78 protein-coding genes are annotated in these 81,184 nt (G+C 49.4%); 40 read left to right on the forward strand and 38 right to left on the reverse strand.

All coding sequences use genetic code 11. The annotated features are described in order from the left end of the window. Nucleotides 1-112 (reverse strand): photosystem II q(b) protein (locus H6F51_06435; protein MBD1822130.1); only part of this gene is annotated, 112 nt, incomplete at its 3' end. Between the two features lie 321 nt (nucleotides 113-433). Beyond that, on the reverse strand, nucleotides 434-2,929 hold the full coding sequence (locus H6F51_06440) for a DUF3536 domain-containing protein (protein ID MBD1822131.1): 2,496 nt from the start codon (nucleotides 2,927-2,929) through the stop codon (nucleotides 434-436). 502 nt (nucleotides 2,930-3,431) lie between these two features. Here H6F51_06440 and cax point away from each other — a divergent pair. From cax to sat, 19 genes are all read left to right on the forward strand, one after another. Beyond that, nucleotides 3,432-4,526: a calcium/proton exchanger gene (cax, locus tag H6F51_06445; GenBank protein ID MBD1822132.1), complete on the forward strand. Its 1,095-nt coding sequence runs from the start codon at nucleotides 3,432-3,434 to the stop codon at nucleotides 4,524-4,526. Nucleotides 4,527-4,942: 416 nt separating this feature from the next. Further along, a complete protein-coding gene (locus tag H6F51_06450; protein ID MBD1822133.1) occupies nucleotides 4,943-6,226 on the forward strand; it encodes a hypothetical protein in 1,284 nt (427 codons plus the stop codon). A gap of 133 nt (nucleotides 6,227-6,359) precedes the next feature. Then, nucleotides 6,360-6,539 (forward strand): 30S ribosomal protein S21, encoded by a 180-nt coding sequence (locus H6F51_06455; protein MBD1822134.1) that lies wholly within the window; start codon nucleotides 6,360-6,362, stop codon nucleotides 6,537-6,539. A gap of 106 nt (nucleotides 6,540-6,645) precedes the next feature. After that, nucleotides 6,646-8,115 carry a DUF697 domain-containing protein gene (locus H6F51_06460; GenBank protein ID MBD1822135.1) on the forward strand — a complete coding sequence of 490 codons (1,470 nt, stop codon included), beginning with the start codon at nucleotides 6,646-6,648 and terminating at the stop codon, nucleotides 8,113-8,115. A gap of 284 nt (nucleotides 8,116-8,399) precedes the next feature. Next, nucleotides 8,400-8,606: a hypothetical protein gene (locus H6F51_06465; GenBank protein MBD1822136.1), complete on the forward strand. Its 207-nt coding sequence runs from the start codon at nucleotides 8,400-8,402 to the stop codon at nucleotides 8,604-8,606. A 2-nt stretch (nucleotides 8,607-8,608) separates the two neighbouring features. Then, nucleotides 8,609-8,875, forward strand: a complete 267-nt coding sequence (locus tag H6F51_06470; GenBank protein ID MBD1822137.1) for a type II toxin-antitoxin system mRNA interferase toxin, RelE/StbE family — start codon at nucleotides 8,609-8,611, stop codon at nucleotides 8,873-8,875. Between the two features lie 102 nt (nucleotides 8,876-8,977). Continuing rightward, nucleotides 8,978-9,211 carry a translation initiation factor IF-1 gene (gene infA / locus H6F51_06475; GenBank protein MBD1822138.1) on the forward strand — a complete coding sequence of 78 codons (234 nt, stop codon included), beginning with the start codon at nucleotides 8,978-8,980 and terminating at the stop codon, nucleotides 9,209-9,211. 79 nt (nucleotides 9,212-9,290) lie between these two features. Next, a complete protein-coding gene (rpmJ, locus tag H6F51_06480) occupies nucleotides 9,291-9,404 on the forward strand; it encodes a 50S ribosomal protein L36 (GenBank protein MBD1822139.1) in 114 nt (37 codons plus the stop codon). Nucleotides 9,405-9,497: 93 nt separating this feature from the next. Beyond that, nucleotides 9,498-9,881 carry a 30S ribosomal protein S13 gene (gene rpsM / locus H6F51_06485; GenBank protein MBD1822140.1) on the forward strand — a complete coding sequence of 128 codons (384 nt, stop codon included), beginning with the start codon at nucleotides 9,498-9,500 and terminating at the stop codon, nucleotides 9,879-9,881. Nucleotides 9,882-9,946: 65 nt separating this feature from the next. Further along, on the forward strand, nucleotides 9,947-10,342 hold the full coding sequence (gene rpsK / locus H6F51_06490; GenBank protein ID MBD1822141.1) for a 30S ribosomal protein S11: 396 nt from the start codon (nucleotides 9,947-9,949) through the stop codon (nucleotides 10,340-10,342). Between the two features lie 96 nt (nucleotides 10,343-10,438). Next, the gene (locus H6F51_06495) at nucleotides 10,439-11,377 is read left to right on the forward strand and encodes a DNA-directed RNA polymerase subunit alpha (protein ID MBD1822142.1); all 939 of its coding nucleotides are present in this window, start codon (nucleotides 10,439-10,441) and stop codon (nucleotides 11,375-11,377) included. A 9-nt stretch (nucleotides 11,378-11,386) separates the two neighbouring features. Beyond that, complete coding sequence (rplQ, locus tag H6F51_06500; GenBank protein ID MBD1822143.1) at nucleotides 11,387-11,737, forward strand: 50S ribosomal protein L17; 351 nt, start codon at nucleotides 11,387-11,389, stop codon at nucleotides 11,735-11,737. A gap of 1 nt (nucleotide 11,738) precedes the next feature. After that, nucleotides 11,739-12,587, forward strand: coding sequence for a tRNA pseudouridine(38-40) synthase TruA (gene truA / locus H6F51_06505; protein MBD1822144.1), 849 nt, complete (start codon nucleotides 11,739-11,741; stop codon nucleotides 12,585-12,587). Nucleotides 12,588-12,602: 15 nt separating this feature from the next. Beyond that, entirely contained in the window at nucleotides 12,603-13,058 is a 456-nt protein-coding gene (rplM, locus tag H6F51_06510) for a 50S ribosomal protein L13 (protein ID MBD1822145.1), read from the forward strand. Between the two features lie 3 nt (nucleotides 13,059-13,061). Further along, nucleotides 13,062-13,469 carry a 30S ribosomal protein S9 gene (gene rpsI / locus H6F51_06515; GenBank protein MBD1822146.1) on the forward strand — a complete coding sequence of 136 codons (408 nt, stop codon included), beginning with the start codon at nucleotides 13,062-13,064 and terminating at the stop codon, nucleotides 13,467-13,469. 36 nt (nucleotides 13,470-13,505) lie between these two features. Then, on the forward strand, nucleotides 13,506-13,724 hold the full coding sequence (gene rpmE, locus H6F51_06520; protein MBD1822147.1) for a 50S ribosomal protein L31: 219 nt from the start codon (nucleotides 13,506-13,508) through the stop codon (nucleotides 13,722-13,724). Between the two features lie 92 nt (nucleotides 13,725-13,816). Continuing rightward, entirely contained in the window at nucleotides 13,817-14,932 is a 1,116-nt protein-coding gene (gene prfA, locus H6F51_06525) for a peptide chain release factor 1 (protein ID MBD1822148.1), read from the forward strand. 404 nt (nucleotides 14,933-15,336) lie between these two features. Next, nucleotides 15,337-15,813, forward strand: a complete 477-nt coding sequence (locus H6F51_06530) for a hypothetical protein (protein MBD1822149.1) — start codon at nucleotides 15,337-15,339, stop codon at nucleotides 15,811-15,813. 85 nt (nucleotides 15,814-15,898) lie between these two features. Beyond that, nucleotides 15,899-17,062 (forward strand): sulfate adenylyltransferase, encoded by a 1,164-nt coding sequence (sat, locus tag H6F51_06535; GenBank protein MBD1822150.1) that lies wholly within the window; start codon nucleotides 15,899-15,901, stop codon nucleotides 17,060-17,062. Nucleotides 17,063-17,121: 59 nt separating this feature from the next. Here the strand turns inward: sat and panB are convergent, their stop codons facing one another. Then, nucleotides 17,122-17,901 (reverse strand): 3-methyl-2-oxobutanoate hydroxymethyltransferase, encoded by a 780-nt coding sequence (gene panB / locus H6F51_06540; GenBank protein ID MBD1822151.1) that lies wholly within the window; start codon nucleotides 17,899-17,901, stop codon nucleotides 17,122-17,124. A gap of 106 nt (nucleotides 17,902-18,007) precedes the next feature. Here panB and murJ point away from each other — a divergent pair, with 106 nt between their 5' ends. From murJ to H6F51_06565, 5 genes are all read left to right on the forward strand, one after another. Beyond that, nucleotides 18,008-19,630, forward strand: coding sequence for a murein biosynthesis integral membrane protein MurJ (murJ, locus tag H6F51_06545; protein ID MBD1822152.1), 1,623 nt, complete (start codon nucleotides 18,008-18,010; stop codon nucleotides 19,628-19,630). Next, entirely contained in the window at nucleotides 19,627-20,049 is a 423-nt protein-coding gene (locus H6F51_06550; GenBank protein MBD1822153.1) for a DUF393 domain-containing protein, read from the forward strand. The genes murJ and H6F51_06550 overlap by 4 nt, the downstream gene beginning before the upstream one ends. Further along, entirely contained in the window at nucleotides 20,046-20,480 is a 435-nt protein-coding gene (locus H6F51_06555; protein MBD1822154.1) for an MEKHLA domain-containing protein, read from the forward strand. Before H6F51_06550 ends, H6F51_06555 begins: the two co-directional genes overlap by 4 nt. A gap of 513 nt (nucleotides 20,481-20,993) precedes the next feature. Beyond that, nucleotides 20,994-21,386 (forward strand): Mo-dependent nitrogenase C-terminal domain-containing protein, encoded by a 393-nt coding sequence (locus tag H6F51_06560; protein ID MBD1822155.1) that lies wholly within the window; start codon nucleotides 20,994-20,996, stop codon nucleotides 21,384-21,386. A gap of 511 nt (nucleotides 21,387-21,897) precedes the next feature. Next, the gene (locus tag H6F51_06565) at nucleotides 21,898-22,662 is read left to right on the forward strand and encodes a hypothetical protein (protein ID MBD1822156.1); all 765 of its coding nucleotides are present in this window, start codon (nucleotides 21,898-21,900) and stop codon (nucleotides 22,660-22,662) included. Between the two features lie 84 nt (nucleotides 22,663-22,746). Here H6F51_06565 and H6F51_06570 read toward each other — a convergent pair whose 3' ends face one another. The 3 genes from H6F51_06570 to H6F51_06580 form a co-directional block, all read right to left on the reverse strand. Next, complete coding sequence (locus H6F51_06570; protein ID MBD1822157.1) at nucleotides 22,747-23,286, reverse strand: hypothetical protein; 540 nt, start codon at nucleotides 23,284-23,286, stop codon at nucleotides 22,747-22,749. 240 nt (nucleotides 23,287-23,526) lie between these two features. After that, nucleotides 23,527-25,155: a CHAT domain-containing protein gene (locus H6F51_06575; protein ID MBD1822158.1), complete on the reverse strand. Its 1,629-nt coding sequence runs from the start codon at nucleotides 25,153-25,155 to the stop codon at nucleotides 23,527-23,529. Between the two features lie 45 nt (nucleotides 25,156-25,200). Next, entirely contained in the window at nucleotides 25,201-27,345 is a 2,145-nt protein-coding gene (locus H6F51_06580) for a protein phosphatase 2C domain-containing protein (GenBank protein MBD1822159.1), read from the reverse strand. A 177-nt stretch (nucleotides 27,346-27,522) separates the two neighbouring features. Here H6F51_06580 and H6F51_06585 point away from each other — a divergent pair, with 177 nt between their 5' ends. After that, nucleotides 27,523-28,530: a transcriptional regulator gene (locus H6F51_06585; GenBank protein ID MBD1822160.1), complete on the forward strand. Its 1,008-nt coding sequence runs from the start codon at nucleotides 27,523-27,525 to the stop codon at nucleotides 28,528-28,530. Nucleotides 28,531-28,625: 95 nt separating this feature from the next. Here H6F51_06585 and H6F51_06590 read toward each other — a convergent pair whose 3' ends face one another. The 10 genes from H6F51_06590 to H6F51_06635 form a co-directional block, all read right to left on the reverse strand. Next, on the reverse strand, nucleotides 28,626-29,969 hold the full coding sequence (locus H6F51_06590) for an FAD-dependent oxidoreductase (protein ID MBD1822161.1): 1,344 nt from the start codon (nucleotides 29,967-29,969) through the stop codon (nucleotides 28,626-28,628). Between the two features lie 132 nt (nucleotides 29,970-30,101). Next, nucleotides 30,102-32,276, reverse strand: coding sequence for a polysaccharide biosynthesis tyrosine autokinase (locus H6F51_06595; GenBank protein ID MBD1822162.1), 2,175 nt, complete (start codon nucleotides 32,274-32,276; stop codon nucleotides 30,102-30,104). A 40-nt stretch (nucleotides 32,277-32,316) separates the two neighbouring features. Beyond that, the gene (locus H6F51_06600; GenBank protein ID MBD1822163.1) at nucleotides 32,317-33,504 is read right to left on the reverse strand and encodes a polysaccharide export protein; all 1,188 of its coding nucleotides are present in this window, start codon (nucleotides 33,502-33,504) and stop codon (nucleotides 32,317-32,319) included. 150 nt (nucleotides 33,505-33,654) lie between these two features. Beyond that, a complete protein-coding gene (locus H6F51_06605) occupies nucleotides 33,655-34,341 on the reverse strand; it encodes a cyanoexosortase B system-associated protein (GenBank protein ID MBD1822164.1) in 687 nt (228 codons plus the stop codon). Then, entirely contained in the window at nucleotides 34,341-35,222 is an 882-nt protein-coding gene (gene crtB, locus H6F51_06610) for a cyanoexosortase B (protein MBD1822165.1), read from the reverse strand. The genes H6F51_06605 and crtB overlap by 1 nt, the downstream gene beginning before the upstream one ends. A 3-nt stretch (nucleotides 35,223-35,225) precedes the next feature. Beyond that, nucleotides 35,226-36,398: a DegT/DnrJ/EryC1/StrS aminotransferase family protein gene (locus H6F51_06615; GenBank protein MBD1822166.1), complete on the reverse strand. Its 1,173-nt coding sequence runs from the start codon at nucleotides 36,396-36,398 to the stop codon at nucleotides 35,226-35,228. A gap of 178 nt (nucleotides 36,399-36,576) precedes the next feature. Further along, nucleotides 36,577-37,206, reverse strand: a complete 630-nt coding sequence (locus H6F51_06620; GenBank protein ID MBD1822167.1) for a DUF3611 family protein — start codon at nucleotides 37,204-37,206, stop codon at nucleotides 36,577-36,579. Nucleotides 37,207-37,289: 83 nt separating this feature from the next. After that, nucleotides 37,290-37,709, reverse strand: a complete 420-nt coding sequence (locus H6F51_06625; GenBank protein MBD1822168.1) for a heavy metal-responsive transcriptional regulator — start codon at nucleotides 37,707-37,709, stop codon at nucleotides 37,290-37,292. A gap of 3 nt (nucleotides 37,710-37,712) precedes the next feature. Next, the gene (locus H6F51_06630) at nucleotides 37,713-38,021 is read right to left on the reverse strand and encodes a hypothetical protein (protein MBD1822169.1); all 309 of its coding nucleotides are present in this window, start codon (nucleotides 38,019-38,021) and stop codon (nucleotides 37,713-37,715) included. Nucleotides 38,022-38,154: 133 nt separating this feature from the next. Further along, nucleotides 38,155-38,325, reverse strand: a complete 171-nt coding sequence (locus H6F51_06635; GenBank protein MBD1822170.1) for a hypothetical protein — start codon at nucleotides 38,323-38,325, stop codon at nucleotides 38,155-38,157. Nucleotides 38,326-38,480: 155 nt separating this feature from the next. On the opposite strand from H6F51_06635, the gene ald reads away from it, so the two are divergent. Further along, entirely contained in the window at nucleotides 38,481-39,572 is a 1,092-nt protein-coding gene (ald, locus tag H6F51_06640) for an alanine dehydrogenase (protein MBD1822171.1), read from the forward strand. Here the strand turns inward: ald and H6F51_06645 are convergent. Continuing rightward, nucleotides 39,569-41,212 (reverse strand): glycosyltransferase family 39 protein, encoded by a 1,644-nt coding sequence (locus tag H6F51_06645; protein ID MBD1822172.1) that lies wholly within the window; start codon nucleotides 41,210-41,212, stop codon nucleotides 39,569-39,571. The two genes, ald and H6F51_06645, sit on opposite strands and share 4 nt — an antisense overlap. A gap of 71 nt (nucleotides 41,213-41,283) precedes the next feature. Between H6F51_06645 and H6F51_06650 the strand changes: the two genes are divergently transcribed. From H6F51_06650 to H6F51_06665, 4 genes are all read left to right on the forward strand, one after another. Continuing rightward, a complete protein-coding gene (locus H6F51_06650) occupies nucleotides 41,284-41,877 on the forward strand; it encodes a dephospho-CoA kinase (GenBank protein MBD1822173.1) in 594 nt (197 codons plus the stop codon). Between the two features lie 55 nt (nucleotides 41,878-41,932). Next, nucleotides 41,933-42,508, forward strand: a complete 576-nt coding sequence (locus H6F51_06655) for a hypothetical protein (protein MBD1822174.1) — start codon at nucleotides 41,933-41,935, stop codon at nucleotides 42,506-42,508. A gap of 182 nt (nucleotides 42,509-42,690) precedes the next feature. Then, the gene (locus H6F51_06660) at nucleotides 42,691-43,728 is read left to right on the forward strand and encodes a fatty acid desaturase (GenBank protein MBD1822175.1); all 1,038 of its coding nucleotides are present in this window, start codon (nucleotides 42,691-42,693) and stop codon (nucleotides 43,726-43,728) included. Nucleotides 43,729-44,256: 528 nt separating this feature from the next. Beyond that, nucleotides 44,257-45,282, forward strand: a complete 1,026-nt coding sequence (locus tag H6F51_06665; protein MBD1822176.1) for a PEP-CTERM sorting domain-containing protein — start codon at nucleotides 44,257-44,259, stop codon at nucleotides 45,280-45,282. Nucleotides 45,283-45,318: 36 nt separating this feature from the next. Here H6F51_06665 and H6F51_06670 read toward each other — a convergent pair whose 3' ends face one another. The 4 genes from H6F51_06670 to H6F51_06685 all read right to left on the reverse strand — a co-directional run bounded on the left by H6F51_06670 (nucleotide 45,319) and on the right by H6F51_06685 (nucleotide 50,407). After that, entirely contained in the window at nucleotides 45,319-45,999 is a 681-nt protein-coding gene (locus tag H6F51_06670) for a cyanoexosortase A system-associated protein (GenBank protein ID MBD1822177.1), read from the reverse strand. Beyond that, a complete protein-coding gene (crtA, locus tag H6F51_06675) occupies nucleotides 45,996-46,832 on the reverse strand; it encodes a cyanoexosortase A (GenBank protein MBD1822178.1) in 837 nt (278 codons plus the stop codon). The genes H6F51_06670 and crtA overlap by 4 nt, the downstream gene beginning before the upstream one ends. A gap of 258 nt (nucleotides 46,833-47,090) precedes the next feature. Then, the gene (ppc, locus tag H6F51_06680; protein ID MBD1822179.1) at nucleotides 47,091-50,138 is read right to left on the reverse strand and encodes a phosphoenolpyruvate carboxylase; all 3,048 of its coding nucleotides are present in this window, start codon (nucleotides 50,136-50,138) and stop codon (nucleotides 47,091-47,093) included. Between the two features lie 62 nt (nucleotides 50,139-50,200). Further along, nucleotides 50,201-50,407, reverse strand: coding sequence for a hypothetical protein (locus tag H6F51_06685; GenBank protein ID MBD1822180.1), 207 nt, complete (start codon nucleotides 50,405-50,407; stop codon nucleotides 50,201-50,203). Nucleotides 50,408-50,774: 367 nt separating this feature from the next. On the opposite strand from H6F51_06685, the gene H6F51_06690 reads away from it, so the two are divergent. Next, complete coding sequence (locus H6F51_06690; protein ID MBD1822181.1) at nucleotides 50,775-53,819, forward strand: DUF1574 domain-containing protein; 3,045 nt, start codon at nucleotides 50,775-50,777, stop codon at nucleotides 53,817-53,819. A 26-nt stretch (nucleotides 53,820-53,845) separates the two neighbouring features. On the opposite strand, the gene H6F51_06695 is transcribed toward H6F51_06690, so the two are convergent. Next, the gene (locus H6F51_06695; protein ID MBD1822182.1) at nucleotides 53,846-55,612 is read right to left on the reverse strand and encodes a DUF3352 domain-containing protein; all 1,767 of its coding nucleotides are present in this window, start codon (nucleotides 55,610-55,612) and stop codon (nucleotides 53,846-53,848) included. Nucleotides 55,613-55,786: 174 nt separating this feature from the next. On the opposite strand from H6F51_06695, the gene H6F51_06700 reads away from it, so the two are divergent. Both H6F51_06700 and H6F51_06705 read left to right on the forward strand, forming a co-directional pair. Then, nucleotides 55,787-56,635 carry a DUF21 domain-containing protein gene (locus tag H6F51_06700; GenBank protein ID MBD1822183.1) on the forward strand — a complete coding sequence of 283 codons (849 nt, stop codon included), beginning with the start codon at nucleotides 55,787-55,789 and terminating at the stop codon, nucleotides 56,633-56,635. Next, nucleotides 56,628-57,545 carry a folate-binding protein YgfZ gene (locus H6F51_06705; protein MBD1822184.1) on the forward strand — a complete coding sequence of 306 codons (918 nt, stop codon included), beginning with the start codon at nucleotides 56,628-56,630 and terminating at the stop codon, nucleotides 57,543-57,545. Before H6F51_06700 ends, H6F51_06705 begins: the two co-directional genes overlap by 8 nt. Nucleotides 57,546-57,566: 21 nt before the next feature. On the opposite strand, the gene H6F51_06710 is transcribed toward H6F51_06705, so the two are convergent. Beyond that, on the reverse strand, nucleotides 57,567-58,088 hold the full coding sequence (locus H6F51_06710) for a DUF4330 domain-containing protein (GenBank protein MBD1822185.1): 522 nt from the start codon (nucleotides 58,086-58,088) through the stop codon (nucleotides 57,567-57,569). A 191-nt stretch (nucleotides 58,089-58,279) separates the two neighbouring features. On the opposite strand from H6F51_06710, the gene H6F51_06715 reads away from it, so the two are divergent. Continuing rightward, nucleotides 58,280-59,110 (forward strand): M48 family metalloprotease, encoded by an 831-nt coding sequence (locus H6F51_06715; protein ID MBD1822186.1) that lies wholly within the window; start codon nucleotides 58,280-58,282, stop codon nucleotides 59,108-59,110. Between the two features lie 51 nt (nucleotides 59,111-59,161). Here the strand turns inward: H6F51_06715 and H6F51_06720 are convergent, their stop codons facing one another. Both H6F51_06720 and H6F51_06725 read right to left on the reverse strand, forming a co-directional pair. Continuing rightward, nucleotides 59,162-59,917, reverse strand: a complete 756-nt coding sequence (locus tag H6F51_06720) for a serine/threonine protein phosphatase (protein ID MBD1822187.1) — start codon at nucleotides 59,915-59,917, stop codon at nucleotides 59,162-59,164. 256 nt (nucleotides 59,918-60,173) lie between these two features. Then, on the reverse strand, nucleotides 60,174-60,896 hold the full coding sequence (locus H6F51_06725; protein MBD1822188.1) for a DUF1995 family protein: 723 nt from the start codon (nucleotides 60,894-60,896) through the stop codon (nucleotides 60,174-60,176). A 76-nt stretch (nucleotides 60,897-60,972) separates the two neighbouring features. Between H6F51_06725 and H6F51_06730 the strand changes: the two genes are divergently transcribed. Then, nucleotides 60,973-61,872, forward strand: coding sequence for a class II fructose-bisphosphate aldolase (locus tag H6F51_06730; GenBank protein MBD1822189.1), 900 nt, complete (start codon nucleotides 60,973-60,975; stop codon nucleotides 61,870-61,872). 52 nt (nucleotides 61,873-61,924) lie between these two features. Here H6F51_06730 and H6F51_06735 read toward each other — a convergent pair whose 3' ends face one another. Further along, a complete protein-coding gene (locus tag H6F51_06735; GenBank protein MBD1822190.1) occupies nucleotides 61,925-62,530 on the reverse strand; it encodes a TetR/AcrR family transcriptional regulator in 606 nt (201 codons plus the stop codon). Between the two features lie 102 nt (nucleotides 62,531-62,632). On the opposite strand from H6F51_06735, the gene H6F51_06740 reads away from it, so the two are divergent. From H6F51_06740 to H6F51_06755, 4 genes are read left to right on the forward strand one after another with little or no spacing between them, the layout of a single operon-like run. Then, complete coding sequence (locus tag H6F51_06740; GenBank protein MBD1822191.1) at nucleotides 62,633-63,928, forward strand: HlyD family efflux transporter periplasmic adaptor subunit; 1,296 nt, start codon at nucleotides 62,633-62,635, stop codon at nucleotides 63,926-63,928. Nucleotides 63,929-63,930: 2 nt separating this feature from the next. Continuing rightward, complete coding sequence (locus H6F51_06745; GenBank protein MBD1822192.1) at nucleotides 63,931-65,862, forward strand: ABC transporter ATP-binding protein; 1,932 nt, start codon at nucleotides 63,931-63,933, stop codon at nucleotides 65,860-65,862. Then, on the forward strand, nucleotides 65,859-66,965 hold the full coding sequence (locus H6F51_06750) for an ABC transporter permease (protein MBD1822193.1): 1,107 nt from the start codon (nucleotides 65,859-65,861) through the stop codon (nucleotides 66,963-66,965). Before H6F51_06745 ends, H6F51_06750 begins: the two co-directional genes overlap by 4 nt. Nucleotides 66,966-66,970: 5 nt before the next feature. Continuing rightward, on the forward strand, nucleotides 66,971-68,092 hold the full coding sequence (locus tag H6F51_06755) for an ABC transporter permease (GenBank protein ID MBD1822194.1): 1,122 nt from the start codon (nucleotides 66,971-66,973) through the stop codon (nucleotides 68,090-68,092). Nucleotides 68,093-68,156: 64 nt separating this feature from the next. On the opposite strand, the gene H6F51_06760 is transcribed toward H6F51_06755, so the two are convergent. Next, entirely contained in the window at nucleotides 68,157-68,765 is a 609-nt protein-coding gene (locus H6F51_06760) for a chorismate lyase (protein MBD1822195.1), read from the reverse strand. Between the two features lie 27 nt (nucleotides 68,766-68,792). Between H6F51_06760 and H6F51_06765 the strand changes: the two genes are divergently transcribed. Next, entirely contained in the window at nucleotides 68,793-69,053 is a 261-nt protein-coding gene (locus H6F51_06765; GenBank protein MBD1822196.1) for a hypothetical protein, read from the forward strand. On the opposite strand, the gene H6F51_06770 is transcribed toward H6F51_06765, so the two are convergent. The 11 genes from H6F51_06770 to H6F51_06820 all read right to left on the reverse strand — a co-directional run bounded on the left by H6F51_06770 (nucleotide 69,050) and on the right by H6F51_06820 (nucleotide 81,048). Continuing rightward, a complete protein-coding gene (locus H6F51_06770; GenBank protein ID MBD1822197.1) occupies nucleotides 69,050-69,955 on the reverse strand; it encodes a class I SAM-dependent methyltransferase in 906 nt (301 codons plus the stop codon). The genes H6F51_06765 and H6F51_06770 overlap by 4 nt on opposite strands. Beyond that, entirely contained in the window at nucleotides 69,949-71,208 is a 1,260-nt protein-coding gene (locus tag H6F51_06775; GenBank protein MBD1822198.1) for a glycosyltransferase, read from the reverse strand. Before H6F51_06775 ends, H6F51_06770 begins: the two co-directional genes overlap by 7 nt. Before the next feature lie 48 nt (nucleotides 71,209-71,256). Continuing rightward, a complete protein-coding gene (locus H6F51_06780) occupies nucleotides 71,257-72,672 on the reverse strand; it encodes an oligosaccharide repeat unit polymerase (GenBank protein ID MBD1822199.1) in 1,416 nt (471 codons plus the stop codon). A gap of 5 nt (nucleotides 72,673-72,677) precedes the next feature. Further along, on the reverse strand, nucleotides 72,678-73,931 hold the full coding sequence (locus tag H6F51_06785; protein MBD1822200.1) for a glycosyltransferase: 1,254 nt from the start codon (nucleotides 73,929-73,931) through the stop codon (nucleotides 72,678-72,680). A gap of 471 nt (nucleotides 73,932-74,402) precedes the next feature. Then, nucleotides 74,403-75,515 carry a glycosyltransferase family 4 protein gene (locus H6F51_06790; protein MBD1822201.1) on the reverse strand — a complete coding sequence of 371 codons (1,113 nt, stop codon included), beginning with the start codon at nucleotides 75,513-75,515 and terminating at the stop codon, nucleotides 74,403-74,405. A 3-nt stretch (nucleotides 75,516-75,518) separates the two neighbouring features. After that, the gene (locus tag H6F51_06795; GenBank protein MBD1822202.1) at nucleotides 75,519-76,742 is read right to left on the reverse strand and encodes a glycosyltransferase family 4 protein; all 1,224 of its coding nucleotides are present in this window, start codon (nucleotides 76,740-76,742) and stop codon (nucleotides 75,519-75,521) included. Continuing rightward, nucleotides 76,699-77,607, reverse strand: a complete 909-nt coding sequence (locus H6F51_06800; protein ID MBD1822203.1) for a glycosyltransferase family 2 protein — start codon at nucleotides 77,605-77,607, stop codon at nucleotides 76,699-76,701. The genes H6F51_06795 and H6F51_06800 overlap by 44 nt, the downstream gene beginning before the upstream one ends. Next, complete coding sequence (locus H6F51_06805) at nucleotides 77,601-78,167, reverse strand: acyltransferase (protein ID MBD1822204.1); 567 nt, start codon at nucleotides 78,165-78,167, stop codon at nucleotides 77,601-77,603. Before H6F51_06805 ends, H6F51_06800 begins: the two co-directional genes overlap by 7 nt. After that, nucleotides 78,148-79,101, reverse strand: a complete 954-nt coding sequence (locus H6F51_06810) for a glycosyltransferase family 2 protein (protein MBD1822205.1) — start codon at nucleotides 79,099-79,101, stop codon at nucleotides 78,148-78,150. Before H6F51_06810 ends, H6F51_06805 begins: the two co-directional genes overlap by 20 nt. 40 nt (nucleotides 79,102-79,141) lie before the next feature. Then, nucleotides 79,142-80,077: a glycosyltransferase family 2 protein gene (locus H6F51_06815; GenBank protein MBD1822206.1), complete on the reverse strand. Its 936-nt coding sequence runs from the start codon at nucleotides 80,075-80,077 to the stop codon at nucleotides 79,142-79,144. 17 nt (nucleotides 80,078-80,094) lie between these two features. Further along, nucleotides 80,095-81,048, reverse strand: a complete 954-nt coding sequence (locus H6F51_06820) for a glycosyltransferase (GenBank protein ID MBD1822207.1) — start codon at nucleotides 81,046-81,048, stop codon at nucleotides 80,095-80,097. Nucleotides 81,049-81,184 lie beyond the last annotated feature (136 nt).

The raw sequence follows: 81,184 nt of genomic DNA on the forward strand, positions 1-81,184 counted from the left end.
TCATCAACACGCCGAACCAGCCTACGTAGAGGCGGTTGTCGGTCGAGGTCACCCAGTTGCAGAACTGCGCCCACAGGTTGGCGCTTTCGCGTCTCTGTAAGGTCGTTGTCATGGTTGGATAATTACAATTTGAAGAATGATGTAAGTGGTGTTAACCACACTTTACATAGTAGAGAAAAAATTTCGATTTGTAAAGCGTTTTAACGATCGTTTCTCAGATTCTCCATCTGAAGGAGTAGATCAAGAGTACAAAAAAGTATCTGACTTCAAATGCTCTGCCCCATCCCAGAGCGGCTTCTGAGCATCCGAAGGCACTCTTTAGTCAAGACTGAGAAGAGGCAGAAGCAATTGTAAACGAATAATACGAACTAAAACCGAGAGAACGACATCCGCTCTCTTGTTTCAATCCGTAACGAGGTTGCGAACCCATCCATTAAATTACGATCGCTAGCTTGCGTCCTAAATTGACGATTGCAGGGGTTATTGTGGGCGATCGATGCAACCACTGGTGAAATAGCTCTTGACTCTTGGTGAAAGAAACGTTTAGTCCAAACTGTCCACTGAGCGTGATCAACCGCTCTAAGACATGAACTTGAGAGTCTGAATTTTCTATTTCACGTTCGTTAAAGAGTGTCCACAACGCTCGTTCGATCAATCGCTGCAAAATTTCACGCGCCTCTGGCTGCTGAAGCTGACAGTGCAGATGAACTGCTTCAGTTGCGATCGCTTCCAACTGCGCCAAAATTATCAAAGTTGAGTCCAGATCCTCTGCATCTTGCTCGAACGATCGCAGCGTTAGCAGCAGTCGATGTCCGAGTGCTATTTCAGCCGCGACTTGTAGCTCCTGGGGTACAGGCAATTCATCGCGATGAAACGCCATTACAACCCCATAGTTGTCGCGATAGACTTGTGTGTAAAGTTGGTCTAAGCGCGTTAGGGTCTCTTGAGTGAGCAACCTCATCATTCGATGTCGCTCCTCTGCAAACAAATCCTGCAAACTGTAAGCCACATCCCCAAACAGTTGATTCATTTTCAGGATGACTTGAGCGGCGCTACCTTGTGCAAGCTTCTCAAAAAGCTGCTCTTTCACCTGCGTATAGTTCCGCCGTCCCGCAAAGGGTTGAATACAACACTGAAAATCCCAGCCGCATAAATGCAGCACTGCAAAGACGAAATGCTGACTCTCGCGAGTAATCTCAGACGTGAGTTGTAGCTGACCGACTGCAAGCGTTACCGATCCCAAGCGCTGAATCTGATAGTCCAACTGAGACGTGCTGTAGCAGTAAACGCGCTGTTCTCGTGCATAAGTTGTAAACAGAGAAGAGATTGCGTAGTGGGCTGCAACCTGCTCGAACGTGATTTGAGCGGGAATCACGAGTTGACGATACACTTCCGCACCATTTTTGAAGCAATCTACATTGCTTGGAGACAATGCCAGTCGTTTAATAAAACTTTTTTCAAGCTGAAGCCCTGCTACATCTCCAGCAAGTTCAAGCGCTCGTGAGGCATACCGCAGAATTTGCACCCCCTCTGGTCGAGAAAGCTCTTCAAAAAACCAGCCGCAACTTGTGTACATCAACAACGCATGACGCTGCATTTCTAGCAGGCGTAACGCATCTAAACGATCGTCACTGCTCAATTTATGCGACTGATGCCGAGCAAGAAACTTTGGTACCGAAGCCCGATCGCGAATGACTTCGATATACTCATCTCGCGCTTGCCAAGGATCATCAAACAGCTTTTTCCCTTCCTCTTCGTACACGCGAATCAACTGATCCCGCAGCCAATCCAGTGCTTCTCTCAGCGGTCGTCTCCATTTTTGGTGCCATAGACCGCCGCCTCCACAGCCACAGTCATCCTGCCAGCGATCAACTCCATGCGCACAACTCCAAGCGGTAACGGGCTTCAACACCACCTCCCACGCCGGTGGATTAAGGCTAAGGTAGTGCGCGAAATTAGTGACTGTCCAATCGCGTCTTGGAAACTCCTCAATAAAAGCATATGCCAAGCATTTCTCAGTGCCACCTTTGTGATGCCCGAAAGTTTCACCATCGGTTGCGACTGAGATTAGCTGAGTGGGACGATGATCCCCGCGTACCGCTTGGCTCAAACGACTCGCGAGATGATGAGAACTGCTCAAGGCTGAATCAAAGCCCATGTCACGAGAAATCGGACCGTCGTAGAAGAAAATATCTAGATAAGAAGAATCAGGATCACCTGACTGCAGATAACAGCGATAGGGGCGAGTGGGATCAATTTGACCTCCGCCCACTTCCATCCAGGTAGAATCATTCTCAGCTCGACAGCGTTCTGCCTGCGATGGAGCCAGAACAATAAACTTGATCCCCTCTTCGATCAAAATCTTCAGGGTTGGATAATCAACTGCGGTTTCAGCGAGCCACATTCCTTCGGGATCGCGTCCGAAGTGCGATCGAAAATCTGCTTTTCCCCAGCGAATCTGTGTCCGCTTATCGCGATCGTTCGCCAACGGCATGATGATGTGGTTATAGACTTGAGCGATCGCATTGCCATGCCCGTTTAAACGATCGCAGCTTTTACGATCGGCATCAACGATGCGTTGATATACCTCCACATCATGCCGCTCGATCCAACTCATCAATGTTGCGCCAATATTGAAGCTTAGATACTCAAAGTTATTGACGATCCCCAACAGTCGTCCTTGCTCATCTAGCACTCTAGCGAACGCATTTGGACGATAACATTCGTGATGAATTCGCTCATTCCAGTCGTGAAATGGAGCGGCGCTGGGTTGTCGCTCAATGGCATCCAAGTAAGGATTTTCACGAGGAGGCTGATAGAAATGTCCATGTACTGCGACATAAACACCGATCGCAGTTTCAACAGGATCGCTTACCGCAGCGGGGTTTGGAGTATTGAGATCGGCAGCAGACAAGCGGGATGAGGTCATGGGTTAAGTTCCACCTAAGAAGACACTCACACTCGCAACAGCAGCACATCGGAGTGTAAGCAGAACGTATCAAACTTAAAAAAATCGCAGTAGAAGCGGTTTTCTCAAAACTAAAATCAGTCGGAGGTTTCTCGATCGCACAGAGCGGAGATGATGCTGTGTCTGACCTTAGCAAGCGCGAAAAAAACCACAACCTAACTCAAGATTGATTCTATTGGAATGGGAATCAATAAGTTGAGTTAGATTGTGACAACGCTGATGTGAAAGCAGGATGACGAATAAAATGCGAGATTCATCGTTCTGCGATCATCTCTTCTGATTGAATCGCACTTTAGACCTGTTCCTAAAGTTCTTTAAGATCTTTATATAGAATTTTACGATCGTGCCACCAAAGTTCATTCTTTGTGATGTAAAGCGTTGAGCAAAACACAAAGAATTATGCTGCCGTCAGCGCCGATCGTGAGTATCCTATTGAGGACGATTTTCTCATCTAGAAACGCGAATGTCATTCAAGAATATAGTTTTTACAGCATTGCTCGTGATGATCCCGGTGTCGATCGCGGCTCACTATCTCCATTGGGGATCACTCGTTGTTTTCGCCACGGCAGCATTGGCAATTTTACCTCTAGCAGCCTGGATGGGAACTGCAACCGAGGAAATTGCGGTTGTTGTCGGTCCAACGTTGGGCGGTTTGATGAATGCAACGTTCGGCAATGCAACTGAGCTAATTATTGCCCTAGTTGCTCTAAATGCAGGTCTAATTGATGTTGTAAAAGCTAGTCTCACAGGTTCGATTATCGGCAATCTGCTCTTGGTTATGGGCTTAGCAATGCTGCTAGGCGGCTTGCGCTATAAAGAGCAGGAATTTCAGCCGATCGTGGCACGAGTGAATGCTTCATCAATGAATTTGGCGGTGATTGCACTTTTGTTGCCGACAGCAGTAAATATCACTTCATCAGGAATCGAGCCATCAACGCTGCAAGTTTTGTCGGTTGCAGTTGCGATCGTGTTAATTAGCGTCTATACCCTCACCCTTCTGTTCTCGATGAAAACTCATACTTATCTCTATGATGCGGGTGTAGCAGAAGAAGAACTTGCGGCGGCGAGCTTAGCCCATGAAACCAAAAAGCCGAATCTTGTGTTGTGGTCTGTTGTTTTACTCGTTTGTACAGTGCTGGTTGCAGTTGAATCGGAATTACTGGTCGATAGTTTAGAAATTGCTACAGAGAAGCTGGGATTGACGGCACTTTTTACAGGAGTAATTTTGCTGCCGATCATTGGAAATGCCGCTGAACACGCTACTGCTGTCACGGTAGCTATGAAGGACAAAATGGATCTATCGCTTTCGGTTGCTGTAGGCTCAAGCTTGCAGATTGCGCTGTTTGTCGCTCCGGTGTTGGTGATTGTGGGCTGGTTAATTGGACAACCGATGGATTTGAATTTTAATCCGTTTGAGTTGGTTGCAGTGGCGGTTGCGGTGTTAATCACGAATTCGATCAGCTCTGATGGTCGATCGAATTGGTTAGAAGGAACATTATTATTAGCAGCCTACACAGTGCTAGGACTCGCCTTTTATTTTCATCCAGTAATGGCATAGCTAAGTGTATTACTGAGGACGCGATCACACTTTCTGCCCGACAGCTACCCAAAGAACTTGAACGTTGCGATCGCGATACTCCGCCAAATTCAACCATTTTCGTGGTCGCTACGATCCTCGAATCAGAGAGCTTGTAAAATTTGCGTTTTTAAAGTCTACGTAAATTTCCAGTTTTTCCCGGATTGCAGGATAAAATCTGGAAAATAGTGACCATAAGCAGTAGTAAAAGATACGCAGGATTCTTGCGGATATTTGTGTAAAGATTTGGTGAGTGACGCAGATTACACCGAGCCTGCGTGGGTTCGATTATGATTGCCCGTATTTTGACCTTGCCCCGGTCAAGCTTGCTTGAAGTCGATTGAATCCGCTGATTAAATCTATGTTCCTGAAGTCTGGGGTTAAGAGGTGCTAGAGCCATGATTGCTGAGTCTATTTATCAAAGTCGGGGAATTCTGCCGGAGGAACAGCGGCTCTATGATTACCTTTTATACCTGGTTCAAAACGAATCGCCGCAAGCATTGACGGAACGGTTTCGCCTTCTATTCATTGAAGCAACTGGCCATCCGAATGCTACTCTGCAACAAGACCTCGATCGCCTTGTGCAGTCCAAGAACTCCAGCGAAGACTTCCGTTTTATTCTCAATCGTTGCTGCCATATTCTAATCAATCGCTGGCAATCGCGACCCCAGTGCTACAGCGCGATCGCAGAACTCATCGCCCTGTTTGAATTAGCTCCGACTCGTCCAGTTACATCAGACCTTTATCGATCGCGCATTATCAAGCAACAGCGTCATTTGATTCAAGCATTCCGAAGCACCGAGCAGTACCTCACGCTTAAGCGCTTGGCAACTGTTTTGCAGCCTGCGGAGTTCTCGATCGAAACCGAGCGCTTCGGAACACTAATCCGCCGTTACCCCTATCTATATGAACATTGCCTTGTGACTGAGGGAACACCCGCGAGTCAACAAGCTTCAATTCGCCAGCTTCAGGTGGAACGACAAAAGCAATTTGAAATCGACCTTTCCAAGTATGTAACTTACCAAGTTCGTTGCGCTGTGAGTGATACTGCTACACCGGGACGCGATCGCGTCATTTATCCGGTGCAAAATCCAACGCTATTAGATGAACGATCGCTCAGCGCCGCCCTACACGAATTCACCGGAAAAGTGAACGGGAATGATACCTGTCGCGAAGTAGCGCAGCGATTTTCTGCTCATTGTCAGGAAGTGCGATCGTATCGGGAATTCAAAAGAGATCTGTATGGCTATCTCACCGATGTTGTGAACCCAGCTTACGGCAAGCGGCACTTCAATCGGCAGTTTGCTAATTTGCTGAATGACATTCATTCAGAGAGCGAATCACAGCCGCTGACAGACTTTCTGATGCTGCGGACTTGTAGCCAACTGCTGAATTTTCTTGTCGTCGAAAGCGCTCAAAATCCGCAGCATTTTGTACTCGTTGATTTGCTATCTAACTTGGGTGCGACCTCAACCACGCGACTTCTGCTGCAAATCGTTTTGCTCTGTCAACGAATTAAGCCTTACTTAGAGAAGCGATTTTCGATTTTGTTTCATCACTACGAAAGCTACAGTCGCGATGGCGTTCAGTGGCTAATTGCGGCAATGGAAAATCTACAGCTTGCTTTAACTACGAACTTCAGCACTTTAAATTTGTGTTTTGTGCATCAGCTTGTGCGTTAGCGGTTGGGATTTATGTTAATCTACACGATGGTAGGATGCTCATTCTCTAGAATGCTGTGCATACTCATGTATGGACAGCCATTTTTAGTCCGATGAGAAACCCAAAACTTTTGATTCAATTGGAGGATACAGCATGACCCAAGTGGTTCTCGGAGAAAACGAAGGAATCGATTCAGCGCTGCGTCGATTTAAGCGTCAAGTTTCAAAGGCTGGAATCTTAGCAGACCTGCGATCGCACCGTCATTTTGAAACCCCGCTCGAAAAGCGCAAGCGTAAAGCGATCGTCGCTCGACGCAATCGCCGCTACCGCTAACGGTGACAGTCGATTCTTAGATTAAGAATCGATTTTTTATTAAAAACGGTTGACTGGGAGCATTGCTAGGATGTGAGAAGTACGCTGCTCTTCTTTCCGTGAATTTATGACTGACTCCATTTCCGACGTTGGCAAACCCTTGGATCAGGAACTAGACGAAGCGATTTCTGGGTTTGATGAGATCCAAGCTGAGCTAAATTATCGACAGGCGCAAACGACGCTACGAGAGCTAGTTGAGAATCTAGATTTAACGGCTCAGGAGCGATCGGGGTTGGAGTCAGAAATTCGCGGACTAGGGACGATGCTAGAGAAACTCGATCGTCTTGTAGTTCAGATTGCGGCATTTGGGATGGTGGGGCGCGGAAAATCTTCGCTCTTAAATGCGCTCTTAGGTCAACAAATTTTTGAGACAGGTGCAATTCATGGCGTGACGCGATCGCAGCAGTCGGCTCAATGGAGCGTTGCGAGTGAAGCGATCGCAGGCAGCGATCAAGCAGTGTTGCGCGTGAAGTTGCCGAGTACCAGTCACTCTCAAATCGAATTAATCGACACACCTGGAATCGATGAGGTCAACGGAGAGACGCGAGAAGCTTTAGCGCGTCAAGTGGCTCAACAGGCGGATCTGCTGCTGTTCATCGTTTCAGGTGACATTACGAAGGTTGAGTTTCAAGCGCTTTCGGAACTGCGAGAAGTTGGGAAACCGATCATTCTGGTGTTTAACAAAATTGATCAGTATCCCGATGCCGATCGCATGAGCATTTATCAAAAAATTCGGGATGAACGAGTTAAGGAACTGCTTTCACCAGATGAAATTGTGATGGCGGCAGCTTCTCCATTGATTGCAAGAGCGGTGAAACGCCCTGATGGACGAATGTCTGCCCAGATGATTAAAGCAGGACCGCAAGTTGAAGATCTCAAATTGAAAATTCTCGAAGTGCTGCATCGAGAAGGAAAATCTTTGGTTGCACTGAATTCGATGCTGTTTGCAGATGATGTTCACGATCGCTTACTTCAGCGCAAACTCGCCATTCGAGAACAAAACGCCAGTCGTGTGATTTGGAACGGCGTAATGACAAAAGCGATCGCTACTGCCGTCAATCCAATTATGGTTCTCGACTTGATTGGCAGTGCTGCGATCGATGTAGCAATGATTATGAGCTTGTCGAAGCTCTACGGCATTCATATGACGCAGCAAGGCGCGGTGAAATTGCTTCAGCGCATTGCAGTAGCGATGGGTGGAATTTCAGCAAGTGAACTGCTTGCGAATTTGGGATTAAATTCGCTGAAGGGATTGCTAGGACTATCAATTCCGGCGACTGGGGGACTGTCGATCGCGCCTTACATTTCGGTCGCGCTCACTCAAGGAGCGGTTGCAGGTGTTTCGACTTATGCGATCGCTCAAGTGACCAAAGCTTATCTTGCCAATGATGCGTCTTGGGGGACAGAAAGCCCGAAAGCAGTTGTCACGAGAATTCTTGCCTCACTCGATGAGGACTCGATTATGAATCGGATTAAGGACGAACTACGGGCAAAGCTTGATCTTCATGCGCGACAGGCGAAGGCAAGTAAAACTTAGGGAGCGATCGTTCCACAAACTTGCTCAAGCGTGAGCAACGGAAACGCCTGCACAATGCCTTCAGGAGATGTGCCTAGCTGAAAGGAATAGACGATCGTCCCCGAATAGCTTCGTCTTCTCATTCGGATTTCTGGCGCTGGGAATTCTAACCCTTTTGTTTGTTGTGGTACTTAGGATAATTAGGCATAAAACTCATCTTCGCTGTAATTACGATCGCAGTTCTTCAATCTACCCAACCAAAATCGAATTATATTTGACGTGATAGCAAAAGTATGATTCGAGCTATGAGCCTCAACGATGTAGTAGAAACGATTAAAACCCTATCTTTTGAGGAAAAACAGGAGATTCAAGCCCTGCTAGCTCAGTATTTGCGGGAAGAGCGGCGCGAGAAAATTTACGCGAATTATCAACAAAGCCGACTTGAGGAGCAGCGCAGTGAACTGAAATTCTCTTCAAATCTCAATGAACTAAAGCAATTGCTTGAAGAGTAAAGCTGGAAGTCAGTTTTAGTCCATCATTTCGACTTGCCTTCAAGAAACGAGTCAAAGGCAAGACGGATTTAGAGGCTCGATTTTTGGCAAAGCTAGAAATATTTATCGCTAATCCATTCGATCCGAGTTTGAGAACACACAAGCTATCTGGCAAGCTCAAAGATCTTTACAGCTTCAGTCTCGAATACGATGAGCGAGTCGTGTTTTACTTCACAGAAGACGGAAACGCAGTTTTTGTCGATGTCGGCACTCACGATGAAGTGTATTGATTGCTCCCTTCCTCCAAAAAATGTCGAAAGGGGGTTGAATGATCTACACTCGTATAGGGTAAAATTCAACCCCGACCTGTTCTATTTGGAGGAAATTGCCGCTTGTCTAAACAAGACCTAATTGAAATGGAAGGAACTGTCGTCGATTCACTCCCGAACGCCATGTTCCGGGTAGACCTCGACAACGGCTTCAACGTACTCGCACACATCTCTGGAAAAATTCGGCGCAACTATATCAAGATCCTGCCGGGCGATCGTGTCAAGGTCGAACTCACCCCCTATGACCTTACCAAAGGACGCATCACCTACCGACTGAAAAATAAAGGTGGTCGTTAGTCGGCATTAAAAGATCTCTTTGACAAGCGCTATATAAAATTGATAGGATATTGTGTTTGTAATGTTGCCGAGATAGGGCATGAAAGTACGAGCGTCAGTGAAACGAATTTGCGAAAAATGCCGCGTCATTCGTCGGAAGGGGCGCGTCATGGTGATCTGTGAAAACCCGAAGCACAAACAACGCCAGGGTTAACAAGACTGCGTGTGCAAGTCTGCCGAAGCGGGGAAAGCCCTCGATCGCGGCAGACATTTTCGACTGTTTATCTATGTTTTAGGGAGAATCAGCGTGGCGCGGATTGCGGGCGTAGACCTGCCTCGCGATAAGCGAGTGGAAATTGGTCTTCGATATATCTATGGAATCGGGCCTACCCGATCGAAAGAAATCATCGCGAAAACAGGAGTCAATCCTGATACGCGAGTGAAAGACCTGAGCGAAGCGGATGTCGCAGCCCTGCGGGAAGCAGTGGAAGGCGGCTATCAGATTGAAGGAGACTTGCGGCGGTTTGAATCGATGTCGATCAAGCGATTGATGGATATTGGTTGCTATCGCGGTCGGCGGCATCGGATGGGATTACCTGTGCGGGGTCAGCGGACTCGGACCAACGCGCGGACTCGGCGAGGCGGTCGTCGGACGGTTGCCGGGAAGAAAAAAGCCCCTGGTAAGAAATAATGTGCATTGCCTCCGGGCAATCACAGCTTGTAGGAACGTAGCAGCGTAAATTTAAGAGAGTTGACATGGCAAGACAACCGCAGCGGAAAACGGGCCCGCGCAAGGCGAAAAAGAATATCCCTAGTGGAGTCGCCCATATTCAATCGACCTTCAACAACACGATCGTCACGATCTCAGATACTCAAGGCGAGGTGATTTCCTGGGCATCTGCCGGATCGAGCGGCTTCAAAGGTGCAAAGAAGGGAACTCCCTTTGCGGCACAAACCGCTGCCGAAGCAGCCGCACGTCGGGCAATGGATCAAGGAATGCGCCAACTTGAAGTCATGGTGAGCGGTCCCGGTGCGGGACGTGAAACCGCGATTCGAGCCTTACAGGGGACTGGCATCGAAATCACCCTGATCCGAGACGTGACCCCGATTCCTCATAACGGTTGTCGCCCACCCAAGCGCCGTCGCGTCTAATGCGCGATTTTGCTGTCTATAATGGACTGCACGAAACGGGTTGGATGTCAAATCGAGGGATAACCCTCACAAGCAAGGAGAAAGGGAGGCTAATCCGTGGCACAGTTTCAGGTCGAATGTATTGATACCACGACGGATAAGGATCAAAGCCAATACAGCAAGTTCATCTTGGAGCCGCTAGATCGGGGACAAGGAACGACGGTAGGGAATGCCCTTCGTCGCGTGTTGCTGTCGAACTTAGAAGGCGCAGCCGTAACCGCCGTGAGACTCGCAGGCGTAACGCATGAGTTTGCGACGATTCCGGGAGTGCGAGAAGACGTGCTGGATATCATGCTGAACATGAAGAAGCTGGTATTCAGAACATATTCGTCCCAGCCTCAGATCGGTCGGCTTCTGGTTCAAGGTGCAGCGACGGTAACGGCTGAAAGCTTTGATTTGCCTTCGGAAGTTGAACTGGTTGATCCGGATCAGTACATTGCAACGCTTGCTCCGAACGCAACGTTAGAGATGGAGTTCAAAATCGAGAAGGGTAAAGGCTATCGGGGAGCTGGAAAGTTCACTGATGATACCGCGCTCGACTTTTTGCAAATCGACTCTGTATTCATGCCCGTGCGGAAGGTGCAATACAGCGTTGAGGATGCTCGCCAGGGTGGAACGGCTGAAAAAGACCGTTTGATCATGGAAATCTGGACAAATGGCAGTTTGACTCCGCAAGAAGCGCTGAGTCAAGCGGCAAATATCCTGGTCGATCTGTTTAATCCATTGAAAGACATCACGTTCGAGCCTTCGGATGGTGACGATCTCAACGATGAGCGGATCGAAAATCAAATCCCGATCGAAGAACTGCAACTCTCAGTCAGAGCCTATAACTGCCTGAAACGTGCTCAAATCAATTCGGTCGCGGACTTGCTCGACTACAGCCAAGAAGACCTGCTCGAAATCAAAAACTTCGGTGCTAAGTCTGCGGAAGAAGTGGTCGAAGCACTGCAACAACGGTTGGGGATTACCCTGCCGCAAGAAAAATCTAAATCCTAGTAACAAGCTATGCGTCACGGTTGCAAAGTCCCCATGCTGGGCAAACCTGCGGATCAGCGAAAAGCACTCCTGAGAGCGCTCACGACTGAACTAATCCGCAACGGTCGAATCCAAACGACCAAAGTTCGCGCTCAAGCAGTGCGATCGGAAGCTGAAAAAATGATCACCCTCGCAAAAGACGGCTCCCTTGCGGCTCGTCGTCAAGCGATGGGATATATCTACGACAAGCAGCTTGTTCATGCTTTATTCGAGCAAGCTCCGGAACGATACGCCGATCGCAAAGGCGGATATACCCGCATTTTGAGAACGATTCGTCGTCGTGGTGACAATGCTGAAATGGCAATTATCGAATTGACCTAAAATGGCAACTGTTCAGCCGTCCCCCCAACGAGTCGCTCTACTGATTCAGTATTTGGGCACTCGATTTTATGGGTGGCAACGGCAACCGAATCATCGCTCAGTTCAAGAAGAGATTGAAACCGCGATCGCTTCTGTAGTAGGGCATCGGGTGGTGATTCATGCGGCAGGACGTACCGATACGGGCGTTCATGCGGCGGCTCAGGTGGCACATTTCGATGTGGTTTCCCTGATCCCGCCACACCGATGGGCAGACGTGATCAATGCTCGACTTCCCGATGATGTGTTGATTCGAGCATCGGCAGCCGTTTCTCCGGATTGGCACGCTCGATTCTCGGCTTCCTGGAGACGATACCGCTATACGATCTATACCGAGGCGCGACCGAATTTATTCGCTCGATCGCTGTCCTGGCACTACTACCACGCCCCGCTTGATGAATCAAAAATTCAGAAAGCGCTTGATCCGATGATCGGTCGCCATCACATGGCAGCGTTTCAGAGGGCAAATTCGAGCCGTCCTCATGCTTGGGTCGATATTCAAGCGGCGGAATGCGTGAGACAAGACCCGTTTCTCTATATTGAAGTTCAGGCAAGTGGATTTCTGTATGGCATGATGCGGCTTCTAGTCGGACTGCTGGTAGAAGTGGGACGGGGGGATCGATCAGTGCAAGACTTTACGCGCTTGTGGACAGAAGAACGGCGCGATGAAGTTCGGTATGCGGCTCCGCCTCAAGGACTCTGCTTGCTAAGAGTGGGCTATCCGGATATGCCATTTCCCCCGGAACTCTGGTTTGATTCGCAGCCGAAACTGGTTTTGCCGCGATCGACTGCTTCCGAACTGACTCCTTTTTAACCAAACCTCAAGCTCATGGAAAACAAAACCTATCTACCTCCGATCGCCGAGATCCAGCGCGATTGGTACGTTGTAGACGCAACGAATCAACGCCTGGGTCGTTTAGCGACTGAAATCGCGATGATTCTTCGCGGTAAGAACAAGCCGACCTACACACCGCATCTAGACACAGGCGATTTTGTCGTCGTGATCAATGCCGATAAAGTCGCCGTGACGGGCAAAAAAGCCAGTCAGAAAGTGTATCGCCGTCACTCCGGTCGTCCGGGTGGAATGAAGACCGAATCTTTTGAAAAGCTGCAAGCGCGATTGCCAGAGCGCATTATCGAGCAAGCAGTCAAAGGAATGCTGCCAAAAAATTCGCTGGGTCGCCAACTGTTCACCAAGATGAAAGTGTATGCGGGTGCAGATCATCCTCATGCAGCACAGCAACCCAAAGTTTTAGAAATCAAGACGATTCCGGGAGAGAAGTAATCGATGCAAGCTACTGAAGGAAGAGTGATGTATCAAGGCACCGGTCGCCGTAAAAACGCGATCGCTCGTGTCCGATTGGTTCCAGGAGATGGCACCATCACGATCAACGGCAAGCCCGGTGATCTTTACCTGCAATTCAACGCTGAGTACCTTTCTGGCGCGAAAGCACCCTTAGAAACCCTAGGTTTGGAAAGTGAATACGATGTCTTGGTGACGGCTCACGGTGGCGGTTTGACCGGACAAGCGGACGCGATTAAACTCGGTGTGGCGCGTGCGTTATGCCAGCTTGATCCCGAAAACCGGAAGCCGCTCAAAGTCGAAGGGTATTTAACCCGTGATCCGAGAGCAAAAGAACGGAAGAAATACGGTCTTCGCAAAGCCCGGAAGGCTCCTCAGTTCTCGAAGCGCTAATTGTTACAATCGGTATAGGACACTGGAGATAAGGCAATGGCAAAAAAAGGCATCCATCCGAACTGGTATCCCGAAGCAAAGGTTTACTGTAACGGTGAACATGTTGCGACGGTAGGTTCGACCAGGCCGGAACTGCACGTTGATGTGTGGTCGGGCAATCATCCGTTTTTCACTGGAACTCAGAAGATCATTGATACTGAGGGACGAGTCGAGCGATTCTTGCGGAAGTACGGCATGAGCGAAGAACAAAAATAGGATAATTCGGTTGAAAACTCACTCGACGATCGCGTTTTGAGTTGCCGCGATTGTCTTTTCACCGAAATTTTCTATTTTTTGAGGCGAGTCCGATGGCTGAAGCATACTTGATTGACAAACTAAATTCGGTTGAGCAAACCTTTAACGAATTGACGCGCCGCATGGCTGACCCGGATATTGCTAAAGATCCGGGTGAGTTCCAGCGCGTGGCAAAATCGCGATCGTCGTTAGAAGAAACGGTCAATACGTATGAGCTTTGGCGCAAGACGGAAAAAGACCTTGCTGGAGCGCGTCAGCTCTTAAAAGAATCGGGCGGCGATCTGGAAATGCAAGAAATGGCAGCGATGGAAGTGGAAGAACTCCAATCCAAGCTGCAAGAATTAGAAAAGCGATTGAAAATTCTCCTGCTACCGAGCGATCCGAATGATGACAAGAACATCATGTTAGAAATTCGGGCGGGAACCGGGGGCGATGAAGCCAGCATTTGGGCGGGTGATTTGGTCAGAATGTATTCACGTTTTGCCGAACGTCAAGGATGGCGCGTCAAAATGGCGAGTGAATCACTAGCAGAGGGCTTGGGCGGATTTAAGGAAGCCGTGATGGAAATTCAGGGCGATCGCGTTTACAGCAAGCTGAAATTTGAAGCAGGCGTTCACCGAGTTCAGCGCGTTCCGGTGACAGAAGCATCCGGGCGGGTTCACACTTCGACCGCGACCGTTGCTGTGATGCCTGAAGTGGATGATGTGGAAGTTCACATTGATCCGAAAGATATTGAAATGAAGACCGCGCGATCAGGCGGTGCAGGTGGTCAGAACGTCAACAAAGTTGAGACGGCAGTGGATTTGATCCACAAGCCGACGGGAATTCGGGTGTTCTGTACCGAGGAGCGATCGCAGCTTCAAAACCGAGAACGAGCGATGCAGATTCTCCGGGCGAAGTTGTATGACATTAAGTTGCGAGAGCAGCAAGATGCGATCACTTCGATGCGTCGATCGCAAGTTGGGACGGGAGAGCGATCGGAGAAGATTCGCACCTACAACTACAAAGACAATCGCGTAACGGATCACCGATTGGGGCAGAACTTCGCATTGAATCCGGTGTTAGAAGGCGATCTAGAGGATGTGATAGAGACTTGTATTTCCCAGGATCAGCAGGAGCGGTTAGAGCAATTAGCGGCTGAAAGTGGGAATGAGGCAGCAATCAAATGATGATTTCTGGAGACAAAGAGGCTGACTGGGTAGCCTTTAATTGCTTTAGCTTAAACGTGGTAGCTCTTTCAGCCTGGAAAACGGAAGAGCTATCGCCGATCTCATAACTGGAGACGGCACTTAAGATACCAGCTCATCCTCCGAACGATGCGGTTCCTGATTCGGCTGCTCAAAATTACTGGGCACGCTTACATCCCTGGTGTATCGTTTGCCTCTTGCCCTAAATGCAGCGAATCGTTGTTCAGCAATTTCGCACCCGCACCCAAGCCGAAGAATATCTCAAAATCATGCGACGATTACTGCCTGAAACGGTGCATCAGATTGTGTTCGACCCGGAAACAGAATAGATTAAGAAAGGTAAAGCATTCTGCGGTGCCTTCAGCGCACCCTTAAGCGATCGCACTATGTCTATCCTCGGCAAACCGCGTCCTCTTTGGCAAGTCATTTTATTCTCAGGCTTAACCGGACTACTATATTACGGCTATTACAAATGGATCATTCAGGAAGAATTACGCACCTACAACGGCAAAGGCTGGTCAGGTACGGTTTGCTTATTACCATTTGTGCTTGGAGTTGCAGTGCCGCAAGCATTGACCTTGTTTGACCCGGATGCCCCCGGTTGGTTTGGATGGTTCTCGTTACTTGGAATTGCTTGGATTTATATTGTGCAGTTTCGGCTGTATCACACAGTGAATGAATTGTATGAGCGAGACGGGCTCAAGCCGCCCTTGGTCATCTGGTGGATCTTCGTTCCCGGATTAAACCTAATCGTGGGGCTGCGGCAAATTCATTTTCTCAGCCAGTATTGGGCAAAGCTTCAGGGCGAAACAGTACGCGACCCCATTGCTGATCCGATTCCCTTTCTATCAAGTAACGCCTAATCGTTCCACATCCTGCTAAGTTTATTAAAGACCGCTTTTCTGATCGGGAAAGTGGTAATTCCACCCTTTCATCTCTCTACACCACATGAGTCATCCTAACGGAATCGCACCGCACGGCGGACAGCTAATCGATCGCATTGTCACGGGCGCTCAGCGCGAAGAATTTCTCTCTAAAGCGGACTTTCTCCCGCGTGTTCAACTCGACGAACGAGCCGTTTCTGATCTGCAACTGATTGCGATCGGTGGCTTTAGTCCCCTGACCGGATTTATGGGCAAAGCAGACTACGATCGTGTCGTCGAAGAAATGCACTTGGCGAACGGGTTGCCCTGGTCGATTCCGGTGACGCTCTCGGTAACGGAAGAGGTCGCCGCACCGCTCAAGGAAGGTAGTTTGGTGCGGTTGGATGATCCGACTGGACGCTATATCGGCGTGTTGCAGTTGAGCGAGAAATACACCTACGACAAAGCGCGAGAAGCGGTGAAAGTGTACCGCACCGATGAGGAAAAGCATCCGGGCGTGGCAGTTGTTTACCGTCAGGGCAATGTGAATTTGGCAGGAGATGTATGGCTGTTGGAGCGCGACCCGCATCCGTTGTTTCCGACTTATCAGATTGATCCGGCAGTATCACGGGCTGCATTCCAAGAAAAAGGCTGGAAAACGGTCGTCGGCTTCCAAACCCGCAACCCGATTCACCGCGCTCATGAGTACATCATTAAATGTGCGCTCGAAACCGTAGATGGACTGTTTCTGCATCCCTTGGTTGGTGCGACAAAAGAAGATGATATCTCGGCAGACATTCGGATGCGGTGTTACGAGATTATGCTGGAGCATTATTTTCCCAACGATCGCGTGATTCTGGCGATTAATCCAGCAGCAATGCGCTATGCCGGGCCGCGTGAAGCCATTTTCCATGCGCTAGTGCGGAAAAACTATGGCTGTACTCACTTTATCGTGGGACGTGATCACGCTGGAGTGGGTGATTACTACGGCACCTACGATGCTCAATACATCTTTGATGAGTTTGACCCAGCAGCACTAGGCATTCAGCCTCTGAAGTTTGAACACGCTTTCTACTGCAAGCGCACCCAAGGAATGGCAACGACGAAAACCAGTCCGAGTTCAGCAGAAGAGCGCGTGCATTTGTCAGGGACGAAGGTGAGAGAAATGCTGCGTCGGGGAGAATTACCGCCGCCTGAGTTTTCACGTCCAGAGGTCGCGACGGAATTGGCGAAAGCAATGAAGGTGTAGATCAACGTGGAGAGAGGCGTTTCGCCGAAACGCCTCTCTAAGTATCTGGTAGCACTTGATTACTCCACCGGGAATTTGCCCGATCGCACCTCTTCACAATATTCCTGCACCGATCGCGTAATCAACGTATTCAAATCCAGATACGCTTTCGCAAACTTTGGCTTCCACGTTCCCAACCCCAACACATCGGAAGTCACCAGCACTTGACCATCACAACCCGCTCCCGCCCCGATGCCGATGGTCGGAATCGTCAGCTTTTGCGTAATCGTTCGCGCTAATTCTGCGGGGATGTGTTCGAGTACAATCGCAAAGGCTCCCGCTTGTTCGAGCGCGATCGCTTCAGACAAAATTCGCTCTCCCGCTTCAGTCGATCGTCCTTGTTGCCGAAATCCCGTTTGCCGAACCGATTGCGGCGTTAATCCCACATGACCCATCACCGGAATTCCCGCTTGCACTAACCGCGAAACCGTTTCCGCCATTACTGGATAGCCGCCTTCTAGCTTCACGGCACCCGCACCCGTTTCTTTGAGAATGCGACCTGCGGAGTGCAGAGCTTGCTGCACACTTTCTTGATATGTCAGAAACGGCAAATCTACGATCAGAAGTGCTTCTTTTACTCCACGTCGCACCGCTTTTGCGTGGTAAATCATTTCATCAAGCGTGAGCGGCAGCGTTGTATCGTGTCCGAGTGCCACCATTGCCAGTGAATCTCCGACCAAAATGGCATCAATTCCCGCACGATCGAGAATCGACGCGATCGCGTAATCCCAAGCGGTAAGAATGGCAATCGATCGCTGTTGTTGTTTCCACTGAATCAGGTGTTGTGGCGTAACGGGCATCGGACAATCAAAGAATAGGAGTGAATCTATCTTAATCTTTCAGTCTGAATGTTTGGGAAGAACACAAGATGATTAAATAGGTGAAGTCTTTTTGCCGTACCCTGTTGTGACTGAAACTCCGAAACCTAAACGCTCCCTTGCAGGCATCGCGGGAATTGTCGCGATCGCAACGCTGATCAGCAAAGTGGTAGGACTGATTCGACAGCTAGCGATCGCGTTTGCGTTTGGAGTCGGGACAGCAAAAGCCGCTTACGATATTTCTGTCATTATTCCAAGCTTCTTTTTGATTTTGCTCGGTGGGATTAACGGCCCGTTCCACAGTGCGATGGTCAGCGCTTTAGCAAAACGTCGAAAAGAAGAATCCGCCCCGCTCGTCGAAGCAATTTCGACACTGATCGGGCTTGTTTTTCTAGTGGTGTCACTGATTGTTTTTTTCTTTGCGCCGTTCTTTATTGATTTGCTGGCAAGTGGATTAAGGCAGACCGCGCAAGGGTTAGAGACTAGAACGATCGCAATTCAACAACTGCAAATCATGGCTCCGATCGCTTGGTTTGCCGGCATGATCGGAATTGGCTTTGGTACGTTAAACGCAGCCGATCAATATTGGCTACCGTCAATTAGTCCATTGCTTTCTAGCCTGACATTAATCATCGGCATTGGAATTTTTATCCTGACTGCGGGAACTCAAGCGACTAATCCGAACTATGCGCTGATTGGGGGAATGGTTCTCGCGATCGGCACACTGTTGGGAACGGTTTTACAGTGGCTCGCGCAATTCTGGGCGCAGCGACAATCGGGATTAGGACGATTTCGGATTCGCTTTGTGTGGAATGATCCGGGTGTACGGGAAGTGTTTCGCGTCATGGGGCCTGCGCTGTTCTCGTCGGGAATGCTGCAAATTAATGTGATCACGGATTTGACGTTTGCTGCCTATCTGCCAAACGCGGTTGCAGCGATCTCTAGCTTGGATTACGCCAATCTTTTGGTTCAAACTCCGCTAGGACTGCTTTCAAATATGATCCTGGTGCCATTTCTACCGATCTTTTCTCGGTTGGCTGATCCGAGTCAGGCAGATGAACTCAAGGCGCGCATTCGGCAGGGACTTTTGATTACCGCGATCGCGATGTTGCCTCTAAGTGCCTTAACGATCGCGCTTTCGACTCCGATCGTGCGAGTGGTTTACGAACGGGGAGCCTTTCAACCGGAAGCAACTCAATTAGTCGCGTCGGTATTGATGGCATATGCTGCGGGAATGTTCGTTTACCTGAGTCGAGATGTTTTAGTGAGAGTATTCTACGCGCTTGGAGATGGCGATACTCCATTCAGAATTAGTATTGTCAATATCTTTCTCAATGCGTTGTTTGACTTTCTACTTTACCGACCCTTTGGCATTGTTGGAATCGTTTTAGCAACGGTGAGCGTGAATATTCTCTCAGTCTTCGCACTGCTATATTTTCTCGATCGTAGACTCAATCGATTACCCCTGCTGGAATGGAGCTATCCGATCTTAGGGCTGACGATTGGCAGTTTTATTGCCGGAACCGCAAGCTGGTTTATCTCGAATGCGCTCGCGAATTTTTCCAGTCTTAACGGCTTCTGGCTTGCATTAGCGCAGATGACGATCGCGGGTTCGGTTGGGCTTGGACTCTTCGCTCTGATTGCAAGTCAGCTAAGATTACCAGAAGTAGACCTATTTACCGATCGTATTCGTCAACGCCTCCGCCGATGAAACCTTACACTGTGATTTATGACGGGCACTGTAATCTTTGCTCGAATTTGGTTCAAGTTCTAGAACAGATTGATAAGGGCGATCGCTTTCAATATCTGCCAATGCAGGATGAAGCGGGATTAGCTCAATTCGGCATTACCGCTCAAGATTGCGAAATGGGCATGATTCTAATTGATAATGTGACACCCGATCGCCGATGGCAAGGAAGCGATGCTGCCGAAGAAATTGGGCGACTGCTTCCGGTGGGAAATGTATTTGTCACCGTTTACCGAAATCTACCTGGCATGAAATGGGTGGGCGATCGCGTGTACGAGCAGGTGCGCGACAATCGATATGCTTTATTTGGTCGGCGATCGAGTCCCTATCAAACCGCTTATCCTGCTTGTGACACAGCTTGCGACCAGTATTTCTCGAAATGAATTCTCCCTGGCAACTTCAACAGGCTCAGCGTTTAATTGATAGCTTTCATCACTGGACAGGAAAAACGCTGATTCAAACGCCCGAAGCTTTATTTGAGGCTCCGTTTGTCGTCGTTTCTCATGGCACTGAACCTGATCCGATCTTTAACTATGGCAATCGGCAAGCTCTAACGCTATGGGAAATGGACTGGGAAACCTTCACGCAATTGCCTTCAAGAAAATCTGCTGAGCCTGTCAGCCAAGAAGAACGATCGCGGCTGCTCGCTCAAGCAAAAGCGCAGGGTTATATCAGTGACTATCGTGGAGTCCGCATTTCTAGCACGGGTAAACGGTTCTGGATCGAAGATGTGATCCTTTGGACAGTGTTAGATGAATTAAACCAACCTTGTGGACAGGCAGCGACATTTTCGACGTGGAAATTTATTCTGTAAAGCTTGTTCATGAAGAAAAATTGCTTAATTTAAACTGCTTTGCTTCGTGATGACTTTGGAATAGAAGCTGCGGTTCTTCACTAAGGAAATCGTCTTCAAAAAATAAATATTTTAGTGACCTTTGCTACAGAAACTACCCCGATCGTCCTACTTTTTCGGCTCAGTTTCCCGACATTCGGGAACTGCATCAATCGCATTCAAGAAATAAATAAAGAACCTGCAAATCTGTCAAAGATCTACGTCTATCTATAGGAAGAAGGACTAGAATATTGAATGTCAAGTTTGCTTCACAAAACCAGCCAGCAGAGCTTAACTAAATTACGAGAAAGTCTTAAAAGATGGACGTAATTTCGTGAGCTTTGTTAAGATAAGTAAAGCAGATTGGATACATAACAAACTCTGGAATCGTCTCTCCAGAATTTCACTTCATCGCCCGTATTTGCTTCATCGATCGTTGTAGACATTTCACGGACGACTCTCTACACATCTCACCAGTTCGAGGAACGTTTCAGCATGAGCTTTCAGAAACTCGGTGGCTCCGCGCAAGAGCGCGATCGTCACAGCAGCATTGCCATCTCCGGCTGGGTCTCTCACCCATTCGCCCCTGTCACCTCTGCACCCCCTGTCTCTCATTCGTCACCTAAGCCTTTTGCTCCCCTCGCTCCACTGCGTCGTAAGCTAGACAGCATTCAGGTTCATAATCCCAAATTTGCTCATTTTCTAGCAGATCATATTCCCGCTCAGTGCCCATTCGAGCGCGATGTTAAGCTATTCGGCCGCACACTCCTGCACATTCCTCCCATGTGCAAACTCAATCCGCTTTATGAAGAGGTTATTGCCCTCCGCTTCCGGGCATTGTGCTATTTAGCGGATGAATGCGGCGAAGATATCAGTCAATATTGCTAAACATAAATCAACCTAATTTTGCACAGTAGCGGTTTTGAAACGATTGCGGGTTCAGACCGCTTTTTTCGTGCGATAAACTCCGCAAGCCATAGGTTGCAATTTATATTTCTAAACCCTTCAATTTACATCTAGAAAACTAACTGCAATCAAGCGCTTGCATAGGCGTAAACTTTCATCTCTATCGCTTGTCTGTTGGGGACAAAATGGTATCTTTGAAATTGAAGCAACTAACAGCTTCCCTGGCAGATCAAACAGCCAAATCTAGTTAAATTCAAGAGGTCAAGACGCTGTTTAACTCTACATCTGTCTCGCTCAACGGCAACAGCACCAAGCTCGAAATCTGATATTTCCTCTTCTGGCACTTTGGGGAGTTTCTAAACAAACTGGCGCTTAAATATTAATTTAGTGTCCAATTTGTTCAACTCTATCTAAAATGGATTTACTTGAGGAAGTCACTCGGAGAGTAGTAGCTGGGTGCTGTTGTAGTTTTAAATAGAAGGCAGATTGCAGCATGGCGATCATTGCGCTGAAGGCGTGGTATTTGGAGCAGTATGAACCCATTCGGGAGCTAGAGAAACGTCCCCATGATTTAAGACTAAGCAAAAATAGTCTGCTGAAATCGGGCTTAAGGGCTGACTTTCTTGAGGATAGCGCTGAGGTGAAGAAATCGACCTGGTTTCAACGGTATCTCCAAGGCGAAACGGTTGAGTTTTACATCGAAGGAAGCGGCGGCTACGCAATTTCTAATATTGATCTCTCCAGCCACGAAATCTACTTCTCAAAACAAGAAGTGATGGCAAATCTAGAGCCTGAAATCTTCTTTTCCTATCAGACCGAGTTTACGGAATCCGGCGATCTACTCCGGGATGAACTCGAATCCGTCATTGATAGCTTGAATCGTCGATCGCGCCTCCCCATCACCCTACGAGAATCCCACCGCCTCAGCGAAGGAGCCATTCGATTGAATAGCTCCCTGATGCGATCGATTCGTCAATGTCTTTTATTTATCGGTGATGGCACTTCGATCGCTCAAATTTCCGATACGCCTCCGCTCCTGATTCCCAGCCCTAAAGTGTGTGTCGAAACGGGCTACGCGCTGCAAAGTAAGCGATCGGAGCAAGTTCTACTGGTGCAGATGGAACGCTCCGATATGCCAGGGCAGTTTCCATTTGATCTACCGAGCCAGAATCGATTGGTGTTCAAAGACAAAACACAATTGCGGAAGCTATTACCGAAAACGATCGAATCCCAACTCCAGCGCTTCAATCTGCTGTAGAACAAAGCTGCAGAAATCAGACCGGTAAATGCGAAAACTCTGGATTGTAACAGAATCCAGAGTTCTTAAGATCTTTTCGCAGAATTAATCTTGAGCTTCGTTCAGTGCATACCGAGCGATCGCCAGCGTCAATTTCGCCTGCTCCGTTTCCGACAGCCTCGCCCAATCGGTCGCCTTTACCGCTTGTTCTTCACCGCGCATCGAGTAAGCCAAGGGACGCGCTAACACTTGTAAGTCTTCTTCTGCCCACTGCGGCAGCGCTTCTTGTACACACTGAACCAACTGATCTGCCAGAGTTGCGGAGGAATTCGCTAGTTTCTGCGCTTGCTGAGCGATCGTGTTCAAAATCGATTGTGGCACGGTTGCAAATTTTTGCGCCAGAGAGGTTTCAAGCGTGGGAGCCGCGAACAGCGAATCTAAATGAGAGAAAAAGGCATCGGCACGATCGGCAACTTCAGCATCAGAGAGCGCATCGAGTGAGAATTTCTGCTCTAAGCTGTTGAAAAACGATTCTGCCTCCGGATCAGCCGGATTCCAAGGATAAGCGATCGCGCTATCGGGAACTTCCGCGACCTCAACTTCTACAGTGTCAGCATTGTCCGGCTGATTCCACCGCACCGTCACTGCTTCCGAATCAAGTAAGGCATCGACGAATGCTTGCTGAAGTTCATGAGAGTTAGAAGGACTTGCTTCGTGTGCCATGACAATAATCCGCATCTGTAATTGAACTAAGGGTTGGTGTGTTTGATGGCTATAGCTTCAAGCCCAGTGTTACCAGTTCCGTAACTGACCTATCAATTTACGCTAAATTACTTAAAATCTCCAAACCTTTACGATCGACCTCCGTAATTCTAAGGGCAGATTTTAGTTTCTTCCATCCGCAGGCGAGACCAAGAACTCTAAAACAGAGTTCTGAGAGCCACCAAACTTAATCTGCGCCCCTGAATATAAGGGCACCTCGTAATTATGGACTTTCTGCCACCCGTTCACCGTCGAAATCCAGGTGCCATAGCGTGAAAAATCCCGCAGAAAATAGGTCGGCTGCATCGAATCAGCGCTGCGGGAAAAAATTTCCGCGTGTTTGCGCGAAACACCGGGTTCGTTCGCTAAGACCAAATCATTCTCGGTGCTCATGCCCACGCGCATCAAGCCACCGCGAATCGTCCAAATCTTGGCGTTTTCCAGCGATCGCAGCGATGCGATCGGATGCTGCCCCCCTAGCTGGCTCGGTGTGTGGGGAATTTGCGTTAATCCTTCTTCGATCGGTTTAATCAATTCCCCGTTGAATTCCGGGTGCATATACAACACAGGCAATGTCCAGGCCTGGTGATTGAATCGAAACAAAGTCAGCAAATGTTGACGCGCAACGGCAACGGATTGATCGATCGGCATTCGATCGCTCAACGCTTGAGCAAAGGCTGCGATAAAACTCAGCGCTTCTTGATCGGTAATCGAATCTCGCATCGCTAACACTGCGGGCACTCCGTGATGCAGCAACACCTCCGCTAAGCTACTTCTCGGAATCGTCTGGTGATGTTGTTCCTCTGGTTGCGCTCCCCAACACGCATTAAACACGGCTAGTTTGACCTGACAGCGAGTGAGCACCTGTGCTAGTTCTGTCCCATTCATCGGCTGATTGGGGCGCAGAAATAGCAAGCCACCATCGGGCGCAGGAACGCCGTGACCCGCATAAAACAGGACATTATAATGACCGTTCTCCAGCCGATCGATCAGGTCTGCTGAAGTCGGTTGCAGCAGCGTATCGACGAAACAAGGAGCCGCAAGCCGACCCATTCCCGGTCGCTCTCGTAGAATTCTCGAGAGCGCGGTTGCTTCTTGCTCTAACTTCAGTCGCTTCAACTCGTCGCGCTGTCTGCCTTCAAATCCAACGTTAGGCAAGTCGGGCGCGGCATTTTGTCCTAGAACCAAGAGTACATTCAGGCTGGTTTCCGATCGCAGTTCCGGGAGTGCATCGACATCGGTGGTGGTGCGACTAAATAAAAGCTGCTGACTGAGCGAGATTGCCTGCTTTCCCGCATCGCTTTGCATGATCTCCCAAGGCAGCGAGATCAGATCGGGATCGCGTACATCTAATCGTACCCGGAGCGCTTTTCCTTTGCCCTGAGCGATTCCCTGGCTGCGATTTAGACTGCTCTGAATCACGCCATCAAACAGCCATTGCCACAGATTAATTCCCAGATCTTGCATTAAGCGGGCGCTGCGCGGAACCGGTTGACCGATCGGCAGCTCTGCGGCTCGGATTGGCGGTGTGCTGACCTGCGAGACGTGCGGCACGTCCGGAACTCCACGCGAGGAAAACATTTCCTGCCACGATCGCCAGTGGTGCATCAACTCGTCTGTCCATAGACAATCTCGCAGCAAATATCCTCCCCGATAAGGAGCTTCAATCACATGGATTGCGAAGTGCTGGGCTTGGGAAGCGCGTAATCGCTCGATCGCAAGACTTAAACAGGGAAGTTCAGACGGTGACATGAATTGGCAAAAGCTGGTTAACTCCAGAACTTCAATATTAATATTCTATGGGGTGGAAGGAACGTTCGGTTTTGGCAGTTCTGTTGAAGCAGTACAGACTCCGAGTTGGTTGGAATCAGCGATGGAGAAGGGCGCGATCGCGCTTTCTTTCTGCAAACCGATGTCTCCGGCTTTAACGGCATTTGGCAGTTTAGCATCTGGATTTGGGGTGCAAACTTTTAGGCGTATCCAAGTCGATCGATCTGTCGTGTTCTGCTGTCGTCCCAGGACTTGTAAAACGGTTCCCGGTGGGATTTGTCCGACGAGTTCGCGAGCAGGATCAACCGGCGACCCAGATGTTCTCAAGAGTGGAAGTCCTGCGTCGCTTGCAGGGCGATCGAGACGAATGAGTGCGCCTGTGTCCAGAGCGAGGGGAGGATCGGGTACAGGCGGAACGAGCGGCGATTCTACAACGGTGGGACGACGATTGCTCAGGGTGGGAATGAGTTCTGGGACAAATAGTGCCGCGATCGCGCCTGCTACGCTGAATAATCCCAGAAGCATCAGCAACGTTTTGAGCCAGGACGATCGGCGCGGTTGCAGTTCGGTTCGCAGTCCGGGCGGCGAGGTGGAAGGCGCAAACATTTGAGTTGGTTTTGTCCGTTCTGGTAGCTCACTGAGTTGCACGGTGGAGGATTGCCCCGTTTCACGGATTTGACAATGAATTAAACCGACGGTGACGTTATCGTGACCGTTCTGCGTGTTGGCGATTTCCACTAATCTGCGGGCAACGGTAGCAAGATCGGTTTTACCGTCAAGCATTGGAACAATTTCGCTTTGCCAGTATTCTTCGACGAGATCGTTATCGCTCAAGCCATCCGAACACAATAGGAAAACGCAGTCTTCATCGAGAATAAATCGTTGAGTAGAGGGATGCAAAGTGTTTGAACTTCCCATGCCCAGAGCTTGTACGAGTGAGCCCGCCGAGGAGCGTTGTACCGCTTCCCGGTATAAGGTGTAGCCCGATCGAGCTTGGCGGGAGGCAACATCATCATCAAGCGTGACCTGATAACAGCCGCGTCGAGTAATACGATAAGCGCGGCTATCGCCAACGTGCGTCAGATACAGTTCGTGCGATCGTACCAGTCCCATAACGACTGTAGTTCCCATACGTTGACGCTCTTGTCGCCGTTCTGCATCGTTCTTTGCGGCGATCGCGTCATTGGCTCTCAGCACTGCTTCTTCGAGTCCCCACTCCAGATTCTGGGTTAGCGTTTGCGTGTGCTGCACGATCGTTTGAATTGCCAGGTTTGAGGCAACTTCTCCCCCTTCATGCCCACCCACGCCATCGCAGACAATCAGGAGGGAATGATTCGCACCGCTAGTTCCGCTCACTGGATAACAGGCATCTTCGTTACTTGAACGACTTGGGCCCTGATCGCTGAGCGTGGCGAGTTGAATCTGTCGAGTTTGTTGGGTACTTTGAGACGCGATCGCAGCATCTAGCACCTCGATCAAGCCTTCTGCGTTGGTAATCTGTCCTTGAATTAAATTCTGACAGACTTGATTCAAGAATTCTGCGATCGCAGGCTGGACTTGCCAACTTGACCAAAATTTTCCCAGTTCTGCAAGTGGGACCGTGCCTCGATCTAGCTCTAGCTCTAAGACTCTAACGGTATCCCCATCTGCAAAGATAAGATCAGAATTCAGCAGCGTAGAGGCAGCTTTTTCTACACTCAAACTGCGCCAAAGTTGTGCCAGTTGCCGCAAAAAGTGAAGCTGACGAAATCCGCGACTTGCATTCCACACTTGCTCTAATCGCGGCATCAATTGCCCGGATAAATCTTCTCCCTGTTCAGAACGCGCCCCACTGGGATAGAGCGGCGCCAATTCTAGAAAGACGATCTCGCCAACCACGGCATAGGGCTGTGGAATTGCAGGGCGTTCGGTCATCAGATGCAAATAAGGTTCGAGCGGTGGGGGGACTTCGATCGCGCTCGTCGGCAGCCCTGGTTTTGTGTCTAATGCGATTTGACCGGACTTAATCAAAAAGCGATCGTCGATCAATTCCCCAGGTGAAGCAGTTGATCCGAGTGCCCACAGGTAACGCTTTGGAATTCGGGTGTGACAGTTGTGGCAAAACGGCTGGCTTTCAGAATTGAGCGCCTGACAAAAACAGTTGGGGCATTGCACGATCGAATCAGTTTGCATTGAAAGAATGTCTCTACGAGTTGCCCGGTTCTGATGGCGTGAAGTATTTCTCACTCTAACAATTTTTGTCGATCGTAGCGGATAAGACGACGGTGATTCGAGTGGAATTCCGGGTTTCCTCGCGTTGCGATCGTCCGATTTGGAGGCACAATAAACCAGATTTTACTGAGATGGGCTATGTCTTTCGTGCACCGCCGATTCGGATTTGCTTCGCTGTTGCTGGGTTTGACCATTGCCGCACCAAGTGCGACCGCTGTACCCCCATTTGCGCCGATCGCGCCGCCTCCGGTTGCGCCATCTTTACCGCAGGAGAATCAGCCCGATTTTCGAGTGGCAGGACTTCAGCGCGATTTTCAAGGCAATCTCTGGGTGGCAACTTCACGCAGCGTTGCAAAAATTGATCCTAATACCGGAAGAGTGCTTGCACGAGTGCCATTGCCGAATCTGACGATCGGGGCGCTGGCTCAAGATCGGGTGGGTCGAATTTGGGTCGGCACCAGTGAGGGACTTTGGCGCATCGATCCAAAAACGAATCAAGTGACTGCGCTCAATCTCTTTTTGCCATCGAATCGGGTGTTAGCTTTGCTTGTCGATCAGCGAGGCTTTCTTTGGGTCGGGACTGATTCGGGATTGGCGCTGGTCAGCCCGCATGAAGGGCTGCTGATGACGACGCTGAAGAACTTACCAGGTGTGAGTGCCAACGCGCTCAGCCTCGATCCGCAGGGGCAGCTTTGGGTGGGAACGCTCGATAGCTTGGTGCAGGTCGATACAGCAACCGCCAAGATTCTTCATACGACCAACTTGGAGGAAGGAGCGGTTCAGGCTTTAGCACTCGATCGACATGGCTCCCTCTGGGCGGGCACAACGAGCGGTTTGGTGAAAATTGATCCGGCAAATCGGCGACGGGAGCGATCAATCACATCGCTGCGGGGGCGTGAGATTCTGTCTGCGGGATTCGATGCCGTGGGCAGCATTTGGGTGGGAACCAATCGCGGATTGCTGCGCGTGAATCCCTACAATGGCGCGATCGTCGGTGAAGTACCGAATTTGCCTTCAAATCGTGTGTTGTCGCTTGCGCCTGATACTGGGAATAAGTTGTGGGTGGGAACCAGTGAGGGATTAGCCTGGGTGAGTATGACTAATTTTCAGACGAGACCGCATTTGCTATTTTCTAGAACGTATTAATCGCACGCTGTTAGCAAAAAAATTGCGCTTCTTTATTTTGCGTTGGCAAGGAGTAGGGGGTTAAACAGAACGACACCCCACTCCCCACTTCACAACTAATTCAGAATTGCGATGTTTGCATTGAACCAAGTGCGATCGACCTCACAATCTAGATGCTGCTGAATTCGTAATAAGTCCTGTTCTGCATTACCCAAGCAGGTTGTAGCGCCGGGTGAAGGTGTCACGTTAAACCGGAGGCCATTGCCTGGATCAATCTCTGCCTGCCCCAAAATGAGCTTGCCCTGAGTTTTGTCAATTAGCTGAGGACGAATTCCACCCACTCCATGAGCAAACTCTAAATCCTCTAGCTGCAAAGATGGCACAATCTTCTGTGCATCTTTTAGAAACAGGCGACGACTGACGATCGGCACTTCAAATGCAAAGTTCTTCAAAATGTAGTTGCGAATGTCCCGCACCTTAAACAAATCCCAAAGAACAGCGCTGACACGCTGATCGAAGCGCAACACTTCCAGATAATCCACAAACGTCTTCAGGTTGTAGCGCTCTAACAAGGGCAGTGGTAGCGCCGTTGGCCCAAACCGAGTCTTTCCAGGCACAGTCACATCCGGATCGCCATGAATTGCTGCGAACGGAAGTTTATCATTCTGCACAGTGTAAACCTTGCCGTTGAGGACTTGGGGTGTAAAGTAGAAATTCCCCGCAACCGGCAAGCAAGAATATTCCAGCCCAATTCCCATACGGTGAGCAAAGAGCAGGCTATGTCCTCCGGCCGAGACTACAACAAATCGCGCCGTAATGGAGGTGTCTGCGATCGTAATGCGGTAGTTCTGTCCGACCGGTTCGATCGACTTGACCGGACTGCCTAACATCAAATCCACTGTCTTATCTGCCACTTCTTGTGCTTGCTCCACCAGGGACTGAGCCAAAGCACCATAGTTCACGGCAGTATAGTCATCAAGCACTGCAAGCGCTACCAGTTCTTCGGGTCGATCGTGTTGGTTGAGCTTAACAACGTTCGGTTCAACCTCAGCAATTTGCGCCTTTTCTAAAAGCTGCATTCCCCCAAAGTGCGGCTTAAATTCCTCGTACCGTTGCCGCAAAATTTGACTTTCTTCGGCTCCCACGCCTAGAACCATCTTGGGATAGCGGTAGATGACTTGATCGCGAATGGCTGGAGGTAGTGCAGTCGAATAGCGCACGATCATATCTGCCGATCGCCGCACCTTCAGTGCTTTTTCCAGGCTGTAATTCGTCTCGATGTCGCCGCAGTGAATTGTCTGGCTGTTATTGCTAGATTTGGAATTCACAGTTGCAATTTGCGAATACTTCTCGACCAGAGCGATGCGCTTTAGATCGGTAAATTTTGCAAGCGAATAAAGTAAAGCGGTTCCTGTAACCCCACCGCCAATCACCACGACATCGTAGACCTGCTCTGCCATTTCTTTAGATTGATAGATATTCAGCTTATTCAGCCTAACGTATGCAGGTTTGTATATGCTCCGGTTTCTCAAAGAACCCTTACGATCGCGCTGATTATCTTCTCATTCCCATTTGAAATGCTGCACATGATTTCAATTGCGATCGCTCATTACCACTGTTTCCGGCGCAGATGAAGTAAACAGCCACTCTTTGGCATCATTCATCAAAGCGTCCTCCACGGCACGAGGTAATTGCACCTCAACGCCATTCACCACTGCACCAAGTAAGCGTAAATTCGCGGTTTCAGTCAGTTGGTCGATCGCTTCTTCGAGTAAGCTTTGTTGCGTCACACCGGGACGAGTCACCAACACCATGCCATCGGTCAATGGCTCTAGCAAAAGCGCATCATTACATTGGCTCAAGGGTGGCGAATCTAAAATTACCAGGTCAAATCGCCCCCTTGCATCTTCGAGTAAACGACGGAGTTCGCTGGATTCTAATAACGATGCGGCAGACGCTTGCGGCCCCGGACTGGTCACAACATACAGGTTTTCGACATCGGGAGCGAGGCGAATACAATCGCTGATGTCGCCAAAATACCGCAGCGGCTCTAGCTGGCTATCGGGATCAGGCGTGAGATTCACTTGGTGAGCCGCAGAAGGCGATCGCAAATCCGCTTCAACGAGCAATGTCCGCTTTCCTGCCCGTGCCGAAGCGATCGCTAAGTTATACGCCGTGACTGTCTTTCCTTCATTCTCGATCGTGCTGATGGTCATGATGACGCGCAGATCTTTGGTTTCAGTTAGTCGAAGATTGCTGCGGAACCGCTCGTAATATTCTGCATAAGGCGAATTGGGCTTCACTAAAATTGGAGACTGTCCCGGAATAAAAGATTTGACTTGCGGCAGAATGCCTAAAATTGCCACATCGCGCTGCCGAATTACCTCGCGCAAATCTTCATCCGTGTAGACTGTGCCCTCAAGCATATCGAGCAAGAAGATCACCCCTGCTCCCGCAACTAACCCAACGATCGCACCGACTGCCAGCGTAATCGGAATGCTTTTCGGTGCTTTTACACTTGCAGGAGCGACAGACGGCGCTTGCGCCACACCCAAGCTACTGACGATTTCGACCTCGGCTGCTTTCGCATCAACTAGCTTCTGCTGCATCTGGTCATAGAGACTCTTTTGGCGTTTGACTTGATCTTCCAGCCTGGTGCGCTCTAGCTGCTTGTTGGGAATGGTGGAAAACTGTTGTCGCAGCGCTTGCTCCGATCGCAGACTCGATGCAACCTGCTGCTGTAGCGATTCCTGCTGAGTTTTGAGATTGACCAGCGTATTTGCCAGTTGCTGTCTGGCTGGATCAAGATTGCTATCTTGGCGCACGTTGGCGACAAACGGAGTGACCTGACCATTACCGCCAACCACTTCTGCGGCTCGCTTGCGGATTTCTTCTTCGTAGGCTTGCTGTTGTTTTTGGAGCGTGACTACTTGAGGATGCTCAGGGCGCAAATCTTTGAGTAAGACCGTCATTTGCGACTCGATTTGCTGAAGCTGAGCGCGTAAACTTGCAATGATCGGATCAGCGCTCAGTGCGGAAGATACATAAGCTTGGTTTGGATCAAGTCCTAATTTTCGCTGAATGCTGTTAATTTGGGCGTTAATGCCGTCTAGCTGGAGTCTCAGTTGTTGCTGTTGTTGCTGGCTGCTGGCGATCGACTTAATGATGTTGCCATCTTGAGCGGCAAAGAGTTGCGGCCCTTCGGTGCGATCGTATCGCATCAAGATGCTCTCAGCTTTTGCTAGATCTTGCCGGACACTGGGCAATCGCTGTTCGATCGCGCTGATAATTGCTCTGAGTCGAGCTGAATTGTTCAATCGGCTCTGCTCAATCAATCGACTAGCGAGCAGCGCCATCACGTCGCCGACCCGCTTTTGGTCCCCATCTTTGTAGGTGAGCTGAATTTCTGCTTTTGCCGCATTTGGATCTTTTGGATCACCACCCCCTTTGATCTGAATCGTCGCTGCTTTTTCCAACCGATCGGGCTTGATGCCGACCTCTTTCGCGACTCCTTCGATCACTGCTGGCGTTAATAAAGTGTCTTTTGTAAAGGTTTCGACGGGTTGACGCACCTGGGAGCCGATCGTCGAAAAAGTAATAGGCGGTGCGTTTGCCACGAGTCGAGCCTCGCCCAAGAAATCGATCGGCGGATCGGGCTGAACGGCAACGATTCCGCCCGCACTTAGACCCGCAACCACACTGGCAGGAATCACCCATTTATAGCGATTTACGGCAAGTAAATACCGTTTGACGATCGGTGGAACCATAACAAAGTCCTGTTAACACTAGAAGTTATCGATTCAAAAGTTATCGATCCCCGTTGACCCCAGTTGGGCCAAACAGCGTATCGGCACCGTTTCTCAGCTCCCGGAAAAAGAGCAAGAAGCCTAAAACGTCGCGGAACGGCTGGGTAAAGGTATTGAGCGCATAAGTGATTCTGCCAACGAGGTTGCGCCCGAGAACAATCACGTCATTATCTTCGAGGGCAACGTTTTGAGCCATATTGCCGCTCAGAATGCTGCGAGCATCAATCTCGCGAGTCACTGCTTTTTTCTGAACCGGATCAAACCGAATCAGCGCTACTCGACGTAGATTTGCGGTGTCCGGCCCCGGTCTTGCGGCAGTGAGGGCATCTAGAAAAGTGCTGCCGTTGGGCAGCGTTAGCGTTCCGAGACCATTGTTCGCGTAGCTCAATAGCCGGATGTTGATTTGCGGTTTGGCTAACGTTGATCGTGCCATCAGGGTGCGATCGTAGGTCTGATCCTGTTCTGCAAGCTTGGGGATGACCACAACATCGCCGTCCTGTAGCTTCAAATCCGGTAGCGCCGCTCCGTCTTGTAAAGGAGTGACTAAATCTAGCTTCTCTTCGAGAACCGATCCATCGGATAAAAGCCGTTTGACCTGTACCGATCGTAAATCTGCCTGTCCAGTCGCGCCGCCTGCAAGTAATAAAGCGGCGGACGCACGCGGTAGGGTAAGCGTATAAAGACCCGGACGCGCAATCTCGCCTGTTACGGTGACGAGAACGGGGCGTTGATTGGTGAGTGCCACAAAGACAACCGGATTAATCACAAAACGATTCACCCCTTCCCGGATGCGTTCTTGAGCTTGAGCGATCGTCAACCCTTGCAGCGGCACTTTACCGAGCAATGGGGCGGTAATATTGCCCTCTTGGTCGATCGTCGCTTGAAAATTCAGGTCGGTAAATCGCTGCACCTGCACAGAAACGGTATCGCCCGCCCCCAAACGGTAAAGACTAAACGTTTTGACAGGCGGAACGACTGGCGCTTGTGCATTCGGAGCTTGTACGTTCGGAACAGAGGGCATTGCCGATTCTCGAAGTTTTTGCCGCGCCTGCTCAATGATTTCAAGCGGGGATGGGCGTGTCGGCAAAGGAGCAGAGGGTTGAACAGGCACAGCGAGATCAGACGCAACCGCGCTTCGGGCGCTCAGCCAAATTGACAGAGCAGGAGTAACAGAGTATACACCCGTCATCAGTAGCGAAGTGATCCAGCCGCGTGCATTCGGGAGGTGGAATTGAACTAGAGGCATGGGACAGCCATTCGTGTTGCGATCGTGCTCATTGTAGTGAGATGCACCCCTCTGACATCCGAGTTTTCCGCTTCAGTCTGCCTAAATTGCTGCCTAAATTGATCGGTTTGAGCGCAAAATCTGATTCGTCAAGGTGGATTGTACGGTTTGTACCAGCGATTCGAGCTTGCTGCGATGGGGTTCGATGTCTTCGAGCGGCTCGATCGGTAATATCACGCTGACTGCCACCCAAGCCGCTCTCTGGTTCTGCCATTGGGCGAGACGATCGCGGATAAACCACTGAATCGGAGCTGGGTGTCCACCGTCTTCCCAGGCATACCAACGCATGACGGCATAGGTTTGTCTCGGTGTCCACGCCCGCAGAAATTCAACGGTGATCGAATGGGTTTGGATTGGGCGATGGGAATCGGTTTTCCAGCGTTGGAAGCCGTCGAGATCTGTCCATTCGACTTGCGGCTGCGCGATCGATTTCGTCTGTGGCAGAAATAGAACGGTTGCGATCGTTTGGGTTGCGTCCTGAATTTCCTGGCGCATCCACTTGTGTTCACCGATTTCGGTCGCTTGTTTGGCGATCGTTTGCCAGCCTGGAAACTCGATGCCGACTTTTTTCAGCGCTTTCAAGTTGTCGAGTACGGCAACCGGGGGTGGGGCTGTCCAGCGCCATTGCCCATTTGAGAGATATCCAGGTAATGCGCCTACACCAACAAATCCGCTCAACATCAGCAGCAAAACAACTTTTGGCAGATTGAGCCGGAGCGATTTAGACAAAGAAGACAGCATCAGGATTCGGGGCTGGATGGTGCGAAAAACTTTTCCATCTGGTTTGACAGCACTATTAGTAAGCCCAGCATTGCCGCAGAGTAGACATCTCCACCCCAACCGTCATGCAGGAAATGAAACGCTGATTCTTGTCCTGTGCCGTGGAAGAACGTCAGCAATGTATTGCGGATAATGTTAGCGGTGACGCTGATGAGAACAGTTCCAATCATGAAAGTAATACAGAAAGAACGCGATCGAAGATTGTTTGTCCAATACAGCAGCATCAGCCCCACATATAAGCTAGTGAACAGCATCTTTAATCCGGCACAATAAGGTGCAACTTCGACGAGACGATTGTTTACGAACAGATAAATATTTTCTACTCGCACAGCCATACCGAACTGATTCAAGATAAATCCTGCTGTCCCTGCGATAAAGCTCTGAAGCGGCATTGTGTAGGGGGCAAGTAGGTAAGGAATCTCGTTCGGCGTTGCGAGAAAAACAAGCAGGAGGGCGAAAGCCTGCAATCTTAAGCCAGACACTCCTTTGAGCCAGAGGCAAACGCCAGTTAGCAGAATTGGAAACGACAAATTAACCGGCTCAGGCAGCCCACTGAGATAAAACAATCCTGCGACCAGCAATAATCCAAGACCGACAAGCCTAGCTGATCCCACTTCATCCGCAAGCCGTATCCAGCGCTTGCGGTTATACCAAGCAATATTGGCGGCAAACGGCAGGCCGATTACACCATGACTGAAGTATTCGTGTTCGGTGCTGATTGATTTTCTGATCCAGCCGTCATACCAATGAACCAGCAACGGAGCATATAACGCCGCAATTAATCCCAACAGGACAATATCGCTCCAGTAGCGATCGAGAAATGACAAGCGCCGAATTTGCATAGCTTAAGCTGAAATCTGAACAACATTGGGAGCCGCGAGGCTCTCTTCGATCGTGCCGACGACTTGGATCACTTGCGCTTCGGTTAGGCCGGGATACATCGGTAGCGAAAGGATTTCTTGACATAACCTTTCAGAAACCGGGAAATCTCCTTCTCGATAGCCCAAGTGTTTGAATGCAGGCTGCAAATGACAGGGCAAGGGATAGTGAATTCCAGCCTGAACGCCTCGAAGCTCAAGGCGCTCTTGTAGAGCCGTGCGATCGATCAATCCCGCTTCCGACTGCAACACGCGCAGGACATAGAGGTGATATACATGACCTTTACCGCTCTGGTTTTGGATCGGAACCAGTCCGCGTGAATGCAGGGGATAGAGCAGCGCGTTATATTGTTCCGCAATCTGAAATCGATCGCGGTTCCAATGCTGGAGATAAGGCAGCTTTACGTTCAAAACCGCAGCTTGAATCGAGTCTAAACGGCTGTTCGTGCCAAAGTCTGTATGAAAATACTTGCGGGGAGCGCCATAGTTTCTCAGCGATCGTACCTTTGTCGCGATCGCTTCGTCTTTTGTGACGACCATGCCGCCGTCGCCCAATGCGCCTAAATTCTTGCTGGGATAAAAGCTAAAGGCAGCCGCAAGCCCGATCGATCCAGCTCGAACCCCCTCGCATTCTGCCAAATGTGCCTGTGCCGCATCTTCAAAAATCACTAATTCGTAGGTATCGGCTAAATCTCTTAACCGACTGGGGGAGACCATCTGCCCATAAAGGTGAACAGGAACGATCGCTCTAGTCCGAGGTGTAACGGCTCGCTCTGCCGCAGCTAAATCGATCAGCGCCGTTCTTGGATCGCAATCGACCAGAACGGGTGTCGCCCCACAGCGCAACACTCCGATCAGCGTCGCGACAAAGGTATTCGCAGGCAGAAGCACCTCATCGCCCTGTCGGATGCCACAGGCTTGCAGTCCCAACGCGATCGCATCGGTGCCACAGGCAACTCCAATCCCATGCGCGACTCGGCAAGCTTTTGCAAACGCCTGCTCAAATTCTTTTACCGCTTGTCCCACAATGTAGTCTCCTCGCTCAAGCACTGTATGAATGGCTTGTTCGATTTGAGACTGGATCGGTTGGTGTTGAAGCGTGAGATCGACGAATGGAATGGTAGGAGAGATGCTCTGCATACTAAAGCTGCCAGATGGATGAGCAAGCCGAGTAGAAACCCCAGGGAATCTAAAAGTCGTTGCGCTTTATAAGAGTGACAGATCTTATTGAGCGCCAAATTTCGAGTTCTGTCTGGTTCAGAGTACCCAAGGAAAACCACTTCGATGCAGACGAGATCTGAAGAAAAGGTAAAGCTTGCTACTGGCGATGCAGCCAATTGACGGTTGCAACTGAGGCGATCGTGCCCAGAAAGTGCGCCGTAACTCCGATGATGTTTGACATCGCCACAAAGACATCTAGTGGACGAATAATCCGGGCGGGGTCATAGATGGCGACTCCTTGGGGTTGGGAAATTGCTTTCGACAGCAGGACTCCTAAAGTTGTGCCGCTGCCTAAGATGGTGAACGCCATGCCGAGAAATCCAGCGATGATGCCAAGTCGTAGCACTTGCATCACGTCGCTTTTTTTGGGATGGCGCTCTGTGCTCGGATGGCGAAGTCGCCGCGCAAATAAAGTGTGCCGAAACGCCAGAAAAGCCGTGAATAGTAACGTGGCAATGCCGCAGACTGCCCAGAAGATGCCGATTCCGAGTCCTGGTGTCGTGACGCTGCCGAAGTTATCAACGGGTGCGCCCGGAGCGATAAAATTCGCTGCGGCTTGATTAAAACTTCGTCCTGCGATCGCAAATAGCAGCAGAACTGCGGCGACGATCGCCAATCCAAGCTGCGTGATCACGCCGAGCCATCCAATTAAGCGTAGGACTTTACCAATCTGCCTTAACTTATGATCATTGTCCTCGATCGTAGGGGGTTGTGTGGTGGGGTGCATTTTGCGCTCCTTTGACTTGCTTCTAGTTCACACGCTAGGCAAGAGGAGTAGGCTTAACGACTCTCTCTAGAACGATCTATCAATTAATTCATATCTGCTTCAAGGTTGGGGCAAATTTTGGTGTGGATTAGTTCTGGTGCGGGCTGCTCTTGCCATTGAGAAAGAACGCTTTGCAGTTCAGCCCGGAGCGTATGGAGTTGTTCGATTTGCGCGGTGATTTGAGCCACTTTGTCTTCGATTTGTTCTTTGACTTTTTCGCAGGGCAAAATTCCCTGATCGTGTACCGCCAAAATTTCTTTCACCTCAATCAAGCTCAATCCTAGAGACTGCGCTCTTTTGATAAAAGCAAGACGCTCAATCACTTGAGGCATAAATAAGCGGTAGCCGGACTGCGATCGCTCGACAGTCGGTGTGAGCAGTCCGATATCGTCGTAGTAGCGAATTGTTTTTACAGGTAGACCGCTTTTTGCAGCAGCTTCACCGATTTTCAGAACAGAATTCATTGTTTAGCGTGGCTTTTTAGGCATCGATAAAGGGGGGAGTGATCGCGCGGATGAGGTTTCAGGTAGAGCGCGAACGGGGACTTGTCCGGATCGAGCAGAGGGGGTGACTCGAATGTGTTCAGGTCGTCGAGACAGCGACCACCAGCGGAGAATGAGCGCGATCGTTACGGTGCTGAATCCGAACACGGCGAGCGAAGTGCTGTGGTCAATGCCGCCGATCGCAACGTTCATCATGCCTGCGGTGAGAATAAAGGCAGAAATGGGTTCTTTACGATAAATCGTTCTTAGAACGTGGAACCATAGAGCGTTCATAGCGTTTTCCGGGTTGCGCTTTATCTTATTTTAAAACGATCGACTGAGAGACCGTAGAGTCTCTCAGTCTTGCTCTGAATCTATTCTTAATAGGCTGAATTTTGGCTGAGATTTCAGCAAAACTCCAAAATTTCTAAATCAGACCTAACCAGGTCAACAGCCCTTGTCCGGTGACGTATTCTACAATCAGCGTCGCGACAAATCCAATCATTGCTGCACGTCCGTTCAAGCGTTCTGCGTAATCATTGAAGCCGAACTTTGGATTCTCTAGCTTAGGAGTTGTGGTGGGTTGAATTTGAGTCATGATCAAAAAGCCTCTGCTTAACGTGGAGTGCAAACCCGTTTAGAAAGCGGATCTAAACAGTTCTTCATCTTATTCTAAACTCGTCCTGCATTGGACTACGATTCACATGGAGATTGCCGATTAAGCTATAGATAGCTTGTCGATCGAGGTTGATCATGGAAATTGGTGTGCCGAAGGAAACGAAGGATCAAGAGTTTCGCGTGGGATTAAGTCCAAGCAGTGTCCGGGTGCTAGTTGAACAAGGGCACTCGGTGTTTGTAGAGTCGCATGCGGGAATCGGATCGGGATTTAGCGACGCAGATTATACACAGGCAGGCGCGACGATCGCGACGCATACCCAGGAGGCTTGGGATCGAGAGCTTGTGATCAAGGTGAAAGAGCCGTTAGTTTCCGAATATCATTACCTTCAGAAAGGCAAAATTCTGTTTACGTATTTGCATTTAGCTGCCAATCGCCGCTTAACCGAACATTTGCTTGATTCTGGTGTAAGTGCGATCGCTTACGAAACGGTTGAACTTCCAGATAGACGCTTGCCGTTGTTAACGCCGATGAGCATTATCGCGGGGCGACTATCGGTGCAATTTGGAGCGCGATATTTAGAGCGGCAACAGGGCGGGCGCGGTGTGTTACTCGGCGGGGTTCCGGGAGTGAAACCGGGACGAGTGGTGATTCTGGGTGGGGGAATTGTTGGAACCGAAGCGGCAAGAATGGCGATCGGAATGGGCGCACAGGTGACAATTTTGGACGTGAATGTTGATCGATTGTCTTATCTTGAAACCATCTTCGGTTCACGAGCAGAGCTACTTTATAGCAATTCGAGCCACGTTGAAGAACTTGTACCACAGGCGGATCTACTGATCGGGTCTGTGCTCATTCCAGGACGAAAAGCTCCGACTTTGGTATCGCGGGAATTGGTCGGTCAGATGCGATCGGGTTCAGTAATCGTGGATGTTGCTGTAGATCAAGGGGGATGTATTGAAACATTGCATCCAACTTCGCATACAGAGCCAACTTATGTTGAGGAAGGCGTAGTGCATTATGGAGTGCCGAATATGCCCGGAGCTGTTCCCTGGAGTGCAACTCAGGCACTGAATAACAGTACATTGCCTTATGTGATTAAGCTAGCGAACAATGGAATGACAGCGCTCGATCATGATTCTGCGTTAGCGAAAGGCTTAAACGTGCAGAATCATCATTTGCTCCATCCAGCCATACAAGAAGTGTTTCCAGATTTAGCGCGAGTCTAGCGACAATCGTAGCCAACATAAGGAATGCCAATGCGGTATTGCTGGTTTGGATTACGATCGCACCCCCGCTCCTGAACCGTCACTTGAGTCGGAAAATCACGCATTCTTAAACCAGGTGCGATCGCCCAAAACTTCTGAATCGGAGGAGCTTCAAGCCTTAGCGTTGCTAATTTTCGCCAGAAGGTGTCGTAGCCTTGCGATCGAGAAATTAGCGCAAATCTTGAGGGCTGACACAGTTGCGGCTGTTGTTTTTCTTTAGTTTGAATTGCTAAAGCAAAGCCTAATCCTAAAGCAATGTCTTGAAAATCGTTGTAGCTCATAACGATAGCACTACAGTCCTTAGACAAGATATTGTTAGCAACACGATCGGGCGTAAACGGCTTGAGAAACACTAAGTTAGACACCACGAAAACGCAGCTTAAACCACCGATAAAATACAGCAGCAATGGTTTTTCATACTTAGAAGGCTGCAACTTCCAAAAGCTTGCTCCGATCAATGCACAAACTGCTGGATAGTAGATGAAATTGTATCGGGGCACTTGAGTAATGTCTTTGCCAAGAATGTAGACGATCGCCACAAATTCAAGAATGACGGCAATGACAAAACTTGCAAGCACTAATGTTTGCCAATGCGTTTGTGGATCGTTCCACAGGAGCTTTAGTCCTTTTACAATGCACCAAACAATCCAGCCTGCCAACAACAGCATTGCGGTCGCGCATAGCACAATCATCCAAACTGGCTGATGCTCCACCGGAAACGCTACCACCATGACAAGCCAACCTGCAACAAACTGATATAGCGGAACTAGAAAGCTCCACCATGCAGCAGTAGAGGTTTCTAGCCAATCTGTTTCAGGACGACTGATATGACTGATAAAAGTTGGGAGCCAGGGAAAGCAGATTGCAACCATTCCCAAGCCTGCAAGGACGATCGCACCCCAAGTCTGCCACCAGAACGTTAAGGGTTGCCTCGATTTCAATCGAATTTGCAGCACCAACAGCGCGAAAAACTGAGCGACGATCGCTAATACTAAAAAATAATGGACGTAAAAGCCAACACCATTTACAACGCTCCAACCCATCCAGATTTTAGAAGAGTGCTTCTGTTGAAGCAAATCTTGTTGAATCCGAATCAATCCAGTGAGTGCCACGATTACAAACAATATCGGAATGGTATAGTGACGCGCTTCTTGAGAGAGATAGATCGCAAACGGTGATACCGCCATGACCAGAGCCGCGATCGTTCCCGCGCTTGGAGAAAACGCCACTCGATTCAGCCCATATGAGAGCGCGATCGCAGCAACTCCCGCAACTGCACTTAGTGATCGCGCTCGCCATACCCAATCGCCCGGAACCCATTGCAGCCATTGATGCAGCCAGCAAAAAAATAGCGGCGGATGAACCGACTGTACCGAAACTGTTTGAGCAATGTTCGCGCAGGTTGTAGGATTCAGTTGAAAAAACTGATCTAACACCGCAACGGTAAAAAACTGCTCTACTGGCACTTCAAGATAATTCCGCCCCATGCTAAAGATTGCGGTAATCACCTCATCCATCCAGAGCGGTTTTGCGTCAAGATTCCAAAACCGCAGAACCGCACCAATTAGTAGCGCCGTGATTAAGCCAAGCCAATGAGCCAAGAGAACCTCGATCGAGACTTCAGCCCGAACTTTACACTAGATCAAGAAATTTGAGGACACCTTGCATGGGATTGACCCGCAGGATCGGAATTACGGGCGGAATCGGGATGGGTAAAACCACAGTTTCAAATTATCTCGCTGCTGCACATCGTTTACCGATTCTAGATGCAGATTTGATTGCGCGGGATGCAGTCGCACCGGGATCGCCGATTCTGGCTCAAATCATTGATCGCTATGGCGCTCATCTCCTCCGAATCGATGGTACGCTCGATCGAGCAAAACTAGGCACGATCGTCTTCTCTAATCCCACTGAACGCATTTGGCTAGAGCAGCAGATCCATCCGTATGTGAGGCAAATGCTTGAAGCCGAGTGCGATCGTCTTGCTCAAACTCACCCAACGATCGTGCTTGTGATTCCGCTCCTGTTTGAAGCCAATATGACCGATTTAGTGAGTGAGATTTGGGTGATTTGTTGCTCGGAGTCGCAGCAAATTCAACGACTGATGCAGCGTGAAAAGTTGAGCCTAGAGCAAGCCCAAGCGCGAATTCAAAGCCAAATGCCGATCAAGCAAAAGCGAGATCGGGCAAACGTCATTCTTGATAATTCCACAACGCCTGAAGCCCTAATGCGCCAGGTCGATCGGGCTTTATCGCCAACAAGTTGACAACCGACCATCATCGACCGCTAGACTGTTCAAGACTGAATCGGAAAAATTTCTTATGGCAGCCACCTTACAACAAATTGCAGGTTATCTCGACCTTAAAGCGTGGAAATATCGCATTGACGAGGAAGGCAGCCGGATTCTGACCGGAGTGTACGGTGAGAATTTAGAAGATTTTTTGATTGTGATCCAACTCGATGAAGAAGGCGAATTCTTCGAGATGTTCGCACCACGGGTGTTGTCAGGAGTCAAAGACCATCCGCATAAAGCGGCAATTCTACAAACAATGCTGGCAATTTCTTGGGAAACCAAGATGTTGCAGTGGGAATACGATCCCTCAGACGGCGAGATTCGTGCAATCATCGAGTTTCCGCTAGAAGATTCTACTTTGACCGAGCGCCAGTTCAACCGATGCTTACATAGCCTCGTAGAGTTAGTGGATGAACTCGCTTTACCGCGCTTGAAGGCAGTGATGGAAACCGGCGAAGATCCTGGCGATCTTGAAGAAGGCGAACGCTTGTTACTAGCGCTACAGGAAGAAGCACCAGGACTACTGACCGTTCTAGAGCGAGCAATGGAAGCACGAAAGCGACGGGGGCGACGCTTGCCCTCAGAAGGAAAAGACGAATCCTGAAGTCAGGATCAGGAAACGTGGTATAACAATTAAGGTTTCTTAATAAGAAAACACAATACTTTAATAATCTGAAATCGGGTTGCCGTCGCTTGGAGCCTGATTTTCGTGCGGCAAATGTTTGATCGAGCATTTGTCTCAACGATTGTGTTTTTTACAGTCCTTTCCGGAGAGAAAGATCGTTCATGACAGCATCGCTCACGCCCGATTATTCGACTCTGACGAGTCCCGAAACAAAACTTCGATTGAAAGACATTATCAAGACGCTACCGCGTGAGTGCTTTCAAAAAAATATGCAAAAAGCCTGGACAACCTTAATCGTCAATGTTTTGATGGTGGGCTTAGGCTACTGGAGTATTCAGGCTTCTCCCTGGTTTCTCCTGCCGTTTGCCTGGATTTTTACCGGAACGGCACTCACTGGCTTTTTTGTAATCGCGCATGACTGTGGACATCGATCGTTTGCCAACCGTAAATGGGTAAACGATCTCATTGGTCACATTTTTATGGCTCCGTTGATCTACCCGTTCCATTGCTGGCGGATTTCACACAACCAACACCACAATCACACCAACAAAATGGATGTGGATAATGCGTGGCAACCGTGGCGACCGGAAGTGTATGACAGTCTCGACCCGATTACAAGAATCGCTTACAAAACGACTCGCGGACGGCTCTGGTGGTTAGCATCGGTTCTGCACTGGGCGATCGTTCACTTTAACCTAGCGAACTACAAGCCGAAAGATCACGGCAAAGTGAAATTGTCGATCGCGGTTGTCGTTGCGTTTGCGGCGATCGCTTTTCCTGCTTTGTTTCTAACGGTTGGTGCGTGGGGTTTTGTTAAGTTCTGGCTGATGCCCTGGTTGGTTTATCACTTCTGGATGAGTACCTTTACGCTGGTTCACCACACCCTACCGGACATTCAATTCAAAGAGCCAGAAGAATGGGATGCCGCCCAAGCGCAATTGTTCGGCACCGTGCATTGTGACTATCCCAAGTGGATTGAATTCCTCTGCCACGATATCAATGTCCACATTCCGCATCACCTTTGTACAGCGATTCCGTCCTACAATCTGCGGCTGGCTCATCATAGCTTGACCCAAATTTGGGGGACTCAGCTAAGGCAGTACAAGTTCTCCTGGGGTTTGATGAAAGAGATCACCGATCGCTGTCATCTGTACCACCCAGAGTACGCTTACCAATCGTTCCGCTCCTACAAAAAGTAGCAGTCAGGAAGAGAATTAAATGCAGAACTCCGATCAAACGATCGGAGTTTTTTGTTAACAGGCTTTTTGTTAACAGCCAGTTCTATAAGCCGCACTAATATCCACCGCAGGATGCCGGCAGTTCGATCGAGGGATAGAGGAAACATTCAACCCCACGGGAGGCACGATCGCGCGGCGGCAAATTGTATTCTATGAGCATAAGTTAACAGCCTATACGGAAGCTAAATATGTCAAGTCGGGGAGCCAAAAAGCTCCCCTTATTATTTGGATGCTTTAAAGAAAACAGAAATTCTATTGAGAATTACAAAATTCATAATATTGAAATCTTAATAGTGAAAAATATCAGGTTCCGTGAATATTCAGGTTTAATATTTAAGCTTGTGTAAAATAATGCAGATAGTGCTAGAGAATTCCACAGGATTCTGTTAGAAATACTGAGCTGTTCTACAGCAATGACGATTCTGCGAAGTGACAAGGTTACGGGGGCATCGACCAATTTCTCTCCGTTCTACTGAAAGGTCTCCTCGTATGACAACTGATCCGCATGGTTCCCAGAATTTTCCTGAGCCGCATTCCACCCCGGCAGCGCCTACAAACGCGAAGCTGCCCCAGTTTATGATCGTGCGAAATCATTCCTCGCAACGCCGTGTTTCAGCGCGGCGATCGTCTTTAGCTCGATTAAGCATCGGCATTACCAGTAGCTGGCTTGTCGGTAATATTGCGCTCCCGGCTTATGCTGCTACTTTCATCAACAATTCAGGCATTCAATTTGAACAAGACACAACCCTCGAGTCTAACTTTGTCGAATCTCACGGGGCGTATCAATCCACCTTCGGCGTAATTAACCTGGACACAAAAGAGAAAACGCCGTTGCTAACTGAAACCCAGCCCTCTGACGGGTCTGAAACAATCTTCAAGCCTTCCTCTTTCCGCAGCCACCTTGGAACGGCTACCGACTTCAAGGGCACGCCTGGCAATGCAGTTCCGAAGCCCGTGGCGCAGTACAAATTTAGAGCAAACCAGCGATACGTGCTGTATCTAGAATCTACTTACAAAGGTCGTCCGACTGGCGTAGTTTACTCAAACAATGTCCTGAATCCTAATCGCGAGCAGCAGGTGCAATTTGCTGGGGGAGTGAATGATTTGTGTACGAGTGGAATCACGATCGGCTGGGACGATACTGGCTCAAGGCTGGTGCGAAACCGCCAGCAGGAAGACCGGGATTTTGATGACTTTGTGGTGCAGATGAAGAATACAACCTGCGGAATTGGCAGCGATCAGATCACGCCGCAGCCAGAGCCACCGCCATCCGTGGTTGCTGAGTTACCGCCTGCTCCTTCTTCGGGAGGAGTCAGCCCGCTCTGGGCAACACCGCTCTTGCTGCTTCCCCTTGTTTTTGGTTCCGATCGAGGTGGGTCTAACCCAGACACTCCATCAGGCTGCTCAGGCGGAAATTGTAAGCCTATCCCAGAACCGCTGACGATTTTGGGATCAGGAAGCGCGATCTCAATGGCAGCATTGATGGAGCGACGCAGAAAACGCAAGCGTAAGTAGGAATACTGGCGCGGCGCATTGCGCCGCGCCAGTTGCTTAAGATTCAGGCGGATAGTTGTTTTGCCACCATTGCACCCATTCAACCCAAGCTTGTTCGAGTTCTGGTTCAGAACTCGTCGTTGAAGTGGAGTTTATGGGCGTTGACATTCTCACCCAAAGGCAGCGCAAATCTCGCAGCGGAACCTGTCCTAGAAACCAAGGCAGCGCCCGGCGAGCTAGCACATCGAAACGATTCTGGGCGTTGCGGAGCTGGCCATTTGTGATGGTTGTTTCTCGCGTTGCTGGAATGCAGCCCGTGATGAAAAATTGCTTCGATCTCTGATAAACTGCGTGCGTCCCAACGCTGGATTGAGTGGGCGTAAGCGGAATGCGCTCCATCTCAACCGTACTGTCTTTAACAATATCCGAGACTGAGGAGTAGTTGCGAAGATAGCGCATTTCGATATTGATCGGCTGACCGTTGCGGAGATAGAGGTAATGCCGTCCTGAAACGGTCAAATCATCCACGCTGGTCGCGAGAGAAGGCGTGTAGAGCTTTTGTTGCCCGAGCGGGCTAGCTTGCACGAATTGCCAGCGAGACAGAGGAATAGAAGTGGGAAATGTGTAGCTCGGTGGCAGCGGTTTTTGTGCAGGGGTGAGCACCAACTTGAGCAACACCAAACCGCTGCTTACGAGCGCTGCGCTTAACCAAAAATTACGAGTTTTCACCCAGTTCAAGCTTGCACCTCCTCTTCTTCTTCTGCCCGATCGACTTGCTCTAACAGCACGTAGCACAGTAAGCCAAACAGCGAAACAGAAATCAATGAAAAAATCAGCGATCCGGTTCCAAGATGCCAGTAGTCGAATGCGTCTCGATTGTTTTGCGCGACTAAGACTGCCATCAGCGCAACTCGAATGCTGTTAACCACAAAAGCGATCAGCACAGCCGCGATCGACACAATCAGCGATCGCATCCAGCCGATCGGAAACACCAGCACAAACAGAATACCGAGCGATAAGTGTTGCCAAATCAACTGAAGTCCAGAGCAGCCGGGATAAACTTCAACGCTCCCGGTCGGTAAATGCAGCAACACTCCTTCTTGAATGACGCGAAAGCCTGCATACCAGAGCAAACTACCGCTAAATTCTGCGGTGAGCGAAGAGATATCGAACTGCGACAGAATGGTGGTCGTGGGGATAGCCATTAAGCCCAGAGTCAAGAGTTCGCGCCAATAACAATTGAGCGTGAAGCCAGAAGCAAGTAGCGCGACGCTGATTCCAGACATTAGCGGCAGAAACCGCATAAATGAGTCGTACTCATTGACAGTGAGGCTTCTAAGTAATATCCAGGCAATGCAGGCAAGCCCGATCGCGCTAGCGATGGGAGTGCTCTTGAAGTTGAGTTCCTGCCGTCTGCGCCAAATCATAAACCAAGCGGCTGCCCAACAGACGATCGAAGCTTCCAAAAATTGCCCCTGATGACCGGTTCTCCAGATCAGTTGGAAATGGATGGTCGTCAGGGCGACTGCGATCGCTAGCAGTAAGTAACGGGTGTTGAAAAACCCTTTCATGGGGTACGACTTTATTAAAGACTGCAAAATCAAAAAAGCTAGGGCTTACGATACTTAGTCTTGCGGATGATTTCTAGTCGCTCAGGATAGATTGCCTAAGTAGAGGAATCGTTAAGGGAGAACTTTAAAGCAATGTGATACCCATTCAAACAACAAATGTGGCCGATCACCGATTCGTTGCAGTCGCGATCGTAGCGACGCAATTCATCGCGTCGCTGGATATAGAAGCACAATACCAACGAGAAAATTAGCTCCCCATCAGCCCGTATTTCTCATTCCTGCCGCAATTCCGTTGATGGTTAACAACGCGCCGCGTAGGAGTTCACCTTTGCTGTAGCGCGATCGCACCACCCCTGAAGCTGCCAGCGTTTTATGCTGCCGCAGGCGCTTCAACAGAGACACTTGCAAAAAGCCCAGAGGAACGATCGTGCCATTGCGTAACTGCACCGATCGCTGAAGCTCTGGATCGCCGTCTAATAAGCGATTGTGTCCGGTGATCGTCAGCACTAGCTCACGCGTGAGCAGATACTCGTTGCGAATCTGCTCGAACACGGGAGCAAAGCGCTCTCGATCTTCAGGCTGCGTCAGTTCATCAACATAGTGACCCGCAATTTGCAGATCGACTTTAGAAAGCGTCATTTCTACTCTGGAAATCGCCATCTTGAAAAAGGGCCATTTGTAGTAGAAGTGCCGTAGAAGCTGCATATGTTTTTCTGGAGCTTCATCAAGAAAGCCTTGCAGCGCTGTACCCACACCGTACCAGGAGGGCAGCAAAAACCGGCTTTGCGTCCAGCTAAACACCCAAGGAATCGCCCGCAGACTAGCGAGATCTTTCTTTCCACCCCGACGCGCTGGACGAGAGCTAATTTGAAGCTGACTAATTTCCTCGATCGGCGTGACTTGATGGAAGAAATCAATAAAGTCCGGTTGTTCGTAGATGAGCGCGCGGTAGTGAGCGCGCGATCGTGCCGCTAACTCTTCCATCACCTGCTGCCACGGCGCAATCTCATCAAACTTATTGTGTAACAGACTGCCCTGAATTACGGCGGTCGTTACCGTTTCCAAGTTGTAAATCGCGAGTTCAGGCAGCGAATACTTTGATGCCAGCACTTCACCTTGTTCGGTGATTTTGATCCGACCATTCACACTATGTCCGGGCTGCGCCAAAATTGCTTCGTAAGCGGGGCCGCCTCCACGTCCCACGGAACCCCCCCGACCGTGGAAGATCCGCAGCACGACACCATGCTCATCTGCAATACTTTGTAGCGCTTGCTGCGCTTTGTGAATCTCCCAATTGCTGCTGAGGAATCCGGAGTCTTTGTTGCTGTCAGAATAGCCCAGCATCACTTCTTGCAGTGCGGTTTTAACTCCGATCGACTCGAATCCACCCGCTAACAATGCCTTATAGAACGGTAAGTCAAACACGCCGCGCATTACACTGGGTGCTTTTTGCAAATCCTCAACCGTTTCAAACAGGGGCACAACTTGAATCGCTCCAACTCCGGTCACAGGATCGTAGAGTCCCGCTTCTTTGGCAAACAGCAGCACTTCCAGCAAGTCGCTGACATCGTGACTCATGCTGATGATGTAGGTGTGGCAAATGTCGATACCAAATTCCTGTTGGAGTTTGCGAACCATGCGGAAGGTTTCGATCGTTTCGCGAGTGCGATCGGAAAAAGGCATCTCGGTTGGAATTAACGGTCTGCGCGTCTGGAGCTCGGTGACCAGCCATTGGCAGCGTTCCGCTTCGGTCATGTCGTTGTAGGCTTTCGGCAGAACTTGCAGGTACTCCACAATTTCATTCATCGTTTCGGAATGACGCGGACTTTCCTGCCGAATGTCCAGATGCGCCAAATTAAACCCGAAGATTTCGACTTGACAGATCAAATGATCGAGATCGCGACAGCTTAATCCAGTTGCAGACAAATTGCCTTGAATCAGGCGCAGTTCAGCCAGGAAATCGTCGCCCGATCGATAAAATGTGGCTTCATCATATTCGGGAATTTCCTGCTGAAGTCCGTCGCCGTTTGAAAGGATATGATTGCGATCGAGCGTATTTTCAAGTCGCTTGCAAATATAAGCAAGCTTGAGGCGATATGGTTCTTGGCGAAAGCGGATGGATAAACGATCGTACACATCCGGCATTCGCTGTTGATCCTGTTCTAATGATTCGAGCAAATCCGGTAGCACATCGCTCCAATGCAGCGACAGACTCAGCAAGTCACTCAGCGACTGAATTGATTGAACATAGCGCTCCAGCACCATACGTCTTTGATAACAGGCAGTTTGCCAAGTGACTTGCGGTGTAACCGAGGGATTGCCATCGCGATCGGCTCCCACCCAAGAGCCAAACTGACAGAAATTGCGGCGCGGCATCTGCATTTTGGGGAACGAGCCGTGAACCGCCTCTTCTAATCGCTGATACAGATGCGGAATCGCGTCGAAAATCACTTCTCGGAAGTAATGCAGCGCGTGATCCACTTCATCTAAAACCGTGGGCTTAAACTGATGCAGTTCATCGGTGCGCCACCACAGGCGGATTTCTTCGGTGAGCTGATCGCGCAGGGCATCGGCTTCCCAAGACGAAGAAAGACCGACCGCTTTCAAGCTGTCTTCGACGCTATCGAGTTGGCGCAGGATCTTGGCGATGCGGCGCTGTTTATCGCGAATCGTGTGGCGCACAATCTCAGTCGGGTGCGCGGTAAAGACCAGCCACACATCGAGCTGATTAATCAAACGCTGAATCTGCTGCGGTGGGACATTTAACTGCTTTAAGCGCGGAAACAACCAGTGAAACGTGCCAATTTCACGCCGAGAAGCCGATTCGTGCAGACTTCTTTCTAAAAAGTCGGCTTCGGGTCGTCCGGCATCTTCCTCGGTGGCATACGCCTGCCGTTCATGTTTCGGATCGGGCTGAGCATGTCCCTCACGCGCCATGCGATATTGCAACTGCTGATCGCGCTGTTCGTAGTGTTGCTCAACGATATTGATCAACTGAAAGTAGAGCGCGAAAGCGCGCGCCGCCCGAATCGCCTCATTTAGATCGAGCTTTTCCACGACCTGCAGCACTTCAGACCCGGTAAAGGTCGTCGCTTGTCCCTCTGGAGAACACATCTGCCGCAGTTGATTCAACAGATCGACCAGTTCTTGCCCGCACTCTTGGCGCAACACCGCTTCCCAAAGGTCTTCAACAATCTTGAGTCGATGACGCAGAAATAAATCAGACATCAGCGTGGTGACATCTTCAGAGGTCGCTGTGGTGATGCTGGCTGAAAATTCGTCAGAAGAGGGTCGGGTCGAACTCATACAGTATTCCAGAGGGGTTCAACAATTTTAGGAGAGAAGGGTAAGCTTGGGGAGACGATCGCTCACGAATTTGGCGGGAAATCCAAATGGGGAAGTCGATCGCCCCGAAATAGTTCTTCGCTCATCGTGCCGAGTTCTTGAAGGGTTTGCGCGATCGCGTGTCCTCCAATCAAAGCGACCAAAACGGGAATCGTCGCAACACTTAAGGCGACATCAGGATCAACAAAAGAATCAATAAAGCCGAAAATGTGATCGAAGTCAGAGTTCATTAGATTGTAGATTCCAACGCGAAGTAAACCAGTGTCTAGAGTAACAGTCTAAACGGTGCATCATTTCTCCAGGTGTTTCTAAAGCGATAAAGTCTCGAATTCAGCCGGATCTTGGATCTGAAAAGCTAGCCAGCAACGCGCGGACGGAGCCGCAGCACTTTAGAGTTATCGAGTAGAGTCTGAAAAAAATGCGTCGATCGAACAGTTTGTGCTTACCATAGCTAAAAAAAGTGTATCAAAATCAAAAGTTAAGCTTAAATGCTGCAAGGTCGGATCGAGGGCAAAAAACTTAGACCATGAATCAAGCGAGCTTTGATTCGTGGTGTGCCGCTGAGTGTTGAACATCATACAGGGAAGCAGAATTCGGATGGGGAATCGATCGCCGTATACAGTCTCTTCGTCACCCAGAGCCGTTGGATCACGGTTGCCGTTGCTGCCGTGGCTCTACCGTGTGATCGGCATTCCTAAGATTCAGCTACAAGTGCGGCTCCGCGGAAATAATCTCTATATCCTAGCGGAAGGGCGCAACTGTCCGGATCGATCACTGATGTTTGAACACCTGGTTCGGGCACTGGCAAAAACCGAGATCGAAACGCTTCTACCGCCTTCGCAGCCGAAAGTTTATCAGGTGATTCTTTACGGTCGTCGCGCTGGAGAACCGCGCCCAGAGTGGGCAGAGGTGATCCACGTTGCCCAGATCGATCGCTATTTAGAGGATCTACAAGGCGCGAAAACCGAGAGTGAAACGACGGTCGCAATCGAGCTTGCCAATTTGGGCCTGGCAAAGCGCGGCAGACCGGATGCGATCGCGCGTTATTTGAGCGAAGCATTAGCTGCGTTAGGCGTTGCGGTGCGTGCCAGCGTCAAATCGGCAGCGCTGCCCGAAGAACCCGAACTGCCTCAAATGGCAAATCTAGCCTCGGTCTTGAGCAGTACGGCTTCACTGACACCGCAAGCGCTGCTGAATCGTCTGTGGGTCGTCTGCGAATCGGTCTACAGTCCCGACACATCGCTGCTGAGTGAAACAATCGCCCAAAAGCTGCGGGACTTAGAACTGGATGGATTTCGCGATGCGATCGTCTTTAGCCGCGTTCGGGGAGAAGCGGAGCCAGAATGGGTGCTGCGGGTCGATCTGACTCCACCCCAGGAAATGCTGCAGGACTGGGCACGTTGGGGCGATGTCGAAGCGCTGACGCGCTTGATGAATAGTGCCGTGCGGGATCAAGGGGTAGACCTATCTGCCACCTTGATGGACAAGACGCTGCACGTGACGGCTCAACGTCTGAATGCCCCCGAAAAAGAGCGAATTTTCGCCGCGATCGCACCGCTGATCGACACGATCGCGCCGCAAGGCATTCGAGCGATGGCAGTTTACGGACTGAGCGGCACGCCCAATCCGATGCCGCACTTGTCGATTCCCGATGCGCCGGTTTGGGTGCAGTGGATGGATTTACCCGCCGCAGAGCATCCCGCTTTGTCTGAATCGACGCGCCTCCTTGCCCAAGAGGGCGACTTGAGCGCGATCGCGTTTTTGCTGACTCGCTTGCTCAATCCGCATCTCGATACGCAGTTAGCCACAGGCGGAATTCGGCTGCAAATCCGACAGAAAGAAGATTTGCTGCACATTATGACCGATGCACCCATTTGCCCGTCGCAGAGTCAAGTGGGCGCAAAAGTCGTGAAATTTATTCGGGCATTAAAGCTGCCGGATGTGCAAGGCGTGCGAGTTTATGGGCGACGATCGGGACAAAAGCGCCCCCTGTGGAGCTACGGCGCTGATTTTGCCTCTCGCGATCTCAATAGCACCCGTCGGACACGATCGACCCCCGAAGCGACTCCAGAATTTGCGACTTCGGATGCGTATGTGGGCGACCTGCTAACTAGAGAACCCGGAGCGCTCACGGTTCCAGAGTATGAAGATGTCGAGCCAACGCTCTGGGAGCAAGTGGCTGAGGCAATTCAGGGGGGAATGGCGCGGACTCGACTGTTTACGATCGAATCCGAAACCGCACCAAATACCGCTCGCGCTGCCCATACGTCTGCTCCGAATGACGCAAGAGTGGCGATCGTCTGGGCAGTCTTAGGGATTTTGCTGACAGTTCAAGCGGATTGGCTGCTGGGGCAATGGGTCAAACCGCTGATTGCCGCGAAACCGACTCCGAGCGCTTCGCCTGCTCCTTTGCCACCAGAGCAACTGACGTTACCGCAATTGTCTCTGCAAAAATCCGCAGGATTTGATACCCTTGGTTCCGGCTTTACGCAATCGACCCAGACGTTACTGACACCCGGATCAGGCTCAACAGCGCTTTTAGCCTCGCCGTTGAAGCCGAAAGCTGCGATCGATACCTCGCGATCGCCGTATCCTACGTTCAATGCTCCGCAAATCGATGAAAAGTTCGTGTTGTATCGGCAGTACGTCGCGCAGTATGGTGCGCCTGACGTGCTGATTGTTGGAAGTTCAAGAGCAATGCGCGGGGTTGATCCAGTTGCACTAGAACAGGCTCTTGCAACTCAGGGCTATTCTGGAATGCGAGTGTTTAACTTTGGCATCAATGGCGCAACGATTCAGGTTGTAGATCTAGTTGTACGGCGATTGTTGGCATCGGAAAAACAGCCGAAACTGATTTTGTTTGCCGATGGGCTGCGGGCATTTAACGAGGGGCGACCCGATGCGACGTATAACGCGATCGTGTCCTCTCCGGGCTATCGCAAGCTGCCCGAAGTTGCAAGCGATGCGGCTCCCAGTCCCACGCAAGCCTTCACAAAACCTCTAGAGACGATCGTTCGCACTCCTACCACGGTTGCCGATCGCTATCAATCTTTTAATGACCAACTTTTACAGCAAACGGGTCAGCTTTCGACGATTTGGAGTCAACGCGATAAGCTGCAAACCCTGATTAAGCGCAGTTTATCGTTTAGTTTTAGCCCGATCGCGACTTCAGAAGCTGATCCAGAATCGACGATCGTTCAAGATGGACAAGGCTTGATCGATATCAATGGCTTTTTGCCGATTTCTTTGCGCTTTAATCCAGTCACGTACTATCAAAAATACGCCAGAGTTCCGGGAGAAAGCGATGCGGACTACGCCAATTTCAACTTAGACGGCGCACAAACTCAGGCATTGCGATCGCTAGCGCAGTACACCAAGTCACAGGACATTCCTTTGGTTGTGATTAATTTGCCGCTGACTGAGAACTATCTCGATTCCTATCGACGTGAGCGAGAACAGCAGTTTCAGCAATATCTGATGCGAATGTCTGGGGAACTTGGCTTTACGTATCGCGATCTGCTTGAGAATTGGAAGAATACACCTGACTTCTTCTCTGATCCAAGCCACCTCAATCGTTACGGTGCTCATGCTGTTTCGACGCATCTTGCGAAAGATCCGCTCATTCCCTGGAGGAAACGCTAGGCATGAGCGGAAAGTTCTGACTTTGTTTAGCGCTTCTGGCGTGAGGCAAGCGCTAAAAAGCCGTCGAACTGAACTTGATCGCCAGTAATCGTACTCGCACCGCTAATGCTGCGAATGCTGGCTAATGTATCTTGCACTTGCGTTAAAAATGGATTTCCCGCCATCGATCGACCCATGAACGCGGGTAACACTCCATTGTTCACAAACGCCATGAATGCGCCTTGATTCACATAGAAATAGCCCAAATTCGCATTGGGAAAGGGCGCGATCGCAGCCTGGAAATTCGCGCTTTGGGTGAGATTCCGTTGTGGCTTCGGGTTAAATTCACTCATAGAACCGCCCCCGAACAGCATGATTAGCGTGTTGTCATCTGTCCAACCGTGACTAAATAAGTTCAATGATCGACCGTTAGCAACGGCTCCATAGTTAGCGAAGGGCTGTCCAGCAATCTCGCCTTGCTGTACCAAGGGCTTGCCGAGTCGGGGTGTGATAAATGTATTGAATTTTTTCAGGGCTGCTTCAGCCGCCGGACGATCGCTCGTTTGCATCATCATTCCCATCGCAATATCCAAGTTGGGAGACATCGCTGGAATGAAGCCTTTGCTCGTCGGGTAAGCAAATAGAACATATTCACCGTTCATCCAGGGGAGAACATCACGATCGTCCACCCCAATAAAACTTTGCAGCGTTTGTCGCACTTGGTCTAGGCTTTTTTTCCAAGTGGGTTGAGTTTCTAGCGCGGTTGTCAGAACACGCCAGTAAACGGCTAGATTTTGACTGTTTGACATCATGTAATTGACTTCGGGCAGTCGCTCTAGAATCTGATTGCGCGTGATGAGCGAGGATCGCAAGTCTTCTGGAACAGCTTGTTTAAGGTTGACGGCAAGTTGCAGGCGCATTCCAGTCGGTTCTGCCCAGACATACCCCTCAGCAGTGTCGTAAAACTGCGAGAGCGGATCAATCTGATTGGGATCGAACGCTGGCGGTACGGGGCTATTTGGATTGATTTTGCGAAGCTCTTCGAGTTGGGCTTGACTGATTTGAGTGATCGCTTTGATGGCTTCGGTGTACTTGCCATATAGGGTCGCGATCGCCCGACTCGATTTCGGATTGTTGGCAATGCGCTGAAACTTGGGATGATCTACCAATTTGCTCTGAGCATCGAGCATCTCTTGAATGGCTGCGGCAGAATCCGAACTGACGAAATAACCGGGGAGAACCGCGATCGCCACCTTGGGAACTTCAAACGCATCAGGTGGAGCAAGTTTGAGATCCTGGTTAGGTTTAGAAGGGGTAAAGTAAATCGGCTTTTCCGGTTCAAACTCTAGAATGGTTGCACCTTTGTACTGAATTTCTTTCGGTGCTTTGGTGCGAGAAGCCTTGATGCGATCGACATACTGATTTAATGCCGCCTGATCTTTAACTGACGAAACCATCAAAACGCTCTTTGCTGACAGTAACGCCACGCCAAACTGATCCCCCAACCACGGCTGGACATCCTTAGCAAAACTCATTCCTGCTTCAGCCGGATAAAAGATTCCTCCCGGAAACGCTAGATCAGTTGGAAATAGATTGAACTGGCTCAATTGTTGCCAGCGATCGTCTTGGGTATTGATCATCACAACGCCCAATGTTTCTACTGGTAGAATCCCAGCAATCGAGGTCGATTGTGTGAGCGGCGCAGCAACCGGCGCAGGTTGAGCAAACACTTTCGATGGCGCGATCGGTAGCTCCGGCGCAGCAACCAGATTGAGAGCAGCAAGCATCGTAAACAAAGAACGTTTTAGCAACATAATCGGTGGGATTAACGTAATAATTAAAATCCTGCCTGAGAGGCTAGGATCACTAAGATCGTTGAGTAATCTTTACATTAGGGTTCCCAAACACCCGACCTCATCCTGCTGCGAACACTGGGAGAAACCATTTTGACGACTCTTGAGACATTTGAAATTGAAACCGCAGAAACGCTGGTCAGATTAGCAGTCTTGCTAATTTTTGTGGTCGCTGTTGCGTTCTTTGTGGCAGCAGAACTGGCGATCGTGTCTGCCTCAAAAGGCGAAATCGACTCGCTCGCCCGTCAAAGCGATCGCCCTGGAACTCAAAAAGCCGCTCAACTGGTTCAGAAGGCGCAAAACAATCTCGGACAGTATCTCTCTGTAACGCAAACTGGAACGACGGCTGGAAGCCTCTTACTTGGATGGTTAGGAGAAGGCGCAACCGTTCATTGGATTGAACCCTGGATCAGTCTGCTGCCGATCGGACATCTTTCTGTGATGATTACAACGCATACGATCGCAACCACGATCGCGTTTCTGATTGTGACTTATGTTGAAATCGTATTAGGTGAACTGGTACCAAAAGTATTGGCGGCTCATGCTCCAGAAAAAACTGCGCTGTTGCTAATTCGTCCGCTTCAGATTTGCTCTTATTTATTTTTTCCAGCTTTGGTCATTCTCAATGCAACGGTACGATTGTTAACTGGACGGATTACCAATCGCGATCGCATTACCGAAGATGAATTTATTCGTAAAGATGAGTATTCTGTGCTGTTAGCTGGAACGGCTGATCTCACAATCGTCAATCAACAATTGCATCTCAGCTTGCCTGCGAGTGATGCCTATCGAACGGTGGCAGGGTTTATGATTCATCACTTAAATCGAGTTCCGGCAACGGGAGATCGACTCCAGTGGGGTGAATTGGAGTTTGAAGCCACCCGCGTGGTAGAAAATCAAATAGAAACGCTTTTATTGCGTCAGGTGACCCGCCCCCTAGAAGGTACACCCGAAAAAACCCTAGCCGCTAGTTCTTATGAGTGAAACAATCAATTCTGGTGTCGTGTTTTACGATCGCACCCCCTGGGGACGCATCACGGTGTCAGATACCGATCGTCTCAATTTTCTCCACAATCAAAGCACTAATACTTTCAAACTCAGAAAGCCGGGTGAAGGCTGTGATACGGTTTTTCTCACCTCGACGGCAAGAACGATCGATCTCGTAACCGCTTACATTCTCGAAGATTCCGTTTTACTGCTGGTTTCACCGGGAATGAGCGAGAAAATTATGGCGTTCCTCGATCGCTATATCTTCTTCGCAGACAAGGTGAAGCTCACCGATGTGACTGAACAAACCGCAGCGTTTAGCCTGCTGGGTGCAAAAAGTCATGACATCGTAAAAGCACTGGGCGCAGAGGATTTAATCAATCAGCCTTATGGAACGCATTGCCTCGTTGATCAGATTCGGATTGCCGTCGGTAGTGGTTTGGCAACCGAGGGCTATACCTTAATCTGCGATCGTAGTCTCAACCTGAAGCAAAAACTAATTGACCTTGGCGTAACCGAAATCGATGATTCTGCCTGGAACACGCTCCGGATCGAACAAGGTCGCCCGCTGCCTGGAACTGAACTCACCGAGGATTACAATCCGCTTGAAGCGGGACTCTGGCACACGATTTCTTTTAACAAAGGCTGTTATATCGGACAAGAAACGATCGCCCGTCTTGACACTTACAACGGCGTGAAACAACAGCTTTGGGGAGTGAAGCTCAATCAACCGGTAGAACCGGGAACCCCCGTCAGGATTGAGGATGAAAAAGTGGGCATCGTTACAAGCGTTACAGGGTCGATCGGGCTTGCGTACATCCGCACAAAAGCAGGCGGTGCAGGCTTAAACGTCGATTTAGGTGAAATTATTGACCTTCCCTATTTGACTCGTGAGAAGCAGGCTTAACTGCTCCTCACTCAGTCGAGATCACGCTTTCTTATTCACCCGAATTGCCACAACGCTACTTGCGAAGTTGTAAGTCGGCCCATCAAGCTCGATTAGCGTTCCCACTTTGACTTTTTCGCCACCCAGCACAGGCGTTCCATCTACCACTGGAACTTCATTTGTCAGCGTCAGCAGCATATCGGTCGTCAACGCCAGCTCCGGACGAGGATCAGGGAATACCTTCAGCGTACCGTCAGGCTGTGGAGTGGCAACGGTACGCGGTAAAAACCGAATCTGCTTCAAGGTTGCCGTTCCTGAAGGCTGCTTTCGCACCAGAATATTCGTCGTCTCGCCAGGCTTGACAAAACTCTTCGGATCACTGGCACCTAATCCGCGCACCATTACATCCACCTCGACAGGCTGACGTGCCCCTTGCGCCACTGACCCCGATGCCCCTGGAAAAATAAAGATTCCGAACACCACCAGCAGCAGAACGATCGCCGCACCCACATCTAGGATGCTGACTTTACCAAAGAGCCGACCTTGGGAATCCACAATAGCCATAATAATGCTTAGTCTAGATGTCGTCTGCGTTGCCCCTGCTTAAAATCAAACACAATCAACGCCAGTCAAGATTAGCACGACTCCGTGAAGCGATCGAGCAAAATTCTAGTTCTCCCGCAACTAAATTTGATCGAATTGCGTCTTGACCAAAATGTTGACCAAAGCGCCTCACGCATTTTTTCTACCGCTCTATGATTACAAAAACTTTGCGTCGCCGTTGGCTGTATCCAGTCTTATCGATCGCCATGGCTACCGGAATTTTCTTCGGTCAGCCGCTGATTGCTCAAGCTATCTCCTGGGGAGATTTGCTCCGGGGGGGAGTCCAGATTTTTCAAGGCGTCCAGCTTTCCCGCCTCAGCGATAACCAAGAAGCCGAACTCGGTCGCCAAATTAACGACGAACTTACCCGCTCTCAAGTCAGAATTGTGAGCGATCGCGCCTTAACTGCTTATGTCAATGAGATCGGTCAACGGCTCGCAGCCAGTAGCGATCGACCCAATATTCGCTATACGTTCCAAGTCGTCGATCAAAACAGCATTAATGCGTTTGCCACCATGGGCGGTTATGTCTACGTGCACCGAGGGCTATTAAACGCGGCAGACAATGAAGCTCAACTCGCCAGCGTCATCAGTCATGAAATTGGGCATATTACCGGAAAACACGCTCTAAACCAAATGCGTCAGGCGGCTGTTCAACAGGGATTACTCGCAGCCGGGGGACTCGATCGCAGCACAGCCGTGAATCTCGGTGTTCAGCTTGCTCTACGCTTACCCAATAACCGCCGCGATGAGTACGATGCGGATGCACGCGGATTACGCACCTTTAGCCGTGCGGGATATGCTCAATCCGAAATGGTCGCCTTTATGCGAAAACTGCTTAGATCAGCTTCGCCTCCCACCTTTCTTGCCAATCACCCTGCGACTTCCGATCGCATTACCCGTCTGCAACAACTGATTAGTGCTAGCCCCAGTCCCGGACGTGCGGGAACGGATGCTGCCAGCTATCGATCGCGCCTCCGCTAAAACCAAAGAACTCGGAGCGATAGAACGCTTCGAGTTTCATTGAATCTAAACTTATAGCCTTAATGCCTGTTGTCGCCCGCGTTTTCGAGGTTCAACAGGCATCACAATTTCATCCAACATTAAAGTCCGCACCTGATTCGTGTAGACGTTGACCTGATACACTCGCTGAGCATCAATCTCTAACGCGGTCAGCCACCCGCTTTTTGGATGGTATGCGCCGGTGTCGATGTCGATCCAACCTTGTCCACAGGCAACTGCGCCCGGTACAACTCCCTGAAACGTAAACGTGATCGTGTGCCCAGTAATAATTGTTTTATCGGGAAAATAGGGCTGTCTCGAACTATGGAACTCATCCCGAATCCAGCAAAACTCTGAATGCCCTTGCTGCTCGATCGGGAGATCAGGATTAACGCCCGCATGAACCAACCAAACATCTCCTAAGTCTAAATAGGTTGGCAAGGTGCGAATCCACTTAACGTGTTCAGCGAGCAGATCCATTGCGTTATAGCTCGAAACCGTCGCTCGTCCCCCACTTTGTAACCATGCTTGAAGTGCAGGCGGATAAACTTGTTCATTCGGAAACGCTTCGAGCAGCAGATGCTCGTGATTGCCGAGCAGCGATTGATAGGAGCTATTTTTGACAAATTCAATCACCTCGCAGCTTTGGGGGCCGCGATCGATTAAATCTCCGAGAAAATAGACCTGATCTTGCGATCCAGGCGCGATCGCGTCGAGCAAGTTCATCATCCCTTCGTAGTGACCATGCACATCTCCAATCACAATTCGACGGGTGGGTTGCTGACTCATGCGATCGTCCTTCGGAAACACTTAAGACTAGAAATTAGACACTGAAATACGAGAACAGTGGCTTGAGTATATGCCACAATTATGAGCCGTCCACCCCAGAGATGAACGATACTCATAAAATCCTCATGTTTTCTAGGATGCTATCCTCTTGCCTCTATGTTGCATCAGAGTTGCATCAGAAATTTGTTGATCGTAAAGTCGGTGCCCAAGCGGATGAGAAAGCACGGCAATATTGGGAAGGAACGTCCTAGCCTTTTTATCTCCCCAGCGCTTTGAGAAATTGCTGAAAGCCGGCAAATAGTCCAGGCTTTGTGGCTTGTCCCAAGACTCCTGCAAAGATTTCGTCCAGTCTTTCGGAGTCTGGCCGCTCTTGCTCTTCAGCAATCAGTTGATACTCGCCGTCGGGAGCATACCAGACTTGCCAAGGAGATGGGTAACAGCGCAAAATTGCCGATTGATCATCGAGCGGGCGCAAATAATAGCAAGGCTCGATCGTATCTAAAAATCGCAGTCTCAATTGTCGTCCCGCATATCCAATCCCGATCATTGCCACATCTTCGAGTCTGGGATTGAGCAAGATCACCGGACGTTCGCCTGCAGCATTACAAATCTGCTCGACGGGATTCACTTCTACCGAACTCGGCGCAACGAAAACATAGAGTTCGTCTTCAGGCTCGACTTGTTCCTCAACTGGAGTAGTTTGACGCGAACCTGCCACATCTAAGCTACGAATTTTAAACGGAACGTCTTGCCAATCTCGCTTTGCCAGCGCTGCAAATCCAGCATCCGTGAAAAATAGCTTTAATCCTTCACCTCGATCGCGAAAAATTGAAATAAATTTCTCTGCGATCGGCATCGCTTTTAGTTCTGGAAACACAAGCTCAACTTGTAAGCGGGTGTATCCTGCTGCAAGTGCAGCTTGTGTCGCGCTTTGGGCTTGAGCGATCGCGTCATCTAAGGTATCTGGCAGTCCAGTCATATCAGGTTGTCTTAAAACAGCAGTATTCCAGCAAGGCTTATCGTACAATGCCTTTATTCTAGAGGAACGACGGCTCATGCTGACTTCGACACGGGAATTGCTGGAAACAGCGCGACGGAATATTTACGCGATCGGCGCGTTCAACGTCTACAACCTCGAAGGAGTCAAGGCAGTGATCAGCGCTGCCGAAGTGAGCCGCAGCCCCGCAATGCTACAACTGCATCCCAGCGCGCTGAAATACGGCAATTCTCCGCTGGTGGCGATGTGCCTGGAAGCAGCAGTGGCGGCGACGGTTCCGATTTCTGTTCATCTTGATCACAGCACTTCGGTTAAAGATATCGATCTCGTTTTACAAGAAGGTGTGCGGTCGATTATGGCGGATGGTTCCCCAATGCCGTATGAGAAAAATCTGGAATTCACCCGCGACATGACCCGATTGGCGCACTCCTACAGCGCGATCGTCGAAGCCGAAATCGGACGAATCAGTGGCACCGAAGATGGATTAACGATCGCCGAAAAAGAAGCGAAAATGACCGACCCACAGCAAGCGGTTGAGTTTGTACAAGCGACAAACGTTGACGCGCTGGCGGTGACGATCGGCAATGTTCACGGCGAGTATAAAAGCCCCCCTCGTCTAGATTTTCCCCGGTTGGAGCGCATTCGCAATTTATTAGACATCCCGCTGGTTCTGCATGGCGCATCGGGCTTACCTGCGGAAATGATTGCCCAATCGCTTCAACTCGGTGTCTGTAAGTTCAATGTCAATACCGAAGTGAGACAAGCTTATATGCAGGCATTAAAAGATGAAATTTGCGGTCAGGGCGACAAGGATTTATTAGAGGTGACTAGAGAAGCGATCGCGGCAATGCAAGAGGTGATCATTGATAAATTAGAGCTTTTCGGCTCTGTTGGCAAAGCTCACTTGCATGAAACGCCTTACGCTACCGTTTTAGCCGCTGCTGCACACCGAAACTAGCCTGTAGCAAAATGAGCAGAGGCGATCTAACCGCTTTTTGGATCTATTGGATCTAATCGCTTCTTGAATGACTGACAATCAGCGCAATTAACTGATCAACGATGCGATCGCGGGACAAATCAATCCAAGTTTCACCATGCAGCATTTTTTGCAAAATTACCCAAGATACCAGCGAGCCAAAGAAGATTTGGGCGATCGCTTCCGGGTCGTCAATCTTTAATTCTGGATGATGCCGGAAGTATTCACAAAGTAGTTTCTTACCGCGTTGTGCCACCGTTTCAACAAATAGCGTTGCTAGCTCTGGAAATCGCTCTGATTCACCAATGACAATCCGCAGGAGCGAGACATACTGACTGTTATCCACCACTTGCGTAAAGTAGATTTCTGCTAATTTCCGCAGCAGCGTTTCAGGGTCAATCTGGTGCGGATCAAGTTGAAATACCACCTCGAATCGGGTGAGCGTTTCGCCTTCAATTAATGACCGGAACAAACCTTCCTTGTCCTGGAAGTGGCTATAAATTGTTTGTTTGGAAACACCTGCTTCAGCAGCAATGCGATCCATACTGGTTCCTGCATAGCCCGATCGCAAAAACACAGCCATTGCACCTTTGAGAATCTGATTCCGTTTTGCAGATTGGCGTTCACTCGTCACTGGCATTGGTTAACTTTTTCAACGGATAATCGTTTAATCATACTAGACCGTCTAGTATGATGTGTATTCTGCAAATAGAACTTTGCACTCAGAATCTTGCCTTGTCTTATGACTCAGATACTTCCCCAGCCAGCGAATCAAGCTCCGAGTGCGCCGACGACAAAGCCCTCTCGACGATCGAAGAAAATGCTGATCCTTCCGGGGTTGATTGCGATCGCAGGGATTGGCTTTGCAACCTGGCGATTGATGCCGCAACCTGAAGCGACGACTTTGCCGCTGAGTGGACGGATTGAGGCAGACGAAACTGAGATTGGGGCGAAAACGGCGGGGCGCGTGACGGCGGTGAAGTTCCGCGAAGGCGATGAAGTGCAGAAAAATCAGGTGGTGGCACAGCTCACCGATGAGGAAGTGAATGAGCAATTAAGCGCCGCTGCCGCGCAAGTGGCAGCAGCGCGGCAGGAAGAGCAACAAGCTCGATTAGACATTGCTGTGGCAGAAAGCAAGATTCAAGAAGCGCAATTAAATCTGCAACAGTCCCAAGGCGATGCGCGGGGACGAATTAATCAGGCATCTTCGACTGTAGCAGCAGCGCGAGCGCAGTTAGCGCAAGCAAACGCCAATGTCAAACAGGCACAAGCCCAGTTGAAAGAAGCCCGATCGAGAGCGAGTCTTGCCGTTAAAGATCGCGATCGTTTTGCTCAGTTAGTCACGCAAGGAGCGATCAACAAACAACAGTTTGACCAAGCCCAAACGAATGTTGAAACAGCTCAGGCTGCGGTAGATACGGCACTGGCAACCCTACAAGCGCGTCAAGAAGCAGTGACGGCTGCAAGCGAACAATTGAGCGCGGCTCAAGGTGGATTTACTCAAACCCAAAGCACCGGATTAAATCCCGACATTCGTAGCGCTCAGCTAGCTGGACTCGAACAACAACGCGATCAATCGCGATCGCGATTAATCGCAGCCCAAGCGAAAGTGAGAAATGCGTTAGCCAATCAGCAGCAAATTCAAAGACGATTAGATTCGTTTGTCGTGAGAAGTCCGATTCATGGCGTTGTGACCGCTCGACCTATTGAACCTGGGGCTGTTGTGGCTACCGGAAAAACATTGTTGACCGTAATTGACTTGAATACGGTTTATCTGCGCGGCTACATTCCGCAAGGTGACATCGGTAAAGTGCGGGTGGGTCAACGCGCTCAGGTGTTTCTTGACTCGAACCCGAAGCAGCCATTGAGCGCGAGAGTTGCGGCGATCGATCCAAAAGCTTCTTTCACACCAGAGAACATTTATTTCCGCGACGATCGGGTCAAACAAGTATTTGGGGTGAAGATTACGATCGATGATCCGAGGGGATATGCCAAGCCCGGAATGCCTGCGGATGGGGAAATTATGCTTAAGGAGTAGACATGACTTCAGCCCTTGAACTCACTCCAAATGTTTCTTACAGCGCAACAGATTCGATCATTCGAGTGCATCAGTTGCATAAACATTACGGGCGGATTGCTGCGGTTCGTGGAATTGATTTTAGTGTAGCTCCCGGTGAGTTATTTGGCTTGATTGGCCCTGATGGAGCAGGCAAAACAACGACCTTTCACATCCTTAGTGGCATTATGGAAGCGACAGCCGGGGAAGTTCAAGTTCTGGGCTTGCCTGCACGGGATGCTCGATTGCAGATTGGTTATCTCACCCAGCAATTTTCGTTGTACTTAGATTTGAGCATCAATGAGAACTTACAGTATGTTGCAGGGTTGCGAGAAGTCCCGGAGCCATTATTTCAAGAGCGACGCGCTAAGTATCTCAAGTTGATGAGCTTGGATCAATTTGGCGATCGTCTGGCTGGACAGTTATCCGGTGGCATGAAACAAAAGCTTGCACTCTGTGGCGCACTGGTTTCACAGCCGAAAGTTTTATTGTTAGATGAACCGACAACCGGAGTTGATCCAGTCTCCCGGCGGGAGTTTTGGGATGTGTTAGCGGCATTAACCGCAGAAGGCGTGACGATTGTGGTTGCAACGCCCTATCTCGATGAAGCAGAACGCTGTAATCGGGTGGCATTGATGTATGACGGAATAATTCAACAAATTGGAACGCCGGCTCAACTGCGCCACGGTTTAGGCTTACATCGTATCGAAGTTCATACGCCCCAGCTTGAAATCGCTGAACAAGCCCTAAGCGAGAGTGCTGCCATTACAGATGTGCAGACATTTGGCGATCGTTTAGATGTGTTAGCGGCTGATCCGGATGCCGGAGAACGAGAAATTCGATCTAGGTTTTGCGATCAGCATCTCAGCTTAACTTCACTACGAGCCGCAGAGCCAACGTTAGAGAATGTCTTTGTTACTAGACTCAGACAGCAAGGATCAGCCCCACAGATTTTAGAGTTTCCGCGTGGGCGATCGAGCCGCAAGTCCTCGGAAGACGTTGCTATCTATGCTCGGAATCTAAATCGAGTGTTCGGAATATTCCAAGCGGTTAAAAATGTCGATGTGGAAGTTCGCTACGGTGAAATTTTCGGCTTGCTTGGAGCAAATGGAGCCGGAAAAACCACAACCATCAAAATGCTTTGTGGATTGTTACCCGCAAGTTCTGGAGAGATTGCATTGGGTGGAGAACGCGGCAATCTTCGCAGTAGCGATCTCAGAAAGCGAATTGGCTACATGAGTCAGAAATTCACGCTGTACGATGACTTATCGATCGTGCAGAACCTGCAATTTTATAGCGGTGTGTATGGCGTTCCACGCAAGCTGCGCCGCGAGAAGATTGATTGGGTGTTAGCGACTTGCGGACTTGAAGGACAGGAAAATATGCTTACGGGACAGCTACCTGGAGGCTGGAAACAGCGCGTTGCCTTCGGAGCTTCTGTGTTGCACGAACCCGATATCCTATTCCTGGATGAACCCACCTCCGGCGTTGATCCATTAGCACGGCGGCAATTCTGGCGATTGATCAATGACTTTGCTCGAAATGGAACTGCAATTCTAGTCACAACACACTATCTCGAAGAAGCAGAACAATGTAATCGCATGAGCTTTATGGTGGCAGGTGAAACTGTCTTAGAAGGTTCACCGAGTCAAATCAAAGCGGCACAGCCCGGACAGTTAATCGAAGTTGTGCTGAATCAAACTCAAGCCGCATCGAACCTGCTGAAACAACAGATGGAGAGTTGGCGCGTGTCTATTTTTGCCGATCGCTTGCACGTGGTCATTGATCATCCCGAAGAAATCGAACAGCTACGATCGCGCCTCATCGCCGCCAACCTATCCCCTATCTCGCTACTCCCCATCCCCTACTCACTCGAAGATGCCTTTATCGGAGTCGTTCAACGCGCCCAACTATGAAACGCATTCTTGCTCAATGTAAAAAAGAACTGGCTCAGTTTCGCCGCGATCGTCTCACTCTAGCGCTGGCGTTCATTTTGCCAACGATGACCCTGTTTATCTTTGGGTTTGCGATTCGACTTGAAGCCAAGAACATTGTGTTGATAGTACAAGACTTCGATCGCAGCAACTTAAGCCAAGCCTACACAGAGCGACTGTATGCGACCAATCAATTCGTTCCGGTGCAGTGGAACGGGCTTGATCCGGTTCGAGATGGCATCGATCGAGGACTTGCTAAAGCTGCGGTGATTATTCCGTCAAAGTTTAGTAGTGATGTTCAAGCAGGGCGAACCAGTACCGTACAAGTGCTGATTGATGGAACCGATGTGAACAATGCGCGAGTGATTAAAAACAGTATTCAAGCCTTTACTAAGGTGTTTATTCAAGATCAGAACTTGGCGCAGTCACAGCCGAAGATTCTTCCTCGGATTCGACTGTGGTTTAATCCGGGTCGGCAAGAGTCGCTTTACATTGTTCCCGGTGTCTTTGGGGTGATTCTGGCAATCTATCCCAGTCTACTCGCTGCTCTGGCAATGTCCCGTGAGAAAGAACAAGGCACAATCTTGCAAACCTATGCTTCTAGCATCAGTGCGGCTGAATTATTGCTAGGAAAATGTCTAGCTTATTTTATCGTTGGCATCGGTCAGGCGTTGTTTGTAATTGGCTTGGGGTGCGCGGTTTGGCGACTTGGATTTGCGGGTGATCCGACCCCTTTGTTTGTTGGAGGTGCAATCTTTCTGATTGCTAGTGTGATGTTTGGATTGTTTATCGGAGTCAGAGCGAACAATCGATCGGTGGCAGTGCAAGGTGTAGCAACAGCAGGATTTTTACTCGCGTTATTGTTGTCAGGATTTATTTACCCACTGCATAACATTCCTTTTCCGCTATCGCTGGTGACCAACATTGTTCCGGCTCGGTACTTTATTGAAATTTCTCGTGATGCCTTTGTTCGAGGAACAGGTTGGTCTGGTGTTTGGCTCGCTCCCTTGCTGCTCGCAGTGCTTGCTTTTGTCTTGTTTAGTCTTTCCCGCCGCATTCTCGGCCGGATGCAACTTCCTGGGTAATTGATATGAATCTCTTTCGACGTTTCTTAGAAAGCCGTTTCTTTGTGCTTGCAGTCAAGGAAATTAGTCAGATTCTACGGAATAAACAACTGATCTTCTTGCTGGTGTTCCCACCAACCATACAACTGCTAATTTTCGGATTTGCACTGAGTCCGAATGTGGAGCATATCAAACTCGGCGTGATGGATTACTCGAACACACCGATGAGCCGCGAACTTACCGCAGCAATGACGGCGAACGGGGTCTTTGATGTGAAGTCAAGAACGATCGACGAAACCGACCTAAGCAATCAAGTGAGACGCGGCGATGTCACGGCAGGGTTAGTGATTCCGACGGATTTTAATCGATCGCTCCACAGCGATCGACCGGCTGAAGTTCAAGTCCTGATTGATGCGGTCGATGCCAACACTGCAGGAATCGCCAGTGGCTACGCCACTCAGATCATCAATCAGTTTGGGCGGCAATTTACGCCTGAAGCTGTGCCTCCGATTCAAACTGAAGCCACGATTCTCTACAATCCGGGTCTTGTTTCCAGTTGGTTTATCGTTCCGGGTGTGATTGGGTTAGTGTTGAATTTAGGTAGTTCGCTTGTGTCTACATCTGCTGTAGTGCGCGAGAAAGATACGGGAACTTTGGAGCAGCTTCTGATGACCCCGGCGGCAGACTGGGAAATTATCTTAGCGAAAGTGGTTCCGTTGTTTGTTCTGCTGCTGGGTGAAGTGATGTTAGCGCTCTCGGTAGCGCACTTTATCTTTCAAGTGCCATTTCGAGGGAGTCTGCCGCTGTTCTTGTTTTTCTCTGGGCTGTATGCTTGTGTAGGAATTGGAGTTGGCTTTCTGCTAGCAACGATTTCACGCACGCAACAACAAGCCATTCTCACCTCGTTTTTTATCAATCTGCCTTTGATTCAGCTTTCAGGTGCGATCGCACCCGTTGAAAGTATGCCAAAGTTCTTCCAAATCCTGTCGCTTGCGAATCCGTTGCGCCACTATATCAAAATTGCGCGGGGAGTTTTGTTAAAGGGCAATGGGTTAGACGTGTTGTATCCAGAAGCGATCGCGCTATTTTGTTTCGCGATCGCGCTTTTGTATATCAGCACCAGTAAATTTCGTAGCCAGTTGAACTAGCTTGAAAAGCATTTTAGAAGCGCAATCGCACTTTAGATTAAGGATTAAGCGATCGCTCAAACATTCAAGCTTGCGCTTTGCCCAAATACTTCTCTAAGTAGGGTGAAAACACCTCATAAATCAGCGTAAACGGCTTGCCATGATGCCAGAACAAATAATGTCGTCCCCACAACGGAGTCGAATAGCCAAATGCTGCTTCTAATGCAGGCGATCGACCGTAATGTAAGCCTTTAATTTCGCGATACAACTCCAGGCGCGATCGCGATAAATTCGCCCAAACGGGCTGCGACTTATTCTGCAAATACTCGTCAACATGGCTCAATTCCCACCAAGAAGCAGCATAGCCTAAACGCTGACCTGAAGCAGTTTTCAGCCAAATCTGCCGCCGCAAGCGCTCAGCCGGAATTTGTGCGATCGCAGGGGGCGCGTTGTCGGTAGAGAAACCGATCGGAGACATATCCAGCACATCGACTTCGGTTCGCTCCCCGGTGAGAAGCTGCAAATGCCGAGTCGGAGAACCATCGCCCAGCAGCATCATTTGCCAAGCGGGAGAGAGTTTGCTGTGCGGTAAACCCTGCTGAATTTCGAGTTCGCTGGCTTCCCAGATCGGATCGAGACAATGCCAGGTCGTCGGCAGAATCGCGCTGTCGGTGGGTCGAATGATCGCAGTCACGCTGTTTACATAAGTTAACTTTCTCTTATGATAACGCTGCCTGCGCGAACGCGCAGTGCAAACATCGATTCAGACACTCGGATTATGGCGCAGGTGGATCGGCTGAGTTTTGGTATTACAACTTTCCAGCTTGGCACGAAAATATCGAGTCATCGCGATCGACATGGTGGGTTCGGGGAGTGGATTGATTTGCGTTATCCGATTTTTGCGCTACCGGGGCGCAAAGAGCCATTGATTCAGATGGCGCAGACAAATTTTAATCTACTGGGTGTGCGGGAATCGGTTTAAGGGATGAGGGAGCGTTGAGCAACACACATCATCACCAGTGCCCCTTCTGCCGAATCAGGATTAACCCCGCTCAGCCACTGTGCCAAACGAATGTTCCAAGAAGAGCGGCCCCACCTGCCTTGAAGTACATCTGCTCCAGCAGTACGGTTATGCGGAAAGAGCTTGACACTAAATCCTATTGGCTCCAAGATGCTGTAGAAAAACTCAGGTGTCACGCCATCACCTGGACTATGATGAACTTCGGTCGCCACCATCCACTTTTGTTCCTCGCTCGTGGCATGTCCACCGCGCTTTAGCAGGCGATACAATGGTAGGCGAATATTCCACAGCCAGTGCGCGATCGTATTGTTGCTCCACATCGTTTTTTGTAGATCGTGATCAGTGATTAACAATCCACCCGGACGCACGATTCGAGCAGCCTCACGTAACACTTGCCGCATATCATCACAGTGATGCAGCGTTCCATTAATCACAACAATATCGGCAAATTCAGAGATAAAAGGAAGACGTTGAGCATCAGCAAGCACGGGCGTATATCCTAGCTCGGCGGCAATCTTAAGTCCCCCATGAGCAACATCGACCCCAATCAGATGATTTGGCACTCCACAACGATCGCGTAATGCAGCAAACACATTACCCGGACCGCATCCGATGTCTACGATAATCTTATCCTGCCAAGAACCCGTTATCGTAAACCAGCGTTCTTGAAACTCGCGATCACGATGTACCGCGTCTAAATAGTTCTTTGCCCATTCAGGATGTCCAAAATAGTAAGCATTTGCCTCAATGCCAGGGGAAGGATGATCAATTGGGAATGATAAGACTTCATCTTTCCAAGTTGCAAGAGATTGTTGCTCAACCGAGACGAAGGGTTCGAGCGCTGTATGGTTCCGAGTTAACATATCTGAGTTTTCTTGTCAAAGATGGGACAGGACATTGGCTGAAAGCAAGGTTCTTGCGGTAAGGGTTGCTTTGCTGCGATCGTGCGATAGGCAGGAATGAGCTGCTGTGCGATCGCTTGCCAAGAATAGCGGGATTGAGCAAGATGTTGCCCGTTCTTGCCGAGTTTTTCGCGCAGATAAGGCTTCGTTAATAGTTGTTCAATTGCCAAAGCTAAGGATTCAACGGTCTCTTCTACAACCAGTCCCGCATCGGCTGATTCGATTTCTGGGGCAATTTGAATTCCGGGTGTGATCACGACTGGTAATTGAGCATTCAGAGCTTCTGCAACCGCAATTCCGAAGTTCTCAGAAAACGATGGCAACACAAACAAATCTGCGCCCTGTAATAAACAGTCTTTTAGCTTCCCTAATACTAATCCTGGAAATGTGATTTGATCGCTTAAATTTAGCGATTGAGCGATCGTGTGGAGCTTCTTCACATAAGCTGGATCACCATCGCCTGCGAGAATGGCATGAAACGATAAGCCTTGACTTGCTAGATGATGTAATGATTGTAGGAGCAGTTCAGGACGCTTTTTCGGATGTAGACGCGACAAGAATAGAATGATCGGCGTTTCATCGGAAACTTGGTACTTTTGGTGAATCAGCGATCGGGCATCTTCGATTTCAATCAGTGGGCTAACGCCAAGCGGTAAGGTAAGCGTTGGCGTGTCTACACCAAAGTTACGGACATCTTCGACTTCAGATGGCGCAGTGCAGTGAATTGCGGCGGCTCGATCGAGATTGCGACGTTCGATGAGGGCGGTGTAAACTTGCTTTTTCAGGGGGCGTTGTGAGAGTGCCCAAGGAGTAAGCTGTCCCATCGTGCGAACGGTATAGGGAACGCGATGCCAACGCGCGATCGCCGCTGCACAGCTTGGAGCATAGCAAAATAAGTAGTGATTATCTAAAACATCATAGTTCTGGACATTCTGCCATAACCATCGCGTTGCAGCCGGAGAAAAGAGAAACTCTTTGAGTGCTGGGCGTTTGAAGGGCATAAACCAAACTGGAACAGTCGCACCATCTTCTCGAAATTGATAGTCCACTTGCTGGTTCACTGGAACATCTAGCTCAGTTGCGCCATCATGATTGGTAGTCAGAATCTCAGTGTCCACCCCCAATTGCTGCAATGCCCACACCAAATTCATTGCAACCTGTGGTGGCCCCCCCATACTAGGACTTAGCGAGGGAATCACATGCAGAATTTTCATTTCGTTTAACCGGGTTTAGAATTTGTTCACGATCGAGCATCAATCTGATTACCGAATAAGCCCACTTTTGCGAGCGACAATTAGCCCAATTACAGGTAGTATGGCCGTCGTGAGCCAAAACAAACTTCGCATTGTGATTGAGCCAGCAAAAAAACCTAGGGCGTAAACGACCATTGCATAGTCAGACTGTCGCTGCAAGACCAGTCGATTCCACCAGTTTGCCAGCGCCCCCAAGAACAGAGAAGTTGCAATCACTCCCCAATAACCCGCCATCATGTAAGCTTCGCCAATGTATGTCGTAGCAATCGTATAGCCTTCTACACCCGCAATTTCTTCGAGGCTTACACTCAATCCTTCGGGTTTACTCGGTAGAAATACTCTGGGAATCGGTTTGATGATTGACCAAACCAGGATTTCACTACCAAGATAGTTGTGTGCTGAAGGAATTGCATCCGCAACAATACCGAGAGAAGCTAAATTGTAGTCAACTGAGAGCGTCTGTCGAACTGTATCACTGGCATAAACTCGGTTTTCAAGATAGTTTCGCAGTCCAATAGTTCTAAATTCCAGCATGTGGTAGGAGCCATAGGCGGCAATCGAGAATGTCAGCGCAACTGGAATAATCGTGTTAATAAAGGTATAGCGAGGCAAGGTTAGCAAGTAGCCCACAATGAAGGTGGCAAGATACGCCACAAAGACATTACGAGTTCCGCCTGAAAAGCCTTGAAACATCGTTAATGCAAACGCTGCCACCAATAGACTCTGTTGGTACAGAGGGATCAGATGACGACGATTGCACAATACGCCAAACAGGGGTGGAATCGCATATCGCAGCAAGCCTAGCTCAATGATCAAGCTGCTTGCGCCTCCTAGCCTTGCTCGCGTCCAAGGTTCGCTAAATCGCGCTCCCATCATCGCATTGATCATTTTAATGATGTCGAACTGGACGGACTGAAGCATATAAAGATAGCCCAGTATCGCTGATATCATGACGACTCGAAAGAGCGTATTGGTCGAGACATCTTCAAAGTTAAGCCAGGAAGACTGCATAGCTTGTGGTTTGATCAGATGACGACCTATTGCAAAAGCGGCAAAGGCAACGAGAACGATCGCGATCGCATTGCGAGTTTGAGCAATGTCTATCATCGTATTGAACTCTTCTTGGGGAAAGAGGAATTCAGCCAGAATCAGATAGTAGAGCGAAATTAAGCAAAGCAAATCGGTGCGGAAGAGATTTCGTAGTCCTCTTCTGCTGTCGAGATAGATGCTGGTCGTCAGTCCGATCGCAACCGGAATTGCAGCCGCTCTCGCAATCAATGCAGGCTGATCCGATGGAGACTGCATTCCTATGAATCCAAGCGCCACCCCACCGAGGATTGCTAAGGTTGCTGCACCAGAAGCAGAGGGAGGAAAATGCTCGACTTCGGGGTAGATGTCTTCTGAAAAATCGCGGGAGAGTGACATAGAACTCAAGCAGGAATTTGAGAAAGGGTGAGTTGCGGACGTTGGGGAATGACCTGCTCTAAGATCTGAACCAGTTCTGCGGCTTTGACATTCCAAGTGAGGTGATGCTGAATCAGATGTTGGGCTTGCTGTCCCATTTCGAGTCGTTTGTCATCCTCGCTGAGCATTCGATCAAGTGCGAGCGCGGTTTCGTCAATGTTCTTCGGAGGGACGGAATAGCCGTGAACCTCCTGAGTGATGACATCATTAATGCCACCATCATTGCAGCAAATGATTGGCTTTCCGGCTGCCATTGCTTCAAGGTAGACCGTAGCGAAGGGTTCATCCCATCCCACTAAGGCAAAACAATCTGCCCAAACCATTTCTTGCAGCACTCCGGCATGGGGCTTTCTCCCGATTAGTTGAACTTGAGCGGTGACATCATAGCGATCGACGGCTTGCTGCACTTTCTCTGCATCCGGGCCGCTTCCAATAATTCGCAGTACCGCATCTGGATGCTTACCAGCGATGCGACAGAACGCTTCGATTAACAATGGCACGCCTTTTCGTTCGGCAAACAGCGCACAAGCGAGAATTACTTTTTTGCCTTGGAGCGCGATCGGACGGGGGGTGTTTAAGACTTGCTTTGAAGGGAGATTGACACCATTGTGAAGCGTTAGGACTTGGCTTTGCGGAAAGAGCATTTGTAAGTCTTGCTGCATCGGTTTGGACACGGCAAGCAGCATTGTGGCTCGATCGGCGACTGTTTGCATTGCAGCTTTTCGACCCGGATAGCTTTGAGCGTCGCGAATCTCATCAAAGTCGTGATCGAGTGTGACGATCGGGAGTGCTTCAGGAAGTTGGGCGGCGATCCAACCATTCGGCAAAGTTTGATGGCAAAAGATGACATCGGGCTGAAAGGACTGAACGATGCGACGAAAGTTTTGCTGAATCGACTTCCAGGCAAGTTGCAGATACGGTTCGGGATTACGATGTGCCCAAGCTTTGAATGGAGGCACTGGATAGTAGAACCACCGGGGATAGCTGACACGAACTGAATTTGACCAAGTGAATGTGTCGGGACAGTTGGCGTAAGCTTTTGCTCCGGGGGTGAGTGCGATCGCGCTTGGCAGCCAGGAGGTTGGGGAAACAACGAACAGTTCGATGTTCTGCCGTGCGAGGGCTTCGGCTTGAGACAGCGCCCAAGTTCCCATCACCGGGTTATCGGGCTTGGGGAAGTAGGAGGCAAGTAGAAGAACACGCAGACGGGGAATGGTCATGCTGAGGCGACGGTAGTTGGGAGACGGTAGAAACGGTGGTGCTAAATAAGATGTACATCGCTTCGTCCTGAGAAGAACGATAGGCTCTATGTATATTTAGCAACACCGAAATTAGAAATCAGGACAAATAGTCGATCGTGTTCTCTTTATTTGCGCTTGCGGCAGGCAACGTCGCTTAACAGACGAAACAAATTGCATAAAAGTTGTGACTCCGCTATATCATTGAGGTTGATGGGTAGGAGTCCCCTGAAGATTGGCGAAATTCCTACACTTCTCAGGCTTAATTTGCAATCTGAGAAACTGTAGTGTGGAATGAAGGAGAGTTTCGACAGGTCAATCGCGAAAAAGATTCTTGCTTGAATTCTAGGCTGAACTGCTGCGTGCGTTGTTTAACCTTGAACTCCCTGAGTTAGCCAAATACTAACGCAGCTAGGAAAGTGTGGCACCAGCCTTTAAGCAATCTTCATAGATTTACTTTGTGTAACAAATTTCATGCTGCTTGGATGCCTGCACACTTAGAAGCACCTCACACCAACATTTCGCGCCGGCTTCAGGGGTCAGCGTTGCCGCCTTGATCTGGGAAGCTTGACTCGCTTGCTGTATCGCTTTGGAATCCTGAGTATAAAAAGACAAGGCTTGATAAAGCGCGATCGCATCACCCGCAGGCACGATCGCACCATTAACTCCTGGCTCGACTAAATCAACTGCCGCTCCAACCGCATCAGAACAAATGATTGGCAATCCCGCCCCTACTGCTTGATTCACCACCACGCCCCAACCGTCATAGCGACTCGGCAACACAAATAAATCTGCTTGCTTAAAAAACTGCGGTAAATATTCAGGATCGTGAAAGCCTGCATAGTCTATTTGTTGTTGAGTTTTGGACGAGAGCGATCGCATCATCTTAGGCAGTTCCGCTTCACGCCCAACGAGCAACAATCGCGCTTGAGTGCCGGATTGAATTAATCGATCGAAGGCTTGCAGCAACAGATCAATGCCTTTGCGCTCGATCATTTGACCACAAAAAAGAATCGTGATCGGTTTGCGGGGACGCTCGATCGAGCTTTGGAACTCGGATAGATTGCAGTAGTAAGGAATGTTAAAAATGGGATGCTTGGGAAAGCGCTGTTGATAGTCTTGTTGAGCGCGAGAACCAATTGCCGCGATCGCAGCACATCGACTCAATGCGGCTGAAAAGACTTTCTGTAACTGCCCTTTGATGCCGCTAGACTCTCCGACCATCTTTTCACCCCAGAAAATGCAGGGAACTCGATCGGCGTAAAACCGCAGTATCAGTTGCGACATCAGGTTTTGATAGCCATTGAGCACAATGACATCGACATGCTTCAAAGCGGGAAGATGCCAATTGAGATGGAAGCGCGACAGTCCCCAAGCTAAATGGAATCCTGGAAGCACAGTTTCGTAAGCTTGAATTGGCTTCTCAGTCCAGGGAGAATCTGCACAACCGGATTCAAGATAGTACACCTGCAAATCAATTTCTGGACAGCGAGACAAAGCGTAAAACAGATCTCGCTGATAGGGAGAAGGCACGATCGAATAAATGACAACTTTAAGCGGGCGCATACGTTAAGAAACAGCCAGAGACACTAAAGATTGCAGCCGATCGCTCAGTTGCTCTAAATCGAGAGCAGAGCGCGATCGGCTTCCTTGGGAAAGTTCGATTAGCTGCTGCGGCTGCTCGAGAAAGGATTGAAGAACTTGGGCGATCGCAGATCCTGAAACTTCAGGCAACACCTTGCCATTGATGCCATCGCTCACCACTTCTCCGCAGAACTTTGACACAATCAACGGGAGCCTCCAGGCTTGGGCTTCGAGTTGTGTCAGGCCAAATCCGTCTGACAGGGTGGGAAACAGAAACACATCCGCCTGCTGATAATATTGAGTCGTCATACTTCGAGGAACGCCATTGAGCCAGCGAATCTTCAGATGCTCGGTTGAGGGCGGCTCGATTTCGGAAGAACCCACGATCCAAAATTCGATCGGTCGATCGCGCAATTGTGCCGCTGCTTCTAAGACTGCTGCAATCCCTTTGCGTAAGATCACTCTTCCAAGAAACAACACTCGCAAGGGACGCTCTGAAGAAAACTGCGCTGGATAAGTCCGCTGAAAGGTTTGAGCTTCAATCGGAGGACGATACACCAATGGAACGACTCTTAATTTATCTGCCTGGATGCCTGCTTGAATTAGAGCTTGCCGCGACCATTCTGAATTCACAACAATGCAATCTACGATCGCACATTCTTCTCGCCAACTCTCCCAATATGAAGGCGGCACCGGATTCCAACTTGGAGAGAGTGTTGGATACCGTTGCTGTTCTGCTTTAACGATTTGTTCCTCAACAATTCCGGGATCAATCTGTCCTAAAACCGTGTACCAACCTTTGGATTTTGCATATTTCAGCAGGTCGAGAGCGGCGTAGCTATAAGTGAAAAAGATCGGGCGAGATCCTTGCGGTGGATGAGTGCGAAACTGTTGTAGAACTTGATGCTGAAACCAATGATTTCGAGCAATCATGTCATCCCAAAGCGTTGTTTTTTTTAGTTTTTGCCTCAATTCAAACTGAATCAGCGAAGCGGTCATTGATTCAACCGACGCATTGGCTAAATCAGGATGAAAGCGATCGCGCAAACTTCGCAATTGTGGAATTGGAATAGATTGAATCATCGATCGTGGAGCTACCCAAGCATCAGTAATCAATCTCGCTAACTGTCCGGATTGATGTAAGGCGCGAGGAATGGCGTAATGCTCACGCGCACCGAGTTGGCAGCAAATCCAAGGGGAGGGATTCATAATGTCCGGTTTGGCGAAGATGAAGGTAAGAACTGAGCGATTGAGATGAAACGACCTGACGGTGATGTTGATGTTGATAAAGCGTTTGAGGAATAGCGATCAAGCCTGACAGAATTCCAGCAAATCGTTGGTGTCGAATCAGCCAGAACACTCGATTCAGACATTGCGCGATCGCAAATCCCCAATAGCTTGGTGGATAGCGCAGATAAGCCAGCAACGCTCGATTGGTAATGCTCGCTGCCGTAATTTTCGGATTGAGATGATGCGCCAAAGCAGTATTGTGAAAGACTCGGAGCCAAGGACTTCTGAGAATTCGCCAACCTAAATGGTGCAACCGTAGCGATAGATCGACTTCTTCCATGTCGTAAGCAACCGGAAGCTGAACATATCCCCCAGTTTGAAGAAACACAGATTTCCGGTAAGCACAACCACATCCCACAAAATCCGCCACCCACTGAGCAACGGGATCAGCAGCAGAGATTGTTTCATTTTGATGATAAATTGCTGATCCAATCACCGCAGCATCAGGAAAGCGATCGAACAATTGCAGCAAGCGACCGAAGTAATCAGCATCGATCGGATAAGAATCATCATCAAAGCTGGCAACAATTTCATGCTTGGCGTGGGCGATCGCGCGATTACGTCCTCCACCGGGGCCGACTTGGCTGGGACTGCGAATGATTCTAATGTGCTGAAGATGTGCGATCGCAGGTTCCGTAACCGCATCATCTCCATCAATGTGAACAATAATCTCACTCGGTCGAGGCTGACAGGCTGAAATTTTTTCGAGTGCCTCGATTAATTGATCTACCCGATTGTAAGTTGGAATGATCGCAGTGATCGGACAAGTCTCTGTGTTTAGCACTGTTTTATCAGTTCTGAAGGGTGTCGATATCGAATGACTTGTGCTGGAACTCCAACCGCGATTGCATTGGCTGGAATATCTTTGGTCACGACGCTTCCCGCCCCGATCACGGCTCCATTCCCGATCGTGACTCCTTTGAGAATGGTGGCATTTGCCCCGATCCAAACGCGATCGCCAATATAAGTCGGTTGGGAAATTAAAGGCTGTGCTAGTGGTGGCAGAGCCGCATCAATGCCGTGATCATGATCGGTGATGTAGCAACCGGGGCCGATCGCGCAATCTTGCCCAACCCGAATCGAAACTGAAGCATCGAGCATTGTATAGCGGTTGACATAGGTTCTTGCACCAATGTAGATCTTAGGTTGCTCTCGCTTCTCGCCACTACAGAGCAACGTCACGCCGCGATCGATCGAACACTCTGGCTCAAATTCAATCTGCTGAAAGTTGCGGGGAATCTCAACTTGATTCAGCCAAACATAGCCCTGGAACTTCACGCCCAAGAAACGATAGTAAGCATTGCACCAGCGACTTTCTAAGGCTTTAATGATACGTTGGATCATGGTGAACATTTCCTAAAATTGCAATGAATCCGCTCCACTTTCCGAGCAGTAGTGTCGGCAGCGATCGCCATCCTTGTTGGGATTGAAGCGATGCTGCGATTTCAAATAGCTGAAGAACTGCGAGCTTCAGATAATCCTGAAATTGTCTGCGCTCTAGAATTTGAGTCATCACATAGTGGCGGTTGACTAGCTCCATTCGTGCGAGAACACCCCGATCGTTTTTATGATCCCCAGGCTGACTATCGTGAAAAATTCTTGCAGTTCTAGCATTCACTAACTTCCACTGCTTGCCGACATTAAGCGACAGTGTGACATCTTCCATCAATGAGTAGCCCGTAAACAATGACGCAAATAAAGGATGGGGAAGTGCGGCACGATGATAAAGCGTGCAAGTCGTGTTCAGCCATTCGACCGGAACGATCTCTGGAAGGGCTGGATCATCTTCAGGCAAAAGGTTTAGGGCTGGACCAATACAGCGACCTGCATAAGTGTTTTGCGGCTGACCATTGAGAAACCGAAACAAGGTTCGACTGATTCGACCCGGCGGTAAATACCGTTGATTCGTGATCATCGCATTCACTCCCCCGATCGCATCCTCACTCTGTAAGGCCGCCCACAATCGCGCTAAACAATCCGGCTCTAGCAAGATATCATCATCCATCAGCCAAATTACTGCTTGGGTAGCATGAACGATCGCTTGATTGCGCTGGGTTGCGGCTCCAATCTCAGTAGCTTTATAGTAGCGGATTTGAGTGTTTAATCCTGGAATCTGGCTTTCACAAAGTTGTTGAGTGCGATCGTCGTCTGAGCCATCGACCACGATCATCTCGATCGGCTGTACCGATTGTTCGGCAAGACTGTGTAACGTTCTAGAAAACGCATCTGGACGATGACGAGTGGGAACGATCGCAGAGATTGGAAGCTGAGTAGTCATTCCGGGAACTGAGTAAGTTGAAAATTACAGAATCGTTTTACTAAGCCGCAAAATAGAGCTGGAGCGGGTCTTGAACAAGTTTGAATTTGGCGTAAGACTTTAGATACTGATGAAGCCGTTGCGTCAATCCTAAACGGCGGAACTGATAGGCTGTACATAAACTATCTAGCAAAGAAATCTCGAAGTCTATCTCTTTATTCAAAGAGGCTGCGATGTGAGAAGCTTCGAGCATAATCTGTTCTTTGTACTTTTTGATTAAGTTAAGCTTGATGGATTGAACGCCGCGACCAAAGACACGATTGTCCACTGCATTTCTCAGTGACAAAGTAGAGGGCATTTCTGACCAATAGCATAACGGTTGAGGCTCGAAATATAAGTTGTCCTGAATTTGAAGGGTACGACAATATTCCTGTAGTCCGGAGTCTAACACCGACTGGCTTACTTGTAGATCAGATCGCATAGAAGTGCGCCAGAAAAGTCCTCCATTGGAAATCCCTTCAAAATAAAAGAGATGAGCGTGCAATTCTAGGGATGAATACATTCGACTTGTAAACCAGTTGCCTCTTGTTGTTCTCCCTGTCGGCTTTGCTGTTGATTGTTCTTGAAGCCAAATTTCCTGATTGCGAAGCAGCAAATCAACTCCATAAGCGTTAAGCGATGCAATGTTTTCTGATAGGAAAGTGGGCATCAACCAATTATCGTCTTCAAGAATACAGGCATAGTCTCCGCCAGCTAGACTTTTAGAATTGAAGGCGCGATTGAGGTTGCCTGCACACCCTAATTGTTGTGAGTTCGGTGCGTACTGGATTCTTGCATCTTCAACCTGCTCGACAACTGCTTTAGCTTCTTGATCGGGCGAATCGTCCATCACTAAGGCGACCCAATTGGGATAGGTTTGATCAATTAAACTAGACAATGCTCGTTTCAGTAATTGCGGACGTTTATAGGTTGGAATTCTTACTTCACATCGTTCCATTTTGGGACTGCTCCAGGTTACTTCCAAACTTTGCGTTTTATTTTGGCGACGTACTCAGCACTGGTAAAACCAAACGTTTTGTAAATGTGGCGGTAGAAATCAGGGGCAACGTGGTTCGAGGGTTCAAATTGTGGATCACAGCGTTTGACGGTTGAAGCAACTTGAACTGCCCAGAATTCATCCCAGGGGTAGATTCTTCGAGCATATTCAAATCGCGCTTGGTTAATCGCATCTTTTCTTGCAGGGGTTAGTTGTCCAGTGATTCGTAGATGAGTTTCGATCGCGTCTTGAACATTGAGACGATCGCGATAAATCTCATCTCCTTTTCTCCGAGTTACAGTCCCGCTACACCACCATCGGTAAACGGCTCCCGCTTCTTCACAGTAAGCGAATCGCTTATTTGCCATGAGTAACCGAACATACAAGTCATAATCTTGACAGTGTTTCAGGTCTTCTCGCCAACCGTTGATGTCGAGCAATGATTGTTTGCGAAGCAATAATCCTCCGGTTTGAGGAAGTTTCCATTGAATTGCTAGTAGCCAGAGATCATGAGGTAACGGCAGGGTTGCGATCGCAGGCGGGAGATGAATCACAGTTTGGTCATTCAGTTCCTCAGTAATATGTGGACTATAAATAACCTCAGCATCAGAATTTTGAGCCAAGAACTGAATCTGTTTCTCGATCTTGTCGGGTAGTAAGTAGTCATCCGCATCCAGGTATTGAATCCATTCTCCTGTACTGAGGTAGAGAAGTCGATTTCTTGCGACATTGCCACCGCGATTGCAACCTGTTTCCCAACGAATCTGATTGCCAAAGCTTTGAATAATTTCTAGACTACGATCGCTGGATCCATCATCGACTACGATCACTTCCTTGTGGGGATACGTTTGATCAAGAGCGCTTTGAATGGCTTGGGCAATCCAGCGATCGGCGTTATAGCAGGGAATGAGAATGCTGATCGTTTGACTCATAAAATTAGATAGCTTTTATGAAAAAGATAGCCAAACATACTCCCCAAGTTCTTCTTGAGAATAGGAGTAAGGACTCAAGGCATCAAAGAAGACTTGTTGAACGTCCATATCAGGTAGGGTATGCAACTCAGCCAAC

Source organism: Cyanobacteria bacterium FACHB-DQ100 (genome assembly GCA_014695195.1).
GTDB lineage: Bacteria > Cyanobacteriota > Cyanobacteriia > Leptolyngbyales > Leptolyngbyaceae > Leptolyngbya.

Bases quoted from the DNA above. Each gene is read 5' to 3' on its own strand.
- rplM (MBD1822145.1), top strand. From the start codon at position 12,603: ATGGAAAACAAAACCTATCTACCTCCGATCGCCGAGATCCAGCGCGAT.
- H6F51_06565 (MBD1822156.1), top strand. From the start codon at position 21,898: ATGGCGATCATTGCGCTGAAGGCGTGGTATTTGGAGCAGTATGAACCC.
- H6F51_06620 (MBD1822167.1), bottom strand. From the start codon at position 37,206: ATGCACCCCACCACACAACCCCCTACGATCGAGGACAATGATCATAAG.
- crtA (MBD1822178.1), bottom strand. From the start codon at position 46,832: ATGAAAGGGTTTTTCAACACCCGTTACTTACTGCTAGCGATCGCAGTC.
- H6F51_06665 (MBD1822176.1), top strand. From the start codon at position 44,257: ATGACAACTGATCCGCATGGTTCCCAGAATTTTCCTGAGCCGCATTCC.
- H6F51_06745 (MBD1822192.1), top strand. From the start codon at position 63,931: ATGACTTCAGCCCTTGAACTCACTCCAAATGTTTCTTACAGCGCAACA.
- H6F51_06750 (MBD1822193.1), top strand. From the start codon at position 65,859: ATGAAACGCATTCTTGCTCAATGTAAAAAAGAACTGGCTCAGTTTCGC.
- H6F51_06820 (MBD1822207.1), bottom strand. From the start codon at position 81,048: ATGAGTCAAACGATCAGCATTCTCATTCCCTGCTATAACGCCGATCGC.
- H6F51_06815 (MBD1822206.1), bottom strand. From the start codon at position 80,077: ATGGAACGATGTGAAGTAAGAATTCCAACCTATAAACGTCCGCAATTA.
- H6F51_06660 (MBD1822175.1), top strand. From the start codon at position 42,691: ATGACAGCATCGCTCACGCCCGATTATTCGACTCTGACGAGTCCCGAA.
- H6F51_06790 (MBD1822201.1), bottom strand. From the start codon at position 75,515: ATGCGCCCGCTTAAAGTTGTCATTTATTCGATCGTGCCTTCTCCCTAT.
- H6F51_06630 (MBD1822169.1), bottom strand. From the start codon at position 38,021: ATGAACGCTCTATGGTTCCACGTTCTAAGAACGATTTATCGTAAAGAA.
- H6F51_06615 (MBD1822166.1), bottom strand. From the start codon at position 36,398: ATGCAGAGCATCTCTCCTACCATTCCATTCGTCGATCTCACGCTTCAA.
- H6F51_06600 (MBD1822163.1), bottom strand. From the start codon at position 33,504: ATGACGGGTGTATACTCTGTTACTCCTGCTCTGTCAATTTGGCTGAGC.
- H6F51_06805 (MBD1822204.1), bottom strand. From the start codon at position 78,167: ATGATCCAACGTATCATTAAAGCCTTAGAAAGTCGCTGGTGCAATGCT.
- H6F51_06755 (MBD1822194.1), top strand. From the start codon at position 66,971: ATGAATCTCTTTCGACGTTTCTTAGAAAGCCGTTTCTTTGTGCTTGCA.
- H6F51_06625 (MBD1822168.1), bottom strand. From the start codon at position 37,709: ATGAATTCTGTTCTGAAAATCGGTGAAGCTGCTGCAAAAAGCGGTCTA.
- H6F51_06455 (MBD1822134.1), top strand. From the start codon at position 6,360: ATGACCCAAGTGGTTCTCGGAGAAAACGAAGGAATCGATTCAGCGCTG.
- cax (MBD1822132.1), top strand. From the start codon at position 3,432: ATGTCATTCAAGAATATAGTTTTTACAGCATTGCTCGTGATGATCCCG.
- H6F51_06635 (MBD1822170.1), bottom strand. From the start codon at position 38,325: ATGACTCAAATTCAACCCACCACAACTCCTAAGCTAGAGAATCCAAAG.
- H6F51_06595 (MBD1822162.1), bottom strand. From the start codon at position 32,276: ATGGTTCCACCGATCGTCAAACGGTATTTACTTGCCGTAAATCGCTAT.
- H6F51_06655 (MBD1822174.1), top strand. From the start codon at position 41,933: ATGGCAGCCACCTTACAACAAATTGCAGGTTATCTCGACCTTAAAGCG.
- H6F51_06585 (MBD1822160.1), top strand. From the start codon at position 27,523: ATGTCTTTCGTGCACCGCCGATTCGGATTTGCTTCGCTGTTGCTGGGT.
- rplQ (MBD1822143.1), top strand. From the start codon at position 11,387: ATGCGTCACGGTTGCAAAGTCCCCATGCTGGGCAAACCTGCGGATCAG.
- H6F51_06810 (MBD1822205.1), bottom strand. From the start codon at position 79,101: ATGACTACTCAGCTTCCAATCTCTGCGATCGTTCCCACTCGTCATCGT.
- H6F51_06785 (MBD1822200.1), bottom strand. From the start codon at position 73,931: ATGACCATTCCCCGTCTGCGTGTTCTTCTACTTGCCTCCTACTTCCCC.
- rpmJ (MBD1822139.1), top strand. From the start codon at position 9,291: ATGAAAGTACGAGCGTCAGTGAAACGAATTTGCGAAAAATGCCGCGTC.
- H6F51_06460 (MBD1822135.1), top strand. From the start codon at position 6,646: ATGACTGACTCCATTTCCGACGTTGGCAAACCCTTGGATCAGGAACTA.
- H6F51_06740 (MBD1822191.1), top strand. From the start codon at position 62,633: ATGACTCAGATACTTCCCCAGCCAGCGAATCAAGCTCCGAGTGCGCCG.
- panB (MBD1822151.1), bottom strand. From the start codon at position 17,901: ATGCCCGTTACGCCACAACACCTGATTCAGTGGAAACAACAACAGCGA.
- H6F51_06795 (MBD1822202.1), bottom strand. From the start codon at position 76,742: ATGAATCCCTCCCCTTGGATTTGCTGCCAACTCGGTGCGCGTGAGCAT.
- sat (MBD1822150.1), top strand. From the start codon at position 15,899: ATGAGTCATCCTAACGGAATCGCACCGCACGGCGGACAGCTAATCGAT.
- H6F51_06715 (MBD1822186.1), top strand. From the start codon at position 58,280: ATGATTACAAAAACTTTGCGTCGCCGTTGGCTGTATCCAGTCTTATCG.
- H6F51_06590 (MBD1822161.1), bottom strand. From the start codon at position 29,969: ATGGCAGAGCAGGTCTACGATGTCGTGGTGATTGGCGGTGGGGTTACA.
- H6F51_06605 (MBD1822164.1), bottom strand. From the start codon at position 34,341: ATGCTGTCTTCTTTGTCTAAATCGCTCCGGCTCAATCTGCCAAAAGTT.
- H6F51_06690 (MBD1822181.1), top strand. From the start codon at position 50,775: ATGGGGAATCGATCGCCGTATACAGTCTCTTCGTCACCCAGAGCCGTT.
- rpmE (MBD1822147.1), top strand. From the start codon at position 13,506: ATGGCAAAAAAAGGCATCCATCCGAACTGGTATCCCGAAGCAAAGGTT.
- H6F51_06580 (MBD1822159.1), bottom strand. From the start codon at position 27,345: ATGCAAACTGATTCGATCGTGCAATGCCCCAACTGTTTTTGTCAGGCG.
- H6F51_06730 (MBD1822189.1), top strand. From the start codon at position 60,973: ATGCTGACTTCGACACGGGAATTGCTGGAAACAGCGCGACGGAATATT.
- H6F51_06780 (MBD1822199.1), bottom strand. From the start codon at position 72,672: ATGTCACTCTCCCGCGATTTTTCAGAAGACATCTACCCCGAAGTCGAG.
- H6F51_06685 (MBD1822180.1), bottom strand. From the start codon at position 50,407: ATGAACTCTGACTTCGATCACATTTTCGGCTTTATTGATTCTTTTGTT.
- H6F51_06550 (MBD1822153.1), top strand. From the start codon at position 19,627: ATGAAACCTTACACTGTGATTTATGACGGGCACTGTAATCTTTGCTCG.
- H6F51_06770 (MBD1822197.1), bottom strand. From the start codon at position 69,955: ATGTTAACTCGGAACCATACAGCGCTCGAACCCTTCGTCTCGGTTGAG.
- H6F51_06450 (MBD1822133.1), top strand. From the start codon at position 4,943: ATGATTGCTGAGTCTATTTATCAAAGTCGGGGAATTCTGCCGGAGGAA.
- H6F51_06575 (MBD1822158.1), bottom strand. From the start codon at position 25,155: ATGTCACCGTCTGAACTTCCCTGTTTAAGTCTTGCGATCGAGCGATTA.
- ppc (MBD1822179.1), bottom strand. From the start codon at position 50,138: ATGAGTTCGACCCGACCCTCTTCTGACGAATTTTCAGCCAGCATCACC.
- H6F51_06725 (MBD1822188.1), bottom strand. From the start codon at position 60,896: ATGACTGGACTGCCAGATACCTTAGATGACGCGATCGCTCAAGCCCAA.
- H6F51_06530 (MBD1822149.1), top strand. From the start codon at position 15,337: ATGTCTATCCTCGGCAAACCGCGTCCTCTTTGGCAAGTCATTTTATTC.
- H6F51_06735 (MBD1822190.1), bottom strand. From the start codon at position 62,530: ATGCCAGTGACGAGTGAACGCCAATCTGCAAAACGGAATCAGATTCTC.
- rpsI (MBD1822146.1), top strand. From the start codon at position 13,062: ATGCAAGCTACTGAAGGAAGAGTGATGTATCAAGGCACCGGTCGCCGT.
- prfA (MBD1822148.1), top strand. From the start codon at position 13,817: ATGGCTGAAGCATACTTGATTGACAAACTAAATTCGGTTGAGCAAACC.
- crtB (MBD1822165.1), bottom strand. From the start codon at position 35,222: ATGCAAATTCGGCGCTTGTCATTTCTCGATCGCTACTGGAGCGATATT.
- ald (MBD1822171.1), top strand. From the start codon at position 38,481: ATGGAAATTGGTGTGCCGAAGGAAACGAAGGATCAAGAGTTTCGCGTG.
- H6F51_06695 (MBD1822182.1), bottom strand. From the start codon at position 55,612: ATGTTGCTAAAACGTTCTTTGTTTACGATGCTTGCTGCTCTCAATCTG.
- H6F51_06440 (MBD1822131.1), bottom strand. From the start codon at position 2,929: ATGACCTCATCCCGCTTGTCTGCTGCCGATCTCAATACTCCAAACCCC.
- H6F51_06555 (MBD1822154.1), top strand. From the start codon at position 20,046: ATGAATTCTCCCTGGCAACTTCAACAGGCTCAGCGTTTAATTGATAGC.
- rpsK (MBD1822141.1), top strand. From the start codon at position 9,947: ATGGCAAGACAACCGCAGCGGAAAACGGGCCCGCGCAAGGCGAAAAAG.
- H6F51_06765 (MBD1822196.1), top strand. From the start codon at position 68,793: ATGATAACGCTGCCTGCGCGAACGCGCAGTGCAAACATCGATTCAGAC.
- H6F51_06710 (MBD1822185.1), bottom strand. From the start codon at position 58,088: ATGGCTATTGTGGATTCCCAAGGTCGGCTCTTTGGTAAAGTCAGCATC.
- truA (MBD1822144.1), top strand. From the start codon at position 11,739: ATGGCAACTGTTCAGCCGTCCCCCCAACGAGTCGCTCTACTGATTCAG.
- H6F51_06560 (MBD1822155.1), top strand. From the start codon at position 20,994: ATGAGCTTTCAGAAACTCGGTGGCTCCGCGCAAGAGCGCGATCGTCAC.
- H6F51_06775 (MBD1822198.1), bottom strand. From the start codon at position 71,208: ATGAAAATTCTGCATGTGATTCCCTCGCTAAGTCCTAGTATGGGGGGG.
- H6F51_06720 (MBD1822187.1), bottom strand. From the start codon at position 59,917: ATGAGTCAGCAACCCACCCGTCGAATTGTGATTGGAGATGTGCATGGT.
- H6F51_06705 (MBD1822184.1), top strand. From the start codon at position 56,628: ATGAGTGAAACAATCAATTCTGGTGTCGTGTTTTACGATCGCACCCCC.
- H6F51_06465 (MBD1822136.1), top strand. From the start codon at position 8,400: ATGAGCCTCAACGATGTAGTAGAAACGATTAAAACCCTATCTTTTGAG.